Source organism: Ruegeria sp. HKCCA5839 (genome assembly GCF_013035585.1).
Taxonomy (GTDB): Bacteria; Pseudomonadota; Alphaproteobacteria; order Rhodobacterales; family Rhodobacteraceae; genus Ruegeria.
This window is the reverse complement of the sequence record NZ_WQIE01000011.1, coordinates 1-81,935: the sequence shown is the minus strand read 5'-3', so window position 1 is coordinate 81,935 and position 81,935 is coordinate 1. Positions and strand designations below refer to the sequence as shown.

General features: G+C 55.9%; 62 protein-coding genes and 3 pseudogenes. 26 read left to right on the top strand and 39 right to left on the bottom strand.

Going from position 1 to position 81,935, the window contains the following annotated elements:
* Together glyA and GOV38_RS20245 are read right to left on the bottom strand one after the other, a co-directional pair.
* A partial coding sequence (glyA, locus tag GOV38_RS20250) for a serine hydroxymethyltransferase (protein WP_254430653.1) occupies positions 1 to 1,211 on the bottom strand: 1,211 nt, incomplete at its 3' end.
* A 138-nt stretch (positions 1,212 to 1,349) separates the two neighbouring features.
* Entirely contained in the window at positions 1,350 to 2,837 is a 1,488-nt protein-coding gene (locus GOV38_RS20245; RefSeq protein ID WP_217352113.1) for an arylsulfatase, read from the bottom strand.
* Between the two features lie 201 nt (positions 2,838 to 3,038).
* Between GOV38_RS20245 and GOV38_RS20240 the strand changes: the two genes are divergently transcribed.
* Positions 3,039 to 4,985 carry a DUF3604 domain-containing protein gene (locus GOV38_RS20240; protein WP_217352112.1) on the top strand — a complete coding sequence of 649 codons (1,947 nt, stop codon included), beginning with the start codon at positions 3,039 to 3,041 and terminating at the stop codon, positions 4,983 to 4,985.
* A 248-nt stretch (positions 4,986 to 5,233) separates the two neighbouring features.
* Here GOV38_RS20240 and GOV38_RS20235 read toward each other — a convergent pair whose 3' ends face one another.
* A complete protein-coding gene (locus tag GOV38_RS20235) occupies positions 5,234 to 6,544 on the bottom strand; it encodes a phospholipase D family protein (protein WP_254430650.1) in 1,311 nt (436 codons plus the stop codon).
* A gap of 415 nt (positions 6,545 to 6,959) precedes the next feature.
* On the opposite strand from GOV38_RS20235, the gene GOV38_RS20230 reads away from it, so the two are divergent.
* Together GOV38_RS20230 and GOV38_RS20225 are read left to right on the top strand one after the other, a co-directional pair.
* Entirely contained in the window at positions 6,960 to 8,141 is a 1,182-nt protein-coding gene (locus tag GOV38_RS20230) for an adenylate/guanylate cyclase domain-containing protein (protein WP_171210074.1), read from the top strand.
* 255 nt (positions 8,142 to 8,396) lie between these two features.
* Positions 8,397 to 9,701, top strand: a complete 1,305-nt coding sequence (locus tag GOV38_RS20225; protein ID WP_371808541.1) for a ferric reductase-like transmembrane domain-containing protein — start codon at positions 8,397 to 8,399, stop codon at positions 9,699 to 9,701.
* A gap of 371 nt (positions 9,702 to 10,072) precedes the next feature.
* Here the strand turns inward: GOV38_RS20225 and GOV38_RS20220 are convergent, their stop codons facing one another.
* Entirely contained in the window at positions 10,073 to 11,293 is a 1,221-nt protein-coding gene (locus tag GOV38_RS20220; protein ID WP_171210072.1) for an APC family permease, read from the bottom strand.
* A gap of 376 nt (positions 11,294 to 11,669) precedes the next feature.
* On the opposite strand from GOV38_RS20220, the gene GOV38_RS20215 reads away from it, so the two are divergent.
* Positions 11,670 to 12,077, top strand: a complete 408-nt coding sequence (locus GOV38_RS20215; protein ID WP_171133671.1) for a c-type cytochrome — start codon at positions 11,670 to 11,672, stop codon at positions 12,075 to 12,077.
* A 15-nt stretch (positions 12,078 to 12,092) separates the two neighbouring features.
* Here GOV38_RS20215 and GOV38_RS20210 read toward each other — a convergent pair whose 3' ends face one another.
* Positions 12,093 to 13,250: a cation:proton antiporter gene (locus GOV38_RS20210; RefSeq protein ID WP_171213034.1), complete on the bottom strand. Its 1,158-nt coding sequence runs from the start codon at positions 13,248 to 13,250 to the stop codon at positions 12,093 to 12,095.
* Positions 13,251 to 13,447: 197 nt separating this feature from the next.
* Here GOV38_RS20210 and GOV38_RS20205 point away from each other — a divergent pair, with 197 nt between their 5' ends.
* The 4 genes from GOV38_RS20205 (at position 13,448) to GOV38_RS20190 (ending at position 18,388) form a co-directional block, all read left to right on the top strand.
* Positions 13,448 to 13,897: a phasin family protein gene (locus tag GOV38_RS20205; protein ID WP_171103496.1), complete on the top strand. Its 450-nt coding sequence runs from the start codon at positions 13,448 to 13,450 to the stop codon at positions 13,895 to 13,897.
* A 58-nt stretch (positions 13,898 to 13,955) separates the two neighbouring features.
* Positions 13,956 to 14,357 (top strand): universal stress protein, encoded by a 402-nt coding sequence (locus tag GOV38_RS20200; protein ID WP_171210070.1) that lies wholly within the window; start codon positions 13,956 to 13,958, stop codon positions 14,355 to 14,357.
* Between the two features lie 710 nt (positions 14,358 to 15,067).
* Positions 15,068 to 16,753, top strand: a complete 1,686-nt coding sequence (locus GOV38_RS20195; RefSeq protein ID WP_171210069.1) for a tryptophan halogenase family protein — start codon at positions 15,068 to 15,070, stop codon at positions 16,751 to 16,753.
* A gap of 90 nt (positions 16,754 to 16,843) precedes the next feature.
* Positions 16,844 to 18,388, top strand: a complete 1,545-nt coding sequence (locus GOV38_RS20190) for a cryptochrome/photolyase family protein (protein WP_171210068.1) — start codon at positions 16,844 to 16,846, stop codon at positions 18,386 to 18,388.
* 36 nt (positions 18,389 to 18,424) lie between these two features.
* Here GOV38_RS20190 and GOV38_RS20185 read toward each other — a convergent pair whose 3' ends face one another.
* Positions 18,425 to 19,696 carry a glycerate kinase gene (locus tag GOV38_RS20185; protein ID WP_171210067.1) on the bottom strand — a complete coding sequence of 424 codons (1,272 nt, stop codon included), beginning with the start codon at positions 19,694 to 19,696 and terminating at the stop codon, positions 18,425 to 18,427.
* Between the two features lie 155 nt (positions 19,697 to 19,851).
* Entirely contained in the window at positions 19,852 to 20,826 is a 975-nt protein-coding gene (locus GOV38_RS20180) for a LysR family transcriptional regulator (RefSeq protein ID WP_171103485.1), read from the bottom strand.
* 175 nt (positions 20,827 to 21,001) lie between these two features.
* On the opposite strand from GOV38_RS20180, the gene GOV38_RS20175 reads away from it, so the two are divergent.
* From GOV38_RS20175 to GOV38_RS20165, 3 genes are all read left to right on the top strand, one after another.
* Positions 21,002 to 21,997, top strand: a complete 996-nt coding sequence (locus tag GOV38_RS20175) for an ABC transporter substrate-binding protein (RefSeq protein ID WP_171103484.1) — start codon at positions 21,002 to 21,004, stop codon at positions 21,995 to 21,997.
* A gap of 76 nt (positions 21,998 to 22,073) precedes the next feature.
* The gene (locus tag GOV38_RS20170) at positions 22,074 to 22,880 is read left to right on the top strand and encodes a taurine ABC transporter ATP-binding protein (RefSeq protein ID WP_171133663.1); all 807 of its coding nucleotides are present in this window, start codon (positions 22,074 to 22,076) and stop codon (positions 22,878 to 22,880) included.
* The gene (locus GOV38_RS20165; RefSeq protein WP_171103480.1) at positions 22,877 to 24,142 is read left to right on the top strand and encodes an ABC transporter permease; all 1,266 of its coding nucleotides are present in this window, start codon (positions 22,877 to 22,879) and stop codon (positions 24,140 to 24,142) included. Before GOV38_RS20170 ends, GOV38_RS20165 begins: the two co-directional genes overlap by 4 nt.
* Positions 24,143 to 24,192: 50 nt before the next feature.
* Here GOV38_RS20165 and GOV38_RS20160 read toward each other — a convergent pair whose 3' ends face one another.
* On the bottom strand, positions 24,193 to 26,628 hold the full coding sequence (locus tag GOV38_RS20160) for an FAD-dependent oxidoreductase (protein ID WP_171210066.1): 2,436 nt from the start codon (positions 26,626 to 26,628) through the stop codon (positions 24,193 to 24,195).
* A 181-nt stretch (positions 26,629 to 26,809) separates the two neighbouring features.
* Here GOV38_RS20160 and GOV38_RS20155 point away from each other — a divergent pair, with 181 nt between their 5' ends.
* Positions 26,810 to 28,213, top strand: a complete 1,404-nt coding sequence (locus GOV38_RS20155; RefSeq protein ID WP_254430649.1) for an MATE family efflux transporter — start codon at positions 26,810 to 26,812, stop codon at positions 28,211 to 28,213.
* A gap of 28 nt (positions 28,214 to 28,241) precedes the next feature.
* On the opposite strand, the gene GOV38_RS20150 is transcribed toward GOV38_RS20155, so the two are convergent.
* From GOV38_RS20150 to GOV38_RS20120, 7 genes are all read right to left on the bottom strand, one after another.
* On the bottom strand, positions 28,242 to 29,189 hold the full coding sequence (locus GOV38_RS20150; protein ID WP_171210065.1) for a hypothetical protein: 948 nt from the start codon (positions 29,187 to 29,189) through the stop codon (positions 28,242 to 28,244).
* Positions 29,190 to 29,293: 104 nt separating this feature from the next.
* Positions 29,294 to 32,407, bottom strand: coding sequence for an AAA family ATPase (locus tag GOV38_RS20145; protein ID WP_171210064.1), 3,114 nt, complete (start codon positions 32,405 to 32,407; stop codon positions 29,294 to 29,296).
* A gap of 197 nt (positions 32,408 to 32,604) precedes the next feature.
* On the bottom strand, positions 32,605 to 33,390 hold the full coding sequence (gene phnX / locus GOV38_RS20140; protein WP_171210063.1) for a phosphonoacetaldehyde hydrolase: 786 nt from the start codon (positions 33,388 to 33,390) through the stop codon (positions 32,605 to 32,607).
* Between the two features lie 77 nt (positions 33,391 to 33,467).
* Positions 33,468 to 34,547: a PLP-dependent cysteine synthase family protein gene (locus GOV38_RS20135; protein ID WP_171210062.1), complete on the bottom strand. Its 1,080-nt coding sequence runs from the start codon at positions 34,545 to 34,547 to the stop codon at positions 33,468 to 33,470.
* 219 nt (positions 34,548 to 34,766) lie between these two features.
* The gene (locus tag GOV38_RS20130) at positions 34,767 to 35,153 is read right to left on the bottom strand and encodes a carboxymuconolactone decarboxylase family protein (protein ID WP_171210061.1); all 387 of its coding nucleotides are present in this window, start codon (positions 35,151 to 35,153) and stop codon (positions 34,767 to 34,769) included.
* Positions 35,154 to 35,193: 40 nt separating this feature from the next.
* A complete protein-coding gene (locus tag GOV38_RS20125; protein WP_171210060.1) occupies positions 35,194 to 36,285 on the bottom strand; it encodes an aromatic ring-hydroxylating dioxygenase subunit alpha in 1,092 nt (363 codons plus the stop codon).
* A complete protein-coding gene (locus tag GOV38_RS20120; protein WP_171103467.1) occupies positions 36,282 to 37,169 on the bottom strand; it encodes a MurR/RpiR family transcriptional regulator in 888 nt (295 codons plus the stop codon). Before GOV38_RS20120 ends, GOV38_RS20125 begins: the two co-directional genes overlap by 4 nt.
* Before the next feature lie 68 nt (positions 37,170 to 37,237).
* Between GOV38_RS20120 and GOV38_RS20115 the strand changes: the two genes are divergently transcribed.
* Genes GOV38_RS20115 through GOV38_RS20105 form a run of 3 tightly spaced genes read left to right on the top strand, consistent with a single transcriptional unit; the run spans position 37,238 to position 42,113 of the window.
* A complete protein-coding gene (locus GOV38_RS20115; RefSeq protein WP_171210059.1) occupies positions 37,238 to 39,694 on the top strand; it encodes an FAD-dependent oxidoreductase in 2,457 nt (818 codons plus the stop codon).
* Positions 39,695 to 39,734: 40 nt separating this feature from the next.
* On the top strand, positions 39,735 to 40,838 hold the full coding sequence (locus GOV38_RS20110; RefSeq protein ID WP_171210058.1) for a mandelate racemase/muconate lactonizing enzyme family protein: 1,104 nt from the start codon (positions 39,735 to 39,737) through the stop codon (positions 40,836 to 40,838).
* Positions 40,839 to 40,841: 3 nt separating this feature from the next.
* Positions 40,842 to 42,113, top strand: a complete 1,272-nt coding sequence (locus tag GOV38_RS20105) for an aspartate aminotransferase family protein (RefSeq protein WP_171210057.1) — start codon at positions 40,842 to 40,844, stop codon at positions 42,111 to 42,113.
* A 28-nt stretch (positions 42,114 to 42,141) separates the two neighbouring features.
* Here GOV38_RS20105 and GOV38_RS20100 read toward each other — a convergent pair whose 3' ends face one another.
* Both GOV38_RS20100 and GOV38_RS20095 read right to left on the bottom strand, forming a co-directional pair.
* Positions 42,142 to 45,477, bottom strand: coding sequence for an error-prone DNA polymerase (locus GOV38_RS20100; protein ID WP_171210056.1), 3,336 nt, complete (start codon positions 45,475 to 45,477; stop codon positions 42,142 to 42,144).
* Positions 45,474 to 46,952, bottom strand: a complete 1,479-nt coding sequence (locus GOV38_RS20095; RefSeq protein ID WP_171210079.1) for a DNA polymerase Y family protein — start codon at positions 46,950 to 46,952, stop codon at positions 45,474 to 45,476. Before GOV38_RS20095 ends, GOV38_RS20100 begins: the two co-directional genes overlap by 4 nt.
* A 625-nt stretch (positions 46,953 to 47,577) precedes the next feature.
* On the opposite strand from GOV38_RS20095, the gene GOV38_RS20090 reads away from it, so the two are divergent.
* Entirely contained in the window at positions 47,578 to 48,015 is a 438-nt protein-coding gene (locus GOV38_RS20090; RefSeq protein WP_171210055.1) for a hypothetical protein, read from the top strand.
* Between the two features lie 143 nt (positions 48,016 to 48,158).
* On the opposite strand, the gene GOV38_RS20085 is transcribed toward GOV38_RS20090, so the two are convergent.
* On the bottom strand, positions 48,159 to 50,216 hold the full coding sequence (locus tag GOV38_RS20085) for an adenylate/guanylate cyclase domain-containing protein (RefSeq protein ID WP_174838904.1): 2,058 nt from the start codon (positions 50,214 to 50,216) through the stop codon (positions 48,159 to 48,161).
* Between the two features lie 502 nt (positions 50,217 to 50,718).
* On the opposite strand from GOV38_RS20085, the pseudogene GOV38_RS22635 reads away from it, so the two are divergent.
* Positions 50,719 to 51,620, top strand: a pseudogene (locus GOV38_RS22635) (SDR family NAD(P)-dependent oxidoreductase).
* Between the two features lie 67 nt (positions 51,621 to 51,687).
* Positions 51,688 to 52,527 carry an SDR family oxidoreductase gene (locus GOV38_RS20070; protein WP_171210052.1) on the top strand — a complete coding sequence of 280 codons (840 nt, stop codon included), beginning with the start codon at positions 51,688 to 51,690 and terminating at the stop codon, positions 52,525 to 52,527.
* A gap of 88 nt (positions 52,528 to 52,615) precedes the next feature.
* Here GOV38_RS20070 and GOV38_RS20065 read toward each other — a convergent pair whose 3' ends face one another.
* The 9 genes from GOV38_RS20065 to GOV38_RS20025 form a co-directional block, all read right to left on the bottom strand.
* A complete protein-coding gene (locus GOV38_RS20065; RefSeq protein ID WP_171210051.1) occupies positions 52,616 to 53,851 on the bottom strand; it encodes an adenylate/guanylate cyclase domain-containing protein in 1,236 nt (411 codons plus the stop codon).
* Between the two features lie 864 nt (positions 53,852 to 54,715).
* Positions 54,716 to 55,546, bottom strand: a complete 831-nt coding sequence (locus GOV38_RS20060; protein ID WP_171210050.1) for a 3-methyl-2-oxobutanoate hydroxymethyltransferase — start codon at positions 55,544 to 55,546, stop codon at positions 54,716 to 54,718.
* Between the two features lie 28 nt (positions 55,547 to 55,574).
* On the bottom strand, positions 55,575 to 56,720 hold the full coding sequence (locus GOV38_RS20055) for a fatty acid desaturase (RefSeq protein WP_171210049.1): 1,146 nt from the start codon (positions 56,718 to 56,720) through the stop codon (positions 55,575 to 55,577).
* A gap of 53 nt (positions 56,721 to 56,773) precedes the next feature.
* Positions 56,774 to 56,947: a hypothetical protein gene (locus GOV38_RS20050; RefSeq protein ID WP_171210048.1), complete on the bottom strand. Its 174-nt coding sequence runs from the start codon at positions 56,945 to 56,947 to the stop codon at positions 56,774 to 56,776.
* A gap of 52 nt (positions 56,948 to 56,999) precedes the next feature.
* Positions 57,000 to 58,184: a Gfo/Idh/MocA family protein gene (locus tag GOV38_RS20045; RefSeq protein WP_171210047.1), complete on the bottom strand. Its 1,185-nt coding sequence runs from the start codon at positions 58,182 to 58,184 to the stop codon at positions 57,000 to 57,002.
* 3 nt (positions 58,185 to 58,187) lie between these two features.
* Complete coding sequence (locus GOV38_RS20040) at positions 58,188 to 58,847, bottom strand: hypothetical protein (protein ID WP_171210046.1); 660 nt, start codon at positions 58,845 to 58,847, stop codon at positions 58,188 to 58,190.
* A 3-nt stretch (positions 58,848 to 58,850) separates the two neighbouring features.
* On the bottom strand, positions 58,851 to 59,999 hold the full coding sequence (locus tag GOV38_RS20035) for a Gfo/Idh/MocA family protein (RefSeq protein ID WP_171210045.1): 1,149 nt from the start codon (positions 59,997 to 59,999) through the stop codon (positions 58,851 to 58,853).
* An 8-nt stretch (positions 60,000 to 60,007) separates the two neighbouring features.
* Positions 60,008 to 60,883: a sugar phosphate isomerase/epimerase gene (locus tag GOV38_RS20030; RefSeq protein ID WP_254430648.1), complete on the bottom strand. Its 876-nt coding sequence runs from the start codon at positions 60,881 to 60,883 to the stop codon at positions 60,008 to 60,010.
* A gap of 6 nt (positions 60,884 to 60,889) precedes the next feature.
* A complete protein-coding gene (locus tag GOV38_RS20025; RefSeq protein ID WP_171210044.1) occupies positions 60,890 to 61,777 on the bottom strand; it encodes an NAD(P)-dependent oxidoreductase in 888 nt (295 codons plus the stop codon).
* 423 nt (positions 61,778 to 62,200) lie between these two features.
* Between GOV38_RS20025 and GOV38_RS20020 the strand changes: the two genes are divergently transcribed.
* On the top strand, positions 62,201 to 63,250 hold the full coding sequence (locus tag GOV38_RS20020) for a LacI family DNA-binding transcriptional regulator (protein WP_171210043.1): 1,050 nt from the start codon (positions 62,201 to 62,203) through the stop codon (positions 63,248 to 63,250).
* A 120-nt stretch (positions 63,251 to 63,370) separates the two neighbouring features.
* Here GOV38_RS20020 and GOV38_RS22420 read toward each other — a convergent pair.
* Positions 63,371 to 64,000: pseudogene (locus tag GOV38_RS22420) on the bottom strand (tyrosine-type recombinase/integrase); the annotation flags it as partial.
* Positions 64,001 to 64,290: 290 nt separating this feature from the next.
* On the opposite strand from GOV38_RS22420, the gene GOV38_RS20015 reads away from it, so the two are divergent.
* Complete coding sequence (locus tag GOV38_RS20015; RefSeq protein ID WP_254453176.1) at positions 64,291 to 65,448, top strand: GlxA family transcriptional regulator; 1,158 nt, start codon at positions 64,291 to 64,293, stop codon at positions 65,446 to 65,448.
* Here the strand turns inward: GOV38_RS20015 and GOV38_RS20010 are convergent.
* From GOV38_RS20010 to GOV38_RS22495, 9 genes and pseudogenes are all read right to left on the bottom strand, one after another.
* Positions 65,408 to 66,340 carry a 3-hydroxyacyl-CoA dehydrogenase NAD-binding domain-containing protein gene (locus tag GOV38_RS20010; RefSeq protein ID WP_171210041.1) on the bottom strand — a complete coding sequence of 311 codons (933 nt, stop codon included), beginning with the start codon at positions 66,338 to 66,340 and terminating at the stop codon, positions 65,408 to 65,410. The genes GOV38_RS20015 and GOV38_RS20010 overlap by 41 nt on opposite strands.
* Positions 66,340 to 67,071, bottom strand: coding sequence for an SDR family NAD(P)-dependent oxidoreductase (locus tag GOV38_RS20005; RefSeq protein WP_171210040.1), 732 nt, complete (start codon positions 67,069 to 67,071; stop codon positions 66,340 to 66,342). Before GOV38_RS20005 ends, GOV38_RS20010 begins: the two co-directional genes overlap by 1 nt.
* On the bottom strand, positions 67,071 to 68,489 hold the full coding sequence (locus GOV38_RS20000) for an aminobutyraldehyde dehydrogenase (protein WP_171210039.1): 1,419 nt from the start codon (positions 68,487 to 68,489) through the stop codon (positions 67,071 to 67,073). Before GOV38_RS20000 ends, GOV38_RS20005 begins: the two co-directional genes overlap by 1 nt.
* Before the next feature lie 11 nt (positions 68,490 to 68,500).
* Positions 68,501 to 69,433, bottom strand: a complete 933-nt coding sequence (locus GOV38_RS19995) for a 3-keto-5-aminohexanoate cleavage protein (RefSeq protein ID WP_171210038.1) — start codon at positions 69,431 to 69,433, stop codon at positions 68,501 to 68,503.
* A complete protein-coding gene (locus GOV38_RS19990; protein WP_171210037.1) occupies positions 69,433 to 70,224 on the bottom strand; it encodes an SDR family NAD(P)-dependent oxidoreductase in 792 nt (263 codons plus the stop codon). The genes GOV38_RS19995 and GOV38_RS19990 overlap by 1 nt, the downstream gene beginning before the upstream one ends.
* Positions 70,221 to 71,756, bottom strand: coding sequence for a choline-sulfatase (betC, locus tag GOV38_RS19985; RefSeq protein ID WP_171210036.1), 1,536 nt, complete (start codon positions 71,754 to 71,756; stop codon positions 70,221 to 70,223). Before betC ends, GOV38_RS19990 begins: the two co-directional genes overlap by 4 nt.
* Positions 71,753 to 72,874 carry an SRPBCC family protein gene (locus tag GOV38_RS19980; protein ID WP_171210035.1) on the bottom strand — a complete coding sequence of 374 codons (1,122 nt, stop codon included), beginning with the start codon at positions 72,872 to 72,874 and terminating at the stop codon, positions 71,753 to 71,755. The genes betC and GOV38_RS19980 overlap by 4 nt, the downstream gene beginning before the upstream one ends.
* A gap of 273 nt (positions 72,875 to 73,147) precedes the next feature.
* Positions 73,148 to 73,864: a LysR substrate-binding domain-containing protein gene (locus tag GOV38_RS19975; protein WP_254430651.1), complete on the bottom strand. Its 717-nt coding sequence runs from the start codon at positions 73,862 to 73,864 to the stop codon at positions 73,148 to 73,150.
* A gap of 30 nt (positions 73,865 to 73,894) precedes the next feature.
* Positions 73,895 to 74,080 (bottom strand): annotated as a pseudogene (locus GOV38_RS22495) (LysR family transcriptional regulator); the annotation flags it as partial.
* A gap of 112 nt (positions 74,081 to 74,192) precedes the next feature.
* Between GOV38_RS22495 and GOV38_RS19970 the strand changes: the two are divergent.
* Both GOV38_RS19970 and GOV38_RS19965 read left to right on the top strand, forming a co-directional pair.
* Positions 74,193 to 74,636: a cupin domain-containing protein gene (locus tag GOV38_RS19970; protein WP_171210033.1), complete on the top strand. Its 444-nt coding sequence runs from the start codon at positions 74,193 to 74,195 to the stop codon at positions 74,634 to 74,636.
* A 4-nt stretch (positions 74,637 to 74,640) separates the two neighbouring features.
* Positions 74,641 to 75,441 carry a glutathione S-transferase family protein gene (locus GOV38_RS19965; RefSeq protein WP_171210032.1) on the top strand — a complete coding sequence of 267 codons (801 nt, stop codon included), beginning with the start codon at positions 74,641 to 74,643 and terminating at the stop codon, positions 75,439 to 75,441.
* Positions 75,442 to 75,710: 269 nt separating this feature from the next.
* On the opposite strand, the gene GOV38_RS19960 is transcribed toward GOV38_RS19965, so the two are convergent.
* Complete coding sequence (locus tag GOV38_RS19960) at positions 75,711 to 75,974, bottom strand: DUF4242 domain-containing protein (RefSeq protein WP_171103937.1); 264 nt, start codon at positions 75,972 to 75,974, stop codon at positions 75,711 to 75,713.
* Positions 75,975 to 76,137: 163 nt separating this feature from the next.
* On the opposite strand from GOV38_RS19960, the gene GOV38_RS19955 reads away from it, so the two are divergent.
* Positions 76,138 to 77,016: a LysR family transcriptional regulator gene (locus tag GOV38_RS19955; protein ID WP_171133789.1), complete on the top strand. Its 879-nt coding sequence runs from the start codon at positions 76,138 to 76,140 to the stop codon at positions 77,014 to 77,016.
* A 230-nt stretch (positions 77,017 to 77,246) separates the two neighbouring features.
* Positions 77,247 to 79,013: an adenylate/guanylate cyclase domain-containing protein gene (locus GOV38_RS19950; protein WP_174838901.1), complete on the top strand. Its 1,767-nt coding sequence runs from the start codon at positions 77,247 to 77,249 to the stop codon at positions 79,011 to 79,013.
* A gap of 163 nt (positions 79,014 to 79,176) precedes the next feature.
* On the opposite strand, the gene GOV38_RS19945 is transcribed toward GOV38_RS19950, so the two are convergent.
* Positions 79,177 to 80,022 carry a LysR family transcriptional regulator gene (locus GOV38_RS19945; protein WP_171210031.1) on the bottom strand — a complete coding sequence of 282 codons (846 nt, stop codon included), beginning with the start codon at positions 80,020 to 80,022 and terminating at the stop codon, positions 79,177 to 79,179.
* Between the two features lie 85 nt (positions 80,023 to 80,107).
* Between GOV38_RS19945 and GOV38_RS19940 the strand changes: the two genes are divergently transcribed.
* On the top strand, positions 80,108 to 80,575 hold the full coding sequence (locus tag GOV38_RS19940) for a cytochrome c (RefSeq protein ID WP_171210030.1): 468 nt from the start codon (positions 80,108 to 80,110) through the stop codon (positions 80,573 to 80,575).
* Between the two features lie 94 nt (positions 80,576 to 80,669).
* On the top strand, positions 80,670 to 81,497 hold the full coding sequence (locus tag GOV38_RS19935; protein ID WP_171210029.1) for a cytochrome c: 828 nt from the start codon (positions 80,670 to 80,672) through the stop codon (positions 81,495 to 81,497).
* Positions 81,498 to 81,935: the final 438 nt, after the last annotated feature.

The following is an 81,935-nucleotide window of genomic DNA, read 5'->3' as shown; positions in this document are numbered from 1 at the left end:
GCATGAGCACGCCATCTTCGATCACATTGTATGTGTACGGAGCCGGTGCAGGCAAGTTGACCTGCATCGGCCGTCGTCATGCCCCAACGGACCAGTTCTGGCGTGCCAATGCGCAATCCGTTCATATTGCCGTCAACCACGGCCAAAGGCAGTCCGATGCTGCAAGCAAGGAATCCATTCGGGCGCAGCTTTTTCGACGCCGCCTGACCGCCGCCAAACGGTTCGGCCAATACGGCGAACTGGTGGGAGTCCGTAAAGCCTTCGGCCCCTGCAAAGACCGGAACGCCCTCTGTGTCCAATGCGGCCGCCAATGCTTGCGACATTGCGATCATCTCCCTGGCATCGGCTTTCCCAAAGTCCCTCCAATCCAGCATGGTCACTGCTAAAGCGGTCGTCTTCGCAGCATCGAAGTTGGCAGTCATCCCGGGGAACGCGATGGCATCCAGCGCCTTTGCGATCTCGGCATCGTTGGTGACGATCAGTCCGCCGGCCGGTCCTCCAAGGCTTTTGTAGGTGCTCATCGTCATGAAATGCGCGCCTTCCTTCATTGGGTTCGACCACGCCCGCCCGGCTATGATCCCGCATTGGTGAGCCGCGTCGAACATGACCTTGGCGCCGACTTCGTCCGCGATGGTACGAATGTCGGCCACGGGGTGCTCAAACAGGTTCAGACTGCCGCCGATGGTGATCAGTTTGGGTCGTTCGGCCAGGGCCAATGCACGAAGCTGATCCAGATCGACCGTGTAGCCATCTTTGTTTACGGGAGCCTCGACCGTGCGCAGCCCATAAAGCCCCGCACAACCCGCGTTATGGTGCGTCACATGCCCGCCAATCGACACGGGCGGAGCGATAATCGTGTCACCCGGTTTGCAGGTCGCCATGAAGCCAAACAGGTTAGCAATCGCGCCAGAGGGCACGCGGACCTCTGCAAAACTAGCGTCGAACACCTCAGCGCAAAGCTGGGTGGTGATAACCTCGATCTCTTCGATCGCCTCCAGTCCCATTTCATACTTGTCACCGGGATAGCCCAAGGACGGACGCGATCCGATACCTGACGACAAGAGCGCCTCTGCCTTGGGGTTCATAACATTGGTCGCCGGGTTGAGGTTGAAGCATTCTTCCTCGTGGATCACACGGTTCCGCTCGGCGAGTGTCTGAACCCGGGCCAGAAGATCGGCCGAGGTCGTGGACGCAGCCTTGTTGCTGCCCAAACAGGTTTGGGCGATCCGGGCAAAACCAAGCGACCAACCCAGTTCAAGTCTCCACACGGCGGCAGAGTTTGCGGACACTCGTTCATAGCGCAGCGAAGATCGACAAGGGATATTACGGGTTGCTGAGCAGGCCGTTACTTAGTCAATGGGTGGTTCGTAGGGATCCGGTGTTCCTGGGGGTATCGGAGGATAATCTTCGAATGTGGCGAGGTGCTCCTGTAACTGTGGCAAAGCCTTTTCGGCCGCCCATGTGTGCGGGAAGAGTACGCTTTCACGCTCGTGTGGATCATTCAGAAGATTGTAGACGCGTGGCGTATCGAATGACTCCGTTGCACCAAATGCCGTCGTATTCTCTTTGAAAAGAACTTTCCAGTCCTTCCATTTTACACCGAATATCTGTTCGCCCATGTAGACGATAACGCCTTCTCGGTTTGAGTTTGGTTGGGCACCAAGAAAGAACTTTGACTGATCGATGCCATCAAAGGCCCTGTCATCAGGCACCCTGCCCCCAGCAAATGCCGCAAGTGTCGGATAGAGATCCATAGAGTGGACAACATCGTTGCTTTCAGAACCCGCAGGGATCTTTCCTGGCCACTTGATCGCAAAAGGCACCCGCATGCTTCCTTCGAGGCTTGTGAACAGAGTGCCGCGCCAAGGTCCGGCGGTACCGTGTACCGCTGGCACGGGCGAGACATTTGCATTTCCAACCGGAAGAGCTTCGGGTCCGTTGTCGGCAGTAAAGATCACTACTGTGTCGTCGGAAACCCCCGCATTCTCAAGCGCATCAATCACGCGTCCGATATAGGTATCTGTCTGAAGCAGAATATCGGCCCAAACCCCGTTTCCGGTGGCGCCATCAAACTCCTCGGACACGATGTTTGGATAGTGGGTCTGCGTATATGCAAGATAGATGAAAAACGGCGCGTCTTCGGCACTCTTCGCTTGGATAAATTCGATAGCCTTTTTCGTCAGGTCGCCATCTATCTCACCGCGATAGTCCAGATCGTAGTCCCGCGCGATGGTTGCGGGCTCGCCCGCAACACCTTGCATCACTACGGGCTCTTCCATGTTGGCTTCAGCAAATCCCGGAAGCGTGCGCCAGACTGTAACGTCAGTGGTCTCAACTCCGTAGAATTCGTCGAATCCTTGATTCGTTGGGTAGCGTCCTTCGGTCCATCCAAGATGCCACTTGCCGTACATGGCTGTGTTGTATCCTACATCCTTCAGCATTTCGGCCATCGTGATTTCCCACTGGGTCAAACCGTAGACGCCGCCACCCAGTGGGACCGTATGGTTGCCGCTTCGGATACCGTAACGTCCTGTCATGGTCGCTGCGCGGGACGGTGTGCACTGGCTTTCCACGTTGAAGTTCGTGAGTCGCAATCCTTCCGCCGCGAGGGCGTCCATCTCGGGGGTCGCCGTACCACGGATTATGCCACCCCCGTTGAATCCAGGTTCGCCCCAGCCAAAATTATCCATAAATATGAATACGATGTTGGGTTTATCCTGAGCTGACGCGCCCGCAGCAAATAAAAAGGACAAGGACAGTAAGACTGTTCGCGATAACCACTTCATAACGGCGCCTCCAATCAAGATCACAGGTTGAAGACTGACGAACCAGGTCACTCTTCGTCAAGAACATCCACTCGGCACTGTATTTTCCACTGGCGGCTGAGCGTTAGAGTTATGGGCAAAGCAGCGATCTGGGAACAGCCAAACCTCACTTTGGGTCTCTTGTGCTGAACCAAGAAAACCTTAGTTTTCCTTGACGAACAGCCCGTTCAGATGGTGCCATGGGTTGGCATTCAGCTCGGCTGGGAGGTTCAAATGAAGCTTTTTCTGAAGACATCGACAGCAATAATTTCCGCATCATTCATAGCAAGCTCTTCAAATGCTCAAGACGCTGCTCAAGGCGGGCAAGTTGGAGAGATGACAATATCTGTTGATGATATGCGTGAACCCGCACCTGCTGATTTTTCGCCTTATGCAGGTCGAGATTTTCCTACACGCCCACTGTGGGGGGACACTCACCTGCACACGTCAAACTCGCTCGATGCACGCGGATTTGGCGTCATTCTGAGCCCAGACGATGCCTATAGGTTTGCACGTGGTGAGGAAGTCACAACATCGCATGGCCTGCGCGTGCAGTTATCGCGCCCCCTCGACTGGCTTGTCGTATCTGATCACTCGGACGCAATGGGGGCCATGAACGAGATCGTTGCCGGGAACTCCACTCTGATGCGTGATCCAACCCTTCGAGACTGGAACGAACGCCTCAACGCCGGCGGGGACGTCGCTTTGGGCGCAACCATGGAAGTTATTGAAACCTTTGCGGGCATCACCGGGGATGCTCTGCCTGAAGCTGTTTCAGACCGTAGGTTTGTACAATCCGTATGGGACGAGTTCACACAAACTGCAGATCAACACAACGCCCCTGGTACATTCACTGCTTTCATTGGATACGAATGGACTTCCACCGAAGCTGGAAACAACCTCCATCGCAATGTGATCTACCGCGATGATGCCATTCGCGCTCGGCAATTGTTGCCCTTCACAACCGCAGAAACCTTTAATCCTGAACGTTTGTGGGACTGGATGGAAACATATGAACAGGAGACCGGCGGTCGTGTGCTGGCCCTTGCCCACAATGGCAACGTCTCCAACGGCCTGATGTTTCCGGTTGAGACGAACCCTGAAACGGGTGAACCTTTGACAGAAGATTACGCAGAGCGGCGTGCCAAGTGGGAGCCGATGTATGAGATCACCCAAATCAAAGGTGACGGAGAAGCGCATCCGTTTTTGAGCCCAAACGATGAGTTCGCAGACTATGAAACTTGGGACAAATCCAACCTTGGACCAACGCCCAAAGAAGACTGGATGCTCCAGTACGAATACGCTCGAGAGGCTCTGAAGAACGGGCTGAAGCTTGAGGCTCAACTTGGCACCAACCCATACAAATTTGGAGTGGTAGGTTCGACAGACAGCCATACCGCTCTGGCAACGGCGGAAGAAGACAATTTCTTTGGCAAACACTCTGGCGTCGAACCAGAGCCGGGTCGTTGGCAGCACGTTGTTGGTGAGTTCGATACGACAAGAATTCTTGGATGGGAAATGGCAGCGTCAGGTTACGCTGCCGTTTGGGCGGAAGATAACACGCGCGAAGCAATATTCGACGCTATGGAACGAAAAGAAGTCTATGGGACAACCGGTAGTCGTATTGCGGTTCGCTTCTTTGGCGGCTGGGACTTTACGGAAGCTGATGCCAAATCTCGACTGCCCGCCGAAGTCGGATATGAAAAAGGCGTTCCGATGGGTGGGGATCTCGCCGACGCGACAGAAGGTGCGGACGCCCCAACATTCTTGGTAGCTGCGCTGAAAGATCCGTTTTCTGGCAATCTCGACCGTGTTCAGATTGTGAAAGGTTGGCTAAATGCCAATGGCGAAACTGAAGAGCGGGTCTATGACGTCGCTTGGTCGGGAGACCGGGAACTTGATGCGGACGGCAAGCTGCCAGCGGTGGGGAACACCGTGGATGTTGCATCGGGCACGTTTACCAATTCGATCGGGTCTCCAGAGCTAATCACTGTTTGGACGGATCCTGAATTCGATCCTTCAGTCAGCGCTTTCTACTATGCCCGTGTCCTGGAGATTCCCACACCGAGGTGGACAATTTACGACGCCGTTCGGTTTGGAGACGAGCTGCCTGCCGACGTGCCTACGTCAACGCAGGAACGCGCTTACACTTCGCCAATATGGTATACTCCTAAAGGCTGAGATATGCCTACCGGCAGCGCCGTTTCTGCAAAATCCCGGCAGTTCGTGTCGCAGCATCGTTAGGCTGATCCGTTTATGTGAGTTTCTGCCTCGGCTCTTCGCAGGTGTTGTGTGTATGCCAAACACAGCGCTTGTTTTTGGAATTGTGAGTGTCCGATTCCGAGGAGGGTTCCAGTAGCTCTGCGAACAAAGCGTGCGTTCGCTGCGCCTGTGCGAATAGCCGCATGGACTGACGTATGCTCAAGAATCTAAAGCTGCGACCCAATTGGCAGAATACTTAGAAATCCAGCAACTATGTGATCCCAAGTCGATCCTGTTGGCTCTGATAGATATTCGATAACGTTGCTATCATCGCCTCTTGTTGTCCATTTGAGCTGACCAGCTTTCTCAAGCGTCACGTTATATGTGTATGCCGGCAGAGCGTCGTCCAAGGCACCCATGGTTTGTGCCGTCAATGCCGGCGAGTCTATCAGAATTCCCATCTCGGTGTTGATTTTGACAGACCGCGGGTCCCAGTTGAACGATCCTACGAACAAGTAGCGGTCATCAACGGCAAATGCCTTTGAATGCAAGCCTGATCTGGATTGAGCCCAGTTAACGCCCCGGCGTTGGACCTGATAGGCGTCCGGTCGCAGTTCATAGAGTTCTACCCCACCACGTAGTAATGCACGGCGTTTTTTAGCATAGTGCGCGTAAACGGGTGCAACGTCATTAGATGCAAGCGAATTGGTTACAACCTTTACGTCGACCCCTCGCTTCTCCAGTTCGGTCAACCATTTCACGCCGTTGTTGCGTGGCACGAAATAGGCGGAAACGATGTTCACCTCACTGGTGGCATTCTCGAAGTACGGAAGCAGTTGAGATGCGAGAACGGGGCCTGAATTCTCAAGCCCGGCGGCTTTTGAAGGCGGATCGGAATAGAGTTTGGCGGGCAGCCAATCTAGTGACAGGGCTCCATCTGCGAAGTTCTCTTGTGCAGACCTTCTGAGCGCAGCACCGTACTGGGTTTGCTTCGCTTCCTCGACCAGTTCATTCAACTTGCTTCGCGCATCGCTAAGGTCAAATTCTTTTGGTTCTCCCACGACCACGCGCGCCGGAACTGCGAACTCGCTGTTCCAGTAAGAGTCAAAGCTGCGCGACACCTCGCGCACAACGGGGCCTGCGGCCAGCACATCCAGATCAGCGTAGTTCATTTCTTCCCGCGCGAGAAAGTACTCGGCACCGATGTTTCGCCCACCCACAATCGTGAACACGTTGTCGGCCGTCATGGATTTATTGTGCATTCTGCGATTGATGCGTTTGAAATCCGTCAACCCCGCGATCAACAAGCTTTGTTCGCGCCAAAATGGATTAAAAAGTCTGATTTCAATGTTTTCGTGATTGTCCAACGCTGCGGTCATGGCGTCGTACCCGGATGTATCCATGTCATCCAGCAACAGCCTAACACGAACACCCCGATCTGCCGCTTGCAAAAGACTGGCGGCGAACAGGTGACCGGTTGGGTCATTGTGCAGAAGGTAGTATTGGGCGTCTATCGTTGTCTCGGCCGCAGCAGCCATCAATAGCCTTGAGACAAGAGCTTCTTCACCGTCACTGATCAGCTTGACCCCCGACCGACCGTCTTTGGGGTCACCAAGCCGGTTGGCCGCCTGACTAAGCGCTGTGCGCGCGTTTGCAGGAAGCGAGGCCGATACGCTCTTTTCGTAGATGCGCGTTTTGGGAGCGCAAGCAGCAAGAGTCAGCACGCACCAAACACAAACCAAGAACTTCCATCGGGCCATCAGCTTTCTCCATCCCTATGTCCTAGGTGACTACGCCGAGACGGGTGATTGCAAGTTTGTTCTCTTAAACATGGGCTTGTTTCTCTGGTCGGTGTTGACTTGGTGAAACCCTCAACTGCCCCATGCAAGTATGCGGTTTTGACGCAATCTCATTTCAAACGTACTCTGGCAGCACCAAGCGCAAACGAGGACCATGTCTGAATCCAAACACAAAAATGACTCTGCCGCAGAACCATCGCCGCGTAGTTTTGCCGACGGTATCGGGGTAGCAACAGAGGAATTCAAGATCTCGATGCCAATCGGGGTTGGCGCCGTCCTGGCTGCTTTGGCTTCTTTGGCCACCTGCTATTCCGGGATTTTGCTGACATATTTGGTTGGCTACGAAGCGATTTCCCTAAACCCACATGCGCAAGCTGTGCTTATGTGGGTGTTTGCGTTGTTGGCGGTCAGTTTCTTGTGGAGAGACCGAAAACGGCATGCAAAGGAACTTCCACTCGTCCTCGGTGGAATTGCTGCTGCCATCCTGATTGTCACGCTGTATTTCGGCTATGATGAACGCGTCGAAGCGCTTGCCTATGTGCTTTTGGCGATCGCGGCTTTGCTAAACCAGAACTTCATACTCGATGCCTTGAACCACACGGTTCGCAACCAGACACATGAAATAGAGGCATTGAACGAAAGACTGACCGAGAAGGTAAAGCGCCAGGAAAGCGAGATTGACAGGCTCGGGCGACTCAAACAATTCCTTGCGCCTCAGGTAGCAGAGCTTGTGGTCGAAGAAAACGCTGACGAGCTTCTTAAAACTCATCGTCGATACATCGCTTGCCTATTCTGCGACATCCGGAATTTCACAGCGATTTCCGAGGCGATTGAGCCAGAAGATGTCATTACTCTTCTCCAAAACTTCCACGATGAAGTTGGTCATCTAGTGGCCCAACACAAGGGGACAATCGGATACCGAGCTGGAGACGGATTGATGGTTTTCTTCAATGATCCCGTTCCCTGCGATCAACCGGTTCTGCAAGCTGTGCGATTGGCCAAGGCAATAAGTGAAGCTTTCGACGGAATACGAGCACCCTGGCAGAAACTCGGACACTCGATGGGTTTGGGTATCGGGATCAGCAGCGGTTACGCGACACTTGGGCTTATCGGGTTTCATGGTCGCGCCGACTACACCGCAATCGGCGGAGTAGTGAATACCGCATCCAGGCTTTGCGACTTTGCCAGCGATGGACAGATCCTTTTGAACCAGCGGGCGCTATTGGACATAGAAGAGCATGTGGAGACAGAGAAGTTAGGAGAAAGGGAACTCAAAGGCATCGGCAACCCAGTGCAGATTTTCCGCGTTATCAGTCTATCTGATCAGGCAAAGTGATGCTCTCTATTGTTAGGAGTGGACCTGTCACGGAATTGTTCCGCTTCTTTGACTTGGTATTTTGCCACAAAGGAGAGACATCATGGCATCGAAACCAACCCCGATGTTCCGCGCCGAAGCATTTCGCATTGCACACTCCAGCGGCCTGAGCCGCTGCCAGGTTGCCGCTGATCTTGATCAGAACCTTCGATCAACCTAGCGTCTATGCACAACAAGCACGAGTTGCCTTCCTGTGATGCATAGGACCAGAACCGAATGAAATGGCCGTATCTAGTGCTGATCTACGTTTTGGTGATCCTATCCCCACTGGCTACCGCCTGGTCGCTGAACTGGCCCTCGCGACCTTTTCATCAAGAGCTTGCATCAGGACTTGGAATGCTTGCATTTTCAATAATCTTGATCGAATTCCTGTTGTCGGGACGGTTCAAATTCATCTCGGGCAATGTGGGTATGGACGTGACCATGCGGGTGCATCAGCTAATGGCGCGAACAGCACTTGGCTTTGCGCTCATACATCCGCTTTTGTATCAGGGCACACCAACTGGCGGGCATCGCCCATGGGACGTGACACATCAACTCACGCTTACGACCGACTTTTCTGCCCTGGTAACGGGCATAGGTGCGTATTTTTTGTTTGTTATTCTGGTCGCCTCAGCGATTTTTCGTAAGTCCCTTGAATTCAAATATGAGACATGGCGCCTGTTTCACGGTCTCGGGGCTTTGGTCCTTGTATGCTTGCTGCTGCACCACACGGTATATGCCGGACGCTACGGAGGACATCCGTCACTGTCATATCTTTGGTTTGTACTAACCGGTATTGCGGTCGGAACTTTATTGTATGTCTACCTCGTTCGCCCATTGCGTCAGAGAAAAAGACCTTGGAGCGTCAGTACCGTGTCTCGCCTGACACCAAGGCAATGGGAATTGCGCCTCAAACCTGTTGGTCACAAGGGTCTGACCTATGAAGCAGGTCAGTTTGCGTGGCTGAATGTTGGTCATAGCCCATTCTCGCTAAACGAGAATCCTTTCTCGATCAGTTCGGCACCAGCCGGAGGCCCCGAGGTTTCATTCGTGATAAAAGAGCTTGGGGATTTCACATGCGGCCTTGGGCAAATCGCTCAGCAAACCCCGGTCTATCTAGACGCCCCGCATGGCAACCTGTCGATCAAAAACCGCTCTGAGAATGGCATCGTCCTGATCGCAGGTGGCGTCGGCATCGCACCCATGCTGAGCATATTGCGTCAAGCAAAGTTGAGCGGAAGACCGCGCGATATCAAACTTATCTACGGCAACCGGTTAGAGGAGCAAATTGTCTATCGTGAGGAACTTACCCAAGAAGATACAGTGTTTGTTGTGTCCGAACCGTCAAAAGATTGGCAAGGCGAAACAGGCTTGATCGACGGGCCTCTCTTGGATCGCAACTTGTCGAAAGAGCATTTTGATGGCTGGCTGTTTGTTCTGTGTGGGCCGACTGCCATGATGGACAACGTCGAAGATCACCTGATCGCGCGGGGAACTTCGTCAGAACGGATCTTGTCCGAAAGGTTTGACTATGATTGATCGGTTCAGAAACCAGCCTGCGCGTAAACGGGTGAAGCTGGCGGTCTGGGCCATCAATATTTTGGTTTTTGCCATTATCCTGGCTTACTCGCTGAGATAACCGAGCAGACTATTCCGCATTTGGCGACAACTAGGGAACCAGCGCGAAAAGTCCAAAAATCCAGCCCATCAACGAATGATGCGGAAGGGTTGAGGTTTTCTTAGGGGAACAAAGCACCAATTGCCGAGGTTCGACCAGTTGGGCTTGCCGCGAAATAGACCTTCAGAGGCAGCAGTATGGGCCCTCGTAGTTGTTGACCCACATCTTTGAAGGCTCTGTGCCTCCAAACAGATAAACGCACTCTTAGGTAAAATTGACCGGCGTCATATGCCTAGAGAAACCCTGCTCCGAAAAGCAATATGCTTGTGATAACTCCAAGGATGGGCACGACAGGAGGTACTTGGAAATGCTCGTTCGTTCTATCAGGTTTAGCTTTCAACAGTATCAGCGAGAAGTTGACCAGTACAAAGACCATAAGAACGACCTGAGACGTGCGTTCTGCAAGAACGTCTATTGGAAAGGTTTGGGTCAAGAGCATGATGATCGCCGCGACCAATAGCGTGGCGAAAACAGGTGTCCGTGTTGCTTTAGGCACTACCGCCAGGGTTTTCGGTAGGTAGCCCCGATCTGCGAGGCCATATATCACCCGCGACGCCATGATCATCTGGATCAATACTCCGTTGACGGTCGCTACTATAGCCACTGCAGAAAAGCCCTGTTTGATCTCGTCAGGCGCGTTTGAGAACACAAGTGCAAGAGGTGCAGCAGATGTCGAAAGAACATCGATCGGAACCACACGCAAAACTGTCATAGAGGTTCCAAAGTACAATAATGTCGCCAGAATGAGAGTTAGAAAAATCGCTTTTGGGATAGTGTGCAAAGGGTCTTTGACTTCTTCTGCGACATTAGCCATGTCCTCAAAGCCGACAAAGGCAAAGAAGGCTAGAAGTGATCCCGCGAAAATACCTCGCCAGACATCAAGCTCAAGCGCGGGAAGCATCGCACCGATCCGGTATCCCTGCGGATCCTGAATCGTTAGGCCCCAGCCCATCACGAACAGAAGACCGGCGATTTCGATGATTGTAATAATGGCTGCGATGAGCACCGACTCTGTGATCCCCCAAAGTGCGATGGCAGCCATGATCAACACAACGCCGATGGTCAGGAACGGGATCGCTAAGCCAGTGAGGGCGTGCAGGTATGATGCTGCTCCGATCGCAACGGCTGAGGCTGAGATAACTCCCGAGGCCGCGACAGCCAGGCCGACCAAGACTGCCATCCAACTTCTTCGAAATCCCGCCTCGACATATGCCGCTTCGCCCGCGCTGACTGGAAACCGTGTTGCCAGCTCTGCATACGAAAGCGCAGTAAGCGAAACGACAAGTGCCGCGACAACAAACGACAAGGCCGCAAACGGCCCAGCAACATCAGCTGTTGCACCGACCAAAACGTAAATACCCGCTCCGATCGTTACACCAAGGCCATAGAGCGTGAGCAACGGAGTTGTAAGGGCCCGTTTAAGTTTCTGTTCCTTAGGGGCAGTGGAACTCATCAGCGTTTCTCATTGGTCGGTCTGTTTGTAGAAGGGTAGCAAGGTCTTTCTCCGGACACTTCGCCAATGGCGACACATCTTGTTTCGATAATCAAAACCCCATCGAATGTTACATGTGTCGGCGTCTATGCGAATTCGACGCCGACAGACGACGAAGGGTTCGTAACCGCTCCTGCTGAGCCTCCAGGGGTGGTAGTTCGACCATATCGAAACGATCGTATTTCATTCTATCAGTGGTCTATGGGCTTTGATTTAGGTCAAAGGACACGCGAGTTGGGCCGAACAGCAGCGGTGCAACCGATATGAGCGAGGTCAAAGAACTGACCCCAAGATCGTTTTATCTGGTCGGCAACAGGCTCGGACAGAGGAGAGGCAGATGCCGGTAATTCGCAAGGTTTTGATGTCACTATTCATTGCAGGAACTGCGGTAGCGCAGGAAGTCAACATTCAGGATGGGAAAGATCTGTTCCGGACCTATTGCTGGCAATGCCACGGTTTCGAAGCGACCGGGGACGGGCCAATGGCTGAGATGCTGGCAATTCGGACACCGAATCTCACCACGTTGGCCTTGGAGAACGCGGGCGTGTTTCCGATAGACAGGGTAGCGGAAAAGATTGATGGTCGGTCACGATTGTTGGCTCATGGAGGAGAAATGCCCATATTTGGCGCGGTTTTCGAGACAGACCAACTGTTCGCGCTGGCTCTACCGAATGGCCAAACAATGATGGTAGGTCTTCCGCTGGCGAATTTGCTTGCTTTTCTTGAATCGGTCCAAGTCGATTAGGAACTGGCCCTGCCGCTATTTGGTATCAGCGGTGCGTCTGATCGAGAAAAGTGTAAGTGGCGGCCCCAACACTTCGAACACCACCGTACTGGCCAGCGTAAAAGCCATGATCGACGCAGCCCAGTGCGGAAATTGCTCTCCGGCAACAAGGGCCATACCCACAGCGACTCCGGCCTGCGGCAGTAGCGCTGGACCGTACCAGTAGGCATGGCGAACCGGTAAGCCTCCCAGCCTTGCGCCGCAATAGCCACCAATAAGACGTGCCATTGTGCGTAAGATCAGGAAAAGCACGCCAGCCCACCCCATTAAGCCAAAGGATTCAATATCTAATGTGGCTCCAGCCAGCAGAAAGAACAGGATCATAAATGGCCACTGAATATGTTCGATCTCGTGAAAAGCACGGTCGTGATGCCGGGCAAGATTTCCAATGGTCGCGCCCACGACCATACCTGCTACGAGGAACGAAACCTCAAGCCAAAGTGCAAAGCCTGCCGTTAGAAAGACGATCCCAATCGCTTCTGCCTGCATTGGCTCGCCCGGCTTCAAGCGACCGGTTAGGTAAGCGGATGGCACGCCCAACACAACGCCCAACAAAATGGCCCCGCCGAAATCCCATAGTGCAGTTGTCGTGACCGACACCCAACCATCCGTATGACCTGCAAGCACCAAGGCTATGCTGAAAACCATCAGCCCCCAAACGTCATCAATCGCGACCACACCTTTAAGGGTTTCAGTGAAACCGTTGGATACTCCAGATTGTTGGATCACGTCTGTCATTGCGGCCGGAGCCGTGGCGGTCGCGATTGCGGCCAAGACCAATGCCAACCCTGGGGGAAGCCCAATTGCGGTCAGTCCGCCAGTCACAATGATGATGGTTACAACCACAATCGAAATTGAGATCGCAAGAATTGCGCGTCCGTGTCGAACTAGGTTCTGCCGCGTCAAAGATCCTCCAAGCAGAAACGCGACCATCGTCAGAGCAACGATCGAAATCTCATCGAACCACATTGCGAAATCGCGAGGGATAACCCCCGTGTCTGCATTTCCTGCAATCAAACCAAGAAATAGCAAAGCTGTAACACGCGGAAGATGCGTGGCCCGGCCAAGTTGATCTGCCACCAAACCAGCGAGGAAGAGAACACCGAGAGTAATCAGAAGGCCGGAAACGTTCATAGAAAACCGCGCATTAAGCACTTGTTGGGGTCACTGTAACTTCAATCCAACCCATTAGGAACCAGTGTCCCTGATGACGCAATTAATTGGCCGCCATTAGGTTACAGAAACGTATTTTGGGATTTTGATCTAAGTTAAGGCGGGTTTTCTCAGCATATGGCAATATGAAATCTTCAGGGGATGAGGAGGAAATCGCAATGTCGACACAGAAATCTAACTCAAACTACCCAGCTACTCTTGTAGACATCTTCAAGCAAATGCAGCCGCCAACTGCGGGTAATGCAGCTTTTGGCGCGCAGATAGAACAGTTCTGGGATGCTCAGGAAAAAATGCTGGAAGAAACAGAGGCCTTTGCCCAGCACTGGTTTGAAAGGCGCCACATGGCCGTTCGCACGGCTTTGCAGGCCGCGCGCAACGTTTCGTCGGCGAATCCATCTGATCCTTCAGAAGCTTTAAAGAGCATAGCTGAATGGCAGCGTCATTCCTCGGAACGTCTAGTCGCTGATGCTCAGGAATGGTTCGAGACTGTCGCACGCTGTGCGGCATATGTAGCCGAAACCGAAGCTGAGGCTGTAGAGAAAACAGTCGAAGATATTTCGACCGCGACAAAGAGCGCTGGGAAATCGTCGAAGTCTGAACCTGTGTAGCTTTCCTTGTGCTGCAGACGTCTGGCTGAAATAGCAGAAGCTTCCGAATGGAGTTCGTATGTACAAGAACATCCTGATACCTGTCACCCTGGACCATGACACAGGAGCGGCTTTTGAAGCTGCCCGCCAATTGGCCGATGCCAACGCTGTCTTCACCGTCGTACACGTTCAAGAGCCAATACCAGCATATGTTGGGTCTCAGATCCCGAACGAAGTGCTTGCACATACGCGGCATGAAATTCTGGAAAAGCTACATCAAAAAACCTCTGAAATGCCCGGGGCTTCGTCACGGCTCATCTCGGGGCATGCGGGTAGAGCGATTGTCGATTTCGCAAATGAAAACGATGTCGATTGCATCGTTTTGGCATCACACAAACCCGGCTTCCAGGACTTGTTCCTGGGCTCAACGGCCAACAGAGTCGTGCATCACGCTAGGTGTTCAGTTCACGTTATCCGATAAGGGCGCGTCTGGAGCTCTACGATCAAACGCGCGTGGCAGGGAACGGGCACATTGCTGTCACGCAACTCTGGGCAGAGCTGCCGGATGACGTTGAAGAATATGACCGGTTGGAAGAACAGAGGGCAATGAGATTACGGAAGCAGAACCGCCTTTTGGCGCATCTCAAAAGCCGCTCCCGATTTCGCTTGTTCGCTTACGTGCTCTTCTCAGTTATTTCCCTGATCACAGCGCAAGAATTCCCTGTTTCTTAAAGGACAGGGAGTCGCTTTCTAGCCCTATGTAAAACAGCAGGTAGCCAGAGCAAAATTCACCAGCATTGGCGCATTCGAAGCCCAAACCGCCAGTATTCCCTGTAAATTCCTCATAAACTGGCCTTTTGAGCCGAGATTGCATAGCTCATGACTACGCGCACTGCCACGACGTCTTAGAATTTCCGTAGATTTCGGCTTCAAAAGCCACGTTTGTGTTTAACCACCGCGTTGATGGCGGCGTCTGGGTCCGGCGCATAACTTTGGTGGCGCGCCCTCTGCATCTGCACCCAACTGTGACGTTTCGGGTGAATTGCACATACAATATTCATAAGAACTGGCTGCGCGCATGAAAGCTGTTATATTCCTCGGAAAGCTAAAAAAGGGATAGCTGCGGAAGCTTCTCCAAAACCGGAAACGTCGCAGCAAAATAATTCCCCAAGCCAACAGGGACAGACCAATATGAACAATCGTTTGCGCAAAATCACCATTGTGGGTGGCGGCACCGCTGGCTGGATGACCGCGTTGATCCTCGACATGGTGTTTTCACGCACATCCGCGACCAAGGATCGCCCCCACCTTTGTCTTATCGAAAGCCCCAATATCTCGACCGTGGGTGTCGGTGAGGCGACGGTGCCGCGTATGCCGGTCACGCTAAGGCAAGCCGGTATCACCGAGCGCGACTTTTTTCGTGAGACGAACGCATCGTTCAAACTGGGGGTAAAGTTCTGCAATTGGAACAACGATGCCAAGGGCAATCGCATCGACTATATGAACCCGTTCGCGCATGGTCAGATGCTGGAGGGGCTGGAGGCAGCCGAGTATTTCCTGCGCTTTGGCAATGGCGATCGGGATTTCACTCAGTCGATCTCACCCCATGATGATCTGGCCCGTCTTTGCAAAGGCGCGCGCGCGCTGGGGCAGCCTGAATTCGAACAGCGCTTTGGCTATGCCTACCATCTGGACGCGGTGAAATTCGCAGGAATGCTGACCCGGATCTGCACCAAGCGCGGCGTCGAGCATATTCAGGACGAGGTGCAATCGGTAGAGCTGGATGAACAGGGCAATGTCAGCCATTTGATGCTTGAGGCCAAGGGCCGTCATGACATCGAGATGGTGGTGGATTGCACTGGCTTCCGGGGTTTGATCATCAATCAAGCTTTGGGTGAGCCGTTTCTGGATTACTCGGATTACCTGCCCAACGACCGCGCAATGGCGTTGCAGGTCGAACATCCCGATCCCGAAAAAATCGAAAGCGCCACGCGATCCACGGCCCTTGGGGCTGGGTGGACATGGCGTGTGCCGCTCTTCAATCGTGTGGGAACGGGCTATGTCTATTCGTCGGCGCATCGCACCGATGATCAAGCCGCCGATGAGTACCTCGAATGGCTAGGGGACAGTGGCAAAGGGCTCACCCCAAGGGTGATCCCGATGCGCGTCGGGCGGGTCCGCAATGCCTGGGTCAAAAATTGCCTGGCCATTGGTCTGTCAGGCGGGTTCATCGAGCCGCTGGAAAGCACCGCCATCCATATGATCGACCATGCGATACGTTGGTTTGCAGAACACTTGCCAACGCGAGATATCGCACCTTCGCTGCGCGACAGATACAACCGGCAAATGGACAAGCTTTACAATGAGGTGCTTGAATTTATCTGCCTGCATTATCGCTTGGGCAACCGCACCGACGACCAATATTGGATCGACGCGCGCACCGAGATGAAAATCCCCGACCGGCTGGCCGAAAACCTGGAACTTTGGCAGCACCGCTTGCCGATGCAACATGACGTCGAGTTCGCTACGCTTTTCGATCACCGCGTCTACCAAACGGTTCTGTTGGGCAAGCAATCATACGACACCGGCTATGGAACCGGCATCCGGGATCGCATCCGCCCCTTGAAGAAGCCCATCTGGTTCCAGTGGTGGAAGGGGGCCAAAATGGATCTTGCGAAGATTCTCAAAACCATGCCGGATCACAAAACGCTACTGCGGGACATCCGGGGTGAGCTGGAAAAACCCGCCTTTGGCAAAGCTTTGGCGCCCAAGCCCACCGTGGCCATGCCGGGAGCCACGCCCGCTCCAGCGTTGATCCAGAACATGCCCAATCTGGCCGAGATCCAGAGCGGCAAAAAGGATTTGCAGCTGTTCTAGCACCGCTGTCCGGGCCTATTGATTGGTTCGAGGAAAATCCTCCAACCAAATTGTGTTGCAGGCGGGAGCTTAGGCGCTAGGTCACCACAGATGACAAGCAGGCAAGACACCTCCCTCAGTAAAGTGATCCTGATCCTTGGCGATCAACTGAACCCGGATATCCCGGCGCTTCGGTCGGCTGACCAAAGCAAAGACACCGTTCTGATGGCCGAAGTTGCGGAAGAGGCAAGCTATGCCCCGCATCACAAAAAGAAAATCGCTTTCATCTTCTCGGCCATGCGCCATTTCGCGGCGCAGTTGTCTGACGAAGGGTGGCAAGTTAGGTATGTAACCTTGGATGACCCCGAAAACACGGGTTCTATCACGGGTGAGGCCCAGCGCGCCTTGAACGATTTTTCGCTTAGTCGGCTATGCCTGACCGAACCCGCAGAATACAGGTTGAAGACAGCTATCAAAGATTGGGCGGATCAGCAGAACATCCAGCTTGATGTGCTGGACGATGACCGATTCATCGCGACGCACAAGGAGTTTGAGGATTGGGCCAGAGGTCGCAAGCAACTGCGGATGGAGTATTTCTATCGCGAAATGCGGCGCAAGACGGGTCTTTTGATGGATGGTGCTCAGCCAGAAGGTGGCAAGTGGAATTTCGACTCTGAAAACCGGAAACCCGCATCCGCGAATTTGTTCATGCCGCGCCCGCCTCAAACCCAACCCGACAAGATCACCACAGAGGTGCTGGAGCTTGTAGAGGCTCGGTTTGGCACAAACTTCGGCGAGCTCTATCCGTTTTGGTTCACCGTGACCCGAACGGGAGCGCTAGAAGCGCTGGACTGTTTCGTAGAGAGCGCCCTGCCCCATTTCGGCGATTATCAGGATGCGATGCTAGAAGGCGAAAGCTTTCTCTACCACTCGGTCCTGTCTCAATACCTAAATGCCGGGCTACTTGGGCCCTTGGAGATCTGTCGGCGGGTCGAACGCGCCTACTACGAAGGGCAAGCACCGCTGAATGCGGTCGAAGGGTATATTCGGCAGATCATCGGCTGGCGCGAATTCGTGCGCGGGATCTATTGGCTGAAAATGCCGGGCTACACGCAAAAGAATGCTCTGGGTGCCCACCGCGCATTACCGGATTTCTATTGGACGGGCCAGACGGATATGGCCTGCATGGCCGCCGCGATCTCCCAAACCCGGCAAGAGGCCTATGCACATCACATTCAGCGCCTGATGATCACCGGGAATTTCGCCATGCTTGCAGGCATCGACCCGCAACAGGTGCATGAATGGTATCTGGCGGTTTACGCAGATGCCTATGAATGGGTCGAGGCCCCGAATGTGATCGGCATGAGCCAGTTTGCCGATGGCGGGCTGCTCGGGTCCAAGCCTTATGCGGCCAGTGGCAACTATATCAATAAGATGTCCGATCACTGCAGCCATTGCCCTTACGACGTGAAGCAGAAGACCGGTCCCGGGGCCTGCCCTTTCAACCCGCTTTATTGGGATTTTCTTGATCGCAACGCCGAAAAGCTGCGCGGGAACCCTCGGCTGGGGCATGCATATCGCACATGGGATAAGATGACGCCTGAAAAGCAGGCCGACTATCGCGACAGCGCAAAGCAGATACTTGAGGGTCTCTAGCCCGTTCTAACGAGGGGATGGGTGTACAGCACGACATCACTCTTCTGAGTGCGGAAAGATCAGGATCGCGCGAAAATCGTTCACATTGGTCAATGTGGGGCCGGTCACGACCTGAGAGCCCACGGCCTCGAAAAAACTATGCGCGTCGTTGCGGGCCAAGGCGTCGCCAGGATCAACCCCGGTGCGCGCCGCCGCGTCCAGCGTATGGGGGCCAAAGACCGCACCGGCCACCTCTGCCGCTCCGTCCACACCGTCAGTGTCACAGGCCAGACCCCAAATGCCCGGTTGGCCCTTCAGCGCGATCGCCGCAGCCAGTGCATATTCCGCATTTGGCCCGCCAATGCCCCCCTGATTGCCGCTTACCGTGCATTCCCCGCCCGACAAAAGCGCAATTGGCGCGTCTTGGGAGCCAAGCCCGGCTTGCAGCGACAGCGCCAGCTGCGCATGTTCTGCACCCAACTCACGCGCTTCACCCTCAAGCGCATCCCCCAGAATTCGTAGATCAAATCCCAGCTGTGTCACCTCTTGCCCGGCTGCCGCCAGCGACTGTGACGGGGCCGCGACGACGATGTTTGTGGTTTTGCTGAGCCGTGTGTCATCGGGTGCGACAGTTGTGCTGCTGTTGCGCTGCAAATGCGCCCGTGCCGCAGGCGGCAAATCAATCGAGTGGCGCTCCACAATGTCCCAGACATCCTGAACCGAGGAGGCCTCACCAACCGTGGCCCCCGACCCGATCTCAGTCGGATCGTCCCCCGGGACGTCGGAAATGGCAAGGCTGAGGAGCGTCGCAGGATAAGCTGCCGCCGCAAGCTGCCCGCCTTTGACATGAGACAGATGCTTGCGAACGGTATTCATTGCCCCGATGGGCGCACCCGAAGACAACAACGCGCGGTGCACCTCTTGCTTGTCCGATAGCGTCAGATCCCCCGCCGGGGCGCAAAGCAGCGCCGATGCGCCGCCGGACATCAGCGCCAGAACAAAATCGTCTTCACCAAGTGATGCAACCAGTGCCAGCAACTGTGCTGTGGCATCCTGACCGGCCTCATCTGCCACCGGGTGGCTTGCTTCGATGACCTGAACGCCCTGGGTGGGTCGTGCATACCCGTACCGCGTGATGATCAATCCCTCACACGGGCCCCAAACATGCTCAACCGCTTCGGCCATACGTGCCGACGCCTTCCCTGCGCCTATGACGACCACGCGCCCGGGCGGTTTTTCGGGCAGTTGTGCCGGGATAACCTGCATCGGATCCGCTGTCGCGACAGCAGTGGAAAACATCGATCGCAAAAGCGATTCCGGTTCGGCCATATCAGCCTCCTTAACTCTGGTCGCAACTGACCGATCACCAATCGCCGTCAACGTCTCCGCCGGATACGCGCATCTTGTGAGCGATTGGAAACACAGCACAAAACTAGGTCAACTGTGGACAGCAGATAGCGGTCTGCCCAACCTTAGGTCAACACTCATGCCGCAGAACGAGGCAAAGTCACAAACTGATCGCTCAGCCACGGGTACTGCGTTTGCATGGGTTCAACAAAATACTGAGTTATCAGGGCTTGCAGAGTCTTGTGGATCAGGCGCGACGTTGATGCGGGATAGACGTCGGTCGTGAACAAAGAAACGGTGCGGATAAACCCCTTGCCAGGCAACGGGGCGACCCTGGTTTGCCCGTGGAACTCTTTCGCCCTCAGATAGCTGCCAACCGTCGTGATCGTCCAGCCACTGCCTTCGGCCACCAGACCGATGATCGCAGGGTTGCACTCCAACTCGAACCGGTTCGGCAAATTTATCTTGCTGCGCGACAACTGAATCTCGATCAGCTGCCCGATCGTCAGATCTCGGGAATAGCGCAAGAAAGGAAGCGTTGTATCAGCGCTGCGCAAATCGTCAAAGCTACCCTGAAACTGAGAGGGCAATACAATCACAAACGGGTCACGCATCAACGGGTATTCGATCAGGCCTTTGACATTCCCAGCCGGTCGCGTCGCGACACCCACATCCAGTTTTTGTGCCTGCAGTTTTTCGATGATCTCATGGCTGGGGCGCGTGAAATGGCGAAAATTGCAGCGCGGCAGGGCAGAGGAAAGGTATCGGAACAGCTCTGGTGTCACCGAGTTGTCAAAATCGTCGATCAGCCCAAGGCGCAGGTCGGTAGCATGCTGCCAACTGCCCGAACGGATCTCGACCTCGCCCCGTCTTAGGGCTGTGAGACCTTCATTGACATGGCGCGCAAACACGGTTCCCGCTGGTGTTAACCCCATCGGCCTGCGGCTGTGATCGACGAGTTCAACCTCCAACGCATCCTCAAGACTGCGCAAATGGTTCGAGACCGTGCTGACCGAAAGACCCGCCTCTTCGGAAACCTTTTGGACAGAACCGAGTTTCGAAATTAGACTGAAAATCTCGAGCCATCTCAAACTGAGAGCTTTTCTGGTCATCTGCCCTATCCCTGGCCACATCAATACGAGAAAACCGAAACAGAGTTTCGCATTTCCCGCAATGAAAAAATTAGTTCCCTGTTTGCGGTAGCCGCGTCTATGCTTTTTCAATGACCCGAAATCCTGGGGTCGCAAAAAGCGAACAGCTATAATCTACAGGGAGAACACAATCAAAATGTTCAAGAAATATCTGCTTTCGACGGTATGTGCCGCGGCGGCTGCGGTGTCTGCTTCTCAGGCTTCAGCGGCGGATGAAATCACTGTTGCCTACTTCTTGGAATGGCCAATGCCCTTCCAGTATGCCAAAGCCAATGGCACATACGAAGAAGAAATGGGCGTCAAGATCAACTGGGTATCCTTTGACACCGGCACCGCGATGTCGGCTGCAATGGCTTCGGGCGATGTCCAAATCGCCGTGAGCCAGGGCGTACCGCCTTTTGTTGTCGCCACCTCTGCCGGTCAGGATCTGCAAGCCGTTGACGTTGCCGTAAGCTATTCGGAAAATGACAACTGCGTTGTTGCCGAAGCTCTGGAAATCGACAAAACCAACGCGGGTGAACTGAACGGCAAGAAGGTCGGTGTACCGATCGGAACCGCCGCCCACTATGGTTTCCTGTCTCAGATGGAACACTTCGGTGTTGATCTCAGCTCGCTGGAAATCGTTGACATGGCTCCTGCAGATGGTGCAGCTGCCTTTGCTCAGGGCAACCTGGACATGGTCTGCGGTTGGGGTGGAGCGCTGCGCCGCATGACCGAACACGGTAACGTTCTGCTGACCGGTGCTGAAAAAGAAGAACTGGGTATCCTCGTCTTTGACGTAACGAGCGCGCCTTCGTCCTTTGTAGAGGAAGAGCCCGAACTGCTGGCCAAGTTCCTCGAGATCACTGCAGCCGCGAACGCGGAATGGAATGCGGGTGACAACCAGGATGCCATGCTGGAGGTCATCGCCAAGGATGCCGGTATGGATCTTGCCGATGCAAAAGCAACGATCGCAACATTCTCGTTCCCGTCTGCCGAAGAACAGCTGTCGGAAAAATGGCTGGGTGGTGGCGCTCAGGACTTCATGAAAGGCGTGGCAAACGTCTTTGTCTCGGCTGGTAGCATCGATTCAGCCTTGGACACATATGAAGGTGCTGTGAACGCGGCGCCGTTGGCCGCAGCGTCCAACTAAGACAACCAAGCAAAGTTCTGGGGGCTGGTCCTGTTGCCAGGCCAGCCCCCAGTTATAACAGCAGGAAGGAAACAGAATGCCCGAATTGGACATTATCGATCTGTCCATGCGTTTTGACTTGCCTAATGGCACTTCTGTGCAGGCGCTTCAGGACGTATCGCTCAGTTTGAAGGAAGGCGAATTGGTCTCGGTTCTGGGGCCGTCGGGTTGCGGCAAGACAACTTTGCTCAATATCGTAGCCGGGTTTCTGGCCCCAACTTCGGGCCGGGTCGAGCTTAACGGCCATGTGGTCAAAGGCCCCGACGCCGAACGCGGCATGGTGTTTCAGAAAGGCGCGCTTTTTGAGTGGATGAACGTCCGCGAAAACGTTGATTTCGGCCCGCGGATGAAGGGGATGCCCCTGGCCGAACGAAACAAGATCTCAGACCACCTTCTCGAAGTTGTTGGCCTACAAGACTTCAAAGACAAAGCGGTTTACGAACTGTCCGGCGGGATGCAGCAGCGCGTGGCGCTGGCACGATGCCTGGCCAACGAGCCCGATGTCATTTTGATGGACGAACCTCTGGGGGCCTTGGACGCGCTGACCCGCGAAAAGATGCAGGGTCTGGTTCTGAAGCTTTGGAAAGAGACCGGCAAGACCATCATCCTGATTACCCACTCGGTGGAGGAGGCTTTGTTGCTGGGCGAACGCCTGATCGTGATGGCCCCACGTCCGGGGCGCATTCACAAGCAGTATAACCTGCCATTCGCGGAACGCGGCGTGAATGCGGACCTGCGCGACGTGAAAAAATCCGAGGGTTTTGCCGAAACCCGAGACGAAATCCTGACCATGATTTGGGAAATGGAAGAAGAAATCATGGGCCGCACGGAGCAAGCATCATGATCGTTCTTCTGTTTTATGTCGGCCTGTTTGGCGGCGCGTTTCTGATCGTCAACCTGCTGCGCAAAGGTCTGGAAAGCCGTCAGGACTTTACCAGCCTAAAGACCGTCACCTTTGGCGACGAAAGCGCCGTGCGCGCGGACCGCGTGGCCTCGTTCATCTCGGTTCTGGTGATCTTTGTGATCTGGGGCGCGTTCACCGGATCGAAACTGCTTCCGATCCATGTTCCGGGGCCTTTTGTCGGTGACACGCAGTTCACCTATACGTTGGAACACCCTGACGGATCGACCGACGAAGCGACAGTCTTTGTCCGCGTTCCCCCGTTCGGTGAAGATGCCGAGGCGTTTGACGTTGATCCCGGTGATGGGTTTGCGAAAGATGACGGGTTCGGAGCTCCAAGCGGTCGGTCCTCGACCTTCATCTTCGACAAGAACGACGAAACAAGCCGCAAGGATGGCGCCAAGATCGTCGCGATCAATGGCACTCCAATCGGACCAGACGCCCGCGTTGACGTGGGGGATGGTACCGTTTCTCTGACGGATAAAGGCGCAATTACTTTTACGCCTGCTCAGGGATTGCAGATGAACCCGATCTGGCTGCCTGCGCCTGAAACCGTTGTTGCCCGCTTCTTTGAAATCGCGACCGAAGGGTATCAGAACTTCTCGCTGTGGGAGCATCTGGGCTGGTCCCTGTTCCGTGTTTTTGCAGGCTTTGTCACCGGCGCGCTTATCGGCATTCCACTGGGCTATGCCATGGGCCTGTCGGGCTGGTTCCGCGGTTGGTTCGATCCGATCGTCGAATTCATGCGCCCGGTTCCACCGCTGGCCTTGATCCCGCTGGTCATCATCTGGTTCGGCATCTGGGAGACGGGTAAGATCGTCCTGCTGTTCCTGGCCGCCTTGTGGATCATGACCATCGCGGCGCGGGCTGGTGTGTCCGGGGTCAATATCTCGAAGATCCACGCGGCCTATTCGCTGGGGGCCTCGAAATGGCAGATCATGCGCCATGTCATCGTTCCCAACTCGCTGCCCGAGATCTTTACGGGCGCGCGTGTTGCGATGGGCGTCTGCTGGGGCACCGTGGTTGCGGCCGAATTGGTTGCCGCCCAGAAAGGTGCCGGGATGATGATCATCGCCGCATCCAAGTTCCAGCTGACCGATATCGTCATCATGGGTATCGTCTTGATCGGTATCATCGGGTACGGCATCGACATCCTGATGCGCATGGCTGAAAACTGGTTGGTGCCCTGGAAAGGTCGCAGCTGATCTTTCAAAGAAACAGAAAACCCCGGGCTACCACCCGGGGTTTTTCTTTTTTACGATTTGATGATTTCGAAACCCGGATCGTAGGGGGATGGTGGGATCACACGCGCCTGCACTATGTCACCGCACAGATCCATTTGCATCTGGTTGCCGTTCTCTGCCAACTCCGGCGTAACAAAGGCATAAGCCAGGTTCATGCCGACGCGATACCCCCAGGCGCCAGACGTTACCGTACCCACGACACGATCCCCAAGCATGACAGAAGCACCTGCATGCGCAGGCGCGTGATCGCAATCAAGCTGTAACGTGACCAGCCTGCGCTGCGGGCCCTTGGCTTTTCTCGCGATCAGAGCATCTTTGCCAACGAAGTCGCCTTTTTCCAGCTTCACGAACCTGCCCAACCCAGTCTCATATGGATCGAATTCGGTGATCAGATCGGCTTTCCAATGCAGAAACCCCTTCTCCATCCGCATCGCCTCGACAGCGCGCGCGCCAAACAGCTTTAGCCCATGCGCCTCGCCCGCTTGGCGCAAAGCCAGATAAGCCGCATAGAGCGAGGCGTTCGGCACATGGATTTCATAGGCCAGCTCGCCCGAGAAACTGACTCGCATGACCGTTGCCGGTGCAAAACCAACGAAACATTCGCGCAGGCTGAGCCAGGGAAAACCCTCATTCGACCAGTCGCCGCGCGCGCAAGTGGCCAGCACATCACGCGCCTTGGGTCCGGCAAGAACCAATATGGTCTGGTCATTGGTCAAGGACCGTATCTGCACGTGCTCGCCTTGCTGGATATGCTGTTGCAACCAATCCATATCGTGAAATTCACTTGCAGCTGCTGACCCGTACCAAACCCGCTGAGGCCCGCGATCACTTGCGGGCAGGTTGGCGAAGGTAGCCTCAGCTTTGATCCTGCCATGGTGGTTCAGCAAATACCCCAGCCCGACGCGTCCATTGCGTTTGGTCACCGCGCCGCAGACCAAGCGGTCCAGAAAGCGTTGGCGATCTGCGCCGGTGATCTCAAGCCGGTTGAACCCGTTCACCTCGCATAGGCCCACGGCCTGTTGCACCGCGCGCACTTCGGCACCCACGACGTCAAACGATTCGTCAAAGTGAAAGCCTGGCGTGTGATGGAACTCCGGATCTGGCTTGAAGTAATCTGCCCTTTCCCATCCGTTCACCACTGTAAAGTCAGCGCCTTCCGCTGCCAGCACGGGCGTCAACGGCGTTGTCTTGGCTGGGCGTCCGGCAGGGCGATGTTCGTGGGGGAAGTGAAACCGAAACTCGTTTTGATAATCCTCAATCGCCTTCAGCGCCGTCAGTTCGACATTCGCGTGCCCGGTAAAGCGGCGCGGGTCCAGGCACCACGTGTCATAACACGCCTCACCATGAACGATCTGCTGTGCCAAAAGCCAGCCATGCCCACCACCCTCGCCCAGCCCAGCGCGCAGTCCAATGATGCAAAATGCGTTGCGTTTGCCAGGGATCGGACCCACCAAAGGAGCACCGTCGATGGTATAGGTGATCGGCCCGTTGACGATGGTGTGAATCCCCACCTCCATCAAGGCAGGCATCCGGGCAAAGGCCCCTTCCAGAACATCGGTCACGCGGTCCAGATCATCCGGGCACAACGCATTGACAAAGTTGGGGTCAATCCCGTCCATGCCCCAGGTTTTGCAATCCTGTTCGTAAAACCCGACCAACAGGCCATATTTTTCTTGGCGGCAATAATAGTCGCTGATCGGACAGCGGATCAGGGGCATCCGGTGACCGGCGTCTTTGATCGCCGGGATTTCTTCTGTCAGGAAATACTGATGCTCCATCGAGGCCACGGGGTGATGAACCCCCATCATTGCGCCAACCTCGTTCACCCGATATCCGCAGGCATTGACCACGATGTCACAGTCGATGTCTCCCTTGTCAGTCTGCACGGTCCAAGTGTCATCCTGGTGCTGGATCAGACCTGTGACGGGCGTGTTGCGGTAAACTTCCGCGCCCGCCTTTCGTGCGCGCCGCGCCAAGGCCTGACACAACTGCGCAGGGTCGATATCGCCGTCAAGCGGGTCCCATAGCCCGCCAATCAAGTTGTCGGTCGAAATCAACGGATGACGGCGCGCGCACTCTGCCGCATCAATCACCTCGAAATGCACGTTCATACCGCGCGCCATCGAGGCGAAGTGACGATAGCCCTGCATCTGCGCCTCGGTATTGGCCAAACGGATGCCACCATCTCCATGGTGATAGTTGATGGGATACTCAGGATCTTCGGACAGCTCTTTGTACAGGTTGATCGAATGGGTCTTTAACCCAACCATGGTTTGGTTCATGCCGAAGTTCGTCACTTGCGCGGCAGAGTGCCATGTGGTTCCGCTGGTCAGCTCATTGCGTTCGACCAGAACGACATCGCTCCAACCCTCTTGCGTCAGATGGTACAAAGTCGAACATCCGGCAATACCACCGCCAATGACCACAACTTTTGTGCGCGATTTCATTCAACACCTCCCAATGCCTTTCCAAATTACACCGCCCTGACGGCCCCTCGAGCAACTGAAACACGTCACCATCGTAGAAAACGAAAACCGGAGTTTTGAAAAACGCGAGATGAAGACGGCCCTTGTCGGCAGGTTGAAATAAAAGGCAGTGTGGCCTGACACAGCGGGGAATCAGTACGGTATGGCAGAGGCTTCCGAAACCAAGGCGGTGTTTCTGACCGGCAGCCTGATGCGGCACGTCGTGCGCATGTCCCTGACCACCAGTATTGGCCTGATGGCGATCTTCGCGGTCGATTTTGTCGACATGGTTTTCATTTCGATGCTGGGCAATGACGCTCTGGCCGCAGCAGTCGGCTATGCTGGCACGCTGTTGTTCTTCACCAATGCGGTCAATATCGGCCTGTCCATCGCAGCCGGAGCGTTGGTCGCGCGCGAGCTGGGCGCGGGTCGATCTGATCAGGCCCGGACCTATGCTGCAAGCGTCGCCGCCTTGGGCGTGTGCAGCGCGATTTTGATCTCACTTATCGTCTTGCTCAACCTTGATAGCCTGCTGTCTCTGCTTGGCGCAGAAGGTGAGGTGCTGCGTCTGGCCGCGCGGTATATGACGATCATCCTGCCCACCATGTGGGTAATGTCCTTTGCCATGACCGCAATGGCCGTTTTGCGTGCACGCGGGGATGCCCGCCGTTCGATGATGGCGACAATCTACGGCGGCATCGTGAATGCAGTGCTTGACCCGATCCTGATCTTTGGGGTCGGTCTGGGCCTGGACGGCGCGGCCATCGCGTCCGTCCTGGCGCGGATCACGATGTTGATCGCTGCGCTTTTGCCCGCGATCCGTGTGCATAACGGGTTTGCACGCCCATCACCCGCTCAGGTGATCCGGGATTTCTCAGCCGTCCGGCTTATCGCAGTGCCTGCCGTATTGACCAACGTCGCCACACCGATTGGCAACGCCATCGTGGTGCGCGAGATTGCCAGCTATGGCACCGAGGCGGTGGCAGGCATGGCAATCATAGGCCGTCTGATGCCTGTCGCGTTTTCTGTCATCTTTGCGCTGTCCGGTGCGATCGGGCCCATCATTGGGCAGAATTTCGGAGCAGGCCGCTTTGACCGGGTCCGTGCCGCCTTTCTGGCAGGGGTCAAATTCACCGCCATCTACGTCCTGATCATGGCAACCATCTTGTTCTTGCTCCGAGCCCCGATCGCCGGTCTGTTCGACGCTCAAGGTGAAACACGCACGCTGATCTACCTGTTCTGCGGGCCGCTGGCGCTGGCTTCGTTCTTCAACGGCGTCATCTTTGTCACCAATGCCAGTTTCAACAATCTGGGCCACCCCATCTATTCCACATGGATAAATTGGGGGCGGCACTCGATCGGAACCTGGATTTTTGTGATGATCGGATCCCAATTGGCCGGTGCCCCCGGGGTGCTGCTCGGGCAAGCTTTTGGGGGTGTGATATTTGCGGCCATCGGATGGGTGTTGGTCAGCCGTGTCACGACACGCCTCTCAAAGCCCACCGAAACGGATCCGTTTGCCACCCAGAACCGCATTCACGCCCTGTTCGGACGACGCGGTTGGTGACCCCAGAGGGGTCACGCAAATGCACGCTTTATTTGGTTGCGCTGACATCTCCCGGTATACAGCCGCGCGCGCAGAACAGCATCGAGGTCGGGCTGGACCAGATCTTATGGTCATTGGTTGGCTTGTTCTTGAACACGATGTCCAGACAACTGTCTTCGTGCGGGCGATAGTATTTGTTACGCGGATCGACGTTGCCAAACTCATCAAAAGCTGAAACCAGCTTCATATCTTGCTGGAAACGGTCTCCGCTGAGCGTCAGGTTCGAATAATAGGCCATTAAACGCAAATCCTTGCCACCCGCCGACATCATATAGGTCATATCAGTCTGGACCGTATTGCCGCTTGCGTCGACGAAGGTAATGGTCTTGGTAATGTCGCGCTGCTCCAGGCCGCGCAAGGCCGAGATTACCCAACGCCGCTTCAAAGGTATGGTCAGGAGATTGCCGTTTTCCGTGCAGGTGATCTCTTTGTAGGAAAACACATTGAATACTGCATTGCCGCGGATCGGATTGGTGTGCAATCGGATGTTGCTATAGACAGGCGTGATCGCCGAATTTGCGATGGGCTCGCCATTCGCGACGCAATTCTTCTGTAGAACCGCAAGTTCAAACAAAACCATGTCCGAGAACGCCGCAGCGACGCCACCCCTTGCGGATTGGCGCTGCAGGGCCTGAAACTCGGGGGCCTCAATCAACTCCTCACCCCGGTACTTTTGGAACAGGTCGACCGAATTGATTTCGACCGCACCGCCCGAGGTGTCAAAAGGCAAACCCTCCTCCAACAACGCGCGGCTGTCTGCTTCGGGGTGATAATGGAACCGAAACTGGTACTGTCCACCAGAATAATCGCCGCGTTCCCCCTCGATCTTGACCTCACCATCTTGGGCCTCAATCTCGCTGGCGATGGCCGCAAGCGGGACCGCAACAGACGTCAATGCCCCGAGGCAAAATCTTCTGAATGTCTTGCTGGTGAACATTATTCTCTCCTGAAACTAAGGTTTTAAGAAGCTTTAATGCATATTCATATTAACGATTTTTTCCAAAAATTTCAAACATAACGCGAAAAGCGCAACATTCATCGTCACAACACGGTCGCACCCAGGGTCAATCTCAGCGTATTTTCCACACGGTCTGTCAGTGGCATCTGATAGCGAACAGTCAGGCGTTTTTCGTCTTCGCGGATCCTCTGGATTTCTTCCAGACCTTCCTCGTATCGGGCGGCCTCAAGATAGGCATCAGCGAGCAATGTGCGGGCATAAAGCAAGATCTGCGTCGAGCCCGTCGCCTGGTAATCCTGAATGCCTTTTCGTAGTTCTTCGATCCCGCGTTCATATTCGCCTTGGGTTGTATGGGCCCACCCCAGCAGAATTTCACCCCAAGCGTACCAATAACGGAACTCGCGCTTGCCACTGATCTCCATCGCCTCATCAACAAGACGACGCAGGCGCGGAACATCCCCAAGGTTTTGGTAAGCCGTCGCCAGGACGTTCAGCGCATAGCAGCGGGTGAAGTCGTGTTGATCGGCTCGCACCAATTCCTGCGCTTCGGAAATCAACTGCTGCGCCGTGGCTTGATTGTCCGGCTTCAGCGCATGAGCCCAACACCGCATGACCGCATCAACAAGTTGGATATCCGACTCGTGATAGGTCAGCACATCTGCCCGCGAAGTTTGCTTGCGCAAGTATAGGGCCTGATCGAAAGCAGAAATCGCCGCGTCCAGACGGCCCAGCATGAAATTGCTCATGCCGAGGTTATGCGCCGTCAGAGCCTGCATTGTCGGATCCCCGGCGCGGTCAGCAATTTCCTGAAGATAGTCGCACAGCACCAAGGCTCCCGGCGCGTCGCTCTGCATCAATTGCGCGCCAAACTGCACGTGAACCGCCAGAAACGTATCCGCGCCATCTCCGCTTGTGCGCTCCAGAAGGTCACGATAGCGCCGAAAATTTTCCATCACTTCGGCCGAGCCGAAGGCCCGCTTGCTCAGCGCAAGGTTCAGCATTTTTCGAACAGCGATCTCTTCACGGTCACGCGTCGCTGATGCTTCGGTCTTTTCGTTTTCGCTCAGCGCCGATCTCAGATGCCGGATGGTTTCTTCGTTGGCCGACCGGCTTGCCGCCACTGCGGCCGCTTGACACCAGGCATCGCGCGCTTGGGAAAACATCTCGGCGCGTGAGAAGTGATAGGCCAACAGTTCGGGATGTTGATCGGACAGGGTCTTGAAGTCTTCACGCATCACGGCGGCGATGCGTTTGTGTACGGCGCGTGCTCGGCTGGGTAGCATCAGCTCGTACGCGGCTTCCTGAATAAGCCCGTGCCGGAACGCATAAAGCCGGTCCGCATCGTCGCCACGCGGAACAAGGATCTGAGCCTCGACCAGCTCGTTCAGCGCAGATTGCGTTTCCGCGTCCGTGCTTTCACTGACCATCTTGACCATGGCAGGTCGGATGTTCTGACCGATGGCGGCGCAGATTGGCACCAGCGCGCGCGCCTCATTCAGCCTGTCGATCATCGACCAGAAGAGTTCTTTCAATGTGGACGGTAGGAAAAGCGCCTCATCCTCGGAACGTTTGGGATCGGTATCGGAAAACCGATCCTCGACCATCCGGGCCATTTCTTCGGTGAACAACGGAACACCACCCGTGCGGGTGGCGATCCTTTGTTTCACGTCCGGCGAGACGGGAATGGTCTTGAGCAGGTTGTTGAGCATCTCAAGCACATCCCCCTGCCCCAACCGCCGCAGTTCGATGGTGTTAACGCCGTCGCGCCCCGCCCAAGGAGGGTGATAGCCCGGTCGGTAGGTGCAGACGATCATTACCGGGACCGACCGCAATTGCTTTGATAGCAGGTCAATCAACTGCTCTGTCGACGGGTCGACCCACTGCAGATCTTCAAACAGCATCAAAACCGGTTGGCGCGCAGCCATTGAGCCGACAATCTTGACCAAGGCGGCCTGTATCTGGTCGCTTGACTGGCTAGAGGCAAGATCGGGTGCCTCTTGCTGCCCCGGCAGCGACACAGAGATCAGGCTGGCAAAAAGTGCGAGTGTGCTGTCGGTCTTGCCGTCGTTGTCATCCAGAAGCTTTTCAAGTTTCTTAAGCTTTTGTGCGTTGTCGTCTGAAATGCGGATGCCCGCCAGAGTTTCGATGCAGGTCTTGATCGGGAAATAGGCGCTGGCCTCATGATTGGGGGCACATTGAAAATCCAGCTGCATCCGCCCACCCGATGCTATGGACTGACTGACCACTTCGATCAGACAGGATTTCCCAATCCCCGCCTGGCCCGAGATCATCACGGTTTGCCCTTTGCCACCCCGTGTCAGGCGCCAGCAATCTTCCAGCACCCGGCGCTCATCTTCGCGGTCGACAAATGTATCTTCGCGCGCACGCGGCCTGTTTCTAAAGCGCAAGGTCGATTTCTCTGCCCGCACCAGTTGCCAAACGCCAACCGGGTCATCAAACCCCTTGAGCGCATGTTTGCCCTTCCAGTCGCAGACAAAGTTTTTGCCGATCAGATCCTTGGTCCGGTCGCTTATGACCACCGAACTTGGGTCGGCATGGGCTTGTATGCGCGCTGCCAGGTTAGGAACATTGCCAAATACCAGACCGCCAAAGGTCGAATGCTCGTCGACGACCGCCTCACCCGAAGAGATGCCCACCCGAACCGCCAAAGGGCGCCCGTCTGTTCGCCGCAATTTGCCCATTGCTTCGCAGAGCTCTAACCCGGCGGTAACCGCGCGTTCGGCATCGTTTTCTTCAACCCGAGGGTAGCCGAAATATCCGACAACTCCGTCGCCGAGAAACTGCGCCACATGTCCGTTATGCGCGCGGATGACATCCAGACACAGGTTCTGGTAGCGATGCAGCGTACCGCGATAATCCTCAAGGTTCATCTGATTGGACAGTTGCGTTGATCCAATCAGATCCACAAAAATGACGGACAGATGCCGCCTCTCTGGGATCGCATGATGCGCCAAGTGCCCGGTCTGTTGCAGATCGGGCCATTCCGCGACAGCACCATATTTTGGAAGCTCTTGAATCGCGCGCATTGCACGCTTGCGGTCACCCAGCGACAGGCCGAGCTCAATCAAATCCGCCTCGCTCAGCGATGCGACGATATCCAGATCAATCGCGTTGGCCAGAAAAGCATCTACGTATTTTCCCAACGCGTTGCTTTCCAACCAGGTTTTGACGTCCATCGTGCCGCAGTCCCTGGTACCAATTAAAAACAAATATTTCAAAAGCCGTTAGGACGGCACAATAAACTGGTATTCCTTGTGTGACCGGTGCCGGGCCGTAGGTAGAATAATTACCTGGCTCCGAATTCTCGGATCGCTTCAATTTCCAGGATGATAGCCATTTGGTGGCGTGTTGCCAAGTTAAGCTTACGCCAAGGTCAGGCTGCACTGTCCAACTGGCGCAGCAGTTCAGGCAAGTCTGCCACAGTGTCGACCACATAGTCCGCGCCTGCGTCTTTCAGGATCTGCGTCGCATGTTGGCGCAACGCGTCAACCTCAGCCTCGCCCAGCGCGGCCAATTCATCCGGTGTCTTTCCCACCGCGTTGCCTGACATGGCCACACCAACGGTCAGACATCCGGCGGCGACACCTTCCTTGATACCGGGGGCCGTATCGTCAACCTTGATAAGTGCCGCTGGTGGATAAGCGACCAGATCGACCATGCATTTATACATGCCTAATGGCCCTGGACGCCCTTCGGGCAAATCGTCAGAACAGACCAAATTGTCGGGCACATAGCCCTGCTGCGCGGCCACCGGCAGCACATTCTCCATGATCGATCTAGTATAGCCGGTGGTCGACCCGATCTTGAGCCCCATTTCGCGCAACGCGTCGATGGCCTCTTTGGCACCCGGCACCAAATCTGCATAATCTGCGGCAACCTTCTCGTTCATGGGCACAAAGACTTCATAGACCTTGTCGACATCCGCATCGCCGGGAGGGTTACCGAATTTTGCCTCCCACTGGGCAGCAATATCATCCATCGCCATCATGGTTTGGATGTGGTCCCATTTGGCAGCCCCCATCGGGCCACGTGCCTGTTCGATTGTCGCCGTGATCCCAAATTCAGCAAAAGCTTTGACAAAAACCCCCATCGGCGCAAATGAACCAAAATCGACGACGGTCCCAGCCCAGTCGAACACAACCGCTTTGAACTTGCTCATTTTTCTTCCGTCTTTGGGTCAGAACTTACCGATGAATGTCAGCCACTACTGACAAACTGTAACGGTTTCATGACCTTTCAGGGCATCTGGCAACCTGGCGTGGACTTTGAGATCTCAATCTCTTCCTCGGTCATCTCTTCGGCAATACCCTCAAAAAGAGGCGTGCTCAGATAGCGCTCGCCCGTATCAGGCAGCATACACAGAATGGTGCTACCAGGCGCGGCCTTTTCAGCGATGCCTACAGCGATGGCGAACGTTGATCCGCCGGATATTCCAGTCAGGATGCCTTCCTGACTGGCAAGTTTTCGGGCCCACTCCACTCCTGTTGGTCCGGGCACAGGGATCAGTTCGTCATAGTATTTATTGTCGATGCTCTCCTGCAAAACTGCTGGGATAAAATCGGGTGTCCAGCCCTGGATCGGATGAGGTTCAAACGCAGGGTGGCCGGACAAAGGATCACCGTCCGGTCCACGCTCGGTTGCGATACCGCTGCCGATCAACTGCGCGTTGGCAGGTTCTGACAGAATGATCCGTGTCTCGGGGCGTTCTTTCCGCAGCACACGGGCCACACCGGTCAGAGTACCGCCGGTGCCGTACCCGGTCACAAAGTAATCCAGAGTACGCCCCGCAAAATCCGACATGATTTCTCGTGCGGTGGTTGCCTCATGAATGTCGGCATTGGCCTGCGTTTCGAACTGGCTCGCCAGCAACCAACCGTGGGCCTCAGCCAGCTCTGCTGCTTTGCGATACATGCCAAAACCTTTCTCGGCACGCGGAGTCAGCACCACCTTGGCCCCCAGCATCCGCATCAGGCGGCGGCGTTCGACCGAGAAACTGTCAGCCATGGTGACCACAAGCGGATAGCCTTTTTGCGCACAGACCATGGCCAGCCCAATCCCCGTATTGCCACTGGTGGCTTCGACAACCGTTTGTCCGGGCTTCAAAGCACCGCTGCGTTCTGCCGCTTCGATGATGTTCACAGCCAAGCGGTCCTTGACCGACCCTGCCGGATTGAACGCTTCGAATTTCACATAAATGTCGACCGATTCAGGGCCCAGATTGTTGACCCGAATGGCCGGAGTGTTGCCGATCGCGTCCAGCACGCTGTCATAGACGCGTCCGTTTCCATCGGTTGTGCGCAGTTTCTGATCGGCCATTATTGTCCCTCACCCTTTATGTTTTCTGTGTCTTTTGTCAGCGCGATAAGGGCACAGCACATTCATGGCATCCGCGAAAACGCGTGCCCGGCCGTTAAACAAGGCCCAGCTTAACGCGATGAAATAAAGGCAGAACCCACCCAAGCCTTAGGATCACTCTGATACAATACCAGACAATCTGGATTCTGCGAAACGATCCCTTGGGGCGGATCAAACGGGTCAGGTCGCGTCTGACAGCACCTTTTTGGCGACGCGAAAACACTCTAGGGCCTGAGGCACGCCGCAATAGATGCCGACGACATGGATGATGGCGCGGATTTCATCCGAGCTGACACCGTTGCGCAAGGCGCCCCTGCAATGAATTTCCCATTCCGTCATCTTTCCCAGCGCACCGATCATGGCCAGGTTCATCATGGACCGGGTCTTGGCGTCGATGACATCGTCGCCCCAGCCAAAGCCCCAGCACCAAGCTGTCATCGCCTCTTGAAAAGGGCGCGTAAACGCGTCTGCAGCTTCGAGGTTGCGCTCGACATATTCCGCGCCCAGCGTGCTTTTTCGCTGCTCCAGACCTTTCAGAAAAAGGTCTTCATCAAATATGTCGTCCATGCTGTCTCTCCGCTCGAATAACTGAATGTTTGGTATGCGCTCACTCGTCCACCGCGTCGCGCATCCATTGTTGAAGCCGCGCGATGGAATGCTCGGACAATACCCCGCAATTGGGATCCAGAACCAATGGTCCCGGGCGATAGCCGCGCGATTTCAGCCCCCTATGGACGCTTTCGACGAGGTGGATATCTTCCTCGACCGTGGTCTCACGGTCTTGCACAGCCAATTGTCGGATCACGGCGCTTTCAGATCCACCTTCGGTATACCAGCCGCGCCAGACGGTGCAGTGATCGGCATCGTGTGCGCGCCAGTGATAGGTGTTGAGCACATTGCCCGGATAGCATTGGAACGAAAACATGGGCCACAGGAACCACGACTGATAATCACCAGCATGCGGCACCGAAAGGTCAATCGGATATGTCATATTCTCAAGGCTTTGACATTCGGTGGTGTGACGCAGCACATAGCCTCCGCCCGCGTCAGGCTGAATGTCATAGGTCTCGGGCTTGACCACGCCTTCGGCGAAGGTCGGGTGATTGGTCGGGCAGTGATAGCATTCCGAGTAGTTCTCGATACTGACCTTCCAGTTGCAGTTCTCAGGTATTTCGACCCATTCCAGCGGTTCAAGCGCGTCGATATTCGGAACAAAGGCGCGCAGTTCTTCGCGCACGCCCGGAAACCACTCATCCATCGGGGCCGCGTCGTCATCCAAGTTGACAAAGATGAAGCCGTTGAACAGTTCGGTGCGCACCGAAGTCAGGCAAATAGTGCTGCGATCAAAGCCCGGAACCGATTTGATATTTGGCCCCGCGCGCAATTGGCCTGTCAACTCGTAGGTCCAGGAATGATAGGGGCACACCACTACGCGCGTATTGCCTGCTCCGCTTACCATTTCATGCGCGCGGTGTTGGCACACGTTATAGAACGTGCGGATTTCGCCATCACGCCCTTTGATGCAAAAGAGGTTCTGCCCGGCAATTTCAAACGCGAAATAATCGCCCGGCGCGCGCACCTGCGCGACATGGCCTGCGAACTGCCAGGTTCGCGCCAACAGGCCCTGCATTTCTTTCGCAAACAGCTCAGGGTCGGTGTAATACCGCGCGTCGAGCGAATGGATCAGGGGGGCATTCATTCGGGCTCCTCCACGTAAAGGCCAAGCTGGTGGCGACGACGGTGAAACCTTTCAACCCGTTCGACAATTTCATCGCTGGCAACGGCGATAACGAAGGATAACAGAGTTTCCAAAACGGCGAGTGTGGACACTGATGACGGGAAGAATTGCGGCGTGTCTACGGCCACCACAAACCCGTGCTGCGCATTCAGGATCACCGGGCTGGCCGGGCTGTCGGAAATCCCGATAACCGTCATGCCCTGGTCGCGCGCCAGCTTTACGGCCTCGATCACTTCGGTCCGGTACGGGTGGCAGGTGATGGCGATCAACACATCCTGGTCGTCCGCCCAAGCCAGATCGTCAACCGGTGTGGACCCGGGCCGGGGGATCGCATGGAACTGCTTCATCCCGGTAGAGGCCAGATAGGTGAAATTGCGCGCGTTCGAATTGTTGACGCCAACTCCCAGCGTAAAGATCTGGCGGCTATTCCATATTGCTTCGGCCGCAGCCTTCAGCGCAGCAGCATCAATCCCTGCAAACGTGTCTTCGATATTGCGGATCGCCGCGCCCACCATATCGGCATAAAGCCCGCCCAACTCACCCGACTTGCCGATATCCTGCAGCCAACGGGCACGATCCGGAAAGGACACGCTGCCCTTGCGTATCGCATCGCGGAAGGGTGCGCGAAAATCCTCATAGCCGTCAAAACCCACCTGCCGGGCCATACGTACAAACGTGTTGGGCTTGACCTTGGCGGCCTCGGCAATCTCTCGCACGGTTGAGACCCCTACATCCGTGGGGTTCTCCAACACATAGCGCGCGGCTTTCTGAGCCTCTGGGGTCAGCGCCTCCCACTCTTGTGTAAGGCGCGTCAAGACGGTCATTGATACATTTGTGTCATTCATGATTGACGATGGTACAAATGTGGAATTAGCCTGTCGAGCAGAAAAGCGACTCGGGAAGAGGAAATGTCATGTCCGAGAAGAAACTACCCACTCATGCCCGCGTTGTGATCGTCGGTGGTGGTGTCATGGGGGTGGGTCTGGCCTATCATCTGGCGCATGAAGGCTGGGGCGCAGACACCATCCTGCTGGAAAAGGCGGAACTGACCAGCGGCAGTACCTGGCATGCGGCGGGGCAAATCACCCATTCGACCTCAAGCTTTGGGCTGGGCAAATGCGTGGACTATAACATCGGCCTTTATTCCGGTGCTTTAGAGGCGGAAACCGGTCAACCGGTGACATGGCATGGCTGCGGCTCTTTCCGTCTGGCCTATACCGAGGATGAGATGGACTGGCTGCGCCACACCCTGTCGGTAGGTCGGTCGCTGGGCTTCAACATCGAACTGGTCGGGCCTGAGAGGGTGGCTGAACTGCACCCGTTCTACAATCTCGACGGTGTTTTAGGTGCGCTGCATACGCCCGATGACGGCCATGTGGACCCAACCAACGTGACCATGGCGATGGCGGCGGGCGCGCGGCAAAAGGGCGTGCGCATCTTCCGCAACTGTCGCGCCACCAACATCACGCAGGCCAAGACCGGCGAATGGGTGGTTGAGTCTGAGATGGGCACCATTACCTGCGAGCATGTGGTGAACGCGGGCGGGACCTATGCTCGCCAAATGGGCGAATGGTCCGGGCTGCAACTGCCGATGACTTCGATGACACACCATTATTTCGTGACCGAGCCTGTGCCCGAATTTCAGAACCTGGATACCGAACTGCCGGTGATCCGCGACGACCGCAAGGTCTCGGGCTATATCCGTATGGAGCAGCAGCGCGGACTGATCGGGATCTATGAGAAAGAGAACCCGAATTCGGTCTGGAATGATCACTGTCCGTGGGAATATGAGAATTGGCTATTTGATGCCGATTACGACCGGGTGATGCCGTGGCTTGAGGAAAGCCTCAACCGGATGCCGGTTTTTGCCGAGCTTGGAATACAGCGCGATGTGCACGGGGCGATCTCGCACCCGCCGGACGGCAACCCGCTGATCGGGCCCGCACCGGGCGTTCGGAACTATTGGTGTTGCTGCGGTACGCAGATCGGCATCGGCTGGGGACCGGGCCTGACCCGCGAACTGGCGCGCTGGATGGTACATGGGGCTGCCGATATCTCGATGCGCGAATTCGACCCGCGCCGGTTCGGCAGCTATGCCACCAAGGACTGGCAGGTGATTAAGGCCGAGGAAGATTACTGCTTGCGCCACGAAATCCCCTTCCCGCATTTCAACCGACTGGCCGGACGCCCGGTGAAACCTTCACCCCTGCACGATCTGCTGAAATCCAAAGGCGCCGTGCATGAGGAAGTTTTTGGCTTTGAACGTCCCCGCTGGTTTGCCCGCGACGGGGTGGAACAGCGCGATCACTATTCCTTTCGCCGCACCCCCGCCGATGACATGGTCGCGGCTGAGGTTAAGGCGGTGCGCGAGCGTGTGGGGATCATGGATGTCACCGCCTTTACCAAGGTCGAGGTTTCGGGGCCGGACGCCTACGCATTGTTGGATCGGCTGACCGCAAACCGGATGCCGCAAAAACTGGGCTCGATCACCCTGACCCACATGCTGAACCGCCGGGGCCGGATCGAGTTGGAGACCACGATCGTGCGCATGGCCGAAGACCGGTTCTATCTGGTCTGTGCCGCGTTCTTTGAACAGCGCCTGCTGGATCACCTCACCCAACAGCGCAACGACGAGGTTGTGCAGATCACCGCGCTCTCTGCCGACTGGTCGGCCCTGTCACTGAACGGCCCCCGGTCGCGCGACGTGCTGGCGCGTTGCACCGATGCTGATCTGACCAATGCCGGGTTCCGCTGGCTTTCGGCGCAAGAGATCACCATCGCGGGCCACAAGGTTTGGGCCTTCCGCATGTCCTATGCCGGTGAGCTGGGCTGGGAGTTGCACATGCCCAACGCCGCATGTCTGGATGTCTACACCGCGCTCTGGGCGGCGGGTGGGCCGCATGGCATCGCCGACTATGGCAGCTTTGCCATGAACGTGATGCGAATGGAGAAAGGTTTCAAAGGCGCGGGGGAACTGACCAATGAGGTCACGCTGGCCGAGGCTGATGTGCAGCGCTTTGCGCGCACCGACAAGGACTATTTGGGCAAGGACAAGACCCTCAACACCGATCTGCCGTGGATATGCGCCTATCTTGAGATCGAACCGGATGGCGAGATTGACGGGCACGGCGGCGAGGCGGTGATGCTGGACGGGTGCGTTGTCGGCTCAACCGCTTCTGTCGCCTATGGACATACGGCCGGCAAGATTCTGGCCTTTGCCTATGTCAAACCCGAGGCCGCCGCACCGGGCACCGAGCTGAGCGTCGTTATTCACGGAATGCCACGGGCCGCACGGGTGCTGGGTGAGCCCGCTTATGATCCAGGCAGCCTGTTGCCGCGCACTGACAGCGCGCTTGAGGCGGCACAATGAGTAAGTGGAACGCTTCGAAGCCTCTCCAAAGAGCGAGCCGATGAAGATCATCCGCTTGTCACTGTGGTCCATCGAATTGAAAAGCCATGAAACCTATTACATGGCTGATGGCAAAACCTGCGCGACCGTTGAAACTCACGTCCTTTGCCTTGAGACGGACACAGGCCTGAAAGGATGGGGCGAGGTCTGTCCCATCCCGCACTATCTGCCCGCCTATGCCAAGGGCGTTCCAAGCGCGGTGACCGAGTTGGCCCCCTTGTTACTGGGGGCAACGCCTATGGGCGTCGAGGCCAAGATGGCGGAATTGGAAGCGTTTTTGCCGGGTCACTCGTATGCCAAGTCAATCATCGACATCGCCTTGTGGGACCTGTTCGGCAAAGCCATCAACTTGCCTGTCTATACCCTTTTGGGCGGGCGAAGGTGCGCAGACATGCCGCTTTACCATTCGATCACATGTACCGCCCCGGATCAGATGGCGCAGATCGCGCGCGTGGCTTTTCAAAGCGGGATCCGGCAGTTTCAAGTCAAACTGGGTGCGGATGATGACTGGCAAGCAGATGCCGAGCGGTTAGCCAAAGTTCGCGAAACCGTTGGCCCCGGGTCTTTGGTCTACGGTGATTGGAACTGCGGTGCCACGCGTTTGCAGGCAACGCGCACAGGACGTGCGGTGGCGCATCTGGATATCATGCTGGAACAACCTTGCCAGACGCTGGAGGACTGTGCCGCCGTGCGTCAGGCCACAGGCTTACCCATGAAGATCGACGAAAACGCTTTTGATCTGGCAAGCTTGCTGCGGGCGCACGAATTGGGGTGTCTGGACGCGGTGGCCCTGAAACTGTCCAAATTCGGCGGCCTTTCCGCGATGCGGCGCGCCCGTGATCTGACGGTGCATCTGGGGGCCGAGATTTGCGCCGAATGCACCTGGGGGTCGGATATCGTAACCGCCGCCTCATTGCATTTCGCGGCCTCAACCCCGCAAAAATCGCTGCTGAACACATGTGATCTGTCGGCCTATGTGGCACCGCGCCTCTGCCCCGACGCGCCTATACGCAAAAACGGTCGCATCGCACCACCCGAAGGTCCCGGCTTGGGCGTAACGCCCGATCTTGATCTTCTGGGGACCCCGGTATTGGAGTTGGACTGAGACATGCAGAAACTGACCACCCAAGCTGAATGGATCACCCGCGCTCGGGCCGTGTTGCCCGCTGGCGGGTTCGGCAATTTCGACTCCGGCATCGTCATTGCGCGCGGCGACGGCAGCCGCGTCTGGGATGAGGATGGCAATGAATATATCGACTATCTGATCGGATCCGGGCCCATGCTGCTGGGTCACGGCCACCCCGAGGTTATGGAAGCTGTTCTGGAACAACTGCCCAAGGGCATGACGTTTTTTGCCAACAACGCCAAAGGCATCGAACTGGCCGAAACCATCATCGACGCCGTGCCTTGTTGCGAACAGGTTCGGTTCGTAGCCACCGGAGGCGAGGCGGACATGTACGCGATCCGCCTGGCGCGGGCTTATACCGGGCGCTCGAAAGTGCTGAAGTTTGAAGGCGGTTACCATGGCATGAGTGCCGAAGCGCAGATGAGCCTTGCGCCATCCAAACGCGTGAATTTTCCGCAACCTGTGCCCGACAGCGCAGGCATCCCGGACGCGGTGGCCCAAGAGGTTCTGGTCGCGCCCTATAACGATCTGGAGGCCGTTGCGGCGCTTTTGTCAGAGCATAAGGACATTGCTGCAATCATTGCCGAACCCCTGCAACGGATCATCCCGCCCGAGCCGGGCTATCTTCAGGGTCTGCGCTCGCTTTGTGACAAACATGGTGTCCTGCTGATCTTCGACGAGATCGTCACCGGGTTTCGGCTTGCTTATGGCGGCGCGCAGGAACGTTACGGTGTCACGCCCGACATTTGCACCCTGGGCAAAGTCATCGGCGGCGGGTTCCCCTTGGCTGCCCTTGGTGCCAGCGCCGAGATCATGAAGCATTTTGACAAATCCGTTGTGGGCGATGACCGCTGGCTGATGCAGCTAGGCACGCTTTCAGGCAATCCGGTTGCAGCCGCGGCCGGTCTGAAAACGCTGGAGATCCTTAAGCGCCCGGGACAATACGACAGGCTGCGCGAAGTCGGCACCGCGTTGCAAGACATGCAGAGCCAAGCGCTGACCCAGGCCGATATCCCGCACCGCATTGTCGGGGATGCGACCCTTTTTGATGTCTATTTCACCACATCGCCCTGCCGGGATTATCGAGAGGCCAGACATGATGACGCTGCACGCAACAAAACCTACAATGACAGCTTGCGGGCCAGCGGCATCTTCAAATCGCCGGGCAAGCTTTACCCTTCATTGGCGATAACGGACGACGATCTGGACCAAACCCGCCAAGCGGTCGAACAGGCCGTTGCCAAAATCCGCTGAGGCTGCATCTTGCCCCTGACCCCTGCTGTCAGTGGAAATCACGGCTGGGGAACAATCGTTTGGCCTGATCGCGCGGATGCATGGCGCGGCTGGGATAGCGCGCTGTCTTGGGGGTGTCGTCGGCCCTTGGTCCTTCGGTGGTCAGCGCTTCGGGCTGCGGATGGCCCAGCTCTGACAGCTTATGCGAGAGATCTTCGATCTCTTGCGCGATCAGATGGGTCACGATCCCCTCGCGTTGCAGATACCCCGTCACGCGCAGCAGGCGCGCGCCCATCACCGCCCGGCGGAACCGTTGATAGATCTGCTGCCAGACCACCACATTGCTGACCCCTGTTTCATCCTCAAGGGTCAGGAAAATCACGCCCGACGCAGTGCCGGGCCGTTGTCGCGTGATCACCAGGCCACACACACTGTGGCGCCCCAAGGCAATCTCGGGCAGGGATGCATGTGTCACAAGGCCGGGGATCGCAGGGCGCAACAGCTCCATCGGGTGAGCGCGCAAGGTTAACCGGGTCGAGACATAGTCTTCCACCACCTCTTCCCCTAGATGCATGGCGGGCAATTGCACATCCGGTTCCTGAATCGCCTCGCCATCAATGGGGTCATTGAACAAGGGTAGTGGCGCCGGGCTTTGAATCGCCTTCACCTGCCACAGCGCATCGCGACGTGTCAGGCCCATATCTGCAAACGCATCCGCCTCGGCCAGATGTGTCAGCACGGCAGGGCGTACCCCGGCGCGCAGCCAAAGCGCCTCGGGGTCGGGGTAGCCATTGCCGCGCGCGGCCACAATCCATTCGGCGTCTTCTTCTTTGAACCCTTTAATTTGGCGAAATCCAAGCCGCAGGGCCAAGGCGCCATCGGGGCGGCGCTCCAGCGTGTTGTCCCATTGGGAATGGTTCACGCAGATCGGACGGGTTTCGACCCCATGTTCGCGGACATCCCGCACAATCTGGGCAGGCGCGTAAAACCCCATCGGCTGGGAATTGAGCAAGGCACAGGCAAAAATCGCCGGGTGGTGGCATTTCAACCAGGCCGACACATAGGCCAGCATGGCAAAGGCGGCGGCGTGACTTTCGGGAAAACCATAATCCGCGAACCCTTCGATCTGACCAAAACAGCGCTCGGCCACTTCCAGAGGATAGCCGTTATCCAGCATACCTTTGATGAACTTGTTACGATGTGTCCCGATTGTGCCCATGCGCCGGAAGGACGCGAGCGAGCGGCGCAAATGATCCGCCTCTTCCGCGGAAAACCCGGCGCCGACGACGGCGATTTGCAAGGCCTGTTCCTGAAACAGCGGCACGCCCAAAGTGCGCCGGGTCACCTCTTCCAGCGCCGGACCAAAGGGCTCAACCTGTTCCAGCCCGTTGCGACGGCGAATATAGGGCTGCACCATATCGCCCTGGATCGGACCCGGGCGGACAATGGCAACCTCGATCACCAGATCATAGAACTCACGCGGTCGCATCCGGGGCAGGAAATTCATCTGTGCCCGGCTTTCCACCTGAAAAACCCCAACCGCATCGGCCCGGCAGAGCATGTCATAGGTCGCACGATCCCCTTGCGGGACCGTGGCGATGCTGTGGGTTATGTTTTCGTGCTGCTGCATCAACGCAAAGGATTTGCGAATACAGCTGAGCATCCCCAGCCCCAGCACATCCACCTTGAGAATGCCCAAGGCATCAATGTCATCCTTGTCCCAGCAGATGACGGTGCGATCTTCCATCGCCGCGTTTTCAATGGGGGCCAGCTCATCCAATCGCCCCTGGGTGATGACAAAACCACCCACATGCTGCGAAAGGTGACGCGGGAAGCCGATGATCTCGCCGATCAGGCGAATGGTCTGCATCAGGCGGCGGTCACTTGGATCCAAACCAAGCTCGCGAATACGGTCCATATCCACGCCGCCATTGCTCATCCCCCAGATCTGGCTGGTCAGACCGGCGGTGACATCCTGAGACAAGCCCATCACCTTGCCAACCTCTCGAATGGCGGCACGAGTGCGGAAATGGATCACGGTGGCGCACAGCCCGGCGCGGTGGCGACCGTATTTCTCGTAAATCCACTGGATCACCTCTTCACGCCGTTCATGTTCGAAATCCACATCGATATCCGGTGGCTCACCCCGGTATTTCGAGACGAAACGCTCAAACACCATGGCGATCATGTCCGGGCTGACATCGGTGATCCCCAGAAGGTAACAGAGGATCGAATTGGCAGCAGACCCCCGCCCCTGGCACAGGATGTCCTGGGACCTTGCGAATTGCACAATGTCATGCACGGTCAGGAAATAGGCCGGAAAGTTCAGCTCTTTGACAACGGCCAGCTCTTTTTCCATCAGCTCAAGCGCCCGGGGGGGCGGGCCTTTGGGATAGCGGCGCCTTAGCCCTTCCTGTGCAAGCCGCTCCAAACGCTCTTGCGGTGTTTCCGTTACCGTTTCTTCATGCGGGTATTCATAGGAAAGCTCGCCCAGATCAAAGCTGCATCTATCCGCAATTTCTACTGTCCGGCGCAGGGCAGCCGGATGCGCGCGAAAGATCCGCGCCATATCAGAGCCCGCCTTCAGACGGCGTTCGCCATTGGGCAAGGCGCGGGTGCCGATCTGATCAATCGTGATATGTTCACGTATACAGGTCAGCACATCCGCCAACTGCCGGCGACTGGCGCGATGCATGAGCACATCCCCCAAAGCCACCATCGGGGCCGAGCTTCGCCGGGCCAATTGGGCGCAGGCCGCCAGATAGGCTTGATCACTGCCATCATAACGCGGAGCAGCCCCCAGAAAGACGTGCCCCGGAAAATGGCGTGCCAGCTTTTGAATATCGGCGGTCGCGTCGTTCAACTTTGCCCCGGGCGCGGCAATCAGGATCATCCCCCTGCAGGCTGGCACCATATCCTGTGTGTAAAGCAGGCATTCGCCCTTTTCCGCCCGCTTCTTGCCCAGTGTCAGCAGGCGCGTCAGCCGTTTATAAGCCGCCCGATCACGCGGCAAAGCGATCCAGTCCACCGAACTGTCTTGCAAGACAAGACGGCACCCCACGATCAATTTCGGCAGCCGTAGCGCCTTGGGGTTTTCCAGCGGCCTGTGGTGCCCCACATCCTGGCGCGAGGATGAATCCACCTGCTGGTGAGACCGGATTTGCAAAGCCTCCTGCGTTTCCTGTTTGAGCTGTTTCAAGGCGCTCCAGGCGCGCACAACCCCCGCCAAAGAGTTTTGATCGGTGATTGCAAGGGCCGACAGGCCAAGCTCTGCGGCGCGCAGCACCAGTTCTTCTGGATGGGACGCCCCAGTCAGGAAGGTGAAATTCGTGGTGACGCATAGCTCGGCATAGTCCTGCACGCGCGCGCGATTGACGTCGGTCATGCAAATTCCCCCTGTACGAACCAGCCGGGGTTTTGCGGCGTATAAAACAACCACAATCGGCGCCCTTGCCGCGTTTCGACCCGCCAGTAATCGCGCATCCCCGAGCGCCAGTTGTCATCCTCAAGCCACCATTCCGGCGCGATCCGTTCAGGCCCGGTTACCCGCTGGGTGGTCAGGGCCATACGCCGCCACCGAAAGCGCGCAGGCGGACGCGCGCCTGATCCCGCGATCGGTTCAGGAGGAAACAGGCTGAGCGGGCGCGGCTGCGCACCAAACCCAGTCTCGGCTGGGTCCGAATAAGCCGCAGGGGATATAATGAAACTGCGTTCGGGGATATGGCTGTCCGCCGGCAGAAAACGCTGGATATTTTCCAATCCAATCCGCGTTCCAAGGCGTGACGTCAGATCATCCAGCTTATCTTTCCCGCCATCCGAAACATGGTTCATTTGCTGGACCGGCAGAGGCTCGACCTGTGTGGCCTCAAGCCGCAACATATCAATACCAAAGCCCGCATCGATCTCAGACAATCCACGCTGGAACAAAGGCAGGATACGCCCCGGATCGCGCAGCGGGCGGGCCAGACGCAGTTCGACCTGTTGTTGCCCCTGATCCACCCGGCGCAAGGTCATACATAACCTGCGCGCGCCCATGTTTTGCGTGTTCAGCTTGGTGCAAAGCTGCTCCAACAGTCTCTGTGTACCTGCCATCACATCGTCAATCAGACCAATCGGCTCGGGGAGTGTTAAGCGCACGGCGTAATGCGGCGGGTCCGATTGCGGTGAAATCTCTTCGGGCTGTGCACCCAAAGCCTGATCCAGCCGCAGCAAAAGACCCGGACCAAACCGCCGCGTCAGCGGTCCGCGTGCCGCCTGCGCCAGATCACCGATGCAGCGCAACCCCAAACGCTGCAAGGCAACAGACATCTGCTCCTCCAACCGCAAACCGGCCACGGGCAGAGCTCTCAAGGCCTTCAGCGTATCACCGCGCGGTGCAATGCCTTCCCCGTAATGCGCCAGCGCCCAGGCCGCGCCGCGCGTATCAGCCAGACCAATCTGCACCGAGATGCCAACCCGCATCAGACGGCTGCGCATATCGGCCAGCATTGCCTCTTCGCCACCAAACAGATGAGCCGACCCGGTGATATCCATCACCAGCCCGTCCTCACCTTCCAACCCAACCCAGGGGCAATACCGCGTGGCCCAACGGCACAGACTGCGCAAAAACCTCTGATCCTGCTCGGGCTCTGCCACACGGCTTTGCAGATCAGGACAAAATGCGCGCGCATCCGCATAAGACATACCCGGATGCAGCCCTTCTTTCAGCGCGGCTGTGTTCAAGCAATAAATCCTGTTGGCGTTTTGCAGTTTCGCCGTCAGAACAAACGGCCCCTCTACAGGACATGCGCGCAGAACCCGGTCACTCGCCAAGCGAGAAAACCACAAAGAAACAATACGACGCCCTTCGCCATCGATCATACCAAGTACCATTTGTTCGCTATTTGTTCTTTTTAGATTTCCATCGTCGAAGAGTCGAGTCCCTGACGTTACTCTCTTATTCTAAGCGGTCTTATTATCGGTCTTCAGCGGAATATTGAGAGGCGAAGTGCGACCCCAAACCCGAAGATCAAACCCAGATTAGAAAGACTTGAAGATTTCCCAAGAACAGACACCGACAGGACGCGATACCCAACGCGATCATGCACGGCGATCCTTGAACCAATCTCGAACATGGTCGCGATCCAATTCGCCCTGAGGAGCTGACAACGTGAAGACAATTCTCCCGGCGCGACCTTAAATCCTTGCGGCCAAAGGTCTAAAGGTAAAAAGCGACGCTTCGTTAAACTTGCAAAAGCTTCAAGAGAAATAGGTCACAGTGACTTTGGGAGCAAACGAGCGCTCGGCGCACTTTCACAGTTCCCAAAACAATCACACCATAGTAGTGACAAAAGGCAGAAATCAGTAAGTCGCGGGCAATGCAAGACAAACATAGTTCAAATTTCTTTGGGATAGATCTGCCAAAATCCGGCAAACGGCCCTCGTCCATCCGAACAACTACTTCAGGCCGTTCCATATTCCTGACCTGGACATCTACGTACCACCCTTGTTGGAACTTACCTTTCTTCGGAATGACCGTTTCGAGAGAAAGGACCGTTTCGAAGCAGAATTGCCTCATCCGTTAGATATTCGCAGCAACGTCCGAACCAAACCACCCGTTTTTCTTGACGATTTCTTTCGTGGCAGACCCCCATCCGAGAAAGAGTCGTTGCAGATGCTCGAGGTTAGATCAAGTTGGCAGTTCCAGGAAGAGGCGCAACTGCTTGAGGAACGCTCCAACTTGGTTATTGAAAAACTGAAATCGGAAAAGGAAAAGTTCATTCGTGAACGAAACGTAGCACTGTCAGAGCGAAACGCTGCTTTTGCCGAACGGGACATCGCGCTGGCAGAGCGCGACACGTATCGCAGAAAACTCGCCCATGTAATAAGATATCCATGGAAACACGCCGGTAAGTTTATCAGGCGTAAGAAGACCAACCTCTAAAGGTATGTCGAACATTTTAGCCTTGGGCCGATACAGTATCTTAGTTTGTAGCCGCGAACGCCGAGATTTTGGCGAAATCAACAGGCCTCACTTGTCGCTGATGCGGGCGCTGCAAAATGCGAATAAGAGGTTCAAGAAGTCTGTTACTTTTTCTTGGATCTCGTCACGGCACGTGAATCCTCTGCCAGTGACCTGTCCAATAGGCTTTGGGCGCGGGCTTTCATTGCGACTGAGGCCGGATCCCCGTTTCGGGCCTGGTCTGCGGCCTCAAATGCAGCAATAGCCTTTTGCAACTGCCCGGCCCGGTAGTGTGCAAGCCCCTCCTCGTATGCGTTAATCCAAGCAATGGATCCATCAAGCGCATCTCGCATCGCGATCAGTTCATAAACGACTATTTCTTCGGTGCGCCCTGACAAGTTAAGTGTGTCCAGTTCGCGAACCACTATCGAGTCGGCTGCCTGACGTCTCGTCTCCGGCCCGATCAGGATCAGCGTGCCATAGTCTTTGTTGGCCCCTTCCAATCGGCTGGCAACGTTCACGACATCACCAATCGCGGTGTAATTCAGACGCTGTTCCGAACCGATGTTTCCGACCAGAGCCTCGCCGCTGTTCAGCCCTATCCTGACGCGCAGTGGGTTGCCAGCCTCATCTTCAATTCCGGACGCGTCCACGGAAGCGACAAGGTCCAACGCTGCGCGGCAGGCATGTTCAGCGTGGTTGGAATCGTTTCGTGGTGCGCCCCAAAATGCCATTACTGCATCGCCAATGAACTTATCAATTGTCCCACCGTTGTGAGTAATGGCCGAAGCGGCTGCGCTGAAAAAAGGTTCCATCAATTGGACGACATTAGGACCGAGTTTTTCAGACATTCCCGTGAAACCAGCGACATCGCAAAACAGCACCGATATTCGCTTTATGTCCCCACCAGGCTGCGTCTTGATGCCTTCGGCAACCAGCATGCGCACCAGATCGGTCGGTACATACTTTCGGAATGCAGACAGACCTGCAGCCATGCTTGCGGTCGCCGCCGAGAGATTTTCAAGCTCAGACAGTTTGGAAGGCCTACGCTCGATCCGTTCGACATCAAAGCGTTCGATGCTACCAAGGTCTTCAGCAATGCGCGCCAACGGATTTGCCACAACCCTGCGGATCAACCAGATGGCCAACCCGCTTGCGAGGACCACTACAATGATCAGCACGTAAACAAGGTTGATAAGCGTTTCATCGATACCCGAAAGAAAGGCCGCTTCAGGAATGACAGTGGCAACGCGCCAGCCGTAAAACCCCAGCGGCGTCAGCGCTACCGCATAAGGCACCCCGTCGACGACGATACGTTTCGTCAAAGTGCCCGGAGTATTCGATTGGGGTTCAGCCAATAGCCTCTCGCCTGAGATCATGGCGGCTTCATAAAGCTTACCCTCGCCCATGCGTGCCGGTGTAGTTTCATCCGCTTCTGCATCAGGAACCGCTATGACTTTTCCGTCGGCGTTCAGAATAAACGCCGCACCAAACTCACCCGGTGCAAGCGTGGCGAGAAAGCGTGACAAACGGTCCGTTTCGATCGCCACTGCCAGAACCCCTTGCCGCGTTCGGTTAACATCTATCGGACCGGCAAAGGCGTAGATGGTTTTGTCGCTCTCTGGAAGATCTCTCGCTTCGATCCACCCGGTAGAGTTGAGCCCCATAAAGTTTTCAAACCAGGCATGTTCGCGCGGATCGTAGGATGTTTCAGTAAAGGTCCGCTCTTCAAATTGGATGTCACCGGGAATGAAGATGTATTGGTCCTTCCTCAGCATTCGGTCCCGGATACCCTCATCGATTTCAATCATCTCAAGCCCACCGTCACCTAAGCGATGTGACGCAAAAAAATTTCCATCGGGCCAGCCAAAGAAAATCCATGAGATATTCGGCTGCGCCTGCAATTGTGACAAAAAAACAAACTCTCGCTTGTCGGCCTGCCGTGTCGCGATAACGTTCTGAACAAAGATAGTGCGAACGGCTGCCCAGGCGGCTTCTGCCGACCTGAGGGTCACGCCCACCTCGATACGGACGGTGTTCGCAATCTGGCTATTGATCTCAGCCGCTAGCATACGGCTGTTGTCGCGCGCTGTTGTCCACCACAAGGAATGCACGATAACCGTCGATACTCCGATGGACACGGCCACCAGAATTGACACAGCTATGCCCACGCTGAATCGCAATTAAGTCTCCGATAGAAAAGTCAATTGCTTCAATATTGAATTGAGACTGTCAGGAGAGCAAAGCTTTCATAGATCAAACCCCGTATTCTCACGTATCTGTTAGGTTCAAACCGAGGATTTTGTCGAAACGGAGACCTAGTCATTATCTGCTGTATCTGATTTTCGAGGTGTTTCTGATGTTTCGCCAAGGTGATGGTGCGGCCTATTCCCGCCTTTCACCAACTGCAAAAAATGCTTCGCACGCAGTCTGAATAGCTGTCATTCGCTGCAAGCGCTCGTTCAAACCTTTCAAGTCAATCGCAGGTCACATGCAGTGTTGCCTGATCTTGGAGGCCAGTTCTAGTCTTCGTGGGAAGTTGTTGCGCAGAGGTCCGTCCACGAGTCCGTGATTCTTTGTGGTGAAGATCCTAAGTCGAACCGCCAGAAAGGAGTTTCGGAACAAGTTCCTCCGCAAGCGAGGCGACTGCGTCCATTCTTGCGATGCGCCGCGAGCCCGGGCGGAATGTCAGATAAACCGAATATGAGCGCGAGACGTGCCTGGGTAAGCAGCGGATTTGGAAATCTGATGGTGGCGGATTTGGTCAAGGCCGGGCATCGCGTTGCCGGGACGGTGCGCGATCCCGCAGGACGCAACAAGGAGACCGCGCAGACCTTGCACAATCTCGGCGTAGAGGTTGTCGATATCGACGTGACAGACGATGCTTCTGTCGAAGCGGGCGTGGTCGTGGTAGAAGCCACGCTCGGGCAAATCGACGTGTTGGTCAACAACGCTGGGGCTGGCGCACACGGTCTGCAAGAGAACTTTGCTGGCGACGATTTCCAGCGCGTTTTCGACGTCAATGTCTTTGGAATGCAGCGAATGACCCGCGCATTCTTCCCAAGATGCGAGCGCGGCAATCCGGGCTGATATTGAACGTCACTAGCCTTCTTGGTCGCGTGGCGGTCCCCTTCCTCGGCCCTTACAACGCGGCGAAATGGGCCGTAGAGGCGCTCAGCGAAAACTACCGCTGGGAGTTGAGCCAGTTTGGCTTTGATGTCGCCGTCATCGAGCCCGGTGGCTTTCCGACGAACTTCTTCACCAACCTCATTCAGCCGTCCTCGCGCGATCGGGATGCAAGCTATGGCGAATTTGCTGGAGCGCCCGAGGCCATGCTGCAAAGCATGGGGGAATCCCTGGCCAACAACCCGCTACAGGTTCCGCAGATTGTGTCGGACGCGGTGCTTGAAGTGATCCATGCCACGCCTGGACAGCGCCAGTTTCGCAATGAAGTGGACAAGAGCGGCATGGCAGACCCCGTCATTCCGATGAACAGGCAAGCGGAAAAGGCTACCGAGGTGCTCTTCACCGCCTATGGTATGGAAGGTATGATGAAGCTTAAAACTAACGTTGCCAACGCGGCCTAATAACCATGGCAGGTCTGGGGTATTCCGGGCCTGTCGATCCAACACGGGCATAGGAGGAGCCTAGCCGATGACACACCCCGCATTTACCTCAGACTCTGTGGCCGTGATCACCGGGGGTGCCTCCGGCATCGGCCTCGCTGCCGCAGCGAAGTTCGCTCAGATAGGCATGCGCATTGTTATTGTTGATCAAGACACCGAGAAACTGGTGACCGCGGCAAACACGGTGTCAGCCGCCGGTGCGGCCGATGTGATGACGTCTGAGACAGATGTCAGTGATCGCACGCAGTTAGAAGCGTTGGAACGGATGGTAGCAGACCGCTATGGCGGAACAGACATCCTAATGAACAACGCGGGTGTCGGAGGCAAATCATCGACCATTGGGGACGCCACGGCGTGGGAAAAGATGCTGGGCGTGAACCTTTGGGGTCCGATCCACGGCACTCAGGTATTCGCGCCAAATATGATCGCGCGAAACAGACCAGGTGCAATAATCAATACAGGGTCCAAGCAAGGTATCACCACACCGCCGGGCAACCCGGCATACAACGTCTCCAAAGCGGCTCTGAAAGCATTCACCGAGGCGCTATCACATGAGCTGAGAAACGGTCCCGGCCATCAGATCACAGCGCATCTCCTTGTGCCTGGCTTTGTTTATACTGGTATGATCTCCCTGCCTGAAAAACCTGCCTCCGCTTGGACCGCAGAGCAGACGGTCGACTTCTTTGTCGACAGCGTGAACCGAGGGGACTTTTACATCCTCTGCCCCGACAATGATGTCTCACGAGATATCGATGAGAAACGCATTGCCTGGAGTGTCGGAGACGTCGTCGAAAATCGCCCCGCACTAAGCCGATGGCATCCAGACTATGAGGAGGCTTTCGAGGCGTTTATGGCGAAGGCTGACTGATCGTCGTAACAGTCCACCACTTCGGACAAGTAAATATCCAAAACTGTCCAACGGTCCTTCGGGTTAGGCGGCACCTTTCAATTCGCGTTTAATCTATCGTAAACAGCTCCTGCCTTTCAGCAACACCGCGCAATCTGTATTGCCCCAGGGAAACCAGACTTGGAATGGAGCCCACCAAGTCGCCGGCCACTTTGTCGGAAACAACAATGTTCTGGTCGAGCGCGCTGCACATGCCAAGAATGCGGGAAGTCGTATTGACTGCTGGGCCAACAACTGTGAAATCCAGGCGAGACCGACCGCCAATATTGCCATAAAGAACATCACCTGCGTGCAACGAAAGAGTGAAGCCGGTCGTTGGCAACCCATCCGCTTGCCGTTGTTGGTTGAGTTCGTCAAAGGTATCTCGCAACTCCGCTGCCGCGTGAATTGCGACGCGGCGCGCGTCCGGAACTTGATTGATATCGAAGATGGCAAGCATTCCATCTCCCATGAACTTCAGAACGTTACCGCCATGGCGTTCAACGACGTCAACAGCTTCGGCGAAGTAATCGTTTAACAATTCAATGATTGAATGCCCAGGAAGCGCCTCTGACAATTTGGTAAACCCTTGTAGATCGAAGTACCAAATCACCGCCGAAATCGTTTCGGATGAACCTCTGGTGATGTCCCCTGAAAGCACACGCCTACTGGCGTCCTTGCCCAGGTAAGCGGCGGTAATGTCCTCAGCCATCAGCCTGTTCGCACCACATTTCAGCGTCAGGCAAAGTGGAGATATGAGTTGACGCAAACCGTCAAGTTGTTGACTTGTGAAGCCCCCGCTCGCGTCAGTCGTCAGTGAAATTATGGCCCCTTCCTCGGCCTGCATTGGGTCAACAGGCGTAGCATTATCCTGTAACAGGAAAAAGCGTTTAACAGCGAAGTAGTCTGTGGCACCGCGCTCGCGAAGTTCATCAAAGATTGGAAAGTTAAGCTCGGGTTCTTCGACTGTCAGATCTTGTCTGATCTCTTCGACGTTGTTTACCAAAAGATAGTAAATCGGGCTTTGGATATATTGTTCAGGTGCATCCGATCTTCGGGCAAAATCCTCTCGCTGATTTCCCCCATCCCTGTGCCAGCGGAAAGCGACCGTCCCAATCTCGGGATGATGAGCGCGCACGGTAATGTTTGCTCTTTGCAGCGGAATCCCTGCCGATACAAGACGCTTGCAGAATGCTTCCAGCCAGGTTTCGACCGGCGCGTTCTCTAAGCCCTGTTGAACAAGCCAATCTGCTATGTCCTGTATGGCGGCGGTCAGTTCCCAGTTTTGGACTAAAGGAGCTGCCATGATGTCCTCTTAGTGAGCTAGCTGAACTGATAGATGGCAGTCTAGTTCACTTCAACGACACATCAAATTCAATTCTCCCACTGCTCTTGTAACCCAAAGCGGTCGTTATGAGCGCTCCGACGTTTGAGTAATCCTCATACCGACTCGGTTTGTCTCACTCCTGCAAAGGCTTTTGAACTCGTATCGGCGCATGGCGTTTTCGTGTGAGATTTTGGAGAGAGAAATGACATTCGAACTCTGGCTGGTTAATTTAGCTGCTGCGGTCGGATTGTCCCTGACTTCGGGTTCGACTGGGTTGTTGTCCGTTACACACCGGGCCTGCTACGGTTTCCACCCAACAGTTCGCACCGTTCTCGGTGGCGCGCTTGGCTTCTTCATTCTAACCGCAACGCAGCGCTACGCACTTTGTTTCGACAGGAGTTACCTATGCGGTCGTCGGCGACCCGGTTAAACGACTGTTTCTTTCAGATGACTGGTATGATGCGGGTGGCCGACTTTTGTGGAGCTGTTTTCGAAGTACCGACCGCGAAAGGCTGCTTAAATCAGAGAGCAGATGGTGGCGAAAATTGAAGCTATGTCCGTCTCAAGGACGAAGCGGACTGCTGCAGTCGCCGATATTGCTGATGCAGCATTCGCTGGTATTTATAGCGCCCAAGTTGCTGCTTCGCGGCGGATGTCTCAAGACCGGATATTAACGGTCGTGGATTTGACCAGGATCGAAACTGTACTTGCGACGCGGTTCTGTTGGACCACTAAACCTGATCGCTGCCCAAAATCGCCACACACGCTGCGAGGTCTGCGAAAATGTGGAAACTGGGCATAAGCTGGTTCCGCGAAATCGGGCATCACCTCCACATACGATGGCTAGGTGCCGTCAATCTTTCCTAACATGGCCGAGAACTTGTCAAATTCATCGTCTGCGATCGCTGCAGTTTCGGCGAAGGCAGGGTAGTCGCCGGATGTGGCAGCTTGGTGGAACGCGGTAAGTGCCGCCCGACGCTCGGTTCGGATCTGTTCTTGCAACCGGTGAAGGTTACCAAACGCGCGGGCGTGGCGCGGGCTTTCGGGTTGTTCACCGCAGATGTCATTCTGGAACAGATAGATGATATCGGCACCAGCGCCTGATCCCAGCGACGACGTAACCAACGTGGTGCGCATGCTGATCTCGGCCATCACGCGGTCGCAAATGACCTCTGCCTCAACAGAGAATGCGCCGGCGTTTTCCATGTCGCGAAAAGATTGCCAAAGCGCCATCGCCTCGTCCGCTGTCTTGCCAATGGCGCGCAGGCCGCCGTTCCAGGTCGATCGGCGCGGAACAAGGCCGAGATGGCACATGACAGGGATCTGCTCGCGTGCCAACATCTCAACTATATGCGGCCCGCGCGCGGTATAGACTGAATCTGCACCCTGTTTCATGGCTAGAAAGGCAGCCTTCAGCACATCCTTCTCCGTCGGGTGATCCGGCATCGGGATCGCGGCGGTGTAGAAGTGATTTGGTGCGCCGCGACGGACGGCCTCGGCGTTGACCGCATTGCCCATGACGAGGTCGACGCCAGCATCGGCGGCTGCGGCGGCCTCTTCCTCGGTATTGGCGGTGGTTTGGGTGAGTTTTCGGATGCCCTTCAGCGCCCGCAGATCGGCGGCGGTATAGTTGCGCAAGCTAAACTTCGCGTCCCAGTCGTAGATCCGTTTCATCCGCATTTCCCCTGTTCAATTGCCTTCGCTATACCAGCCCCTTTGGGGCCAGATCACCTATGGACTTTTCTTCGTCCCCCGCCGCCTGGCGTCGCGTTGTCTTGGCCGTCGCGGGAAGGGGCGTGTCGAACGCATAGTCGGGGTCGGTCTTCTGGCGCTTCCAAGTGTCGAGCATTTCGCGCCATGCCCCGCGCAGCGTGCGCGGTTCCGGCATGTCGGCTTTGATCTCCTCGGCCAAGAACGGCAGGTTGTAGCAGGGCACACCGGCGTACATGTGATGTTCGGTGTGCCAATTCATGTGCCAGTAGAGGAACTCGACGAATTTCGGCAGGCGGATGGAGCGAGTGTTCTTGCGGAAGTCAGTTGTCGCTGCGGTCAGTCCGCAATGCTGAGTCAGCCCTACAAAGTAACTCAGCCAGTTGGCGATGTAACTTGGAAGTGTCAGGATCAGCGGCAAGACCCATTGGCCGGTGGCAATCGCCAGCACCAGAACAAAGCCATGAAACACCAACTGGAAGCGTGACCACCGCATGGATTTTCGGGCTTGGTCGGGTTGATCTTCATGCAGCGCATGAAGCCATTCGTTCGCCGGAACATCGATCGAAGGCAGCTTGCCAACTGCATCCAGCATCGTCATCCAGATGGTCGACAAAATGCCGCCCTTGCCGAAAGTGCGTCCCGGTTGTGTCAAAAGATTCAGTGTGAACATCTGCAACAGGAAGGTTCGGCCAACATTTGGATGGATCGGCAGCAGCACCTCTCGATCGCCTTCGGGATGCAGCGTGTAGCGGTGGTGATAGGTGTGGCTGGCGGCATAGTCGAACGGGTTCCACCAACTGATCATGCTGAAAAGGTAAAGGAAGACATCGTTTAGCCGCTTGCTTTGAAATACCGTTCTGTGGCCTAGCTCGTGCACGGAAGTTCCGCGGAAGAACGACGCAATCGTGCCATGCGCGAAAAGCGCGATCAGAAACAAAAGCCACCAACCTTGGGCCCATGTCAGGTAAACCGCTGTACCCGTAAGGCAGAACAGGGCGAAGTGCCCTCCGGCTTGCACCCAGCCTTTCCTGTCATCGCGCTTGGACAATTCACGGAAGCGCTCGGGCCGAATCTTGGAGCGGTACCATTGCGGGTTCAGTGTATCTCTTACTTCAGAGAGCGGCTGATAGGGCATGTCTTCACCTTCTTGCTTGGTGCGCGATGCATTGGGATGGGATTCCCGGAGGGTCATAGTGAAACGGTTCGGTTGTCTTTGACAGAGCGTTTGCAGGCTTCGGCAAGGCGCCTTGCAGTGCCCGGATCAACGTCGCACACGGCGGTGAGATCAGCACGAGGGTTATCGAGAATGGGCTGGGCGTGAATTGCTCCGATCGCGCCTGCATCTGCGATTGCGAATTTCATCTCACGCACTTTCTTCCATTTGCCATTGCTCCTGCAATCAGACCGGACGTGACTAAACCTTCACCCATGCACCTCCCTTTTCATTCGAGCGAACCGTCGCGTCGATGAACCGGACACCAGTGGCGCCATCGGCCACGCGTGGCATGTCCAGCCAGGTGTCCGGCACCTTTATCTTGTCACGGCGGGCAGCGGTGGCCAGTGCGAACTCTGTATATAGATTTCCCCAGGCTTCGATCAGCCCTTCGGGGAAGCCACGACCCGTGCGTATCAGACGTTCGGTTCTGGGTGACACGCCGTGGCCATGGCCACGGCTGAGAATGCGGTCAGGCTCTCCGAACCGGGCGTGTTTGAGATACTCGGATTGTTCCAGATCCCATTCCAGCCCACCCTCTGAGCCGAAAATGCGGAACCGCAATCCGCCGCGATTGCCTGGGGCAAGGCGCGTAGCCATCAATGTGCCGGGTACGTCGTCGCCGAAGCGTGCCCATGCAAAAAATGTGTCTTCCAGCGGCTTTGGCGCGCCACAGACATGGAATTCGCTGCGAAGATGGGTCAGGGGCAAGTGGCTGACGAACTGTGCCAGATGCGCCGCGTGAGTGCCAATATCACCGACGCAAGAGGTGCGACCTGACTTCGCGGGATCGAGCCGCCATTTGACATGCGCCGCCTCGGCGACGTCTTCGGGCGTCATCCAATCCTGCATGAATTCCACGTGGATCTGGTTGATCTTTCCGACGCCGCCTGCTGCTACGATCTCGCGTGCCTGCCGGATCATCGCGAAACAGGACATGACATAGGAAACGCCAAAAGTGCATCCCGTTCTGGCGGTGGCATCCTCCAATGCGTCGGCCTCTGACACTTCGTTGGTCAGCGGCTTGTCGCAAAGGACGTCGATCCTGGCCTCAAGGAAGGCTATCGCTGCATCGTGGTGCAGGTGGTTGGGCGTGGTGATCATCACCGCATCGACGCCGTCGGCACGTCCGGCTTCGGCCTCAGCCATCTCGGTGAACGAGGTATAACAGCGCTCCTTGGGCAGGTGCCAATCTGCTGCGGCGGCCTTGGCACGGGCGGGGTCAGAAGACAACGCCCCGGCCACGACTTCCCAGCGGTCCGTCAGCCGCGCCGCCATGACCTGCGTCTGCGAAATCCGCCCGCCGCCTATCACGCCAAGACGCAGGCGGCGGGACTGCTTGGGGAAAGGACCCGTAAAGTCTATGTTCTCTGGCAGGATAGGCATGGATCAAAGCTCCGGAGGGGTGGCGCCTTCGGGCAGCATTTCGACCGCCATGAAGATCGAGGGCGTGATGGTTTCAAACTGATGCCAGGGAAAATTACCCTCGGCATCATACATCGGGCGATGTGTTGTGCCTGGCGCCATAAGTTCTTCCAGATAGAGCGTGGCCACATCCTTTTCACGGCATTGCTGCATCTTGCCGAAGCCCATGATCTGCGTGTGCACCTCGCGAAAGCCCGGCACCGGACAAAAGGCGTGCTCTTGATGAAGGCCAACATTCAACGGCACGGTCGAGGAGTGGTATAGGGTAAAGCCGAATTGCCCGACCCAGGTCTTTGGCGACATGTAATGTCCGATGCCGCGCAGACGCTCTTCCCGCCGGACATCGAAGGCGGATGGCCAGGTGTCACGCACCCGCGCCATCAACGCATCCTCGTCATCATAATCCGCGAAACGTTCGATCACAGCGGCGTGGGTCACATCCTTGGCCACCGTATCGGCCAGCACAGCCGATTGCAGCGCGCCCAGGGATTGCTTGCGGATGAGCACTGGGTTTTCAGAGAGGTTCAGAAGGATGACCTTGCCATCAACCCGGTAGGATCGCTCATCCGTGATCAGCCTGATGGTGAAAAAAGGTTCGGCGATGTCGAGTGTCTCGATCGGCATGTTTCAACGGTCTTTCGGGAAGGTTTCGGGCAGAAGTTCGGGGCGCGCGCAGGTGCTGGCAACATCGACAAACCGGGCCTCACGTGCAGAGGTCAGCATGGCCTCCATCGCCTCGGTCACGTGATAAGCCAGCGCACCGCTGGCGCGCGGGCTGCGGCCATTGGCGACGGCATCCGCCATTTCCAAAAGGCCAACGCCACGCGCATCGTAGTTGAAACTATGGGTGTTCTCTGCAACGCACCACTTTGCCGGCGCGTCAGGTCGGGGCCGTTTGGTCCAACGCGCCTCGGCTCGCGTACGATACCAGACCGGCCCTTGAAAGATATTGGCCCCATCGCCGGGGTCGGGATCGGGAATGCATATGGTGCCGTCCTCGCCATAGATCTCGAACCGCGGCGTTTCGCTTTCCCAGACATCGAAGCTGACCATCATTTCGCCCAGAACGCCATTTGCGAAGGCGATAAGGTTCAGGCTGTGGGTGTCTTCCTCGACCGGCATCATCTCGCCATTGCGCGGCCCATTCTCGATCATCCGCTCTGCAAAGGTTTTCTTCCCCATCGCCGCTACTTGTCGAATTGGACCCAAAAGGAACACCATCGCCGTCAGGTAGTAGGGACCCAGATCAAGAAGCGGACCGCCACCTTTGGCGTAGTAGAAGTCTGGGTTTGGATGATGGCGTTCGACACCGTGTGTGGGCACGAAGGCGGCGACACCGGTCGGCGCGCCGATCACGCCCTTGTCGAGCAGTTTGCGCACCGTCTGCCAGCGCCCGCCCAGAAACGTATCTGGCGCATTGCCGACGGTCAGGCCCTTGTCTCGCGCCAACTCCAATACGCGACGTCCATTCACAAGCTCCGTGACGAAAGGTTTCTCCGAATAGACATGTTTGCCCGCCTCAAGCGCGGCGATGCTGATGTCGGCATGAGCCGCCGGAATGGTCAGGTTGAGGATCGCGTCAATCTCGGGATCGGCGATGATCGCGGCCGGTTCCTTTGCACAGGGCACGTCGAATTCTGCCGCCTTCGCGCGGCTTTCGTCCATGTTCAGCGAACCACAGGCAACAATTTCCAGCCCGTCAAACACGGCACAGTTCCTGAGATAAACATCACTGATCCGCCCGGTGCCGATCAAACCGACACGAAAACTATTCATACCATCACTCACCCGAAGATCTCTTTGAACAGGCCGATACACTGCCGAAACCCGTCCTCGAAATTGCCATTGCCAGGGTGGTAGACGCTTTCAAAGCTGATGACGCCATCATATCCATCCGCACGCTGGGCCTCTGCGATCGGGCGAAACTGATCGGCAAGCTGTCCCTTACCCAATTCGCGCACCTCGAGCGTGGCCCGGGGCGTGTCGACCTGCACGTCCTTGATGTGAACGTGGCCGAGATACCCATCACGGACCTCACCATAGCCGTCCGGATAGGCGCGTTCGTGGCACCAGCAATTATTGGCCGGATCCCAAAGCACCTTGAGTACGTCTTTGGCGTCAAGTTCGTCTATCAGACGGCGCGCGGTGTAGTTTGAATTCACCATCGTGCCGTTACCGGTTTCAACGACCAGCGTCACGCCTTCCGCGCGGGCCAGATCACAGGCTGGCGCGATCAGCGGGGGCATCGTGTCCCACGCGCCATGCGCCACATTCCACTTCTCGGCGCCGCCCTTGCCCCAGAGTATCTGTTCCTTCTTCTGGGTCATAATCCGCACCAGCGGTGAGCCGACGATATGCGCCATCTCGATCACCCGCTTCAGAGCGTCCATGTGTTTGATGTGAAGTGCGTCGCCCGGACGGTTCGCGGTTGTCATGCCCGCAAAGATATGGCGCGACAAGCAAGAGACCGGCTTGCCCCTGTCCCTCAACAGCTTGTCGATTTCGGCAATTTCACTCGCCGAATGGTCGCCAACCTCATGTTCGCCCACGAACTGAAGTTCGGCATATTCCAGATCGAATTCGTCCATGACGTCAACGGCATGGGCAAGATCACGGCTGATGCCGTCGCAAATGACACCCAGTTTCATTTGTTCACTCATTCCTTCTCAGCGGCGCAATTCGGCACCGATAATTTCCTCGATCACGCGGGTGCAACCCCAGTTATCGCCGTCCGGATACTTGGTCTTTCCCGCGTGGAATATCTGCATCGCGGTAGACGCCATATGCAGCGGCATCCCGATCTGTTCCGCAAGATTAAGCGAAATTGTCAGGTCCTTGTGCATGGTCGTAATCGAGCTGCCCGTGCCTTCAAACTTACCGTCGACGATGTTCTCCAAAGCACTTTTGGTTACGTTGCAGCCGACGCCGGATGTCGAGAACACGTTCCAGACTGAATCAGCGGACAGGCCAGCCTTGGCGCAGAACGCTGCCGCCTCGAAAGTCGCGGCGAATACCGAGCCGATTAGACTTTGCAGGCAAGCCTTGACCGTCTGCCCCTGTCCGGGGGCGTCTCCAACCCGGTGGATGGTGCCCGAGACGGCTTGCATGACCGGCTCAAACCGGTCCAGAACAGCCTCTTCACCCGCAGCCATCATGGTCAGCGTCCCGCCCTGCGCACCGGCAAACCCACCAGATACCGGGCTGTCGATGAGATGAATTCCTGACCCTTCCATTGCTGAACCGATGTCCACGGCTTCGGCTGGCTTGATGGTTGCAGTCAAGATCACGGCGCTGCCCTTCGGCATGTAACCGACCAAGCCATCCTTGCCGAGGATGACGGATTTCGCCTGATTACCATCCATGACCATGACAAAGACCGCGTCCGCATGTTCGCCAATTTCGGCGACGTTTGCTGCGGGCGTGCCCCCCATGCGTGCAAAAGCCTCCATCCGGTCCGCGCTCAGATCCCGCCCGATCACCTCATGCCCGTTCGCGATCAGGTTCTTTGCCAGACCCGATCCCATATCCCCCAATCCTATGACACCCACGCGCATTGCGACACTTCCTTTCTGCTACGGTTTTGGGGTTTCATGCACAGTTCCCTGCGCTGGCCGGTCCGGAAGACACCCCTGGCCAAAGCGACCAATTCGGGCAATTTTTCATCGGTCGGCCATTACTTCATGGTTTTAACTGTTCCACGAATTTCAGGATCAGCTGTCCCGGCGTGAATTCAGCGTTGAAGTGTGTCTGAAACCTGAGTTCGTCCTGGGCCATCGCGCCCCCGGCGGGGACAGCAACCTCCGCTGTGCTCGCCAGTATTCTTGTGTGCCTCCCTGTGCCCAGTGAACGGCTTGTTGATTGGGGTGGATGATCCTAACCGGGCGTTCTCGTTGGCAACAAGAACTTGCATTAAGTCGATGAATTGATGTTGATTGAGGTACTAAACTCGCCAGATCGGCCGAATTTGATGTGATTTGATGGAAAACTTGTCTGGTTCAAGTGACATACATGTACCAAGAAGGGCGACGATTTCAGCGATCGCCAAACTTGCGGGAGTCGGAACCGCCACAGTCGACCGCGTGCTCAACAATCGCGCGCATGTGGGTGAATCCACCCGGCAGCGTGTTATTCAGGCCAAACGCGCAATAGAGGCAGGCACAGCGATTGGGTCGCGCCCCCGGCCCTGGCGCTTGAAAGTATTCCTGCCCGGAGAGGCCGGTCCATCGACTGATCTTTTGGCCGACTGTCTTCAGGATTATGGTGCACGCGGTAACGCGACCATCGAATGTGTTTTCACCAAGAAACTGGAACCGGCTTCACTGGCAAGAAAGCTTCACGCGTGCGCCGGACAAGGCGTTGACGCGGTTGCGTTTCAGGCGCTTGACGATCCGCGTGTGCACGACGCAGTTGAATCTCTCGCGCGGCTCAACATCCCAGCGCTCACCATCATGTCCGGTTTGGAGCACCCAGCCCTGATCGGCTATATCGGCATCAACAATCGCGCCGCCGGTCGCACTGCCGGGTACCTGATGGGGCGTCTCACACGGCAATCTGGGTCTGTTCTGGTTGTCACCGGAGGTGAACTCTACCGCGTGCACGAGGACCGCGAGATCGGGTTTCGCGCCTGCCTGCGGCAGGACTTTCCCCATATCGGCGAGGCCATCGTCGTTAACGGGCAAGACGATGCCGAGGGTAACTATCAGGGAGTCCGGAAAGCCATCAGCCAAAGAGACGACATTATCGGCATCTACAATGTTGGTGGCGGGCATCAGGGTGTCGCACGTGCTCTGAAAGACGAAGACGCCGCGGATGAAGTCGTCTTCATTGGCCATAACCTGACATCGCGCACGAAATCATATCTTCTGGACGGCACGATGGACATTGTGATCCATCTGAACGTCCGCATTGTAGCCGAGCAAACCGTCGAGGCGCTGGTCTCGTATCTCGAGAAGCGCGACTTCAAACCCAGCCCGATCCTGACCGGCGTAATCACTCGCGAGAACATCACCGGCGCGACCTTCGCGTGATGATCAGACCCAGCGAAAAATATCCCGTTCTCCTGTGCTCTGCTCGGTCAACTTCTGCAGCGTTGTCGTAGGGTTGGTCCAGATTGACAAACAACATCGACCGTCCGCCAATACCGTTTGGATGTCGATTTTTTCAGCAAGGTTCAGCGCATCTTCCAACTCGACGCCACAGCAACGCACAGTGCCATCGACGTTGTTGTGTCCAAGATAGCGCAATTCTGCTTGGAGATTTCCAGTCTTTCGCTAGATCTCCGCAGCCTTAGCTCGGCGGAGTGAATGGGTGCCGTATCCGCTTGGCTCCTGACCTATCGCAGTGAGCCATTCCCCAACTCGTCGGCCATATTGGCGCAGAAATATGAGGTCGGTCTTTAAAGCGGTGTGTAAACATAAATGGACAGCCGATCATTTCGGGCGAACAAACCCAGGCGGAAACGGTACCCGGCGTATTCTCGGTCAGCTCGAACTAAACTGGACGCTTGGTTTTGCTCTGGATCACTGAAACCCGTTCGCGGACGCGCTGTTTCTTGACCAGATTGGTTACAGAAAGTTTTCCCAAATCGCAGCCTCGCAATTTAGTGTCGATGGCGACATTGAACAGTGTCAAATCGCGCAAGTTACCTGCGAGTTCGAGTCGAGTACGGATCGCCCAGACTAGCTTTGGAAGTAAAAGTCTTTTCTGACCGGTGATCCGACCCTTTTTCCAATCTCTGCGTTTTTTGCAACTGCGGGAAGTTGTACTCTTGGCTTGATATGCCCTCCGATCCTCCATGCCCAGAAATCAGCAACGCGATAACGATCAGAGCTTATTGGGTGAATATATATCTCACAAAGTCTCGCTGTGTCCGGCGCGAAGGGCCTCATTTTTCGCCACAATACGGTGCTCAAGACGATGCGGACTGGGCAGAATCTGTGCTGCGAGCGCGCAGCGAGAAAGTCGAACTTACGCAGATGGCTCAGTGCAGGCCTTGGAGGAAGCACGGCATTGACGAGCACACAGCGTTTGGCCGTATCAAGGACGGCCCATTGCTCACATCCAGCGTTTGCCATCCACGTTGCGATGTGGATCGCCCAAAAAGCGGCGCTCGCTGCGATCGCAAAATAAGCGAATTTTAGTTGACAAATTTAGACACGATTTCACAAAATCAGCCATGTCTATTCCGATGCCAATCCAACATGAAATACTCGCCATTGTAACACCGCATTTTAATGTCTCTGCAACGACATCGTTCGTTGATCCGTTTCGTGTGGCTAACTACTTGTCCGGGACGAACAGGTTTTCGTGGAAGCTTGTCTCGGAACATGGCGGCGGGGTTGAGACCAGCAGTGGGATGTTAATTGAAACTGCCCAATGGCGAGACGACTATGAACGCAAGCCTTGGCTCGTTCTCGTAAGTTCGAGCTGGACACCCGAGCGCTATGCGTCGCGCGCGCTTTGCACTGCGCTTCAAAGGTGGCAGCGGTCTGGTGCGATCATTGGTGGATTGGACACAGGCGGGATTATTCTTGCGAAGGCGGGCTTGCTGAAGAACAAAACAGCGACAGTACACTACGAACATATCGACGCTTTCATCGAAATTGCTCCAGATACAACCGTGTCCGAGAACATGTTCGTGCAGGACGAAGGTATTTTCACCTGTTGCGGCGGCACAGCGTCGACTGATGCCGGACTGCGGTTCGTGCATTCTGTGGCCGGCGACAGCGTCGCAAACGCGACGGCGCGATATCTGTTTCATCATGAGGTACGCGGCGAAGGTCTGTCGCAAAATCCCAAAGTGGTCGAGCCGATGGGCTATGTCACATCTGGCGTTGTCCGCGCCGCCATCGACTTGATGGAAGCGCATCTGGAAACAACGCTCTCAATACCCAAAATTGCCGAAAGAGTCGAAGTCTCGCAACGTCAGCTCAGCCGATTGTTCCATCAATACGTGCGCAAATCACCTGTCGCCTATTACCGCGATATTCGTTTGGACCGAGCGCGTGGGCTCGTCACGCAAACTGAATTAAAGTTCAGTGAGATCGCAACAGCATCTGGGTTCAACAGCCAAGTTCATTTCAGCCGCGCCTATCATCAACGGTTTGGCTTATCACCAAGCGCAGATCGGATCGACGGGCGCGTGCCATTCGAGTTCCGCGCTTGGCCAATGTACAAACCAGATCTCAGGAGCGGAGCGGACGCGTCGCCATCTGCATCGCCGTAAGCATTTTGTCCCGCTGCGCGGACAGCTCTGCCGGGCTCTTTCCTCTGGATGCTGCGGCCATGCCGTCGACCAACAGCTTGATACTATTGTCGTCCAGTCGCGGGTCGCCAAGGTCATCCCACCAGCCGTTGAATGTATCCTTGAAATGGTCGCAAAAGGCTTGGAGGCCACCTTCCCCCGCCCCGAGATGAAACAAGGTTGTCGGACCCATCGCCGCCCATCGCAACCCCGGCCCGGCCCACATTGCCTTGTCGATATCTTCGACGCTGGCGACGCCCTCGACAGCCATATGCACAGCCTCACGCCAGATGGCCGCTTGCAGCCGATTTGCGACATGTCCGGGCATGCCTTTTTTGATGCGGATCGTCACTTTGCCGATGTCCTGGTAGAAGGCTTCGGTTCGATCTAAGACGCTCACCCCTGTTGCAGCGTTGGCCGTAAGTTCGACCAATGGGATCAAGTGCGGTGGGTTGAAGGGGTGTCCAAGGATGAATGGGCTTGGATCTTTCCAGCCCTGCTGCAAGGCTTCCAACGTCAGACCAGAGGTTGAACTGGACATGATCGTTCCCACCTCCAACCGGGGTTCGATTTCGTGATAGGTTTCATGTTTGATCGGCAGTCTCTCTGGCACGTTTTCCTGCACGAACTGCGCACCATCAACCGCGTGGCCCGCGCTGGTCTCAAAGCGTAAGGCATCGGGTTTCGCCCGCTCGGTCAAGCCAAGCTCTTCCAGCGCAGGCCATGCCGTCTCGACGTATTTGCGCACGGCGGCTTCGGCGCCTTTATCAGGATCGAACACGGCGACACTGCGCCCCGACGCAAGAAACAGAGCGGTCCAACTTGCACCTATGACGCCAGCGCCCAAGACTGCTATATGTTCAATTTGGCCCATCAGAACAAACCGGGATTTAGAGGCGATGCCGCGGTCATACCGCCATCGACAGTAAAGAGTTGTCCCGTGGCAAATCCGGCTTCATCTGATGCCAGCCAGACTGCCATCGCAGCGATATCAGCGGGTTTGCCAAACCTCCTGACCGGGTGACGCACGAGCGCATCCTGCTTTGCTTTCTTGGGGTCTTTGGCCAGTTCAAAACCTGCGTCCAACATGCCGGTTTCAATCCATCCTGGGCAGATCGCGTTGCAACGGATGTCTGGTCCGTGATCCACGGCGATAGAGCGCGTCAACCCGTGCACAAATGCCTTGGACGCATTGTAAAGCGCCATCGACGGGTCGGCGACATTGCCCGAGATCGAACCGATATTGATGATCGAGCCGCCCTTTGGCATCACGGGAATAAAGGCACGGCAACAGTTGAACACACCGCGCGCGTTGGTGCCCATCACTTGATCCCAGTCGGCATCCGTGCTGTCAGCTACGGTTTTTTCGACCTGAACACCAGCGTTGTTGACCAGAATATCCGTTGGAGTGGCGACCGCATTCACAGCCGATGGATCAGACACATCCAAGGCGAGCCAAGTGACCTCGGTGGGCAATCCCTTTGGCCGAGCGCCGCGCCCGCAGGTCGTCACTGTCGCGCCTTCGTTCAAAAACGCATCAACGATCCCCCGGCCGATGCCTTGTCTACCACCCGTGACAAACGCTTTTTTGCCTGCCAACCGCATCAGTGCGCAACCATGACGTGGCGGATCGCGGTATAGGCGTCGAGCGCGTAAACTGACATGTCGCTGCCCGTGCCAGACCCCTTCATGGCGGCCCAGGGCATTTCGGGCGTCGCAACCCCGTGGGTGTTCACCCAAGTGAAACCATAACGCAGTTTGGAAGTCATCTGCATGGCGCGTCCGACATCGCGGGTCCATACCGATGAGGCCAAGCCGTAGCTGACTGAATTTGCGATCCTCAAGGCTTCATCCGCGTCAGAGAACCGCGATATCGAGACAACGGGACCAAAGACCTCATTGCAGGCAACCTCTGCATCATTGTCGACATTGGCGATGACTGTGGGTTCGTAGAAGAACCCATCACCGACGCCTGCCGCTCCGCCTGAGACAATTTCGGCAGCGCTGCGAGCACGGTCTACGAAACCAGCAACGCGGTCGCGTTGCGCCGCTGACACCAATGGGCCCATGTCGGTTCCGTCATCTTTCGGCGCGCCGATTTGCATCTGACCGACTTGTTCTTGAATAGCACTCACAAGTCTATCATAAACACCATCCGCCGCCATCACGCGGCAGGGTTGCGCACAATCCTGACCTGCGTTGAAGTAACTGCCATACCGGATCGTTTCGGCCACAGCATCGACATCGGCATCCTCAAACACGATCACCGGGGCCTTGCCACCCAGCTCCAAATGCACGTGGCGGATTTGTTCTGACGCCGCCCGCATCGCCGCCATCCCGGTAGCGGGCGAGCCAGTGACGGTAATCGCCTCCATCCGAGGGTTGTTGATCAGAGCATCGCCAACGCTTGGCCCGCGTCCGTGGATCACGTTCAACACGCCTTTGGGCAACACATCCTGCAGCAGCTCGGCAAGACGCAATGTCGACAAAGGTGTGATTTCAGAGGGTTTTAGAACCACAGAGCATCCTGCGGCAATTGGCGCGGCCAGCTTCCATGACGCCATCATGAGCGGATAGTTCCACGGCGCGATGGCTGCCACAGGTCCGACTGGGTCGCGGCGGATCATTGATGTGTGGCCAGCAACATATTCCCCGGCCACAGACCCCATCATCGTACGTGCCGCGCCCGCGAAGAAACGGAAGACATCGATTGTCAGCGGCATCTCATCATCATGGGCTGAGGGCCAGGGCTTGCCGACATCAAGACTTTCCAACTCAGCCAGCTCTTGGCTGTGTGCCTCTATTACGTCAGCGATCTGCAACAGCATCGCGGAGCGTTCGGCTGGCGATGTGCTAGCGAACGTGTCAAATGCCTCTGCGGCGCTGCGTGTTGCCGCCTCGATCTGCTCAGAGCCTGCCTCTGCCACAGCTCCGATCACTGCGCCCGTCGCCGGGTTCAACACATCCAGCACCTCGCCTGTGCCTTCGACCATTTCCCCGTTGATCAGCATTTTCGTTTGCATGTGTTTCTCCCTCAGAACCCGACCTGATCACCGCCCTTCAGTGCCAGACGCGCACGCGCCTCGTCAGGCGTGGCGATGGTCAGGCCCAGATTTTCAATTATGCTGCGGATGCGATGGACTTGCTGTGCGTTGGACGTGGCAAGCTCGCCCTTGCCGATGAACAGGCTGTCTTCCAGTCCGACACGCAGGTTGCCGCCTCGCATCGCGCTTTGGGTCGCGAAGGGCATCTGGTGTCGTCCTGCAGCGAGCACAGACCATTCAAAGTTGTCAGGCCCGAAGAGTTTGTTCGCGGTGTTGTGCATATGGGCGAGGTGATCTGGATCGGCGCCCACGCCGCCTAAAATGCCAAAGACCATCTGGATGAAGAAAGGTGGCTTGATGATCCCTTGATCAACGAACCATTTCACGTTGTAGAGATGGCCCAGATCGTAGCACTCGAATTCGAACTTCGTGCCATGATCCCCCCCCAATTTTTCTATCGCGTAGCGGATCGTCTTGAAGGTGTTGAGAAAGATGAAGTCTTCGGTCATTTCAAGGAAGGGACGTTCCCAATCGAACTGGAACTCCGAGTACCGCTGTAACATCGGGAATATGCCAAAGTTCATCGACCCCATGTTCAGACTGGCCATCTCTGGACTGGCAGACGTGGCAGCCAACAACCGCTCATCCATCGACATGCCGAGACCGCCTCCGGTGGAGACATTGATGACGGCATCGGTTGATTGCTTGATGACCGGCAAGAATTGACCGAACAGCTCGGGCCGCGGATCGGGCTTTCCTGTCTCTGGGTGACGCGCATGCAAATGGATGATTGAGGCGCCAGCTGCTGCTGCCTCAATGCTGGCCGTTGCGATCTCTGCAGGTGTGATCGGCAGATGGGGCGACATGGACGGCGTGTGAATTCCACCCGTTGGAGCGCACGTTATGATGACGGGCTTGGGCATTAGAGTTTCATCTGTTGAACTTGCGCAGAGAGCCCGCCATCAAGCACCCAAAGCTGACCCGAGGCATAGCGTGCCTCATCCGAGGCAAGCCAGTTCACCAGGTTGGCAATGTCTTCCGGCGTGCCATAGGTGCGCATCGGGTGGACGTCGCGTACAGCTTTCTGCAGCGTTTCAATACTGCCTCCGCTGCCACCCGAGCCATCGCCGTTAAAAAAGCTTTGCAGCATCGGCGTGTCGATATAGCCGGGGCAGATCGCATTGACGCGGATGCCTTCAGGCCCGTGATCGCAAGCCATAGCGCGCGTCAAAGCATGCACCGCGCCTTTGGTAGCACAATAGGCCGCCAGACCGGGGTCGGCGATAAAGCCGTCATAGGACCCGAAGTTGATCAGGCTCGCGCTGCTGCCCGACGTTGCGGCCTCACGCATCAACGGCAGCGCGTATTTCGAGGTGAGGAACGTGCCCGTCGAATTCACGGCAAAACTCCGGTTCCATTCCTCAAGCGTTGTGTCTTCAACCGTTTTCTCAATCTCGATCCCTGCAGCATTGACCAAAATATCAAGCTTGCCATGCGCCTCGCGAACCTTGTCCATCACGGCAATAGCGTCAGCTTCTTGGGTGACGTCGAGTTTCACGAAGACGCCATCGTCAACATGCGCGTCGAGCGATCCTTCGGGCGTGAGATCTGCTGCGTAAACAGTAGCCCCTTCCTTGATGAACCGCGCGACGATCGCGCGCCCAATCCCGCCGCGTGCGCCCGTGACCAGAGCGATCTTTCCTTCAAGTTTCATCCTACTTCGTCCTTCAAAGGGGGATAGCGGTAGCGCTTCGCGGCCACAGTCCAATCCATATGGTTACGGACATACTGCCGGCTGGCGTCGCTCGGCGGGTCATAATCCCAAGGTGCACTCACCCCGGCCTCCATCGCGGCATGCAAGGCACGCCGCGACCTCTGGGTCGCGATGATCTGAGTGCGCAGCGCTGTGCCATCCCATCGCGCGGCAATCTCTTCGGCGAAGTCCGACGCTGCATCGGCATAGTCCGGAGCCGCAGCCACATTGCGCGTTTCCATAGGATCATTGCTCAGATCGTAGAGCTGCGGCGGATCGCTGTCGCAGTGAACGTATTTGAGCGGCCCTCTGCGGATCATAATGACCGGATATCCTGTCATCTCAGCGCAGTATTCGCCGATCGCTTCGTCAATTGGGTCGTCTTCCCCCCGCATCAGTGGGACAAGACTGCGCCCATCAATCGGCTCGCCCAACATCGACGCATCACCGCCCGCCAAATCAATAAACGTAGGCAACAGATCGACCAGAGATACGGCATTCTGGACTGTGCCAACGGCGACATCTGGACCTGCGACCACCAGAGGCACGCGGGCGGAGTGTTCAAAGAAGTTCATCTTGTACCACAGGCCTCGCTCGCCCAGCATATCGCCATGATCTGCGGTGACGATGACGACAGTATTATCCAACTCGCCCGTTTCTTCGAGCGTTTGCACAAGCTCACCAATCTTGCTGTCAAAATAGCTGACATTGGCCAGGTAGGCGCGGCGCGCACGGCGCACTTCTTCGGCTGTTAGCGGCACATAGGACGCTTCGATCCCGTCCATCAAGCGCCGCGAAAACGGGTCCTGATCCTCAAGCGCAGGCAAAAAGGCTGGCATGTCGATGTCATCATCTGAATAGAGGTTCCACCATTCAGGCCGCGCCACATAGGGATCATGCGGGTGGATGAAGCTGGCCACGATCGCAAAAGGCGCCTCTTGGCCCTGTGCCTTGTCTCGCGCAGCATCAAAGAGCCAACGCTTGGCAGCGAAGGCGACTTCGTCGTCGTAGTCGATTTGAAAGGTCGCATGGGCCAAACCGCTTTCCTTTACGGTCTGCATGTTGTGATACCACTTGTCGATCCGTTCGTCCGGTGTTTCCCAGTCCGGCGTCCAGGCGAAATCCGCAGGGTAAATATCGGTGGTCACGCGGTCCTCGAATCCGTGCATCTGATCGGGACCTACGAAATGCATCTTGCCGGAGAGACAGGTACGGTAGCCCAAGGATTTCAGGTAATGAGCGAAGGTCGGCACCGACGCCTTGAATTCGGACGCATTATCATACGCAGCAATCCGACTGATGTATTGACCCGACATGAATGCATACCGTGACGGTGCGCAAAGCGGCGAATTGCAATACGCCGCGTCAAACCGCATGCCTCGCGCGGCAAGCGCATCCAGATGTGGTGTCTTGGCGGTTTTGTGCCCGTATGTTCCAGTGAAATGCGGAGCCAGTTGGTCCGCCATGATCACCAGGATATTGGGCCGCGTCACGTTGCACCTTTGGTATAGGCATCCAGAACAAGCCCGTGAAAATGGTGCACAGCATGCTCCGATTTCCCTGAACCGTCTGGATCGTGCACGATACGGCCTTGGGTAAACGCGGGCGTGTTCATGCCACGCTGAACGCTTTCGACCAAGTTGATGTCCTCCACTTGCAGGACCTCGTCGAGATAACGAATTGCATCCAGCTCCATCGCATCAGGCTCTGGCGTCTCCAGGAAAAAATCGTAGGTTTCCAACGTTCTGTCAGGGCCCACGGGATTGATATTCAGCACGATCATGCTGGAGCGCCCGGGGTAGCGCATCAGGCACGTCGTGGGATACAGCCACCAAACCGCGTGGGTCTTTACGGTCGCATTCGACACGTCATAAGCGCTGTTGGCGTTTTGACCTGCGTCTGCCATATGACTGGAATAAATGCCGTATGTGGTCACCTTATAAGTGTCCATGTCCACAAGGTCACAGAAATCCTTGTGCGCTGTGGGGCAATGGTAGCATTCAAGAAAGTTATCTACGACGTTCTTCCAATTGGACTTGATGTCGTAGGTCAAGCGGTGCCCAAAAGTCAGTTGTTCGACGTCCGGGGCCCAGTGACGGATCTCGGTTTCAAGATCGCCGGACTGTTCTGCCAAAGGCCGTGCAGCCCGATCAAGGTTCACGAACACAAATCCGCAGAACTCTTCGACAAGTACTTCGTCCAGGCAAATCTCAGCCGGGTCGAAATCGACCAGGTTCTCCGTGTGCGGCGCACGGGCCAATTGACCATCTAACTTGTAGACCCAAGCATGATAGGGACACATGATCCGCGTAGTGCTGCCCTCTCCAGACAAAAGCTCATGAGCGCGATGCTTGCAGACATTATAGAACGCTCTCAACGTGCCTTCTTTATCGCGCACAACCGCAATTGAATGGCCCGCGATACTGACGGTCACAAAGGCCCCAGGATCACGCGTTTTTTCGACGTGGCACACCCATTGCCACGTCTTTGCAATGACAGCTTTGAGATCCGTATCGAACCATTTCGCGTCGGTATAAGCCTCGGCCTTAAGTGAAAATGAACGGGCCGGATCACCGTTGTAGCCAAAAGAGATGGTAGCGTCATCTTTCATTTTGTCCTCCCATCGTTGGAGAGATAGTATGAATGTGGGTCAAGTTAGCTTAACTAAATTGGCCACTTCTTTAACATTTTCAGAAGCCTTCTTCTAATTGGATACTTCACTTCAAAGGTTCGGTTTCAGCGACCGAAGCTACGAAACACAATGTGAAAATGTCTTTGTGTCAGCGTTGGGTTGTCGTCGTGGAAGGGCATGGCGGATCGGAGGATCAGTCATGCAAACTCCAAGCTTGTTTCTGTCCGAAAGGCGCTGCTTAGGGCAGTTTAGCTAACTGTCTAAGTTCAACGCCTTCATCAATTTGAAGACTTGGCTACGCATCCAGGCCGCCATCGGGGCATTGTCAGATCGCTTGTGCCAGATGCCGATGATCAACGCTGGTTCAATATGCATCGGAGGTTCGAACACCTTTAGTTCGAATGTCTTGGCCACCTTCATTGCAAGCTGCGCGGGTACAAGCGCGATGAGGTCGCTTTCGCTCACCGCTCGGCAAACGCCACTAAAGACGGGCACTGTCATAGCAACTTGTCGCTGCTTTCCGACGCGATTAAGGGCAGCATCGCCCATTGCAGCCAGGTTCCCTTCAGGGGAGAACAAGACGTGGTGCAGTGCGCAGAACGTATCCATGTGCATTTGCGTCCCTTCCTGAAGCCCCTCAAGCTTTGGATTTTCCTTGCGAGCTATCACGTGGAATGGCGAATGGAAGAGTGGCTGCCGATTGACCCAGTCCGGCAGAAGCAAATCCGGGATCAGCGCAATGTCAGCGTTGCGTTGTTCAAGGCTGGCCACATAGTCATTTGGAACCAGATCAACCAACTGCGCTCGTAGATTGGGCGCCGATTTTTGCAAAAGATCAGCCAAAGGCGGCATCAGGAGTTCTGCGAAGAAATCGCTGGCGGCGATCCGGAAAGTGCCTTCAGCGGTTTGCGGATCAAAGGTTGCTGGTGGAGCTAGCAAAGCCTCAAGACGTTCGAGTTCTTCGCGCAAACCGGATTCAATCCTGGCGGCATAATCAGTGGCAACCAAACGGTTTCCCTGCCGGACAAAAAGGGGATCGTCCAAGGCATGACGTAGACGCGACAATGCACCCGAGACTGCGGATTGCGACATGGCGAGCCTGTCAGCCGCCTTGACGGTTGAGCCTTCGTAAAAGAGGGCGTCCAACACGCGCAAAAGATTGAGGTCCAGTGTGGCGAAATTCACTTGGCCGATATCCTATATTAGATATTGCGGTTTGCCTGATAGGTTGGCCTTCGGATAGGCTTCTGTCAACGGAAGCGCTTTCGTTTCAATCCGATGCTAATGGAGAGAAACGATGAAAGACCTGGACCAAATCGACGGAGCCATCGAATGGCTCGGAGTAAAATACAAAACCATCCTCAGCCCAGAACAGACGGGCGGTGCTATGTCCATTGTGGACAGCTGGTCCCCTGCTGGTAGCGGCCCCCCACGCCATGTGCATCAAAACGAAGACGAAATCTTTGTAATCCTGACCGGCACATGCAGGTTCTGGTTGGAAGGCGAGGAGTTTTCCGCAGGGGCCGGCGAAAGCGTATTCATCCCACGAGGCAAAGAACATACATTCAAGGTGACAGACGACGAACCGTGCCGCCATCTCGTGATCCTGACGCCCGGCGGATTCGAAGGTTTCTTTTCCGACATGGCAGCCGGTCAGTGCCGTATCCCAGAAGACATGCCCGCCATTGAGGAGAGCGCCAAACGGCACAACATGGCCTTCACCGGCCCACCATTGGATTGAACACATGACTAAGAAACACATCGTCTATCATATCCCCGTCTGTCCCTTCTCGCAGCGACTGGAAATCCTACTGGCGCTGCGCGGACTGACGGATGCCGTAGAATTTCGTGTCGTAGACATCACCAAGCCGCGCGACCCGGAATTGCTAGCCAAGACCCGAGGGACGACAGCCTTGCCTGTGCTTGAAACCAGCGACGGCCGTATTTTGAAAGAAAGCCTCGTGATACTGCGCTATCTTGATGAGGCTCTGCCGGGGGCACCATTGCGCCGCAGTGATCCTGTCGAGCACGCCATTGAGTCGATGCTGATTGCCCGCGAAGGACCCTTCACAATGGCAGGCTACCTGTTTGTCATGAATCAGGATCAGGCCCACCGAGATGAGCATTTGAATAAGCTCCTGGCGCTTTATCGAGACCTCGATGATTTCCTGGGTCATCACAATCCGGCTGGCCCATTCTTGTTCGAGGACTTCGGTTTGGCAGAGGCTGTTTTTACCCCTATGTTCAAGCGGTTTTGGTTCCTTGACTACTACGAAGGGTTTAGCCTTCCCGAGGGCAAAGAGTATGACCGGGTGCGGATGTGGCGTGACGCATGCATGGCACATCCGTCAACCGCACAGGTAACCGAGGAAGAAATCGTCAAACTCTACTACGACTACGCGCTAGGGGCCGGAAACGGTGCCCTACCTGACGGCCGCAGCGTTTCAAGTTTCACCTTCGAACCACCTTGGCAATCAAGACCCATGCCGCCAAGGAAAAAGTATGCGATTACAGCCACCGACAAAGAGTTGGGGCTTGTCGCCTGACCATGGGGTAGATAGCCAACACCGGACACCTACGCGCCGCGCAGCATCGGACAAAATGGGCTCAGTGCTGCCTTCGGATGCGGTGCGGCAGACACCCATCGGCGATCCGTTTCACAGTCGCACACGGCCCAAAGCGGTCATCCGATACTTAGATTCGCAAGGCCCGAAATGCGGACGAACCTGCATTTCCCTGCAACCTGTTCAACCAGTGCTGAGGGCCCTGGAGCATACACTCAGGGCCCCATCACAACACTAAAGGTCAGAAGTCGTCACGGGGTAAGATCCATTGCTGCCACGACCTTGTCGTAAGGAAGTCCGGCGGTATCGTTCAATCGACGAACTTGATCGGCGCTTTCACCATCAAACAAGCACATGCAGCGCCCGTCTTCGGGAGCAAATGTTGAACGAACATAGCTGATCTTGTCGCCATCTGCTGTCATTTTCTGTGCTGTTGCTATCGCGGCTTTTTGAGCAGCACCCAAGTCATCCATACTGATACCCTTGAGGTTTCTTTCGACCATAAAAACAGACATTTCGCTCCCTTTCCGAATAATCAAAACCGGTGCATCGATTACACTATGGAACGTTGGTTCGGGGAACTATCGATACCTTATGAGTTAATAACTCCAGGTTTGGATAAAACGGTGTATCCTACGTTATGATTGTTTTTCGCTATCAGTGACGAGGTGCCCCAATATGGAGATGTCTCAGATTAGATATGTCTTATCTGCCGCAAAGCATCTGAATTTCACCAAAGCCGCCGCAGAATGCAATGTGAGCCAACCGGCACTTACCAAGGGCGTCAAGTCACTAGAGACCGAACTTGGCGCACAGGTTTTTCATCGGGAAGGCCGGAAAATTTTGGTCAGCGACTTTGGAAAGTCAATGCTGCCGCATCTACAGCACATCGTTGACGAAGCAGCGGCCACACAAGCGCTGGCTCAGAATTTTCGTTTGCTCGAAAAGGTGCCGTTGCGCTTAGGTGTCCTTTCAACAATTGGGCACGTTCGCCTTGCACGGTTTCTGGCTCAATTCGAAAAAAACCACAGCGGCTTGGAGTTGTCAGTCAATGAAGCAAGCGCGTCGGATCTCAGGAAAAAACTTTCTGATGGTGATATCGATGTCGCATTGATGACGCTGACTGAAGAACTGGAAGAAGAGTTTCGGGCAAGACCACTTTATGTCGAAAGATATGTGGTTGTTTTTCCGCCCGAGCACCGCCTTGGACGGCTAAATTCAGTCTCGCTTCAAGATCTATCTCGAGAAAACTACGTAGATCGCTTGGCTTGTGAGTTGCGCGAGATGGTAATGTCCGTTTGTCAGTCAAAAGGTGTGGAGCTGTACGCTCGTTTCCGTTCTGAGCGCGAAGATTGGGTACAAGCAATGGTTGCTGCAGGCATTGGTTTTGCTTTCATGCCAGAGTACTCGGTTACTCTGTCAGGCTTGTTGCAGCGCCCGCTTGTGGAGCCAGAAGTTTCAAGAACGATCGCGGCCTTTACAGTCCCTGGCCGAAAACACTCGCCGGCACTTGATGCGCTGATGAGGTCTTCGCAGACTTTTGCATGGCCGGGATAAGAAACTTCGGTTTTGGGCGCGAAGTGGTCATTCTCTACGAATTGCTTGAATGGCTGATGGCAGCCCTAAGCGGACCTGGCACAACTCAGGGCGAAGACAACGCGGCTGTTTGTCCTCCAAGCCTTTCGCGCAGACGAATGGCATAGTTTCCCAACGCTGAAACCGACTTCAAGCTAGGGCAGAAACCGACTCTGTGCACTTTCGCATGGTCTAAACACGTAGCGACCAGTATGAAACAAAAAGGAGGACAACACGTGGAGCGAAAGCTGGCAGCCATCCTGATTGCTGATCTTGTCGGCTTTACCGCCCGAATGGAGCGGGACGAGAAAGGCACGCTCGAAGTCCTCTCAGCGCACATTGACAAAACCGCTGTTCCGCTTGTCGGTCGGCATCACGGTCGCATCGTCAAACAGATGGGTGACGGTCTGCTCGCCAGCTTCGACAGCGCTGTCGACGCTGTTTCCTGCGCGGTTGAGTGGCAAAGTTCGCCAGTGGTGGTCTCCGATCCACTTCGCTTTCGCATCGGCGTCACTCTTGGAGACATTATCATGCGCGACGGAGATGTATTTGGTTCCGGTGTGAACCTTGCGTCAAGGTTGGAGCAGCTTGCCCCGCCAGGCGGTGTGTTGGTGTCTGAAGATGTTTATCGTGTGGTCGGGAACCGTATACCGGTCGCTTGGGAGGATGCTGGTAAGCTTACGGTGAAGAACGTTGCCGAACCGGTACATGCTTGGCGCATTGGCGGGACAAGCGCAGTTTGCGCTGAACCGCCTCGGCCTGGATCATCAGGAAAAGCCACTATTGCGGTCTTGCCACTACACAACATGAGCGACGACCCCGAACAAGCCTTCTTTAGCGACGGGATTGCGGAAGACATTATTGTGGGCTTATCGCGTTTTCGGACGCTCAAGGTTGTTTCCAGAAATGCGTCTTTCAGGTTCCGGACACAGGACAAAGATCCGGCCAAAATCGCGGAAGCTCTCGGCGCAGATTACCTGGTTGTAGGCAGCGTGCGGAAGGCCGGCAGTCGCGTGAGAATCTCGGTACAACTTGCTGACGCCCGTACAGGCACTCAACTCTGGTCGGATCGATACGACCACGAACTGGAAGATGTTCTAGCGGTTCAAGACGAGGTGGCCCGAAATATCGTCGCAGTGTTGCCGGGCAGGGTCCAGCACGATGTCGTCGACCGTTCGACACAGAAACCAACGGATCAGATGAAGGCCTATGAGCTGATGCTTAAGGGCAAGGCGTTGCGCGACGGCCTGAACGCCCGAGATACGGCCAAGGCGAGAGCGTTGTTGGAACGAGCGGTCGCGCTCGATCCCTCTATCGCGCGATCTTATATGTATCTCTCAGATACATATGTCATAGATCTGTGGCTTGGGCTGGCGGACGCTGATGCACCCACGCACACATTGAAAATAGCCCGAAAGGGCGTGGCACTCGATAACCGCGACGTCTACATTCAGGACCAGCTTGGTTTTGCTTATCTCTGTGCCGGATTGTGGGATGAGGCTGAGGCGCAATTTAAAAAAACACTTTCCATGATAGAAAGTGAAGCGGAGTCTATGGCCTGGTGTGGTTATGCTTTCCTACTACTCGGCCAGCACGAAAAGGCGCGCGAGGTGGTTTCGAAAGCTATGGGACTGGATCCACTGCATCCACCTGCCATCGACTGGATTATGGGGCAGGTCGAGTTTTTCAACGGCAACTATGAAGCAGCGCTTAGTTTTCTAATGGGAGCAGCGCGGCTTAACTCGCTGGCTGCCGCATTTGTCACCGCATCTTACGCGCAGCTCGGACGAGAGCGAGACGCCGCCGATGCGTTGCGAGAATTCGTGATCGAACGTCACGATGAGTTCACAAGTCGAGGTATCGTGGTTGAGGATGACACGTTAGATAGCCTTGCGCGCGGGTTTCGGTCTATGTGGCGGCGACCGGATGATTTTAAACTTCTCACCAATGGCCTAAGGGCGGCAGGTATGACCGGCTGACGCCGAGTTTTGCTCTTTTGCCCAACTGCCGCGGCCTCAATTACGTGTGTCTCTGCGCCCCGTTTTTTCGGCAGGTCGCAGCCCGGAGCGAACATTTCCAAATGAACTTTGCGAATTTGGAAAGTCAAAAACGTGAGAACTCGAAAATCTCTGTTGCATGAAATCACTTAGCTAGTGCCTCAGATATGCGTTCGACTAATGCCTTCTGAACAACGGCAAACCTTGGGGTATGCGCGATTTCCTCTAACGTCGCGACCCACAACGGAACTTCGATCTTAGGATTCAAGTCCTGTGTCCGTTTGAGGCGAGTATCCGCGTCGCCAAAAAATGAGGGCAGAAAGGTTTTACCAGCTCCCGAGGCAGCCATCTGCTGTAGCACCAGAAAACTGTCTGCTCCGTTGGTCATTTCGTCAGAGCCCACATTCTCCGCGAGCCATTTTGCTGGGAGGGAACGGCTCAGCGCTCCGTCAAGCCTCATCCACTTGCGATTGGGGCTACCATCGTCAAAGACACCGAAGGACAGCGTTCCTGCACGCTCTCCGATTAGCCCATCTCCGAGCTTTACCGATGGCCGCACGGCAATGTCTGCACTCAACCGAGACAAATCATGGTGACTGTTTCCGCTTAGCAAAGTCAGTTTCAGGCCGGGGTAGAGAAGTGAGATTTCGTTGAGTATTCTAGGGAGAACAATCTGACAAAGACTGTCGGTCGATGTAATACGCACGTGACCCTTTGGGGAACGATTTGCTCCGACAACCGCCCGCTCCACCGAAAGTACCGCCTCTTCAACGCTTTCCATGGCCGAAAAGATCGCACTGGCTTCAGGGAGAACGGAATAACCTGACGAACTTTTTTGGAAAATCCGGCAACCATTTCTCTCCTCGAATGCGGCCACCCTGCGCAAGACGGTGGCGTGCGTGACGCCCATGGCCGCTGCGGCTGCATTAAGTGAGCCGTATTTGCTTACCGCCAGTGCGTATCGAATGTCGTCCCAGTTTTCGTTGTTCATAAATTAACAGGAGACGCCCAATAATAAACAATTACAAGAAAATTCGCTCAAGATAAGGTTCGGGCATTGAACAGGGAGACACATCATGATGAAGCAGTTCTCAATCTTCGCGGCGGGTCTTTTGTCATTGGCCACAATTGGCACAGCTATCGCCCACGAAAGTGAAAACCCGGCTGTGAAAGCTCGAACCTCAATCATGCAGCTCTATGCCTTCAATCTTGGTACCCTTGGTGGCATGGCCAAAGGCGAGGTGGACTATGATGCCGAGGCCGCAACACGGGCTGCAAACAACCTTGTGGTGCTAACGCAGATCGACCAATCCGCAATGTGGCCACAGGGATCTGACAATGTGTCCGATCCGTCGTCTCGAGCGCTACCTGCGATCTGGGAAAACTTCCCTGACGTTGGTGCAAAAGGGCAGGCCATGGCAGACGCCGCTGTTGCGATGCAGGCTGCGGCTGGCCAAGATCTTGATGCCCTGAAAGCGGCTATGGGCGATCTGGGCGGAAGCTGTTCGGCATGTCACAAAGCCTACAGAGCACCGAAAAACTAAATGGTAGAAAGCTGTGAAGCGGTTTTTCCTTTTCACTGCTTTCATTGCACTTTTGGTTGGGTTGGCCGGTTTGGTGCTGACCCGGCCACAAAGAATGGATCAATCTCAACTTGACGGTTTGATCCCAGATCTTGCCAGAGGTGAAATCGTGTTCCACGCCGCAGGATGCGCATCCTGTCACTCACCGCCGGATGCGGTTGGTGAAGAAAAGCTCATGCTCTCCGGTGGTCGACGGTTTGAGACGGAATTCGGCACGTTCATTGCCCCCAACATTTCCAGTCACCCAGAAGTTGGTATTGGGTCCTGGTCTGCCCTTGACTTGGCCAATGCTCTGATCCATGGGACCGGACCAGAAGGGCAGCACTATTTTCCTGCGTTTCCCTATACATCTTATGCCAACATGTCAGTCGAAGACGTTGTTTCGCTTCACGCATTCCTCGGCACGCTTCCAGCGGTCGCAACCGAAAGCGAGGTGCATGAGGTTCGCTTTCCCTTCAACATTCGACGCGGACTGGGGGGATGGAAGCTCTTGTTCATGTCGCCAGGTTGGGTGCTCGATGGGGATCTAACCGACCAACAACGACATGGCCGGTACTTAGTGGAGGCTCTTGGCCACTGCGCCGAGTGCCATACGCCACGCAACGGCTTAGGGGGCATGCAACGCGATCTCTGGTTGACGGGAGCGCCAAACCCCAGCGAAAAGGGGCGTATCCCCGGCCTGACCGTAGACCAACTTGATTGGTCTGAGGCAGACATTGCCGAGTATCTGAAATCCGGCTTCACACCGGATTATGACAGCGCTGGTGGTGAGATGGTGGACGTCATCGAGAACACATCACGCCTCACGGATGAGGACCGTTTGGCGATTGCCGCCTATCTCAAAGCTGTTCCTGTTTCGTCGACGGGGCTTCCACCCGAGTAACAGTCGTTTGGCGCTATGCTGCGGGGACAAGATGCTGTTGCCGGTCGCCAGTAGGAAGCTGTGAGGCCTATTACCCACCACGAAAATGCTGGCCGCAAGAAAGACTCGCGACAACGACCAATTGCCAATCGTCAGATCAGTTACTTTCGCTCGATTCGTGAAACCGACTATGAACTACAATCCGTTCCCGGCCCCCGTGGCACATAGGGAGCGTCGACGATCCCGCTTCGCATGCTGAAGCCAGGTCTATCATTCGCGGCCTGTTTTCAGAGATTCGATTGGTCCCAGTAGATGGGACATATGCAATTGAACTGGTCGGAGAACTGCCGGGTCCTTTGTCGCTTGATACAAAGCAGAACGCCCGCAGCGTTGTCGCTACGGGCGTTCTGTGTCGCTGGTTGCGGGCGTAGGATTTGAGCCTCTGACCTTCAGGTTATG

Excerpts from the sequence above, each read along its gene's own strand:
- GOV38_RS20240 (WP_217352112.1), top strand. The coding sequence starts at position 3,039 with ATGAAGCTTTTTCTGAAGACATCGACAGCAATAATTTCCGCATCATTC.
- GOV38_RS20235 (WP_254430650.1), bottom strand. The coding sequence starts at position 6,544 with ATGGCTGCTGCGGCCGAGACAACGATAGACGCCCAATACTACCTTCTG.
- GOV38_RS20230 (WP_171210074.1), top strand. The coding sequence starts at position 6,960 with ATGTCTGAATCCAAACACAAAAATGACTCTGCCGCAGAACCATCGCCG.
- GOV38_RS20225 (WP_371808541.1), top strand. The coding sequence starts at position 8,397 with ATGAAATGGCCGTATCTAGTGCTGATCTACGTTTTGGTGATCCTATCC.
- GOV38_RS20220 (WP_171210072.1), bottom strand. The coding sequence starts at position 11,293 with ATGAGTTCCACTGCCCCTAAGGAACAGAAACTTAAACGGGCCCTTACA.
- GOV38_RS20215 (WP_171133671.1), top strand. The coding sequence starts at position 11,670 with ATGCCGGTAATTCGCAAGGTTTTGATGTCACTATTCATTGCAGGAACT.
- GOV38_RS20210 (WP_171213034.1), bottom strand. The coding sequence starts at position 13,250 with ATGAACGTTTCCGGCCTTCTGATTACTCTCGGTGTTCTCTTCCTCGCT.
- GOV38_RS20205 (WP_171103496.1), top strand. The coding sequence starts at position 13,448 with ATGTCGACACAGAAATCTAACTCAAACTACCCAGCTACTCTTGTAGAC.
- GOV38_RS20200 (WP_171210070.1), top strand. The coding sequence starts at position 13,956 with ATGTACAAGAACATCCTGATACCTGTCACCCTGGACCATGACACAGGA.
- GOV38_RS20195 (WP_171210069.1), top strand. The coding sequence starts at position 15,068 with ATGAACAATCGTTTGCGCAAAATCACCATTGTGGGTGGCGGCACCGCT.
- GOV38_RS20190 (WP_171210068.1), top strand. The coding sequence starts at position 16,844 with ATGACAAGCAGGCAAGACACCTCCCTCAGTAAAGTGATCCTGATCCTT.
- GOV38_RS20185 (WP_171210067.1), bottom strand. The coding sequence starts at position 19,696 with ATGGCCGAACCGGAATCGCTTTTGCGATCGATGTTTTCCACTGCTGTC.
- GOV38_RS20180 (WP_171103485.1), bottom strand. The coding sequence starts at position 20,826 with ATGACCAGAAAAGCTCTCAGTTTGAGATGGCTCGAGATTTTCAGTCTA.
- GOV38_RS20175 (WP_171103484.1), top strand. The coding sequence starts at position 21,002 with ATGTTCAAGAAATATCTGCTTTCGACGGTATGTGCCGCGGCGGCTGCG.
- GOV38_RS20170 (WP_171133663.1), top strand. The coding sequence starts at position 22,074 with ATGCCCGAATTGGACATTATCGATCTGTCCATGCGTTTTGACTTGCCT.
- GOV38_RS20165 (WP_171103480.1), top strand. The coding sequence starts at position 22,877 with ATGATCGTTCTTCTGTTTTATGTCGGCCTGTTTGGCGGCGCGTTTCTG.
- GOV38_RS20160 (WP_171210066.1), bottom strand. The coding sequence starts at position 26,628 with ATGAAATCGCGCACAAAAGTTGTGGTCATTGGCGGTGGTATTGCCGGA.
- GOV38_RS20155 (WP_254430649.1), top strand. The coding sequence starts at position 26,810 with ATGGCAGAGGCTTCCGAAACCAAGGCGGTGTTTCTGACCGGCAGCCTG.
- GOV38_RS20150 (WP_171210065.1), bottom strand. The coding sequence starts at position 29,189 with ATGTTCACCAGCAAGACATTCAGAAGATTTTGCCTCGGGGCATTGACG.
- GOV38_RS20145 (WP_171210064.1), bottom strand. The coding sequence starts at position 32,407 with ATGGACGTCAAAACCTGGTTGGAAAGCAACGCGTTGGGAAAATACGTA.
- phnX (WP_171210063.1), bottom strand. The coding sequence starts at position 33,390 with ATGAGCAAGTTCAAAGCGGTTGTGTTCGACTGGGCTGGGACCGTCGTC.
- GOV38_RS20135 (WP_171210062.1), bottom strand. The coding sequence starts at position 34,547 with ATGGCCGATCAGAAACTGCGCACAACCGATGGAAACGGACGCGTCTAT.
- GOV38_RS20130 (WP_171210061.1), bottom strand. The coding sequence starts at position 35,153 with ATGGACGACATATTTGATGAAGACCTTTTTCTGAAAGGTCTGGAGCAG.
- GOV38_RS20125 (WP_171210060.1), bottom strand. The coding sequence starts at position 36,285 with ATGAATGCCCCCCTGATCCATTCGCTCGACGCGCGGTATTACACCGAC.
- GOV38_RS20120 (WP_171103467.1), bottom strand. The coding sequence starts at position 37,169 with ATGAATGACACAAATGTATCAATGACCGTCTTGACGCGCCTTACACAA.
- GOV38_RS20115 (WP_171210059.1), top strand. The coding sequence starts at position 37,238 with ATGTCCGAGAAGAAACTACCCACTCATGCCCGCGTTGTGATCGTCGGT.
- GOV38_RS20110 (WP_171210058.1), top strand. The coding sequence starts at position 39,735 with ATGAAGATCATCCGCTTGTCACTGTGGTCCATCGAATTGAAAAGCCAT.
- GOV38_RS20105 (WP_171210057.1), top strand. The coding sequence starts at position 40,842 with ATGCAGAAACTGACCACCCAAGCTGAATGGATCACCCGCGCTCGGGCC.
- GOV38_RS20100 (WP_171210056.1), bottom strand. The coding sequence starts at position 45,477 with ATGACCGACGTCAATCGCGCGCGCGTGCAGGACTATGCCGAGCTATGC.
- GOV38_RS20095 (WP_171210079.1), bottom strand. The coding sequence starts at position 46,952 with ATGATCGATGGCGAAGGGCGTCGTATTGTTTCTTTGTGGTTTTCTCGC.
- GOV38_RS20070 (WP_171210052.1), top strand. The coding sequence starts at position 51,688 with ATGACACACCCCGCATTTACCTCAGACTCTGTGGCCGTGATCACCGGG.
- GOV38_RS20065 (WP_171210051.1), bottom strand. The coding sequence starts at position 53,851 with ATGGCAGCTCCTTTAGTCCAAAACTGGGAACTGACCGCCGCCATACAG.
- GOV38_RS20060 (WP_171210050.1), bottom strand. The coding sequence starts at position 55,546 with ATGAAACGGATCTACGACTGGGACGCGAAGTTTAGCTTGCGCAACTAT.
- GOV38_RS20055 (WP_171210049.1), bottom strand. The coding sequence starts at position 56,720 with ATGCCCTATCAGCCGCTCTCTGAAGTAAGAGATACACTGAACCCGCAA.
- GOV38_RS20050 (WP_171210048.1), bottom strand. The coding sequence starts at position 56,947 with ATGAAATTCGCAATCGCAGATGCAGGCGCGATCGGAGCAATTCACGCC.
- GOV38_RS20045 (WP_171210047.1), bottom strand. The coding sequence starts at position 58,184 with ATGCCTATCCTGCCAGAGAACATAGACTTTACGGGTCCTTTCCCCAAG.
- GOV38_RS20040 (WP_171210046.1), bottom strand. The coding sequence starts at position 58,847 with ATGCCGATCGAGACACTCGACATCGCCGAACCTTTTTTCACCATCAGG.
- GOV38_RS20035 (WP_171210045.1), bottom strand. The coding sequence starts at position 59,999 with ATGAATAGTTTTCGTGTCGGTTTGATCGGCACCGGGCGGATCAGTGAT.
- GOV38_RS20030 (WP_254430648.1), bottom strand. The coding sequence starts at position 60,883 with ATGAGTGAACAAATGAAACTGGGTGTCATTTGCGACGGCATCAGCCGT.
- GOV38_RS20025 (WP_171210044.1), bottom strand. The coding sequence starts at position 61,777 with ATGCGCGTGGGTGTCATAGGATTGGGGGATATGGGATCGGGTCTGGCA.
- GOV38_RS20020 (WP_171210043.1), top strand. The coding sequence starts at position 62,201 with ATGGAAAACTTGTCTGGTTCAAGTGACATACATGTACCAAGAAGGGCG.
- GOV38_RS20010 (WP_171210041.1), bottom strand. The coding sequence starts at position 66,340 with ATGGGCCAAATTGAACATATAGCAGTCTTGGGCGCTGGCGTCATAGGT.
- GOV38_RS20005 (WP_171210040.1), bottom strand. The coding sequence starts at position 67,071 with ATGCGGTTGGCAGGCAAAAAAGCGTTTGTCACGGGTGGTAGACAAGGC.
- GOV38_RS20000 (WP_171210039.1), bottom strand. The coding sequence starts at position 68,489 with ATGCAAACGAAAATGCTGATCAACGGGGAAATGGTCGAAGGCACAGGC.
- GOV38_RS19995 (WP_171210038.1), bottom strand. The coding sequence starts at position 69,433 with ATGCCCAAGCCCGTCATCATAACGTGCGCTCCAACGGGTGGAATTCAC.
- GOV38_RS19990 (WP_171210037.1), bottom strand. The coding sequence starts at position 70,224 with ATGAAACTTGAAGGAAAGATCGCTCTGGTCACGGGCGCACGCGGCGGG.
- GOV38_RS19980 (WP_171210035.1), bottom strand. The coding sequence starts at position 72,874 with ATGAAAGATGACGCTACCATCTCTTTTGGCTACAACGGTGATCCGGCC.
- GOV38_RS19970 (WP_171210033.1), top strand. The coding sequence starts at position 74,193 with ATGAAAGACCTGGACCAAATCGACGGAGCCATCGAATGGCTCGGAGTA.
- GOV38_RS19965 (WP_171210032.1), top strand. The coding sequence starts at position 74,641 with ATGACTAAGAAACACATCGTCTATCATATCCCCGTCTGTCCCTTCTCG.
- GOV38_RS19960 (WP_171103937.1), bottom strand. The coding sequence starts at position 75,974 with ATGTCTGTTTTTATGGTCGAAAGAAACCTCAAGGGTATCAGTATGGAT.
- GOV38_RS19955 (WP_171133789.1), top strand. The coding sequence starts at position 76,138 with ATGGAGATGTCTCAGATTAGATATGTCTTATCTGCCGCAAAGCATCTG.
- GOV38_RS19950 (WP_174838901.1), top strand. The coding sequence starts at position 77,247 with ATGAAACAAAAAGGAGGACAACACGTGGAGCGAAAGCTGGCAGCCATC.
- GOV38_RS19945 (WP_171210031.1), bottom strand. The coding sequence starts at position 80,022 with ATGAACAACGAAAACTGGGACGACATTCGATACGCACTGGCGGTAAGC.
- GOV38_RS19940 (WP_171210030.1), top strand. The coding sequence starts at position 80,108 with ATGATGAAGCAGTTCTCAATCTTCGCGGCGGGTCTTTTGTCATTGGCC.
- GOV38_RS19935 (WP_171210029.1), top strand. The coding sequence starts at position 80,670 with ATGGATCAATCTCAACTTGACGGTTTGATCCCAGATCTTGCCAGAGGT.